Annotated in this window: 103 protein-coding genes and 1 riboswitch (1 of these 104 cut by a window edge); of the genes, 56 read left to right on the plus strand and 47 right to left on the minus strand. The window is 60.9% G+C overall.

Going from position 1 to position 115,007, the window contains the following annotated elements:
- The first annotated feature begins 10 nt into the window (after nt 1-10).
- Nucleotides 11-697, plus strand: a complete 687-nt coding sequence (locus AB8B33_RS25070) for a dimethylsulfonioproprionate lyase family protein (RefSeq protein ID WP_439017423.1) — start codon at nt 11-13, stop codon at nt 695-697.
- Between the two features lie 174 nt (nt 698-871).
- A complete protein-coding gene (locus tag AB8B33_RS25075) occupies nt 872-2,155 on the plus strand; it encodes a cystathionine gamma-synthase family protein (protein ID WP_439017424.1) in 1,284 nt (427 codons plus the stop codon).
- Here the strand turns inward: AB8B33_RS25075 and AB8B33_RS25080 are convergent.
- Nucleotides 2,130-2,597 carry an efflux RND transporter permease subunit gene (locus AB8B33_RS25080; protein ID WP_439017425.1) on the minus strand — a complete coding sequence of 156 codons (468 nt, stop codon included), beginning with the start codon at nt 2,595-2,597 and terminating at the stop codon, nt 2,130-2,132. The genes AB8B33_RS25075 and AB8B33_RS25080 overlap by 26 nt on opposite strands.
- Between AB8B33_RS25080 and AB8B33_RS25085 the strand changes: the two genes are divergently transcribed.
- The 6 genes from AB8B33_RS25085 to AB8B33_RS25110 all read left to right on the plus strand — a co-directional run bounded on the left by AB8B33_RS25085 (nt 2,575) and on the right by AB8B33_RS25110 (nt 7,090).
- On the plus strand, nt 2,575-2,868 hold the full coding sequence (locus AB8B33_RS25085; RefSeq protein ID WP_439017426.1) for a DUF2934 domain-containing protein: 294 nt from the start codon (nt 2,575-2,577) through the stop codon (nt 2,866-2,868). The genes AB8B33_RS25080 and AB8B33_RS25085 overlap by 23 nt on opposite strands.
- Before the next feature lie 379 nt (nt 2,869-3,247).
- Nucleotides 3,248-3,682, plus strand: a complete 435-nt coding sequence (gene flgD, locus AB8B33_RS25090; protein ID WP_439017427.1) for a flagellar hook assembly protein FlgD — start codon at nt 3,248-3,250, stop codon at nt 3,680-3,682.
- Between the two features lie 369 nt (nt 3,683-4,051).
- A complete protein-coding gene (locus tag AB8B33_RS25095; RefSeq protein WP_439018845.1) occupies nt 4,052-4,633 on the plus strand; it encodes a TetR/AcrR family transcriptional regulator in 582 nt (193 codons plus the stop codon).
- A gap of 96 nt (nt 4,634-4,729) precedes the next feature.
- Nucleotides 4,730-5,359, plus strand: coding sequence for a hypothetical protein (locus AB8B33_RS25100; RefSeq protein ID WP_037097565.1), 630 nt, complete (start codon nt 4,730-4,732; stop codon nt 5,357-5,359).
- Between the two features lie 127 nt (nt 5,360-5,486).
- Nucleotides 5,487-6,314 carry a cytochrome b/b6 domain-containing protein gene (locus tag AB8B33_RS25105; RefSeq protein ID WP_439018846.1) on the plus strand — a complete coding sequence of 276 codons (828 nt, stop codon included), beginning with the start codon at nt 5,487-5,489 and terminating at the stop codon, nt 6,312-6,314.
- A complete protein-coding gene (locus tag AB8B33_RS25110; protein WP_439017428.1) occupies nt 6,311-7,090 on the plus strand; it encodes a molybdopterin-binding protein in 780 nt (259 codons plus the stop codon). Before AB8B33_RS25105 ends, AB8B33_RS25110 begins: the two co-directional genes overlap by 4 nt.
- Before the next feature lie 82 nt (nt 7,091-7,172).
- On the opposite strand, the gene AB8B33_RS25115 is transcribed toward AB8B33_RS25110, so the two are convergent.
- Together AB8B33_RS25115 and AB8B33_RS25120 are read right to left on the minus strand one after the other, a co-directional pair.
- Nucleotides 7,173-8,201 carry a CorA family divalent cation transporter gene (locus tag AB8B33_RS25115; RefSeq protein WP_439017429.1) on the minus strand — a complete coding sequence of 343 codons (1,029 nt, stop codon included), beginning with the start codon at nt 8,199-8,201 and terminating at the stop codon, nt 7,173-7,175.
- Nucleotides 8,202-8,411: 210 nt separating this feature from the next.
- Nucleotides 8,412-9,287, minus strand: coding sequence for a helix-turn-helix domain-containing protein (locus tag AB8B33_RS25120; RefSeq protein ID WP_439017430.1), 876 nt, complete (start codon nt 9,285-9,287; stop codon nt 8,412-8,414).
- Between the two features lie 214 nt (nt 9,288-9,501).
- Between AB8B33_RS25120 and AB8B33_RS25125 the strand changes: the two genes are divergently transcribed.
- From AB8B33_RS25125 to AB8B33_RS25150, 6 genes are all read left to right on the plus strand, one after another.
- Nucleotides 9,502-10,968, plus strand: a complete 1,467-nt coding sequence (locus tag AB8B33_RS25125; protein ID WP_439017431.1) for an alpha-glucosidase/alpha-galactosidase — start codon at nt 9,502-9,504, stop codon at nt 10,966-10,968.
- A 125-nt stretch (nt 10,969-11,093) separates the two neighbouring features.
- Nucleotides 11,094-13,181, plus strand: a complete 2,088-nt coding sequence (locus AB8B33_RS25130; protein ID WP_439017432.1) for an ABC transporter substrate-binding protein — start codon at nt 11,094-11,096, stop codon at nt 13,179-13,181.
- A gap of 222 nt (nt 13,182-13,403) precedes the next feature.
- On the plus strand, nt 13,404-14,411 hold the full coding sequence (locus AB8B33_RS25135; protein ID WP_439017433.1) for an ABC transporter permease: 1,008 nt from the start codon (nt 13,404-13,406) through the stop codon (nt 14,409-14,411).
- A gap of 1 nt (nt 14,412) precedes the next feature.
- Nucleotides 14,413-15,543: an ABC transporter permease gene (locus AB8B33_RS25140; protein WP_113323996.1), complete on the plus strand. Its 1,131-nt coding sequence runs from the start codon at nt 14,413-14,415 to the stop codon at nt 15,541-15,543.
- Between the two features lie 10 nt (nt 15,544-15,553).
- Nucleotides 15,554-17,221, plus strand: coding sequence for an ABC transporter ATP-binding protein (locus AB8B33_RS25145; protein WP_439017434.1), 1,668 nt, complete (start codon nt 15,554-15,556; stop codon nt 17,219-17,221).
- A 22-nt stretch (nt 17,222-17,243) separates the two neighbouring features.
- Nucleotides 17,244-18,608 carry an alpha-glucosidase/alpha-galactosidase gene (locus AB8B33_RS25150; RefSeq protein ID WP_310382250.1) on the plus strand — a complete coding sequence of 455 codons (1,365 nt, stop codon included), beginning with the start codon at nt 17,244-17,246 and terminating at the stop codon, nt 18,606-18,608.
- Nucleotides 18,609-18,661: 53 nt separating this feature from the next.
- Here the strand turns inward: AB8B33_RS25150 and AB8B33_RS25155 are convergent, their stop codons facing one another.
- The 5 genes from AB8B33_RS25155 to AB8B33_RS25175 form a co-directional block, all read right to left on the minus strand.
- Nucleotides 18,662-19,156: an RES family NAD+ phosphorylase gene (locus AB8B33_RS25155; protein ID WP_439017435.1), complete on the minus strand. Its 495-nt coding sequence runs from the start codon at nt 19,154-19,156 to the stop codon at nt 18,662-18,664.
- A 9-nt stretch (nt 19,157-19,165) separates the two neighbouring features.
- A complete protein-coding gene (locus tag AB8B33_RS25160; RefSeq protein ID WP_439017437.1) occupies nt 19,166-19,516 on the minus strand; it encodes an MbcA/ParS/Xre antitoxin family protein in 351 nt (116 codons plus the stop codon).
- A gap of 76 nt (nt 19,517-19,592) precedes the next feature.
- The gene (locus tag AB8B33_RS25165) at nt 19,593-21,206 is read right to left on the minus strand and encodes a GMC family oxidoreductase (RefSeq protein ID WP_439017438.1); all 1,614 of its coding nucleotides are present in this window, start codon (nt 21,204-21,206) and stop codon (nt 19,593-19,595) included.
- A 107-nt stretch (nt 21,207-21,313) separates the two neighbouring features.
- The gene (locus AB8B33_RS25170; RefSeq protein WP_439017439.1) at nt 21,314-22,186 is read right to left on the minus strand and encodes an amidohydrolase family protein; all 873 of its coding nucleotides are present in this window, start codon (nt 22,184-22,186) and stop codon (nt 21,314-21,316) included.
- Entirely contained in the window at nt 22,183-23,895 is a 1,713-nt protein-coding gene (locus tag AB8B33_RS25175) for an IlvD/Edd family dehydratase (RefSeq protein WP_439017440.1), read from the minus strand. The genes AB8B33_RS25170 and AB8B33_RS25175 overlap by 4 nt, the downstream gene beginning before the upstream one ends.
- A gap of 220 nt (nt 23,896-24,115) precedes the next feature.
- Here AB8B33_RS25175 and AB8B33_RS25180 point away from each other — a divergent pair, with 220 nt between their 5' ends.
- The gene (locus AB8B33_RS25180) at nt 24,116-25,141 is read left to right on the plus strand and encodes a Gfo/Idh/MocA family protein (protein ID WP_439017441.1); all 1,026 of its coding nucleotides are present in this window, start codon (nt 24,116-24,118) and stop codon (nt 25,139-25,141) included.
- 27 nt (nt 25,142-25,168) lie between these two features.
- Nucleotides 25,169-25,840, plus strand: a complete 672-nt coding sequence (locus tag AB8B33_RS25185; protein ID WP_439017442.1) for a GntR family transcriptional regulator — start codon at nt 25,169-25,171, stop codon at nt 25,838-25,840.
- Between the two features lie 63 nt (nt 25,841-25,903).
- On the opposite strand, the gene AB8B33_RS25190 is transcribed toward AB8B33_RS25185, so the two are convergent.
- Entirely contained in the window at nt 25,904-27,532 is a 1,629-nt protein-coding gene (locus AB8B33_RS25190) for a GH39 family glycosyl hydrolase (RefSeq protein WP_439017443.1), read from the minus strand.
- A 355-nt stretch (nt 27,533-27,887) separates the two neighbouring features.
- On the opposite strand from AB8B33_RS25190, the gene AB8B33_RS25195 reads away from it, so the two are divergent.
- The 5 genes from AB8B33_RS25195 (at nt 27,888) to AB8B33_RS25215 (ending at nt 33,635) form a co-directional block, all read left to right on the plus strand.
- Complete coding sequence (locus AB8B33_RS25195; RefSeq protein WP_113323986.1) at nt 27,888-29,789, plus strand: ABC transporter substrate-binding protein; 1,902 nt, start codon at nt 27,888-27,890, stop codon at nt 29,787-29,789.
- 64 nt (nt 29,790-29,853) lie between these two features.
- Nucleotides 29,854-30,858, plus strand: coding sequence for an ABC transporter permease (locus AB8B33_RS25200; RefSeq protein ID WP_113323985.1), 1,005 nt, complete (start codon nt 29,854-29,856; stop codon nt 30,856-30,858).
- 5 nt (nt 30,859-30,863) lie between these two features.
- Complete coding sequence (locus AB8B33_RS25205) at nt 30,864-31,721, plus strand: ABC transporter permease (protein ID WP_113323984.1); 858 nt, start codon at nt 30,864-30,866, stop codon at nt 31,719-31,721.
- A gap of 4 nt (nt 31,722-31,725) precedes the next feature.
- Entirely contained in the window at nt 31,726-32,760 is a 1,035-nt protein-coding gene (locus tag AB8B33_RS25210; protein ID WP_439017444.1) for an ABC transporter ATP-binding protein, read from the plus strand.
- Entirely contained in the window at nt 32,757-33,635 is an 879-nt protein-coding gene (locus AB8B33_RS25215) for an ABC transporter ATP-binding protein (RefSeq protein WP_439017445.1), read from the plus strand. The genes AB8B33_RS25210 and AB8B33_RS25215 overlap by 4 nt, the downstream gene beginning before the upstream one ends.
- 39 nt (nt 33,636-33,674) lie before the next feature.
- Here the strand turns inward: AB8B33_RS25215 and AB8B33_RS25220 are convergent, their stop codons facing one another.
- From AB8B33_RS25220 to AB8B33_RS25280, 13 genes are all read right to left on the minus strand, one after another.
- Nucleotides 33,675-34,826, minus strand: coding sequence for an alpha-hydroxy acid oxidase (locus AB8B33_RS25220; protein ID WP_439017446.1), 1,152 nt, complete (start codon nt 34,824-34,826; stop codon nt 33,675-33,677).
- A gap of 212 nt (nt 34,827-35,038) precedes the next feature.
- Nucleotides 35,039-35,719 carry a spermidine synthase gene (locus AB8B33_RS25225; protein ID WP_439017447.1) on the minus strand — a complete coding sequence of 227 codons (681 nt, stop codon included), beginning with the start codon at nt 35,717-35,719 and terminating at the stop codon, nt 35,039-35,041.
- A gap of 69 nt (nt 35,720-35,788) precedes the next feature.
- A complete protein-coding gene (locus AB8B33_RS25230; RefSeq protein WP_439017448.1) occupies nt 35,789-36,688 on the minus strand; it encodes an ABC transporter ATP-binding protein in 900 nt (299 codons plus the stop codon).
- A complete protein-coding gene (locus AB8B33_RS25235; protein WP_439017449.1) occupies nt 36,685-37,488 on the minus strand; it encodes an ABC transporter ATP-binding protein in 804 nt (267 codons plus the stop codon). The genes AB8B33_RS25230 and AB8B33_RS25235 overlap by 4 nt, the downstream gene beginning before the upstream one ends.
- The gene (locus AB8B33_RS25240) at nt 37,485-38,363 is read right to left on the minus strand and encodes an ABC transporter permease (RefSeq protein WP_439017450.1); all 879 of its coding nucleotides are present in this window, start codon (nt 38,361-38,363) and stop codon (nt 37,485-37,487) included. The genes AB8B33_RS25235 and AB8B33_RS25240 overlap by 4 nt, the downstream gene beginning before the upstream one ends.
- 1 nt (nt 38,364) lies before the next feature.
- On the minus strand, nt 38,365-39,342 hold the full coding sequence (locus tag AB8B33_RS25245) for an ABC transporter permease (protein WP_439017451.1): 978 nt from the start codon (nt 39,340-39,342) through the stop codon (nt 38,365-38,367).
- Between the two features lie 59 nt (nt 39,343-39,401).
- A complete protein-coding gene (locus AB8B33_RS25250) occupies nt 39,402-41,048 on the minus strand; it encodes an ABC transporter substrate-binding protein (protein WP_439017452.1) in 1,647 nt (548 codons plus the stop codon).
- 44 nt (nt 41,049-41,092) lie between these two features.
- On the minus strand, nt 41,093-42,115 hold the full coding sequence (locus tag AB8B33_RS25255; RefSeq protein WP_439017453.1) for a glycoside hydrolase family 3 N-terminal domain-containing protein: 1,023 nt from the start codon (nt 42,113-42,115) through the stop codon (nt 41,093-41,095).
- 26 nt (nt 42,116-42,141) lie between these two features.
- A complete protein-coding gene (locus AB8B33_RS25260) occupies nt 42,142-42,621 on the minus strand; it encodes a GNAT family N-acetyltransferase (protein ID WP_439017454.1) in 480 nt (159 codons plus the stop codon).
- A gap of 183 nt (nt 42,622-42,804) precedes the next feature.
- Nucleotides 42,805-43,617, minus strand: coding sequence for a bifunctional hydroxymethylpyrimidine kinase/phosphomethylpyrimidine kinase (gene thiD / locus AB8B33_RS25265; protein WP_439017455.1), 813 nt, complete (start codon nt 43,615-43,617; stop codon nt 42,805-42,807).
- Nucleotides 43,614-44,249, minus strand: coding sequence for a thiamine phosphate synthase (gene thiE, locus AB8B33_RS25270; RefSeq protein ID WP_439017456.1), 636 nt, complete (start codon nt 44,247-44,249; stop codon nt 43,614-43,616). The genes thiD and thiE overlap by 4 nt, the downstream gene beginning before the upstream one ends.
- Nucleotides 44,246-45,046 carry a hydroxyethylthiazole kinase gene (thiM, locus tag AB8B33_RS25275; protein WP_439017457.1) on the minus strand — a complete coding sequence of 267 codons (801 nt, stop codon included), beginning with the start codon at nt 45,044-45,046 and terminating at the stop codon, nt 44,246-44,248. Before thiM ends, thiE begins: the two co-directional genes overlap by 4 nt.
- 51 nt (nt 45,047-45,097) lie before the next feature.
- Nucleotides 45,098-45,196, minus strand: a riboswitch (TPP riboswitch).
- 200 nt (nt 45,197-45,396) lie between these two features.
- Nucleotides 45,397-46,920 carry an aldehyde dehydrogenase (NADP(+)) gene (locus AB8B33_RS25280; RefSeq protein WP_439017458.1) on the minus strand — a complete coding sequence of 508 codons (1,524 nt, stop codon included), beginning with the start codon at nt 46,918-46,920 and terminating at the stop codon, nt 45,397-45,399.
- A gap of 225 nt (nt 46,921-47,145) precedes the next feature.
- Between AB8B33_RS25280 and AB8B33_RS25285 the strand changes: the two genes are divergently transcribed.
- Nucleotides 47,146-49,023, plus strand: coding sequence for a DUF4139 domain-containing protein (locus tag AB8B33_RS25285; protein ID WP_439017459.1), 1,878 nt, complete (start codon nt 47,146-47,148; stop codon nt 49,021-49,023).
- A 168-nt stretch (nt 49,024-49,191) separates the two neighbouring features.
- Here the strand turns inward: AB8B33_RS25285 and AB8B33_RS25290 are convergent, their stop codons facing one another.
- Nucleotides 49,192-49,626 carry a pyridoxamine 5'-phosphate oxidase family protein gene (locus AB8B33_RS25290; protein WP_439017460.1) on the minus strand — a complete coding sequence of 145 codons (435 nt, stop codon included), beginning with the start codon at nt 49,624-49,626 and terminating at the stop codon, nt 49,192-49,194.
- A 172-nt stretch (nt 49,627-49,798) separates the two neighbouring features.
- On the opposite strand from AB8B33_RS25290, the gene AB8B33_RS25295 reads away from it, so the two are divergent.
- Nucleotides 49,799-50,875, plus strand: coding sequence for a YihY/virulence factor BrkB family protein (locus tag AB8B33_RS25295; RefSeq protein ID WP_439017461.1), 1,077 nt, complete (start codon nt 49,799-49,801; stop codon nt 50,873-50,875).
- An 86-nt stretch (nt 50,876-50,961) separates the two neighbouring features.
- Here the strand turns inward: AB8B33_RS25295 and AB8B33_RS25300 are convergent, their stop codons facing one another.
- The 12 genes from AB8B33_RS25300 to AB8B33_RS25355 all read right to left on the minus strand — a co-directional run bounded on the left by AB8B33_RS25300 (nt 50,962) and on the right by AB8B33_RS25355 (nt 65,040).
- Nucleotides 50,962-51,414 carry a hypothetical protein gene (locus tag AB8B33_RS25300; RefSeq protein ID WP_439018847.1) on the minus strand — a complete coding sequence of 151 codons (453 nt, stop codon included), beginning with the start codon at nt 51,412-51,414 and terminating at the stop codon, nt 50,962-50,964.
- A 568-nt stretch (nt 51,415-51,982) separates the two neighbouring features.
- Nucleotides 51,983-53,020 (minus strand): endonuclease/exonuclease/phosphatase family protein, encoded by a 1,038-nt coding sequence (locus AB8B33_RS25305; protein ID WP_439017462.1) that lies wholly within the window; start codon nt 53,018-53,020, stop codon nt 51,983-51,985.
- Nucleotides 53,021-53,031: 11 nt separating this feature from the next.
- Nucleotides 53,032-54,141 carry a sn-glycerol-3-phosphate ABC transporter ATP-binding protein UgpC gene (gene ugpC / locus AB8B33_RS25310; protein ID WP_439017463.1) on the minus strand — a complete coding sequence of 370 codons (1,110 nt, stop codon included), beginning with the start codon at nt 54,139-54,141 and terminating at the stop codon, nt 53,032-53,034.
- 13 nt (nt 54,142-54,154) lie between these two features.
- The gene (locus AB8B33_RS25315) at nt 54,155-55,069 is read right to left on the minus strand and encodes an ABC transporter permease subunit (protein WP_310382297.1); all 915 of its coding nucleotides are present in this window, start codon (nt 55,067-55,069) and stop codon (nt 54,155-54,157) included.
- Nucleotides 55,070-55,079: 10 nt separating this feature from the next.
- Nucleotides 55,080-55,964, minus strand: a complete 885-nt coding sequence (locus tag AB8B33_RS25320; RefSeq protein ID WP_439017464.1) for a carbohydrate ABC transporter permease — start codon at nt 55,962-55,964, stop codon at nt 55,080-55,082.
- A gap of 127 nt (nt 55,965-56,091) precedes the next feature.
- Complete coding sequence (locus tag AB8B33_RS25325; RefSeq protein ID WP_310382299.1) at nt 56,092-57,450, minus strand: extracellular solute-binding protein; 1,359 nt, start codon at nt 57,448-57,450, stop codon at nt 56,092-56,094.
- A gap of 523 nt (nt 57,451-57,973) precedes the next feature.
- Entirely contained in the window at nt 57,974-58,822 is an 849-nt protein-coding gene (locus AB8B33_RS25330; RefSeq protein WP_439017465.1) for an HpcH/HpaI aldolase/citrate lyase family protein, read from the minus strand.
- On the minus strand, nt 58,819-59,271 hold the full coding sequence (locus AB8B33_RS25335; protein ID WP_113320683.1) for a MaoC family dehydratase: 453 nt from the start codon (nt 59,269-59,271) through the stop codon (nt 58,819-58,821). The genes AB8B33_RS25330 and AB8B33_RS25335 overlap by 4 nt, the downstream gene beginning before the upstream one ends.
- Nucleotides 59,271-61,136, minus strand: coding sequence for an acetyl/propionyl/methylcrotonyl-CoA carboxylase subunit alpha (locus AB8B33_RS25340; protein WP_439017466.1), 1,866 nt, complete (start codon nt 61,134-61,136; stop codon nt 59,271-59,273). Before AB8B33_RS25340 ends, AB8B33_RS25335 begins: the two co-directional genes overlap by 1 nt.
- A 9-nt stretch (nt 61,137-61,145) precedes the next feature.
- Entirely contained in the window at nt 61,146-62,756 is a 1,611-nt protein-coding gene (locus AB8B33_RS25345) for a carboxyl transferase domain-containing protein (RefSeq protein ID WP_439017467.1), read from the minus strand.
- Nucleotides 62,753-63,898, minus strand: a complete 1,146-nt coding sequence (locus tag AB8B33_RS25350) for an isovaleryl-CoA dehydrogenase (RefSeq protein WP_439017468.1) — start codon at nt 63,896-63,898, stop codon at nt 62,753-62,755. Before AB8B33_RS25350 ends, AB8B33_RS25345 begins: the two co-directional genes overlap by 4 nt.
- Before the next feature lie 65 nt (nt 63,899-63,963).
- Complete coding sequence (locus AB8B33_RS25355) at nt 63,964-65,040, minus strand: AraC family transcriptional regulator (RefSeq protein ID WP_439017469.1); 1,077 nt, start codon at nt 65,038-65,040, stop codon at nt 63,964-63,966.
- 82 nt (nt 65,041-65,122) lie between these two features.
- On the opposite strand from AB8B33_RS25355, the gene AB8B33_RS25360 reads away from it, so the two are divergent.
- The 7 genes from AB8B33_RS25360 to lpdA are packed head-to-tail and all read left to right on the plus strand — an operon-like array spanning nt 65,123 to nt 73,187.
- A complete protein-coding gene (locus AB8B33_RS25360) occupies nt 65,123-65,890 on the plus strand; it encodes a 3-hydroxyacyl-CoA dehydrogenase (RefSeq protein ID WP_439017470.1) in 768 nt (255 codons plus the stop codon).
- A 23-nt stretch (nt 65,891-65,913) separates the two neighbouring features.
- The gene (locus AB8B33_RS25365; protein WP_439017471.1) at nt 65,914-67,101 is read left to right on the plus strand and encodes an acetyl-CoA C-acyltransferase; all 1,188 of its coding nucleotides are present in this window, start codon (nt 65,914-65,916) and stop codon (nt 67,099-67,101) included.
- 16 nt (nt 67,102-67,117) lie between these two features.
- Nucleotides 67,118-68,245 (plus strand): acyl-CoA dehydrogenase family protein, encoded by a 1,128-nt coding sequence (locus AB8B33_RS25370; RefSeq protein WP_439017472.1) that lies wholly within the window; start codon nt 67,118-67,120, stop codon nt 68,243-68,245.
- Between the two features lie 60 nt (nt 68,246-68,305).
- Nucleotides 68,306-69,538: a thiamine pyrophosphate-dependent enzyme gene (locus AB8B33_RS25375; RefSeq protein WP_439017473.1), complete on the plus strand. Its 1,233-nt coding sequence runs from the start codon at nt 68,306-68,308 to the stop codon at nt 69,536-69,538.
- Nucleotide 69,539: 1 nt separating this feature from the next.
- Complete coding sequence (locus AB8B33_RS25380; protein WP_439017474.1) at nt 69,540-70,553, plus strand: alpha-ketoacid dehydrogenase subunit beta; 1,014 nt, start codon at nt 69,540-69,542, stop codon at nt 70,551-70,553.
- Nucleotides 70,554-70,556: 3 nt separating this feature from the next.
- Entirely contained in the window at nt 70,557-71,786 is a 1,230-nt protein-coding gene (locus tag AB8B33_RS25385; RefSeq protein ID WP_439017475.1) for a dihydrolipoamide acetyltransferase family protein, read from the plus strand.
- A 3-nt stretch (nt 71,787-71,789) separates the two neighbouring features.
- Nucleotides 71,790-73,187: a dihydrolipoyl dehydrogenase gene (gene lpdA, locus AB8B33_RS25390; protein WP_439017476.1), complete on the plus strand. Its 1,398-nt coding sequence runs from the start codon at nt 71,790-71,792 to the stop codon at nt 73,185-73,187.
- A 28-nt stretch (nt 73,188-73,215) separates the two neighbouring features.
- Here lpdA and AB8B33_RS25395 read toward each other — a convergent pair whose 3' ends face one another.
- Nucleotides 73,216-74,283, minus strand: a complete 1,068-nt coding sequence (locus AB8B33_RS25395; RefSeq protein ID WP_439017477.1) for a LacI family DNA-binding transcriptional regulator — start codon at nt 74,281-74,283, stop codon at nt 73,216-73,218.
- 342 nt (nt 74,284-74,625) lie between these two features.
- Between AB8B33_RS25395 and AB8B33_RS25400 the strand changes: the two genes are divergently transcribed.
- From AB8B33_RS25400 to AB8B33_RS25425, 6 genes are read left to right on the plus strand one after another with little or no spacing between them, the layout of a single operon-like run.
- On the plus strand, nt 74,626-75,732 hold the full coding sequence (locus AB8B33_RS25400; protein WP_162747925.1) for a mandelate racemase/muconate lactonizing enzyme family protein: 1,107 nt from the start codon (nt 74,626-74,628) through the stop codon (nt 75,730-75,732).
- A gap of 27 nt (nt 75,733-75,759) precedes the next feature.
- Nucleotides 75,760-77,358 carry an ABC transporter substrate-binding protein gene (locus tag AB8B33_RS25405; RefSeq protein WP_439017478.1) on the plus strand — a complete coding sequence of 533 codons (1,599 nt, stop codon included), beginning with the start codon at nt 75,760-75,762 and terminating at the stop codon, nt 77,356-77,358.
- Nucleotides 77,359-77,391: 33 nt separating this feature from the next.
- On the plus strand, nt 77,392-78,327 hold the full coding sequence (locus AB8B33_RS25410; RefSeq protein ID WP_113320703.1) for an ABC transporter permease: 936 nt from the start codon (nt 77,392-77,394) through the stop codon (nt 78,325-78,327).
- Nucleotides 78,327-79,235, plus strand: coding sequence for an ABC transporter permease (locus tag AB8B33_RS25415; RefSeq protein WP_439017479.1), 909 nt, complete (start codon nt 78,327-78,329; stop codon nt 79,233-79,235). The genes AB8B33_RS25410 and AB8B33_RS25415 overlap by 1 nt, the downstream gene beginning before the upstream one ends.
- Complete coding sequence (locus tag AB8B33_RS25420) at nt 79,232-80,224, plus strand: ABC transporter ATP-binding protein (protein ID WP_439017480.1); 993 nt, start codon at nt 79,232-79,234, stop codon at nt 80,222-80,224. The genes AB8B33_RS25415 and AB8B33_RS25420 overlap by 4 nt, the downstream gene beginning before the upstream one ends.
- Nucleotides 80,221-81,234, plus strand: a complete 1,014-nt coding sequence (locus AB8B33_RS25425) for an ABC transporter ATP-binding protein (RefSeq protein ID WP_439017481.1) — start codon at nt 80,221-80,223, stop codon at nt 81,232-81,234. The genes AB8B33_RS25420 and AB8B33_RS25425 overlap by 4 nt, the downstream gene beginning before the upstream one ends.
- A gap of 12 nt (nt 81,235-81,246) precedes the next feature.
- Here AB8B33_RS25425 and AB8B33_RS25430 read toward each other — a convergent pair whose 3' ends face one another.
- The 3 genes from AB8B33_RS25430 to AB8B33_RS25440 form a co-directional block, all read right to left on the minus strand.
- Entirely contained in the window at nt 81,247-81,489 is a 243-nt protein-coding gene (locus AB8B33_RS25430) for a hypothetical protein (RefSeq protein ID WP_439017482.1), read from the minus strand.
- 133 nt (nt 81,490-81,622) lie between these two features.
- Nucleotides 81,623-83,560 (minus strand): SARP family transcriptional regulator, encoded by a 1,938-nt coding sequence (locus AB8B33_RS25435; RefSeq protein ID WP_439017483.1) that lies wholly within the window; start codon nt 83,558-83,560, stop codon nt 81,623-81,625.
- 19 nt (nt 83,561-83,579) lie between these two features.
- A complete protein-coding gene (locus tag AB8B33_RS25440; RefSeq protein ID WP_439017484.1) occupies nt 83,580-84,038 on the minus strand; it encodes a helix-turn-helix domain-containing protein in 459 nt (152 codons plus the stop codon).
- A gap of 318 nt (nt 84,039-84,356) precedes the next feature.
- Between AB8B33_RS25440 and AB8B33_RS25445 the strand changes: the two genes are divergently transcribed.
- The 10 genes from AB8B33_RS25445 (at nt 84,357) to fba (ending at nt 94,518) form a co-directional block, all read left to right on the plus strand.
- Nucleotides 84,357-85,238 (plus strand): glycine betaine ABC transporter substrate-binding protein, encoded by an 882-nt coding sequence (locus tag AB8B33_RS25445; RefSeq protein WP_310382324.1) that lies wholly within the window; start codon nt 84,357-84,359, stop codon nt 85,236-85,238.
- A gap of 101 nt (nt 85,239-85,339) precedes the next feature.
- Complete coding sequence (locus tag AB8B33_RS25450) at nt 85,340-85,957, plus strand: ABC transporter permease (protein WP_113183801.1); 618 nt, start codon at nt 85,340-85,342, stop codon at nt 85,955-85,957.
- Between the two features lie 10 nt (nt 85,958-85,967).
- Nucleotides 85,968-86,609 carry an ABC transporter permease gene (locus AB8B33_RS25455; protein ID WP_113183802.1) on the plus strand — a complete coding sequence of 214 codons (642 nt, stop codon included), beginning with the start codon at nt 85,968-85,970 and terminating at the stop codon, nt 86,607-86,609.
- Entirely contained in the window at nt 86,606-87,538 is a 933-nt protein-coding gene (locus tag AB8B33_RS25460; protein WP_439017485.1) for an ABC transporter ATP-binding protein, read from the plus strand. Before AB8B33_RS25455 ends, AB8B33_RS25460 begins: the two co-directional genes overlap by 4 nt.
- Before the next feature lie 15 nt (nt 87,539-87,553).
- Complete coding sequence (locus AB8B33_RS25465) at nt 87,554-88,633, plus strand: LLM class flavin-dependent oxidoreductase (protein ID WP_439017486.1); 1,080 nt, start codon at nt 87,554-87,556, stop codon at nt 88,631-88,633.
- Entirely contained in the window at nt 88,630-89,949 is a 1,320-nt protein-coding gene (locus AB8B33_RS25470; protein ID WP_439017487.1) for an LLM class flavin-dependent oxidoreductase, read from the plus strand. Before AB8B33_RS25465 ends, AB8B33_RS25470 begins: the two co-directional genes overlap by 4 nt.
- Nucleotides 89,950-89,961: 12 nt before the next feature.
- Entirely contained in the window at nt 89,962-90,963 is a 1,002-nt protein-coding gene (locus AB8B33_RS25475) for an ornithine cyclodeaminase family protein (RefSeq protein WP_439017488.1), read from the plus strand.
- The gene (locus AB8B33_RS25480) at nt 90,960-92,444 is read left to right on the plus strand and encodes an HAL/PAL/TAL family ammonia-lyase (RefSeq protein ID WP_439017489.1); all 1,485 of its coding nucleotides are present in this window, start codon (nt 90,960-90,962) and stop codon (nt 92,442-92,444) included. Before AB8B33_RS25475 ends, AB8B33_RS25480 begins: the two co-directional genes overlap by 4 nt.
- Before the next feature lie 5 nt (nt 92,445-92,449).
- Complete coding sequence (locus tag AB8B33_RS25485) at nt 92,450-93,262, plus strand: phosphate/phosphite/phosphonate ABC transporter substrate-binding protein (protein WP_439017490.1); 813 nt, start codon at nt 92,450-92,452, stop codon at nt 93,260-93,262.
- A gap of 191 nt (nt 93,263-93,453) precedes the next feature.
- Nucleotides 93,454-94,518: a class II fructose-bisphosphate aldolase gene (gene fba, locus AB8B33_RS25490; protein WP_439017491.1), complete on the plus strand. Its 1,065-nt coding sequence runs from the start codon at nt 93,454-93,456 to the stop codon at nt 94,516-94,518.
- A gap of 62 nt (nt 94,519-94,580) precedes the next feature.
- On the opposite strand, the gene AB8B33_RS25495 is transcribed toward fba, so the two are convergent.
- The 7 genes from AB8B33_RS25495 to AB8B33_RS25525 form a co-directional block, all read right to left on the minus strand.
- Nucleotides 94,581-96,326 carry a glycerol-3-phosphate dehydrogenase/oxidase gene (locus tag AB8B33_RS25495; protein ID WP_439017492.1) on the minus strand — a complete coding sequence of 582 codons (1,746 nt, stop codon included), beginning with the start codon at nt 96,324-96,326 and terminating at the stop codon, nt 94,581-94,583.
- Nucleotides 96,327-96,338: 12 nt separating this feature from the next.
- Entirely contained in the window at nt 96,339-97,874 is a 1,536-nt protein-coding gene (locus AB8B33_RS25500; RefSeq protein WP_439017493.1) for an FGGY-family carbohydrate kinase, read from the minus strand.
- Nucleotides 97,875-97,910: 36 nt separating this feature from the next.
- Nucleotides 97,911-98,753, minus strand: coding sequence for a DeoR/GlpR family DNA-binding transcription regulator (locus AB8B33_RS25505; RefSeq protein ID WP_439017494.1), 843 nt, complete (start codon nt 98,751-98,753; stop codon nt 97,911-97,913).
- Between the two features lie 133 nt (nt 98,754-98,886).
- The gene (locus tag AB8B33_RS25510; RefSeq protein WP_113324600.1) at nt 98,887-99,834 is read right to left on the minus strand and encodes a D-ribose ABC transporter substrate-binding protein; all 948 of its coding nucleotides are present in this window, start codon (nt 99,832-99,834) and stop codon (nt 98,887-98,889) included.
- 109 nt (nt 99,835-99,943) lie between these two features.
- A complete protein-coding gene (locus AB8B33_RS25515; RefSeq protein WP_439017495.1) occupies nt 99,944-100,996 on the minus strand; it encodes an ABC transporter permease in 1,053 nt (350 codons plus the stop codon).
- Between the two features lie 23 nt (nt 100,997-101,019).
- Nucleotides 101,020-102,564: a sugar ABC transporter ATP-binding protein gene (locus tag AB8B33_RS25520; protein WP_439017496.1), complete on the minus strand. Its 1,545-nt coding sequence runs from the start codon at nt 102,562-102,564 to the stop codon at nt 101,020-101,022.
- Nucleotides 102,561-103,217 (minus strand): DUF2291 domain-containing protein, encoded by a 657-nt coding sequence (locus tag AB8B33_RS25525; protein WP_113324597.1) that lies wholly within the window; start codon nt 103,215-103,217, stop codon nt 102,561-102,563. The genes AB8B33_RS25520 and AB8B33_RS25525 overlap by 4 nt, the downstream gene beginning before the upstream one ends.
- Nucleotides 103,218-104,021: 804 nt before the next feature.
- On the opposite strand from AB8B33_RS25525, the gene AB8B33_RS25530 reads away from it, so the two are divergent.
- The 7 genes from AB8B33_RS25530 (at nt 104,022) to derI (ending at nt 111,194) form a co-directional block, all read left to right on the plus strand.
- The gene (locus AB8B33_RS25530; RefSeq protein ID WP_439017497.1) at nt 104,022-105,593 is read left to right on the plus strand and encodes an FGGY-family carbohydrate kinase; all 1,572 of its coding nucleotides are present in this window, start codon (nt 104,022-104,024) and stop codon (nt 105,591-105,593) included.
- 35 nt (nt 105,594-105,628) lie between these two features.
- Complete coding sequence (locus AB8B33_RS25535) at nt 105,629-107,140, plus strand: glycerol-3-phosphate dehydrogenase (protein WP_439017498.1); 1,512 nt, start codon at nt 105,629-105,631, stop codon at nt 107,138-107,140.
- A gap of 10 nt (nt 107,141-107,150) precedes the next feature.
- Nucleotides 107,151-108,083, plus strand: coding sequence for a sugar phosphate isomerase/epimerase family protein (locus AB8B33_RS25540; protein WP_439017499.1), 933 nt, complete (start codon nt 107,151-107,153; stop codon nt 108,081-108,083).
- A gap of 68 nt (nt 108,084-108,151) precedes the next feature.
- Nucleotides 108,152-109,087, plus strand: coding sequence for a sugar-binding transcriptional regulator (locus AB8B33_RS25545; protein WP_439017500.1), 936 nt, complete (start codon nt 108,152-108,154; stop codon nt 109,085-109,087).
- Between the two features lie 96 nt (nt 109,088-109,183).
- Nucleotides 109,184-109,960, plus strand: a complete 777-nt coding sequence (locus tag AB8B33_RS25550; protein ID WP_439017501.1) for a DeoR/GlpR family DNA-binding transcription regulator — start codon at nt 109,184-109,186, stop codon at nt 109,958-109,960.
- Nucleotides 109,957-110,742, plus strand: a complete 786-nt coding sequence (locus AB8B33_RS25555; RefSeq protein ID WP_439017502.1) for a triose-phosphate isomerase — start codon at nt 109,957-109,959, stop codon at nt 110,740-110,742. The genes AB8B33_RS25550 and AB8B33_RS25555 overlap by 4 nt, the downstream gene beginning before the upstream one ends.
- Entirely contained in the window at nt 110,739-111,194 is a 456-nt protein-coding gene (gene derI / locus AB8B33_RS25560; RefSeq protein WP_439017503.1) for a D-erythrulose-4-phosphate isomerase, read from the plus strand. The genes AB8B33_RS25555 and derI overlap by 4 nt, the downstream gene beginning before the upstream one ends.
- A 216-nt stretch (nt 111,195-111,410) precedes the next feature.
- Here the strand turns inward: derI and AB8B33_RS25565 are convergent, their stop codons facing one another.
- The gene (locus AB8B33_RS25565; RefSeq protein WP_439017504.1) at nt 111,411-112,085 is read right to left on the minus strand and encodes an SGNH/GDSL hydrolase family protein; all 675 of its coding nucleotides are present in this window, start codon (nt 112,083-112,085) and stop codon (nt 111,411-111,413) included.
- Between the two features lie 106 nt (nt 112,086-112,191).
- Between AB8B33_RS25565 and AB8B33_RS25570 the strand changes: the two genes are divergently transcribed.
- The 3 genes in view from AB8B33_RS25570 to AB8B33_RS25580 are tightly spaced (at most 40 nt apart) and all read left to right on the plus strand, a layout consistent with a single transcriptional unit that may run on beyond the window.
- Entirely contained in the window at nt 112,192-113,223 is a 1,032-nt protein-coding gene (locus AB8B33_RS25570; RefSeq protein ID WP_439017505.1) for a LacI family DNA-binding transcriptional regulator, read from the plus strand.
- 28 nt (nt 113,224-113,251) lie between these two features.
- Entirely contained in the window at nt 113,252-114,853 is a 1,602-nt protein-coding gene (locus tag AB8B33_RS25575) for an FAD-dependent oxidoreductase (RefSeq protein WP_439018848.1), read from the plus strand.
- Nucleotides 114,854-114,893: 40 nt separating this feature from the next.
- On the plus strand, nt 114,894-115,007 hold the 5' portion of the coding sequence (locus tag AB8B33_RS25580; RefSeq protein WP_439017506.1) for an ABC transporter substrate-binding protein. Its footprint extends 1,158 nt past the window's final position; the window shows 114 of its 1,272 coding nt (coding positions 1-114); it begins with the start codon at nt 114,894-114,896; its stop codon lies beyond the right edge, outside the window.

Genomic DNA, 115,007 nt, shown 5'->3' on the forward strand with positions numbered 1-115,007 from the left:
GGAGAACGTCATGGGCAGGACAATCAAACGAGACGCAGATCTACTCATCACTGATGAGAAAGAGCCGGTGAAACACAGGCTGCGCGAACGAGGCGCCGCCGAACGCCCGGTGGAGCTCGACAATTTCCTGAATTTTCTGGCCCGCGCGATGCTGCATCCATCTGCTTCGACGATGGCGAGCTTTGTCGCGGGTAAAGTCTTTCAAAAGCTTGAACGCACGGGAACGCTGCGCGACAAGCGGCCCCACGATACCGGAATCCCCTCCGGCCTTGAGGCCGCGCTTCAAAACGCAATCGCCGCTCGAGACATTTACGCCGAGGTCGCGCAGAGCGTTTGGCGCCTCGCTGATGCGCTCGTATGGATCAGAGGCAGAAGTGGACCATTTGCCAGCCTGAATTTTGAGAGGGCCCATGCACACAGCGTGATTGTTGGCCCAGGCGGCCTGGAAGACCGGGCGGATATCCGGGTCGGCCTCACTTACATGGAGCCCTATAGCCGTTTTCCGGATCACGTGCAGCGGTTTTCACGGGCTTTCCTGCTGCTTTCTCCCTGCGAACTTTCAATAGCCGGAGAGAGCTGGTTTTCGACCGGAATAGGTGGCGTCTTTGCTGCTGAAGCGGGACAGTCATTTGCCATGCGTTGCACCACCACTCCGCTTCTCGCGGTCTGGTGTCACGTTGAAGAGATAGGAAGGTGAATAGCAAAATGCTGACGCATCCGAACCTCCCCGCCTCGCGCGCCAGGCCGTTCAATTCAGCAAATTTACCTGGCCATCTGCCAATGGGTGTTTCTCTGTCGCAGCAGCGCTCCAGATAATAACAAGGCGAAGGCACATTGATGCCGGGAAGCCGCTAATTGAGGGAGACGTTCCATGACTGCACCGCATCCTCCAAGAACCCATATCGGCAATCATCCCCTGCATCCGGAAACCCAGATGCTGAACTATGGCTATGATCCGGAACTCTCCGAAGGCGCGGTCAAGCCGCCCGTCTTCCTGACGTCCACGTTCGTTTTCAACTCCGCCGAAGACGGTCGCGATTTCTTCGATTACGTCTCTGGTCGGAAAGAGCCGCCGGAAGGCAAGGGGGCCGGCCTCGTCTATTCGCGCTTCAATCATCCAAACAGCGAGATCATCGAAGATCGTCTGGCGGTCTACGAGCGGGCCGAGAGCGGGGCGGTGTTTTCATCGGGCATGTCCGCCATCGCCACGGTCCTGCTTGCCTTCGTCCGTCCGGGAGATGCCATCCTCCACTCACAGCCGCTTTATGGCGGGACGGAAACATTGCTTGCGAAAACCTTCCTCAATTTTGGCGTTTCTGCCGTGGGTTTTGCCGATGGCGTCAGCGAAGTCTCGGTAAAGGCATCCGCCGAGGAGGCAATGGCCAAGGGCCGCGTCTCGGTCGTCCTCGTCGAGACGCCCGCAAACCCGACCAATAGCCTTGTCGACGTCGCGATGATCCGGCGGATTGCCGATGTGATCGGTCAGAAGCAGGGCCATACACCTGTCGTCGCCTGCGATAACACGCTGCTCGGCCCGGTCTTCCAGCGCCCGATCGAGCATGGCGCAGACATTTCCCTCTATTCGCTGACCAAATATGTCGGCGGACATTCGGATCTGATCGCCGGGGCAGCGCTCGGCAGCCGGGCGCTCATCAAGCAGGTGAAGGCGCTTCGCGGCGCAATCGGCACGCAGCTCGATCCGCATTCATGCTGGATGCTCGGGCGTTCGCTCGAAACGCTGCAGATCCGCATGGAGCGGGCCAACAGCAATGCGAAGGCGGTGGCGGATTTCCTGAAGCAGCATCCCAAGGTCGAGACGATCCATTACCTTCCATACAGCGATCCCGATTCCGCTGTCGGCAGGACATTCGCGGCCCAGTGCAGCGGCGCTGGTTCGACATTCTCCTTCGATATCCAAGGCGGCCAGCCAGCCTCGTTCCGGTTTCTGAACGCGTTGAAAATCTTCAAGCTTGCCGTCAGCCTTGGCGGAACGGAATCCCTGGCATCGCATCCGGCAACCATGACGCATTCCGGCGTGCCGGCCGAGGTGCGCCAGCGTATCGGTGTCCTCGATGCAACGATCAGGCTGTCGATCGGTATCGAACATCCAGATGACCTCATTGCTGATCTCACCCTGGCGCTCGATGCAGCGTAGGCCTTGTCGCCAACTCGCAATCATATGAGGGCCGCATCAGCACCGTTGAAACCATCAGTCCGCTGATGGCCGCGACCGCCATCGGCGCCCTGAACTCGACGCCGATCCGGTGGCCGAGAGCCGCCGGCAGCATACCCGCCACCATCGCTAGCGTCGTCATGATGATCGGGCCTGGCCGCTCGGCGCAGGCTTCGATGGTCGCCTCGGTGTGCGGCGCCCCCCAAACTGGGCTCTTGGCCGGCGATAGCCGTTCTTTTTCGTAAGCATTCCGTACGAACGCCACAATGGGAACTGGTGTTCGAAAGACGTGCTGGCAACAGTTCCGCTCGATGGTGGCGGGAAATGCGCGCGCAGCCATTGCCCTCCGGGCGCGTCGCGCCATCTGATTGTTCCTGGCAACAGCTTCACAGGAGAGACAGATGGCATCGAACGAGGGTCGCATCAGACAACGTGCTTACGAGATCTGGGAACGGGAAGGTCGGCCACAAGGCGAGGACCTGAAGCATTGGTTGCAGGCCTTTCAGGAAATCGCCGCGAGCGCCGAGACGGACGGTCAGTCTGCCAAGAAGCCTCGCTCCAGAAAGGCCGCGACGACTGACGCTCCTGCGAAGCCGAAAGGCGCAACGAAGGCTAAAGGCGGTGCCCAGAGCGTTCCGACGACAACCCCACCGTCGAAGCCGACCAAGGCATCCGGGAGCGTCACCAGGCACTGAGCCGATCTGGCCGATGTCAAGCGCCGATCTGGAGCGCGTACAACGCGTTTGTACGGATCACTTCCGACAACGGGACTTGTCGGAAGTCCTGAACTCACGCCCCGAAATGCGGTTGCCGATCACCGTGGATAAGTGAATTCGCCAGGAAACCTGGGCTCTTCCACACGTGGCTGTCCGCCATCCGACAATGGCAGGAACGCGGAGGGTTCGGCCAGGTAATCGGTATTGACAGAAAACCTACTAGAAGGTAGGCAATGTGCACTTCATTAATTCTGGCGCGTCATGCGGAAGACGTGCTTCATTATCTACCGACTAGTAGGTAAGGGTGCCAAACTTTGCAAGGCGCCTTCCAACTTAACCCAAACAACCGAGATCGACTATGACGACAAATTCTCTCACAGGCCTCGGCTCCTCCACTGCGGGTAGCCCAGCTACCGCGCAGCAGAAGGCGATGGTGAACTATGACGACTTCCTGCAACTTCTCATCGCGCAACTGAAGAACCAGGATCCGACCGACCCCGTGGATGCTAGTCAACAACTGGCGCAGCTCGCCAGCTTCTCGCAGGTCGAACAGACGATCCAGACGAATCAGAAGCTGGATGCCCTGCTGACAGGCTCCAGTCTCGCCCAGGCCGGCAGTTACATCGGCAGCTACATCGAAAGCGCAGACGGTACGGTCAAAGGGACGATTGCTTCCGTCAAAATCTACAGCGACGGAATCATAGCCACGACGACGGAGGGCGGGAAGATTCTCGTCCAGCCGGGTGTCAGCCTCTCGCAGCCAAGCGGCAGTAGCGCTGCAGCCATCGAATGATCCTGACTGTCATCGAGGTTCTTTGAACCCCGGGAAAGATATGTCGGGCAAGCCCTTGAGGGAGTGCCCGATAGATCTGCGAAGTTGATCGTTGAACTGTTGCCTCCGGCGACAACATGGGGCCTTTCTCATCGGGCGCCTCCTCCTCAAGCAGATAGCCAAGGATACGGGAAATCACCCGGCCAACCATACTTGTTGCCGTATCGATGCGACTATAGCGGCTCTCTGCCGCTGGGAAGGAAGTATGACCGTTGAGGTTCTTTTGCCGCTGTTTCTATTCGTTTTCACGGCGACCATCACACCTGGTCCCAACAATTAGAATGGAATGTGGGATTGACAATCTTCCTACTAGAAGGTAGGCAAGCGTGTATGAGTAGTCTTTCGAATACCTATGACGAGATCCTGAACAGTGCGGAAAAGCTGATCGTATCAGGCGGCTATAACGGGTTCAGCTATGCCGACATCGCTGCCGTTGTTGGCATCCGTAAGGCCAGCATCCATCATCATTTTCCAAACAAGGTCGATCTGGTGCGTGCTCTTGTTACCCGCTACCGCGTAAACGCCGAGACTGGCTTGGCCGAGGTCGAAAACAAGTTTAGCGATCCGCTCGAGCTGCTGAAGACCTATGCCGGTTTTTGGGCCCAATGCATCGAGGATGCAAGCCGTCCCTTTTGTGTCTGCGCGCTTCTTGCAAGCGAGCTGCCGGCCCTTCCTTTGGAGGTCGCGGTCGAAGTGCGTGCCTATTTCCAACATCTCTCCGGATGGCTGACATCGGTCATCGAGCGTGGTGATCAGCAAGGAGCCCTGGTGATCTCTTGCCCGGCGCGCGTAGAAGCAGAGGCTTTCATGGCCACCGTCCATGGCGCAATGCTGTCGGCCCGAGCCTATGGAACGCCTGCTGTCTTTGATCTGATTCTCGAGCCAAGTCTTCAGCGGCTGCGGCCGCGGTGATCTAATTCCCGGCGACGGGGCGGCGCGCGTCGACGGGAAAAATGCGTGGTAAAACAGCGTCGTCGAAACTCCCAACTAGTAGGTAAGGAACCTCAAATGTTGCGCAGACTTCTTCCAGTCATCATGGTCGCCGGCTTGGCTGGCCTTCCAGTAACGCTTGTTTCGCCGGCCTCCGCTCATGCCGAAGAAAAAAAGGCCGTGCTCAACATCCGGGGCAGTGTTGTCAACCTCGCCGATTCCACCTTGAAGGTGAAGACGCGCGAGGGAGAAACCGTTGACGTCGCTCTTGCCGACGACTGGCAGGTCGCCAGTGTCGCTAACGCGAAGGTCTCCGATATTAAGCCCGGAGACTATGTGGGTATCGCCTCCCTGCCGAAGGATCAGGGCGGAGACGGCGCTCTCGAAGTTCTGATCTTTCCACCTGCGCTCAAGGGAGCCGGCGAGGGAAGCTTCGGCTGGGACCTCAAGCCGAACAGCAGCATGACCAATGCCACCGTCGCCGATTCGGTCAAGGACGTCGACGGGCGCACCGTTACCGTGTCCTACCATGGCAAGGAAAAGAAGATTTCCATTCCGGACGGTACTCCGGTCGTGACCATCGCCCCGGCAACCAAGGACGATCTGGTCGCAGGAGCGGTCGTGTTCATCCCGGCTGAGAAGGCTTCAAGCGCGACCGTCGCGCATCGCGTTATCGTTGGCAAGAATGGCGTGGTGCCCCCCATGTGAGCCACGTCGCCGCCGGTCAGCTTCCGCCCATTGGCCGACCGGCGGCATCCAGCTCCTCATTGCAACAAGCAACAATCCAGCCGGACCGGAGGCCGCATCCGTGAGCGACAGTCCCGACAACGACAATATGCAATATCCCCGGACCCAGATGATCCATCGTCATTCCCTGGTCACGCGGCTGACGCACTGGCTGAACGTGATCTGCCTGAGCGTCCTGCTCTTGAGCGGATTGCAGATTTTCAACGCTCATCCCGAACTTTACTGGGGGCACTATGGCGCAGACGGGGATCCATCTGTGCTGACGATCGGCTCGAGCGGACAGGGCGACGATATGCGCGGTTTCGTCCGGATCGCAGGTGTCGAGGTGCCGACGACCGGTGTCCTGGGCGTCTCGACCTTTGAGGGAGATCCGACGCCGCGGGCGTTTCCGGCCTGGGCGACGATCCCGTCGTTTCAGGATCTCGCAACCGGCCGCCGCTGGCACTTCTTCTTTGCCTGGCTATTTCTCGTCAACGGCATTTTTTACCTCGGCTTCGGTGTCCTGACCGGCCATTTTCGACGTAACCTGGCCCCGGCGCGCAGGGACCTTTCCCCGCGTCATCTGTGGCACGAAATCCTCGACCACGCGCGTCTGCGCTTCCCACAAGGGGAACAAGCAAAGCACTATAACGCACTCCAAAAGCTCACCTACCTCGCCGTGATCGTCGTCCTGCTGCCGACGATGTTGCTGACCGGCCTGACAATGTCCCCTGGCTTTGATGCCGTCGTGCCGGCCCTGGTGGACGTTTTCGGTGGGCGTCAGTCGGCGCGCACGATCCACTTCATGACCGCAACGCTTCTCGTACTCTTCGTGCTCGTGCATGTGGTGATGGTCGTGCTGTCGGGAACCTGGAACAACATGCGCTCGATGATCACGGGTCGCTATGCCATCAGAGAGAAAGGTCCACATTCATGACGCGTAGCTTCCTCACCCGCAGGCGTTTTCTGATCGGCAGCACGCTCGGCGCCTCCGCACTCACGCTCGCCGGCTGCGACATACCGGAACAGAATACGGCTGTGGGCAGCATTATCCGCTCGGCCGAAAATCTGACGATGAAGGCGCAAAGACTGCTGCAGGGGCGGGATGCTCTGGCCCGCGAGTTTGCCGAGACGGACATTTCTCCGTCTTTCAGGGTAAACGGCACGAGCGCGCCGGATGGTGAGGACTATGCCGAACTCGTCGAAGGCAAATTCGCAAACTGGCGATTGAAGATCGACGGCCTCGTCGATCGGCCCCAGGAATTCTCTCTCATTGACCTCAAGAGGCTTCCGGCCCGCACTCAGATCACCCGTCACGACTGTGTCGAGGGGTGGAGCGCGATCGGGAAGTGGACGGGCGTACCGCTTGGGGCTGTCTTAAGCTCGGCAGGACTGAGGCCCAACGCGCGATTTGTTGTCTTTCACTGCGCCGACGAGTTGGAGAAGACACTCGATGGAAGTGGCCGCTACTATGAGAGCATCGACCTCATCGACGCGTTCCATCCTCAGACCATCCTTGCCTATGAAATGAACGGGAAGGATCTGTCCGTCGGACATGGCGCGCCCCTGCGTCTGCGAGTCGAACGGCAACTCGGCTACAAGCAGGCCAAGTACATCATGCGCATTGAGATCGTCGACAGCTTTGCGGGTCTGTGGGGCGGTCATGGCGGTTTCTGGGAAGACCGGGGCTACGAGTGGTACGCGGGGATTTGAGCGATCCATTACGCTCATACGATGATCGCCTTGTGTTGAAGCCGTCCGGAAGGGCGGACGTTGGATCTTTGCCTCCAGCCACTCAAAGCCAGTTGATCCGCTTGAGGATCATCAGCGTCGCAACCGATATGATCGCGACGAAGGCAACGATGATGATGAAAGCCCAGGTGTCGTTGACACCGGGGATGCCGCCGACATTCATGCCGAAAAGACCGGCCACGACGCTCGGCGGTAGCAGCAGGGCAGCGAGTGCGGCGAGACGATTGGAATTGCGGGCAATCCGCTCGCTGATGACCGTGGACAGGTCGTCATGAAGAATGCCGGTACGGTCACGGATGGCGTCGAGATATTCGATGAAGCGCATCAGCTTGTCGATGACCTCGCGGAAACGCAGCTTATCACGCTCCTTCAGCCACGGCGCGTCGTCATGTTCGATACGGTTCAAGGCGTCGCGCTGAGGGGCAAGGTAGCGGCGAAGCTGAACGGAGCGGCGGCGAAGCTGTTTCAGCCGCTCGCGTACTTCGCTCGCTTCGCCGTGAAAGATCAATTCATCCAGCTCGTCGACCTCTTCGTCCATTGTGTCGAGCACCGGCTCGAGGTCGCGGACCAGCTTTTCGCTGACGAGAGCAAGAAGTTCGCCCGTCTGTTTTGGGCCTTTGCCTTTGTCCAGAGCAAGGCGAATATCGCGTAAGGCAGTTATATAGTGGCCGCTGTCGCGCAGGGTCACCAGCCTGCGTTCGTCGGCCCATATATGAAGGGGAACGAGATCGATTTCGGCGGGCCCGGCTTTCGCTTCTTCCGGCGGCGCAGCACAGACGCCGCGAAGAATAATCATGAGTCCGTCATCGATATTTTCGACGCGCGGGCGTGACTCCTCCTGCAGCAAGGCGTCGGCGACCAGCGGATCGAAGCCGCCTCTCGTCGTGACCCATTCGGCAGCGGCCGGATGATCCCGCTCGAAATGCAACCAGACGACGCCGTCATCCGGCGTCCACCGACGCACTGCTTCCATATCAAGGGTGCGACAGCCGCCGTTGCCGTCAAGAAGCACGGCAAAACGCAAACCCGGCTCGGCGCCGTAACTTGCAACGCTCACGACCTGCTCGTGCATGAGTAACCTCCAGCTGCCAAAGCCCACCTCCCGTAAGCGCAGAGCAACAGCTTAGCGAGTTGCTGCCGGGCGGCAAGACGGTCAGTGTCTTGAGAACAAGCTGCGGCGTTGTGAAATCTTGGGATGGTCAGATCGGTGCGATCTCGTACTTGGCCGGTCATGGTGACCACCGGGTCTGTCGCCGGATACATTCTACCTTCAACCGATCTCTTACCGGCCGCGGCTGATGCTCGCATACATGCCGGTCGTGCGAAATTCGGTCGGCGTGATGCCGTAGACGCGCCGGAAGACCTTGGCGAAATAGTTTGCATCCTCGAAGCCGCACATGATCGAGACTTCCTTGACCGGCAGGAAATCCGCCTTGGTCAATAATTTTGCGGCGCGCTGCAGGCGCTGCTGCAGGACATATTCGGCGGGCGGCACGCCTTCGCTTTCGGCAAAGCTGCGCGAGAAGTGAGCGCGGCTGAGGCCAACGATCGCTGCAAGCTCGCTGACCGGCAGCGGTTTTTCCAGATTGGCGTTGATATGGTCGGTCACCGGTTGCATGGCGCTTTGTTCGGCCATGGAGGCCGAGGCGCCGAAGATGTCATCATAGAGCGCCATGGCGGCTTCATAGGCGACCGCCGAGGCTGAACCTGGCGTGTTTGCACCTTTGACGAGGCGCAGGCTGCAGTCCGCCAGATGATCGATGGTCGATTGCTGTAGCTTCAGGACCGGGCCCGCCAGGGCCAGCACCATCTTGTGGATGCGCAGCGTTTCTTCGCCATTCATTGAGATCCAGAAATATTCCCAGCGCTCTCCCTTTTCCAGCCAGTAGCGATGATTGTGCGGCACGAGCACCATCATCGTGTCTCCGCTCTGGAGCTTGTAGTTGCGATTCTGGTAGCGTAGGCGGCCGGTGCCGCTGATCGTATGCTGCAGCACCGTGAAGGGCGTCAGGCCGCGCTTTCTGCCATCCCAATCATAGGTCTCGTTTTCACGCACCTCGTAACCGGCGCTTGTCGGCATCGCATGCAGGCGCTGGCGTCCGCGCGGCAGCGAAACGGTTCTCATCGACTGGCCGTTGGCGATCAAATCCTGCAGCACAAAATTACCCTCGAAAGCATAATCCTTCTCTGGCCGCTCCTGCGAATATGCGCATAATCCTTTTCCACAAGAGGAAGAGATCGCGGTCGAAAGAACGGCCGGGAGGAATACAGGCACCATTTTCCGGTATTTTCAGACGGTATGCGCAAGCACGCCGCCTGGCCCTCCTTAGCTGTCTTTCTACCTAGCATTTGATCGGATCGAGGTGAAGGATATGAGTTTCAAAATCGCTATTATCGGAGCAGGCAGCGTCGGCTTCACCAAAAAGCTGTTCACGGACATTCTCTGTGTGCCGGAATTCAAGGACATTGAATTCGCGCTGACCGACCTCAGCGAACATAACCTGCAGATGATCAAGGCAATTCTCGACAAGATCGTCGAGGCAAACAAGCTGCCGACGAAGGTGACGGCGACGACAGATCGTCGCAAGGCGCTGGAAGGCGCGCGTTATGTCATCAGCTGCGTACGTGTCGGCGGCCTAGAAGCCTATGCCGATGATATCAGAATTCCCCTGAAATATGGCATCGACCAGTGTGTCGGCGATACGATCTGCGCCGGCGGCATTCTCTATGGCCAGCGCAACATCCCCGTCATTCTCGACTTCTGCAAGGATATCCGTGAGGTCGCTGCACCGGGTGCGAAGTTCCTGAACTATGCCAACCCGATGGCGATGAATACCTGGGCGGCTATCGAATATGGCAAGGTCGATACGGTCGGTCTCTGCCACGGGGTCCAGCATGGCGCCGAACAGATTGCCGAAGTGCTCGGCGCCAAGTCACAGAGCGAACTCGACTATATCTGCTCGGGCATCAACCATCAGACCTGGTTCGTCGATCTGCGTCTCAACGGCCGCAGGATCGGCAAGGACGAGCTGATCGCCGCCTTCGAGGCGCATCCCGTCTATTCGCAACAGGAGAAGCTGCGCATCGACGTGCTGAAGCGCTTCGGCGTCTATTCGACCGAGAGCAACGGCCATCTCTCCGAATACCTGCCCTGGTACCGCAAGCGGCCGGAGGAAATTACCCGCTGGATCGACATGTCCGACTGGATCCACGGCGAGACTGGCGGCTACCTGCGCCACTCGACCGAGACCCGCAACTGGTTTGAGACGGAATTCCCGCAATTCCTCGCTTCGGCCGAAAAGCCGATCGATCCGGACAAGCGCTCCAACGAGCACGCAAGCCACATTCTCGAGGCGCTGGAAACCGGTCGGGTCTATCGCGGTCACTTCAACGTCAAGAATACAGGCGTTATCACCAACCTGCCATCCGATGCCATCATCGAGTCGCCCGGCTTCGTCGATCGCTTCGGCATCAACATGGTCTCCGGCATCACCATTCCGGAAGCCTGTGCTGCGACCTGCATCTCGTCGATCAATGTCCAACGCATGTCGGTGCATGCAGCGATTTCCGGCGATATCGATCTCCTGAAGCTCGCCGTGCTGCACGATCCGCTGGTCGGTGCCGTCTCGACGCCGGAAGAGGTCTGGCAGATGGTCGACGAGATGGTCGTTGCCCAGGCCCGCTGGCTGCCGCAATATGCGCATGCCGTGCCAGCCGCCAAGGAGCGGCTCGCCAATTCCAAAGTCAAGACGAGAGAGTGGGAAGGGGCCGCGCGCCGCAATGTCCGCTCAATCGAGGAGCTTCGCGTTGAAAAGGCGGCGCTGAAGCAAGCCGTCTAAAATCAGGATGAGGGAGGCTGCGGCGGCTCTTCGGGAGGAAGGTCGCCCGCACACAAGCTTCCTTCATCGTCGTTTGAGGAGAAGCGGAGACGCGTACAAGCGCTCCGGAACAAGAGGGAGAGACGATGACGAATTTCCGTAAGATCGGCATCCTGGCAGGACTGGCGCTTGGCGTTTCAGTCGCGGCCCTGAATGCCTATGCGTCCGAGCCGACAGTGCCGCCGGCACCGCCGGCTTTCCCGGCGGAAGGCAAGATCAAATATGTGTCCCGCGACTCCATCCTGGAGTTCAAGGCGCTGCCGGAATATCACGAGCCGGACTGGGTCACGAAGAATTTCGTCGACAGCGGCAAGCTGCCAGCGGTCAAGGATCGCCTGCCCAAGGAGCCGCTGGTCTTCAAGACCGAAAACATGCCTGACGGTATCGGCGGCTATGGCGACGTGATGCGCCATGTCATCGGCGGCCGGCCGGAAGGCTGGAACTATGGCGCCGGCCAGACGCAGGGCTGGGGCGGCATCGATATCGGCCTTTCCGAATGCCTGACACGCACGGCGCCGCTCTTCCAGGTGGAAGCCAAGGATACCGAGCCGTTGCCGAACCTCGCCAAGGGCTGGGAGTGGTCGCAGGACGGTCACAAGCTGACCATGCATCTGATCGAAGGCGCCAAGTGGTCCGACGGCGCGCCCTTCAATGCCGATGACCTCATGTTCTATTGGGAAGACGAAGTCATCGACCCGAACGTTTCGCCACTCGGCGGCGGTGCATCGCCGGAAGCCTTCGGTGAGGGAACGACGCTCACGAAGATCGACGACTACACAGTCGAATGGACCTTCAAGGAAGCCTTCCCGAAGCAGTACCTCTATACGATGGCCTATCCGAACTTCTGCCCGGGTCCGTCGCATATTCTGAAGCCCCAGCACCCGAAATATTCGAAGAACACCTACGATCAGTTCAAGAACGCCTTCCCGCCGGAATATATGAACATGCCGGTCATGGGCGCCTGGGTGCCGGTCGAATATCGGCCGGATGACATTATCGTCATGCGCCGCAACCCCTACTACTGGAAGGTCGACGAGAAGGGCAATCAGCTGCCTTATCTCAACGAGTTGCACTACAAGCTCTCGACCTGGGCCGACCGTGACGTGCAGGCCGTTGCCGGTTCTGCCGACTTCTCGAACCTCGAGCAGCCGGAAAACTTCGTGGCCTCGTTGAAGCGTGCCGCCGAAAAGACCGCTCCGGCGCGTCTCGCCTTCGGCCCGCGCCTCATCGGCTATAATCTTCGCATGAACCTTTCGGCCAATGGCTGGGGTGATCCTGATGCCCGCAGTCAGGCGATCCGCGAACTCGACCGCAACGAGGACTTCCGCAAGGCCGTGACCATGGCGATTGACCGCAAGGCGATCGGCGACTCCCTCGTCAAGGGACCGTTCACGGCGATCTATGCAGGCGGCCTTTCCTCCGGCACGAGCTTCTATGATCGCAACTCGACCGTCTACTATCCCTTCGATCTAAAGGGCGCCAAGTCGCTGCTCGCCAAGGTCGGCCTGAAGGATACGGATGGCGATGGCTTCGTGAACTTCCCGGCCGGAACAGCTGATGGCAAGAACGTCGAGATCGTGCTTCTCGTCAACAATGACTATACCACCGACAAGAGCCTTGCCGAAGGCGTCGTCGGCCAGATGGAGAAGCTCGGGATTAAGATCATCATCAATGCTCTTGCTGGTCCCAAGCGCGATAGCGCGCATTATGCCGGCCAGTTCGACTGGCTGATCCAGCGCAACACGACCGAGCTCGCCTCCGTCGTGCAGAACACCGAACAGCTTGCCGCTGTCGGCCCACGCACCAGCTGGCACCACCGTGCCGGCAAGGATAATCAGCTCGACCTCCTGCCTTATGAAAAGGAGCTCGCCGACATCGTCAACAAGTTCCGCACGAGCCAGGACAATGACGAACGCGTGGCACTCATGAAGCAGTACCAGAAGACGGCCACCGAACACGTGGATACCGTCGGACTGACGGAATATCCGGGTGCGCTGATCATCAACAAGCGTTTCTCGAATATTCCCGAGGGTACGCCGATCATGATGTTCAACTGGGCCGAGGATTCCGTCATCCGCGAGCGTCTGTGGGTGGCCGCCGACAAGCAGGGCAAGTACGAACTCTTCCCTCAACAGCTTCCCGGCAAGCCTGGAGACAAGGGTCCAATAAACTAAGAGCAATTCCCAGCAAAAGTGCGCAGCGGTTTTGCCCCTGGGATTGCGTAAAAACAAAGAGATCGAGCATCTCCATGGCTCGAAGAAAAATGGAGATGTTCGAGGAGCTCCCTCCCGAACGACAAGGGCTTCCGGTCGCGCGTGCTGCGCGCGGCCGGTCAGAATCAACAAGCCGGCCGCGCTGAGACGAGCGACTGGCGGCAAGGAGAAGCGAACCGTCTGATGCTACGATTCCTGCTCATGCGTATCGCCTCGGCGATCCCCGTCCTCTTCATCCTCAGCGTGGTGACCTTTGCCATTATCCAGGCGCCGCCCGGAGACTACGCTGACTACATCCGTTCGCAGTTGATCAATCAGGGCGGAGCTTCCTTCGCCCAGGCGGATGCCCAGGCTCAGGCCTACCGCATCGAACATGGCCTCGATAAGCCGATGGTCGTCCAGTACGTCAACTGGATCACGGGAATCGTGACCAAAGGCGATTTCGGCTACAGCATGTTCTACAACAAGCCGGTTGCTGACGTGGTCGGCGAGCGCCTGCCCCGCACGCTGGCCTTAGCGCTGGTCTGCCACATTTTTGCGTCCATCCTCGGCATCACCTTCGGCATCTGGGCGGCGACCCGCCAATATAGCTGGATCGACAGCCTGCTGTCGGGCGTTGCCTTTCTCGGCATGACGGTGCCGCGCTTCCTGATGGCGCTGATCATCGTCTATCTGCTGGTCTTCCAGTTCAACGTCACGGAAATCGGCAGCTTCTTCTCGCCGCAATATGGCGGGGCGCCTTGGTCCTGGGGCAAATTCATGGATCTCGTCAGCCATGTCTGGCCGGTCGTCGCGATCGCCACTTTCGGCGGGCTCGCCTACAACATGCGCGTCATGCGCGGCAATCTGCTCGATACGCTGAATGCTCAATATGTTGAGACAGCGCGCGCCAAGGGGCTTTCGGGCGGCGCCGTCGTCATGCGTCACGCCGTTCCAAACGCGTTGCATCCGCTCGTCATGTATCAGGGCGTCGTGCTTCCCTACATGCTGACCGGCGAGATCGAAACCGCGATCATCTTCGCCTTGCCGACTGTCGGGCCGGCAATCGTCGGCTCGATGGCGATCGGCGACGTCTATGTCACAGCGACTTTCATGCTGGTGCTGTCGGCCACGCTGATCGTCGGCAACATCATCGCCGACATGCTGCTTGCCATGCTCGATCCGCGGGTCCGTCAATATGGAGGAGCCTGATATGTTTGCCTTCGACTCTTCCCCGCCGCCACCGCATGAAGAAGCGGTCAAGAATACCCACCATGGCAATGAGAGCTATATGGCGCTGGTCTGGCGCCGGCTGCGGCGCTCCTGGACCGGCATGATCGGCCTGATCCTCGTTGGCCTCTTAATCATCATGGCTGTCTTTGCCGATTTCTTTGCGCCGATGGACCCGAAGGCGACCGATGTCGGCTTTGCGCCGCCGCAGCTCATCAGCATCCATGACAAGGAAGGCAGTCTCGTCTGGCCACGCGTCTATGCGCTGGCGGATTCCGAAGAGCTCGATCCGGTTACCTTCCAGCCGGTCGTCGGCGTGGATTACGACAATCCGCGTCTGCTCGGCTTCTTCGTCAAGGGTTCGGACTACAATCTGCTCGGTCTCATCCCGGCCAATCGCCATTTCTTCGGCACGGTGGATGGCCAGCCGGTGCATTTCCTCGGCACCGACAAGTTCGGTCGTGACGTGCTGTCGCGCGCCATCATCGGCTCGCGCATCTCGCTGATGATCGCCCTGACAGTAGTCTTCATCGTCACTGTCGTCGGCACGACGGTCGGCATGGTCTCGGGCTATTACGGCGGCGCCTTCGATGTCTGGGTGCAGCGTTTCGTCGAGCTGGTACTCGCTTTCCCGCAACTGCCGCTTTACCTGGCGCTGACATCGCTGATCCCGATCACCGCGCCGACCAACGTCTTCCTCGCCTTCGTGATCTTCGTCATGTCGGCGCTCGGCTGGGCGCAGATGTCGCGCGAGGTGCGCGGCAAGACGCTGGCGCTGGCGCGTATCGAATATGTGCGGGCGGCAATGGCGGTCGGCGCGACCGACCGGCGCATCATCTTCCAGCATATTTTCCCGAATGTGATGAGCCACGTGATCGTCGCCGTCACCATCCATATTCCAAGCGTCGTGCTGCTCGAATCCTTCCTCGGCTTCCTCGGCTTCGCCGTAAAGCCGCCGCTGATTTCCTGGGGTTTGATGCTGCAAGATACGGCCAATTATTCGGTCATCGGAACCTATCCCTGGATTCTCGCTCCTGTCGCTTTCGTGCTGATCACCGTCTTTGCCTTCAATGCGCTGGGCGACGGTCTGCGTGATGCGGTCGATCCCTATTGAGGTGATGAAGATGGCCCTTGCTCTCGTTAGTTCCTTCGCCCCGCCCGTCCGTCACGATCATGATGGCCGCAAGGAGAGCCCGATCATCGACGCGCGCAATATCGGCGTGAATTTCAAGGTCGAGCATGGCACCGTCGAAGCCGTGAAGGACATTTCCTTCCAGCTATACCGCGGCGAAACGATTGCCATCGTCGGGGAGTCTGGCTCTGGCAAGTCGGTGACGGCACGTACCGTCATGGGGCTGCTGTCCAAGCGTGCGGTCATCTCGCCGCGCTCGAGCGTCGAGTATGATGGCGCCAATATCCTGAAATTTTCGGAGAAGGCCCGCCGCAGGCTGCGCGGCGACCGGATCTCGATGATCTTCCAGGAGCCAATGAGTTCGCTGAACCCGATCTACACGATCGGCAGCCAGATCGTCGAAGCGATCCGCGTCCACCGCAAGATGAGCCGCAGGCAGGCCGACGCTAAGGCGCTGGAGCTTTTGAAGCAGGTGCAGATCCCCGATCCCGAAGCGCGCCTGCGGCAATATCCGCATCAGCTCTCTGGCGGTCAGCGCCAGCGCGTGATGATCGCCATGGCGCTCGCCAATGATCCCGATGTGCTGATCGCCGACGAGCCGACGACGGCGCTCGACGTGACCGTCCAGGCGCAGATCCTCAATCTCATCCGCAATCTGCAGACGGAATTGCGGATGGCAGTGATCCTGATTACCCACGACCTGACGGTCGTGCGCAAGTTCTCCGACTATGTCTATGTGATGCAGCATGGCGAGATGCGCGAGCACAATATAACCGAGCAGCTCTTCGCCAATCCCCAACATCCCTATACGAAGCATCTTTTGGGATCAGAGCCGCGCGGCCAGGCCAACCCGCTGCCGGAGGGATCGGATATCATTCTCGACGCCCGCGGCGTGCGCGTCTCCTTCATGCTGCGCCATGGCGGCTTCTTCAGACCGGAGCTGCGCGAACTGGTCGCCGTCGACAGTCTCAATCTGACGCTGCGGCGACACGAGACGCTGGGCCTCGTCGGTGAATCCGGTTCGGGCAAGACGACCTTCGGTCAGGCTATTCTCAGGCTCAGTGACACGGACAATGGCGAGATCTATTTCGACCGCCAGCCGATCCACGGCAAGTCACGGGCGGAAATGCGGCCCTTGCGCTCGCGCATGCAGGTCGTCTTTCAGGACCCGTTCTCGTCGCTCAATCCGCGCATGACGATCGGTCAGATCATCGAGGAAGGGCTGGTCGTCAACAAGCTCGGCGCCACCAAGGGCGAACGTCTGGACAGGGTTCGCGAAGCTCTGGTCTCCGCCGGCATGCCGGGCAACATCCTCTCGCGTTTCCCGCATGAATTTTCCGGTGGGCAGCGTCAGCGCATCGCTATTGCGCGGGCGATCGCACTGGAGCCGGAATTCATCCTGCTCGACGAGCCGACCTCGGCGCTCGACCTCTCCGTCCAGGCGCAGATCATAGAGCTCCTGCGCAAGCTGCAGGATGAGCGCGGTCTGAGCTACCTTTTCATTTCGCATGACCTGAAGGTCGTGCGTGCCCTCTGCCACCGTGTCATCGTCATGCAGCACGGCAAGATCATGGAAGAGGGACCCGTCAACGAAGTCCTTTCCAATCCCAAGACACCCTACACCGAACGGCTCGTCAAAGCCGCTTTCGAGGTAGCCTGATTTCAGAATGCCGGAGGTTCATATGGCAAATCCCAGAATAGCGTTCATCGGAGCTGGCTCCACCGTTTTCATGAAGAACATCGTCGGCGACATCCTGCAGCGTCCGGCGCTGTCGGGGGCTACGATCGCGCTCATGGACATCAACCCGCAGCGGTTGGAAGAAAGCGCCATCGTCGTCAACAAGCTGATTTCGACACTTGGTGTGAAGGCGAAGGCCGAGACCTACGGCGATCAGCGCAAGGCTCTGTCGGGCGCCGATTTCGTGGTCGTCGCCTTCCAGATTGGCGGTTACGAACCCTGCACGGTGACGGACTTCGAGGTGCCGAAGAAATACGGCTTGCGCCAGACGATTGCCGACACGCTCGGCGTCGGCGGCATCATGCGTGGACTGAGAACCGTGCCGCATCTCTGGAAGATCTGCGAAGATATTCGTGCGGTCTGCCCCAACGCCATCATGCTGCAATATGTAAACCCGATGGCGATCAACACCTGGGCGATCGCCGAGAAATATCCTGACATCAAGCAGGTTGGCCTTTGCCATTCCGTGCAGGGCACGGCAATGGAGCTCGCCCATGATCTCGACATCCCCTATGACGAAATCCGCTACCGCTCGGCCGGCATCAACCACATGGCCTTCTACCTGAAGTTCGAGCATCGCCAGCCGGATGGTTCCTACAAGAACCTCTATCCGGATCTCGTACGCGCCTATCGCGAGGGACGTGCGCCGAAGCCCGGCTGGAACCCGCGCTGCCCCAACAAGGTGCGTTACGAGATGCTGACGCGTCTCGGCTATTTCGTCACCGAAAGCTCGGAGCATTTCGCCGAATATACACCTTACTTCATCAAGGAAGGTCGCGAGGACCTCATCGAGAAATTCGGCATTCCGCTCGATGAATATCCGAAGCGCTGCATCGAGCAGATCGCTCGCTGGAAGGGCCAGGCTGAAACTTATCGCTCGGCCGACAAGATCGAGGTCAATGAATCGAAGGAATATGCCTCCTCGATCATCAATTCGGTCTGGACCGGCGAACCCTCGGTCATCTACGGCAACGTCCGCAATAATGGCTGCATCACCTCGCTGCCGGCCAATTGCGCTGCCGAAGTGCCCTGCCTGGTCGATGCCTCCGGCATCCAGCCAACCTATATCGGCGACCTGCCGCCGCAGCTGACCGCGCTGATCCGCACCAATATCAATGTCCAGGAACTGACGGTTCAGGCACTGATGACGGAAAATCCGGAACATATCTATCATGCTGCGATGATGGATCCGCATACGGCTGCCGAGCTCGACCTCGATCAGATCTGGTCGCTGGTGGATGAGTTGCTCGCCACCCATGGCGACTGGCTGCCGGAATGGGCACGGCCGAGCAAGGTGCGCGCGGCCTGAGGCACACGAATAGGATCAGCGCTGACCGATACGCCGGCGCTGATCCTGATGGTTCAGGATAACCTGCCTTCGTCGTCGATTAGGGCTAGACGGCAGGGGAGCGTGTCACTCCATCGCCAAAGCACGAGATTGAGATCGTCGCGTCTGGCCGCGGGAGCTAAACTTCTGACCAAGAGGCCATGATAGCCATCGGACACGAGCCGATATGCGAAGTTCTGTGTCCTTGCTTCCCCTTTTTCCTTCATCTCGTCGCGCCAGCTTGCTGCGGCAATCGTTTCGGCATCGATGCCGAGCGCCTGAAGAGCGACCTCGTCCCTTGTGTCAAAGACGCGCTCGATATCGGCCTCGTAGGAGACAAGGGTGGTTGGCTGCAGGCTGCCGACCTGATTGGCTTCCCTGAGCGCCGTCAGCACGGATAGCGACGTATAAAGTGCCGGCATTCCCTTTGGATTGAATCGTCCGCCATAGAGTTCGGCGCCCCGACCAGAAAGCGGCTGGCGTGCATAGATCGGGTTCAGCGCCCGATAGAGCTTTCCTTCGTAGCGCATTATCGGGGATCAGGCGTGGACGCCGGCATCGATCGCATCGATATAATCCAGAACGTCCTCCGCCCGTCCGTCGCGAACCAGCTGCATGGCAGTCTGGCCTGAAAAGCCCGATAAGGGCTCGGAACGATACCAGGCATAGGCCATCAGCGCCGAACCGAAGCGGGGTTCGACCTTGTTGACGACTTCAATCATTTCGCGCAGGCGCTTCTGCGTCTTGTCGGAGCGGAGGCGGTCCTTGCGCTGGATCGCATCCTTGCCGAGACCGGCGGTGCGGGCAATCTCCTCGCTCGTCGTGCGGAAGGCATCAGCGATCTTGCGCGGTGCAAACAGCCCGTCATCTGCATATTGTGCGAGGCCCATGATCCATCTCCATGCCGTTTATACTGACGTTATATAGCGTCAAAATAAGCGGCGTTCAATGGCTGAAGTTCTGCCGTTAATCGTTACCGATCATCTCAGCCGCCTTGGAGGCGATTGCCATGGCTGGCGCGTTGGTGTTGCCCGATGGAATGAAGGGAATGATCGAGCAATCGATCACCCGCAACCCGTCGAGCCCGCGAACCTTCAGCGAGCCATCGACGACTGCCATCGGATCGTTGTCCGGCCCCATGCGCAGGCTGCCGGAAGGATGGTAGTTCGTCTTCACCGTCTGGCCGGCGAATTTCGTCAGCGCTTCCTCGTCTTGCAGCGTTTTCCCCGGCAGGATTTCCATCGCGATCTTGGAACGGAAGGGTTCCGTTTCCAGAAGCCGCCGCGCCGTCTTCAGGGATGCGAGCGTCAGGCGCAGATCATCGGGATCGCCGAAGAAATTGCAGTCGACGAGCGGCTGGTCGGCAGGGTCGGCCGAGCGTAGCTTCACGCTGCCGCGCGCCTTCGGCCGCAGCAGGCAGGAGGTAAAGGTCACGCCCCAGGTCGGTTTAGCTGAGGAGACGTCACGATCGAGATAGACGATCGGCGCGCAATAGAGCTGGATCGTCGGTCGATCACCGCCGTCCGGATCGTAGAAGAGGCAGGACTCGATACCTGTGGTCGTCACCGGCCCGGAATCGAAGAGCAGATATTGCAGCCCGTTACGGATCATCGGCCAGCCTTTGTCTTCGCCGAAGTAGCCGGACTTGCCCTTCGTGGTGGCGATGACGGGAACTTCGTGATGATCCTGCAGATTGGCGCCGACGCCGGGCAGATCGGCGATGACGGCGATGCCGTGTTCGCGCAGATGATCGGCAGGGCCGATGCCTGACAGCATCAGCAGCTTGGCGCTATTATAGGTTCCGGAGGCAACCAGCACCTCCCGTTCAGCCATGGCTTCGCGCGTCTCGCCACCCCGCGTATAGGCGACGCCGACCGCGCGGCCATTCCTGATGATGAGGCGGTCGACGCGCGCTTCGGTGATGATGTCGAGACGGCTGTGTCCCAAGAGCGGGTCGAGGAAAGCCTTCTTGGCATCCGAGCGTTCCGTGCGGCGACCCCATTTGGCAAAGGTGTGCTGCATGATGCCGACGCCGTTCTGTCTGGCACCGTTGAAATCAGGATTATAGGGGTGGCCGAGCCCCTGTGCGGCGAGGATGAAATCCTCGGTCGTATCGGAGATATGGCGCGGTTCGGAAACACGCAGATTGCCGGAAATGCCGTGGAATTCATTGTTGAAGCGGCTATTGGCTTCAATGCCTTTGAAATGCGGCAGCATGTCCGCGTAGGACCATTCGGTTCCGTTGCCGAGATAGGCGGCCCAGCTGTCGTAATCTTCCTTTTGGCCGCGCATATAGACCATGGCATTGACCGCACTGCCACCGCCGAGCGCTCGTGCAACCGGTACGATAGGGCCGCGGCCGCCGAGCTGCGCTTGCGGCACGGTATGATGCATTTCGAGGAAATCGTTGCGCGCGAGATATTTCATGTAGCCGGCTGGAAAGGACATCAGCCTTGCGGTCTCGCGCGGTCCGCGCTCGATGATGAGGACGGAAAATCCAAAATCCCGCACCAGCCGCATGGCGGCGACCGAGGCCGCGGATCCGCCGCCGGCGATGATGAAGTCGTAGGTCTTGTTCACATTTCCTCCGAACCGGGATGATGGTATCCGCCGACTCGCAATCGACTGGCAAAGCGAGCGACAACAATGACATAGATGCCACTGGCGATCGTCAAGGCGCGTTGCCCTCAACGCCCAAAGAATAGCGTTTCGGCATTCTCGATGAAGATTTTGCGGGCAAGTTCGGGGTTGCCGATTGCGTCCTGCATCCCGTCGATCAGGTCGGCGTCATCGGGCATGTCGCTCCAGAGCTCGGTATGGGGCCAGTCGCTGCCCCAAAGCAGCTTTTCCGGATGGCTGGTGGCAAATGCGCCCACCACCTCGGCAAAACCTGCATAGCCCCGCTCGCGCGTCAGCCTGTAGGGAGCCGTGAGCTTGACGTAGCCGCCGGGATTATCGGCGAGCCTCTGGAGAGCAGGAAGATGTTGGCGCCATGCGCCGTCGGCGAGCGGTATGAAGCCTAGATGATCGATGACGAAGCGGACGCCCAGATGCGGCAGCCGCCCGGCAAGGTTATCGATCTGGTCCGGGCTGATCTGAAGCTGCAGCGACCAGCCGAAATCGCGGATGCTAACCGCGAGCGTTTCGGCCGCAGTAAGCGGTAGGCCGCCCTTGTTGCGCGTGTTGATACGCACGCCGCGTACCCCAAGCCGGTCGAGCCGGGCAATCTCCGTAGGGCCTGTCTCGGGATCGATGACGACGATGCCCCGCAACCGGTCCGGAAAGGCGGCCAATGCCTCGACCAGAACCTGGTTGTCGAGGCCATAGACGCTCGGCTGCACGGCGATGCCCCTGCTGATGCCCAGCCGGTCGGCAAAGGCGATCCAGTCGGCAGTCGTTGCGATATCTGGCGTGTAGCTACGCGGCGTATTCAGCGGCGCGTCCGACCGGAAGACGTGGAAATGTGTATCGATCGTGCCCTGCGGCAGCGGCGTTGCTGGAGCACGGGTCAGCGGCAGGCGCGGCAGGCAAAGTGGCGCTTGACTGTCCACCAGGCTCATTTCTGTTCCAGATCCTCATGCTGGAGGAAATCGAAATCGGCGCCTTCATCGGCCTGCAGCACGCGCGTGTGATAAAGCTTGGCATAGCCGCGCGCCGGTTCGGCAGCCGATATTTCTCCAAGCTCTGCCATGCGTCGGTCGAATTCCGCTTGGTCAATGGCGAGGTCTATGCGTCTCTCCTTGACGTCGAGGCGGATGCAGTCGCCGGTTCTCACGATCGCCAGCGGCCCGCCGGCCGCAGCCTCCGGGGCAATATGCAGCACGATCGTGCCGAAGGCGGTGCCGCTCATACGGGCATCGGAGATGCGCACCATGTCCTTGACGCCTTGGCGCGCGAGCTTGCGCGGGATCGGCAGATAGCCGGCTTCCGGCATGCCCGGCGCGCCTTTCGGGCCGGCATTGCGCAGCACGAGAATATCGTCGGCGCTGACTTCGAGGTCGTCGCTATCGATCCGCAGGGTCATGTCCTCGACGGAATCGAAGACCACTGCTCGGCCCTCATGCTGCAGCAGATCCTTCGATGCCGCCGATTGCTTGATGACCGCGCCACGGGGCGCAAGGTTGCCGTGGAGCACGGCAATCGTGCCGATGGGCTTCAACGGTTTATCGACCGTGCGGATGATCGTCTGGCCGGGCTCGTTGGGAGCCGCATCGATTACCTCGCCGATCGTCTTGCCATAGATCGTCCGCTGGCTGCCGTCGATCTCGTGGCGCACCGCCTTCAAGAGCGTCTGCACACCGCCGGCCTCGTGGAACTGCTCCATATAATGCTGGCCGGACGGCTGTAGGTCGACGAGAAGTGGGATGATCTTGCCGAGCCTGTCGAGCTCGGCCATGTCGAGACGAATGCCAAGGCGCCCCGTGATGGCGGCAAGGTGAACGACGGCATTGGTCGACCCGCCCATAGCTTGCAAGGCGACAAGGCCGTTGCGGATGGCCGAAGGCGTCAGAATATCGCGCACCGTCGGCGCATCCGGGTTGGCTGCCAGTCCGGCGGCAACGCGGCCGGTCGCTTCGGCAAGCCGCACGCGCTCGGATTCGGCGGCGGGCGCCGATCCTGCCCGCGGCAGGCAGAGGCCCATCACTTCGGTCAGGTTGGCCATGGTGCTTGCCGTTCCCATCACCGTGCAGGTGCCGATCGAGCTAGCGAGCTTGTTGTTGACGTCGGTAATTTCCGCCTCGTCGATTTCCCCGGCACGGAAACGCCCCCAGAAACGGCGGCAATCGGTACAGGCGCCGAGCCTCTCACCCTTATGGTGGCCAACGGCCATCGGCCCGGTCGGCAGGAAGATTGCCGGGATATCGCTGCTGGCAGCGGCCATGATCTGCGCCGGCAGGGTCTTGTCGCAGCCGCCAATCAGGATCACGGCATCCATCGGCTGGGCGCGGATCATCTCCTCGGTTTCCATCGCCATCAGGTTGCGAAGATACATCGAGGTCGGCGAGGCGAAGCTCTCGTGGATGGAAATGGTCGGGAAGACCATCGGCATTGCGCCGGCCAGCATGACACCGCGCTTGGCAGCTTCGATGAGTTGCGGCACGTTTCCATGGCAGGGGTTGAAATCGCTGTAGGTATTGGCAATCCCCACGATCGGGCGATCGAGAGCATCGTCCGAATAGCCCATGGCCTTGATGAAGGCCTTTCTGAGGAAAAGGGAGAAACCCTGATCGCCGTAACTCGTCAGCTTGCGACGAAGACCACTCGACATTGTTCCTCCCTCGTCCCTTAAATTGAGTTCCAGCCTAGTGGGATATGCATGATTGTCAATAAAGAAGATGCGTCGATACGCATACTCATCGCCGCGGTCATCAAATTTGACCGAGAAACATCAAGATAATTCGCGATAATTTCAATTTTAATCTCGCGTTGCGCATTGGCATTCGGCGGGATAGCCTCTAAATTATCGATAAAATGAGATGGAGCGAGGCATGGCCGAGATCAGGCGAAAGCGGGTAGGGCTCATTGGCGCCGGCTGGGTCAGCGAGTACCACCTGCCGGCATGGATGAAGCAGTCGGCCCGTGCGGAGGTCGTTGGGATTGCCGACCCCTCGGTGGTGGCCCGCACGGCCAGGAGCAAGAGTTTCGGCATCCCCCGTACTTATGAGAGCGCGCAGGTCATGCTGACCGAAGAAGTGCTCGACGCCGTCGATATCTGCGCCCCGCGCGAGATGCATGTGGAACTCGTGCAGTTGGCGGCGGCCAAGGGCGTCGATATTCTCTGCCAGAAGCCGCTCGCGCCCGATTACGACCAGGCAGTCGCTCTCGTTGCCGGTCTGCCGCCGTCGATCCGCTTGATGGTGCACGAGAACTGGCGGTTTCGCGCCTATTACCGGCGGCTAAAGGCTTGGCTGGAGGAGGGGATTGCCGGCAATATCAGGCAGGTCCAGTTCGAATTCTTCTCAAGCGGCATGATCGCCGATGCTGACGGCAACAGGCCAGCGCTCATCCGCCAGCCGTTTTTCCGCAGGCAGCAGCGTCTGCTGGTCATGGAGGTGATGATCCATCATCTGGATACGCTGCGCTACCTGTTCGGCGAGATGGAGGTGGTTGCCGCACGGCTTGAGCGCAGCAATGACGACATTGTCGCCGAAGATGTTGCCTTCGTCATTCTGCGCCGTCTGGACGACGGGGTGATCGTCACTGTAAACGCCAATCTGGCGGTGCATGGCGCGCCGCCGACGCCGCGCGATCATCTACGGATTTTTGGCACGCAGGCGATGCTGGAATTGTATGGAAGCCGTCTTTCGGCAACGGGCCATGCCGAGCGCGAGGAGGAATTCGATGCGGATGCCGTCTACCAGGGCGCCTATGATGCGACGATCGCGCATTTCCTTGACGGTCTGGAGGGCCGAGCAGTGATGGAGACCGTGCCTGACGATAATCTGAAGACGCTGGCGCTGGTCGAAGACATCTATCGGCTGAGCCGGTTCGACGCTGAAGACAAACCGCGATAAGATGGCCTGCCCCCGGAGGACCTATTGATGCAGACGCTCAACGAAAGCCGTGAAGACGAGACCGAACACGACGATCTGAGCATTGCGCGCGCGCTCGAAGAAGACATCATCTTCGGACGGCTGGCGCCTGGTACTCGTCTGACGGAGGATACGCTTCTTGCGCGCTTCCATGTGACGCGACACTTCGCGCGCCAGGCGATCGTCCAGCTGGAGACGATGGGTATCGTCGTGCGCGAACGCAATAAGGGCGCAACTGTCCGCTCGCTGACATCAAGACAGGTGCAGGAGATCTATGACGTGCGCGAGCTTCTGCAGAGGCAGGCGGCACTCTGGATTCCGTTGCCGGCGCCCGACGAGCTGATCGCCGAACTGACGGCCCTGCACGAAGAGCATGGCCGGCACGTCGAATCCGGCTACCTTCGCGGCGTGCACGAGACAAACGACAAGTTCCATCTGACGCTTTTCAGCGCCTGCGGCAATTCCCATCTCGTCCAGTCGATCGAGCTCTACATGCGTCTCAGCCTGCCGGTGCGCGCCAATTCCATGTCGAGCAAGGAATCGCTGCAGACCTCGCACGAACATCACCGGCTGATGATCGAGATGCTGAAGGGCAGGGACAATTGGGTCCTGGCGCAACTCTGCGTCGACCATCTGCAGCCGAGCAAGAGGCGCTACCTCGCCTATGTGAGCGAACACTAGAGCTATTCTTCAGAGGGTCAGGGAGCGCAACTTGGAGGGTTGCGCCCCCTCTTTCCTGCCGTCTCACCAGTCCAGGCGAAGGAGAGAAACGCCCTGACGCGGCAGGGAGAAGCGGAGATCGATCTTGCCGTCCGTGACGGAAACCGATGCCTTGTCGTCGATCTCAGCCAGCTTGCCGGAGGCTTCGAGCGTGGCGTAATCGGCGCCCTCGATATGCTGCGGCTTGCCCATTTCCTTCCAGATGCGGAAGGAGTTGGAATGCTGCTCGTCCATGCGGAAGTGCTTGAGTGCGGCCGGCCGGCTGCCCCAGCCATCGATGGAAAGGCTCACCTCTGCAGCGGGGCCTGCCTCGTCATCGTCATGATAGTGCCAGACGAGAACGGAGACGCCCCTGTCGTCGCGGGTCGCCACGACATTGACGTCGGGCTTGTCGCGAACGCCGTGGCTCATGATGTCTTCGATATCGCGGCGATAGTCGCTCTCCGATTCGAGCCACTGGCCGCCGAGCTTGCCGAGCATGCGGAAGCCGTTCAGCACGGCCTTGTCGACGCCGTTGGTGGCGAGATCCCGGAAGCCGTCGAAATAGGGCTGGTCGTCGAAGAGGAAGGCCCAGGTGACGGCCCCTTCGATCTCGATATTGGCGCGGCGCGACAGTTCATAGGTGCGGATCATGCTTTCGACGACATAGACGCCGTAGAGCGGGCCGTTGCGATAGCCGTTCTGCGGATGGACGCGCGCCGAGCAGGCAGCGCAGCCTTCCGGGTCGGATTCGCCGATGACGACGGGCAGGTGCCGAAGCTCGGGGAATTCGTTGATGATGGCAAGATTGGTCTCGATGTCGCGTAGCTGCTTGTGCAGGCCCATGCGTACATGCCCGTCGAAGATGACCGGATTTCCCTTGGCATGGAAGGCGATGAAGTCGAGCGGTGGTTTGTTCTCGACGACATGGCGCAGGAAGGCGCGCAGAAAGGTCTGCGCTTTTTCATTGGCGAATGCGCCGCAGGTGTGCGGGCCTCCGACACGGGCCTTAGGCAAGGCCCGCTTCACGGCACGCGCGCTCGCATCATACATGGCGCAGAATTCCGGGATCGTGCCGGTCCAGTAGTGGCCGTCGGGCTCGTTCCACACTTCCCAGGGCCAGGACGAGACCACGTCTTCGCCGTAGCGATCGGCGAGGTGCCGCGCCCAGGCTTCGATCAGGTCTCCCCATTTCTTCAGGTCCTTCGGCGGCGCTGTCCAGCCGGTGGTGATAGTCGCATACCGGTCTGCCGGCTCCCAATGATGCTTGTAGGGGCCATCGAAATCGGAAAGCGCTTCCGGTGTGAAGCCGATCTGGATCAGCGGGATGTTGCCAGCCTCGACATAGGCATCGAAGATCTGGTCGATGATCGTCCAGTCGTAGACGGGATTGCCGTTTGCATCCTCACTATAGGCATTGGTCGAGCCCCATTTCAGGGCCGGCTTGCCGTCGCCGCTCGTCAAGAGATTATGTGCGCGAATGCGCGGAGCGACGGGGCTGAGTTCGGTCAGCTCTTTCAGGAGCTTCTTGCCGTGCGGGGAGTAAGTGTAGTTCGGCTCGTCATAACCGAACCAGTTCCACAGTGGTCTGTATGGCCCGGTCGGCCGGCCGGCGTGAACGTTGATGGTCACGTCATAGGAACTCGTCATCGTCTTTTCCTCTTGAACGGTCATGCCTCAGCCTCCTCCCGAAGGCCAACCGACCAATATGGTGATGAAGTGCGGCCGTCTTGGGAGGGCGCCGCGCTCGCTGCCAAAAGCTATGCGAAATGACCATTTTGTCAATAATATAAAAAATCACACTTGCATGGCGATTGGAAAATGCCCGAATTTCCGATAGTTTTTGGCATTCTAAAAATTACCTGTTGCCGTTTGGTGAAAAATTGTCGATAAATGCAGAGGCGAAGCTCAGCGTCTGGAGGAGTCATGCGGGCCATCAGGTCCCTATGCAGACGCTTTTGCCGGAACGCGATCGATAACGGATTACGGGAAGCGCCCGCGCCTGCGGGTCAAGGAGGAGGAGCGTCCGATGAAGTTCCCTAGATTTGCAGTCATTGCCTTATTGTCTCTCGCCGCTCTGCCTGCTTACGCGCAGGATTTCATTGCCGGCATCCCGCGCAATGAAACGTTGATCATCCAGGGCACGCCGCAGCAGAATGCGGATTGGTTCAACGTCTGGGCGCCCGGCGGTGGCGGCGCAGCCAATGTCAACGGCCTGCAGCAGCTGACGACCGACACGTTCTGGTTCATCAATCCGGAGGGCGGTCCGGATGCCTGGCAGAACGCGCTGGCAACCGAGCCGCCTGCCTACAATGCCGATTTCACCCAAATGACGGTAAAGCTGCGCAAGGGCATCTATTGGAGTGACGGCGTCGAATTCACCAGTGATGACGTGGCCTATACGGTCCGGACGCAGATCGACCATCCCGGCATGTCCTGGAGCGCGCCCTTCACTGTCAATGTCGCCAGCGTGGAGAATCCCGATCCGCAGACGGTCGTCTTCCATCTGAAGAAACCCAATTCGCGTTTCCACACGCTGTTTACCGTGCGCTGGAACGCTGCCTGGATCATGCCGAAGCATGTCTTCGAAAAGGCCGGCGATCCCCTGGCATTCAAAAACAATCCGCCGGTATCGCTCGGTGCCTATGTATTGCAGAGCTACGACAAGGGCGGCAACTGGACCATCTGGAAACTGCGTGACGACTGGCAGCGCACTTCGATTGGCATGGCCGCCAAGGAGCCGCCGCAGGTCAAATATGTCGTCTACCGTGCTGCCGGTAACCCGGAGGCCCGTGTCATCGAACAGCGCAATCACAATCTCGATGTCATCAACGACATGGCGCCCGAGGGGATGTTTGCCATGATGCGTGACAGCAAGAGCGTCGCCTCATGGCTGAAAGGCTTCCCCTTCGCCCATCCCGATCCGACCCTGCCGTCGGTACTGCTCAACACCAAGAAGCCGCCTTTCGACAACAAGGATGTCCGCTGGGCGCTGGCATTGATGATCGATATCCGCGCCGTGGCACTCGGTTCCTATCGCGGTGCTGCCAATCTTGCAGCCCTTGCCACGCCGCCGACCGGCTCAGCACCGGACGATTATTACGCGCCGATGCAGGACTGGCTCACCAATTTCGAGCTCGATACCGGCAGCCGCAAGATCAAGCCCTATGACCCCAATATCTCGGCCCAGATCGCCACGATGGTCCGCGGTCAGTGGGGCGACCAGATCCCGACCGATCCGAAACAGCTGCAGCGCACCTTCGGCTTCGGCTGGTGGAAGCAGGACGTCCAGGCCGCAACCGAGCTCCTACAGAAGGCCGGTTTCAAGAAGAGCGGCAATCAATGGCTGAAACCTGACGGCACGCCGTTTGTGATCCGCCTGCAAGTTGAAGGCGATGCCATTCCGACGCTGGCACGTGCCGGCACGGTCATCGCCCAGCAATGGAGCCAGAACGGCATTGCCACCAAGGTCGACGTTGCCGGACCGACCAACGGTCAGCGTCTCAGCACCGGCGATTTCGAAGCGGCGATCTACTGGAGCATCGAAACCTGGGGCGGTCATCCGGACCTGTCCTTCTTCCTGGACAGCTACCATTCGGAGTTCATCAAGCCACTCGGCCAGATTCAGCCGCCGCGCAACCTGCAGCGCTGGCAGGATCCGCGCCTCGATCAGCTGATCGCGAAAAACCGGTCCATCGCTTTCGATTCGCCTGATGTCACCAAGGTCGGCCAGGACTTCCTGAAGCTCGCCGTCGAAGAGATGCCGATGATCCCGCTGATGGCTTACAACAAGTTTGCGCCGTTCGACACGACCTACTGGACCAACTATCCGAGTGCTGAAAACCCCTATTCCGCCTCGGGTCCGAACTGGTCGAACATCCGCTACATGGTGGTCGGCCTGAAGGCCAATCCGGCCGCTCCCAAGAACTGACCGCGTCGATACGGGGAGTGGCCGGGCAGCCGGCCGCCCCTTCTGCTATTGGAGGGTGGATGCCATGAATGGCTTTCTGATCTATGCGGGCAAACGTTTCCTGCAGTTCCTTTTTGTCGTCGTCACCGGCATCACGCTTGCGTTCCTGATCGCGCATTTCTCGCCGGTCGATCCGGTGGAGCAAACGGTGTCGCTGCTGACGAGCTTCGGCTCGACCGACCCGCAGGCAGTCGAAATTCTGCGACAGTCGCTGCGGGAGCTCTATGGAACCGGCGGCCCGCTTCTCGATCAGTATTTCACCTTCTGGGGGCGCGTGCTGACCGGCGATTTCGGTCCCTCGCTGTCGTCCTTCCCGACACCCGTCATGACGGTCATCGGCCGCGCTTTGCCCTGGACCGTCGGCCTGCTGACGCTTGCAACCATCATTGCCTGGATCATCGGCAATCTGCTCGGCGCGCTTGCCGGCTATTTCCGCAACAGCCGGCTTCTCAAGCTCGCCGGCATCGTCATCATGGCGCTGCAGCCGATCCCGACCTACATTATCGGCCTCAGCCTCGTCATCCTCTTCGGTTTCATCTGGCCGATCCTGCCGATCAGTGACGGCGCGCAGGTCAACCTCGCGCCTGCTTTCAATTGGGCCTTCATCAGCTCGGTCATCGAACACGGCATCCTGCCGGCGCTGACGCTGGTGCTCGTCGGCATCGGCGGCTGGTTCATCTCCATGCGCTCGCTCGTCTCCAACATCGTCACCGACGACCACGTGGTCTATGCCGAACTCGGGGGCGTACGTTCACGCAGCATCTTTTCGCACTATGTGGCCCGCAATGCCATGCTGCCGCAGGTCACGGGGCTCGCGCTCAGCCTCGGCAATGTCTTCGGTGGCGCCGTCATCGTCGAATTCGTCTTCAACTACCCCGGCATCGGCAAGTTGTTGATTTCAGGGATCTATTCCGGTGACTACAGCCTGGTGCTCGGCGTGACGACGATTGCCATCATTGCCGTCGCCTCCGCCGTCTTCGTGATCGACATCATCTATCCGCTGATCGATCCGCGCGTGAAACTGGGATAATTGCGATGTTCAAGATCCTCAGAGACCTGCTCCGTTATAACAAGGAATTCCTGTTCGGGACGATCCTGATCCTGATCATTCTCGGCCTGATCGTGGCCTCCTTCTTCTCACCCTATGACGAGAATGCCATCTATGTCGTCGCCCCCGATATGCCGCCGTCTGCAGAATTCTGGTTCGGCACGACATCGCGCGGCCAGGAGGTGTTCTGGCAGATTGCAGCATCGCTTCGCAACACGCTCCTCTTCGGCATCATCGTTGCCGTCATCAGCCGCCTCATTGCGCTGGTCGTCGGCCTGGTCTCCGGCTATATCGGCGGACGCACCGACCAGATCATCATGGGCATCAACGATACACTGGGCGCATTGCCCAACATTCCGATCCTGCTTCTCCTGGTCTTCGTGCTGCGCGACCAGATGACATGGTCGATGCTGGCGATCGTTGCAGCCCTGCTCGGCTGGACACATGACAGCCGGCTGATCCGCTCAGTGGCGCTCTCGCTCCGCCACCGCGAGTTCACCCGACATGCGGTCTTCGCGGGCATGCGCACGTCGCAGATCCTCATCCGCGAGCATCTTCCTTATGTGATGCCGATCGTCTTCTTCACGACGATGAACAATCTCATCTGGGCGATCGGCCTGGAAGTGACGCTGTCCGTGCTTGGCTTCTCCGACATCAACCGACCGACGATCGGCGGCATGATCTATTGGGCCAATGCCCATTCCGCCATGGTCGCCGGCATCTGGTGGTGGGTAGCCTTCCCGATGCTCTTCGTGGTGATCCTCTTCCTCGGCCTCTTCATGCTCGCGATGTCGGTCAACGAATATATCGATCCCCGCTCGCGGTTGGCCCGGATGGGAGCCTGAGACGATGCAGAACCTATTGAGGAAAGCGCCCTTGACCGTCGTCGAAAACTCCCGGGACGCGCTGACGATCGACGGGCTGAAATGCTACTACGTCAACGACTATTTCGGCGTCCGGCGCGAGATTCGCGCCGTCGATGACATCAGCCTGACGGTACGCAAGAACGAGATCTACGGCATCGCCGGAGAATCCTCGAGCGGCAAGACCTCGTTGATCAAGACGCTTGCCGGGGCCATCCGTCCGCCGATGCGGGTCGTCGGCGGCACCGTCAATTTCAACTTCGATGGAAAGCTGATCGACGTCTACGGCGAACCGCAGAAAATGCGGTCTGCGCGCTGGCGCCACCTGTCCTATATCATGCAAGGCTCGATGAACGTGCTGAACCCGGTCCGGCGCGTGAAGCACGCTTTCAACGATTTCGCCTTCCGGCACATGAACCTTGATCCGGCTACCTTTCGTGAGCGGATCGAGGCGCATCTCGCCCGCCTGCATCTCGATCCGCATGTGCTCGAAGCCTTTCCGCATCAACTCTCAGGCGGCATGCGCCAGCGACTGACCATTGCGCTCGCGACCGTCTGCGAACCGGAATTCATCATCGCCGATGAGCCGACGACAGCGCTCGACGTTCTGGTGCAGCAGGATGTTCTGGCATTGATCAAGGAGGTGCAGACGCGCATGCAAGCCTCGGTCATCTTCGTAACCCACGATATGTCCGTCCATGCCGCAATCACCGATCGCCTCGCGATCATGTATGCCGGGCGGCTGGCCGAAGAGGGGCCGACGCAGGCGATTTTCGACAATCCGCAACATCCCTATACGGTTCACCTGATCGGCAGTCTGCCGCGGATCGGCGATACGAAAACCAGAAAAAGCCTACCAGGCAAACCGCCGGCGCTCTCGAACCCGCCTTCGGGATGCCGCTTCCACCCGCGCTGTCCGATTGCAATCGACAGATGCTCGAAGGAGGTGCCCGTCATGCAGCCAAGCGCGACCGGCGGGCGTGTCGCATGTTTCAGGGCTGGGGAGTACAAAATCCAATGAGCGGCGAACACCTTCTCCAACTTGAAAACGTCACCAAGCTCTTTCCGATCGGCGGCTTCTTCTCGCGTGCGAAGATGACGGCAGTCAACGAGGTCAGCTTCGCGCTCGAGGCTGACAGGCCCGAGATCTTCACGGTTGTCGGCGAATCCGGCTCCGGCAAATCCACCCTTGCCAAGATGATCCTTGGCAATGAGAAGGCTGATCGCGGCACCATCCGCTTCGACGGTGCGGATATCGGTGATATTCGCAGCCGAAACGCCCGTGAAGCCTTCATGACCAGGGTCCAGCCGGTTTTCCAGAATCCGTTCGAAGCCTTCAATCCGCTGACACGCATCGACGAATATCTGTATGCCACCGCTCATCGCTTCAAGGGTGCGAAGAGCCGCGCCGACAGGGAGGCGCTGGCCGATACGGCGCTGCAGCGTGTCGGCCTCTCCATTGCGGAGGTTCGTGGACGGTATTCGCATGAATTGTCGGGCGGCCAGCTCCAGCGTATTGCGGTGGCACGCGCGCTCATTCCCGAACCGAAGCTCATCGTCGCCGACGAGCCGGTCTCGATGGTGGATGCATCGCTGCGAATGTCGATCGTCAACCTCTTCCGCGAATTGCGTGATACGCTGAAGGTGTCGATCATCTATATCACCCATGATCTGGCGACCGCCTACTATATCGCCGACCGTGTCATCATCATGCGCAAGGGCGTGGTGGTCGAAAGCGGCGATGCACGCACCGTGCTCGACAATCCGCAGCACGAATATTCGATCGCCTTGAAGAATGCCGTGCTGCCGCCTGATCCTCGTGAGGCGTCGACGATCATTCGCCAGCGTCAGCAGGATGCCGGCGCATTTGCGCATCGGGAGATCGTCAACGCCTGATAAGGTCACGCCACCTGGGGCGCGGCCATGTTCTCGGTCTCAGGAGCCGCGGAAACGCAGATTGCCGGCCGAAAGCTCGCTGACCGAGGCGCAACCCATCAGCTTCATGCCGCGCTCGATTTCGGTTCGCATCTGCAGGAGCGCCCGTTCGACGCCTGCCTGGCCAGCTGCCGCAAGCGGGAACAGATAGTAGCGCCCGACGCCGACGGCCTTGGCGCCAAGCGACAGTGCCTTCAGCACATGGGTGCCGCGCTGGATGCCGCCATCGACCATCACATCGATCCGGTCTCCGACGGCCTCGACGATTTCCGCGAGCTGGTCGAAGCCGCTGCGCGAACCATCGAGCTGACGCCCACCGTGATTGGAAAGTACGATGCCAGTGCAGCCGATATCGATCGCGCGCTTGGCATCCTCGACCGTCATGATGCCCTTCAGGCAGAAATGTCCGCCCCAGATTTTCACCATGTCGGCGACGTCGTCCCAGTTCATGGCGGGATCGAGCATTTCGGTGAAATAGCGGCTGATCGACATCGTGCCGCTGCCCATGTCGACATGGCTGTCGAGCTGCGGCAGGCGGAATTTCTCATGCGTGAAATAATTGATGGCCCATGCCGGTTTGACGGCAAACTGCGCCATGCCTGACAGATTGAGCTTGAAGGGGATGGCAAAGCCGGTGCGCTTGTCGCGCTCACGGTTGCCACCGGTGATGCTGTCGACGGTCAGCATCATCACCTGCACGCCGGCCTGCTTGGCTCTCGCCATCATTTCTCTGTTGAGGCCGCGATCCCTGTGGAAATAGAACTGATAGACCTGCGGTCCGCTGCTGATCTTACGCGCCTCTTCTAAGCTGATCGTGCCGAGCGACGACACGCCGAACATCGTGCCGAATTTGCCGGCGGCATGGGCGACCGCCCGTTCACCCTCGTGATGAAAGAGCCGCTGCAGGGCCGTCGGCGAGCAATAGACCGGCATGGCAAGTTTCTGGCCCATGACGGTAACCGATATGTCGACCTCGCTGACGCCGCGCAGCACGCTCGGCAGAAGATCGCAGCTCTCGAAAGCAGATGTATTGCGCCTGTAGGTCACCTCATCGTCCGCCGCGCCATCGATATAGTTGAAGATCGGCCCCGGAAGGCGTTGCTTGGCGAGACGGCGGAAGTCATGGAAATTATGGCAGTCTGAAAGGCGCATACTCGTATCCAATCGAGGGCTGGCACGTCATGCCTCCAGCCGATGAGCGGCCGCGAGACCTCCTCGTCGTCGCGATCCATGACCTATGGGATACGATTATTATCGCACCAATCTCAAGCTCTCTTGAGTGCGCTTCCGTCGCCTTGTGAGAGAAAGGCGCATTTTATTGCCCGGCGGTCATGCGAGATGACATGCGTTGCGGAGACGCCGGATCAGCGGGTGGGCTTCACCGCCAGCCAGATGACATGCCGTGCACCGCCGCGCTTGCCGTTGGCGCGCGTATTGATCGCATCGACCGCAAAGCCGCGATCCTTCAGCCGGCGGGTGAAGGATGGATCAGGCCCTGAGGACCAGACGGCGAGCACGCCGCCGGGGCGGAGCGCCTCGCGGGAGGATTTCAACCCGGCAAAATCATACAGCCGGTCGTTGGATTTGCGGGTCAGCCCGTCAGGGCCGTTGTCGACGTCGAGCAGGATAGCGTCATAGCCGGCCTTTCCGGCACGGATCGCTTCGCCGACATCGCCCTGATGGATCGAGACACGCGGATCGTCGAGGCAACCCTTGAAGACCTCCGCCATTGGACCTCGCGCCCAGGCGACGACCGCCGGCACCAATTCAGCGACGACGACACCGGCATCCTCGGGCACAACTGCCAGTGCTGCCCGCAGCGTAAAGCCCATGCCGAGGCCACCGATCAGGATTTTCGGCTTCGGATGCGATTTGATCCGCTCGAATGACAGCGTGGCGAGCGCTTCTTCCGAGCCGCTGAGGCGGCTGTTCATGAGCTCGTTTGTGCCGAGCATGATGGAAAATTCCGATCCGCGCTGCTTCAGCCGCAATTGCCCGCCTTCGCCGGGAATGGTCGCGGAATCGAGCTGGATCCAGGGAAGCATGGCGGTTTCGTCTCGCTGAAAGGGACCGTCCCCTAGCATAGGGCTACGGTTGAAGCCAGCAAGCCCTGCTCAGACCATGCGCACGAAATGGTCCGGCTCGTGTTCCACCACCTGGTCCTGCGGCGCGGTGGAACGGCGGCGGATATCCTCGACCTCCTGCGGCTGCAGGCGCGTGCGGGGATCGTCGAAGCGCACGTCCGGATCCGGCACGGCCGAGAGTAACAGCCGGGTGTAAGGATGCAGCGGATTGTCGATCACCTTGGCCGTATTGCCCCATTCGACGATCTGGCCGGAATACATGACGGCAATATCCTCCGCCACATAACGGGCGGTGGCGATATCGTGGGTGATGTAGAGCAGGCCGAGATTCATCTCCTTCTTCATCTCGTTCAGGAGATTGAGAACGCCGAGGCGCACGGAGACATCGAGCATCGAAGTCGGCTCGTCGGCGACGATCACGTCCGGCTGGGCTGCGAGCGCACGGGCGATATTGACGCGCTGGCGTTGGCCGCCCGAAAGTTCGTGCGGATATTTCGGCGCGACAATATCGGGATCGAGCTTCACGCGCTCAAGCAGTTCACGCACCGTCGCGTTGATCTGACTGCCGCGGATATCCGGCCGGTGCAGTTTCAGCGGCCGCTGCAGGTGATGGGCGATCGTATGGGCCGGGTTCAGCGAGGCGAAGGGATCCTGGAAGATCATCTGCACGGAGCGGCGGTAACGGGCGATCTCGTCTGACTTGGCACCTTCGACCGGGCGGCCCTTATAGAGAATCTGCCCGGTCGTTGGCAGATATTCGCGCATCGCCATGCGGGCGCAGGTGGTCTTGCCGCTGCCGGATTCGCCGACCAGCGCCAGCGCGCGGCCGGCATGCAGCGAAAAGGAGATGGCGCGTGCGGCATGAACGGCGGAATAGCCTTGGCCGAAGGTCTTGGTGACCCTGTCGAGGGCGAGGATGGCATCGCTCATAGCAGCACGCCTCCGTGAAGCGAGGGGAAGGAGGCCCAGAGTTTGCGGGTGTATTCGTGCTGCGGCACCTTGTAGATCGCCTCGGCACCGTTCTGCTCGACGAGCTTGCCCTGGAGCATGATGCCGATGCGGTCGCAGAACTGCACCATCAGTCCGAGATCGTGGGTGATGAAGAGCACCGAGAAGCCGAACTGCTTCCTGAGTTCGTTGATGCGCTGCAGGATTTCGCGCTGCACCACCACATCGAGCGCCGTCGTCGGTTCGTCCATGACGACAAGCTGTGGATCGAGCGCCATGCAGATGGCGATAACGATGCGCTGGCGCATGCCGCCTGAAAACTGGTGCGGATAGTTGCGCATGCGGTCCGGAGCGATGTCGACGAGCCGCAGCATCTCGGCGGTGCGCTCACGCGCCTGCGCCTTCGTCATGCCCTTGTGAGTACGCAGCACGTCATAGAACTGGTCCTCGATGCGCAGAACCGGGTTCAGCGAGTTCATGGCGCTCTGGAAGACCATGGCGACTTCGCGCCAACGGAAGGCGGCAAGCGCCTTCGGGTCGAGGTCCAGCACGTCGCGGCCGGCAAGCAGGATCTGGCTTTCCTTGCGGATCAGCGCCGGGGGCTTGTGCAGGCGGCTGATGGCAAAGGCGATCGTGCTCTTGCCGCAGCCGGATTCGCCGGCCAGACCGAAGACTTCGCCGGGGGCGACGTCAAAGCTCACATTGTCGACGGCGCGAAAGTCCTTCTCCTCGCCGATATAGTCGATCGTGAGGTTCTTCACGGAAAGCAAGGGTTGCGTCACAGGCGGCCCTCCCCGGAGCGGACGAGCAGGGACCAGCGCTTCAGATGATTGCCGGTGCGCAGGCGCGGATTGGCGATCTCATCGACGGCGAAATTCAGCAGCGACATGCCGATGCCGAGGAAGGCGAGCGCAAAGCAGGGCGTGAGAATATCCCACCAAGCCCCGACCGAAAGCGCAGAGGCCTTCTGCGCATTATAGAGCATGGTGCCCCAGGAAACGACGCGCGGATCGCCAAGGCCGAGGAATTCCAGCGTCGCTTCGGTAATGATCGCGAAGATGACGCTGCCGATGAAATTGATGCCGACGATGGAAATCACATTGGGGAAGATCTCGAATGTCATGATGCGCCATTGCGGCTCGCCCATCATCTCCGCCGATTTGACATAGTCCTTCTGCTTGACGGAGAGCGTTTCGGCGCGGGTGACACGCGCACCCCAGGCCCAGGATGTGCCGCCAAGGATCAGCGCAATGACGATCGGGCTCGCCTGGCCGATAAAGGCTGCAAGAACGAGCAGCAGCGGCAGGTTCGGTACGACGAGCACCATGTTTGTAAAGAAGCTGATGACCTCGTCCGTCTTGCCGCCGCGATAGCCGGAGATGATGCCGAGCGCGGTACCGACGGCGGTGATCAACAGACCGGCGCCGAAGCCGACGGCAAGCGAGGTGCGCGCACCATAAATCATGCGGGCAAAGACATCCTGGCCGATGCGCGTCGTGCCGAGAATGTGCTCGGCTGATGGAGGCTGGTGCGGACGGCCGGTACGGGCGGCGGGATCGTAATGCGTCAGCAGCGGGGCTGCGATCGCGACGATGATGATGAAGGCGATGATGGCGAGGCCAATCAACGCCTTGCGATTGCGGAGCAGGCTCTTCATCTCACGCCCCCTTCAGTCGCGGATCGAGCAGCACATAGCTGACATCGACGATGAAATTGGCGATCAGCATGGTCGCGGTCATGATGAGAAGCTGGCCCTGGATGACGGGATAGTCGCGGGCAAGGATCGCCTGATAGAGGATGTTGCCGAGGCCGGGATAGTTATAGACGACCTCGGTGACTAGCGAGCCGCCGAGAATGGTGCCGATGGCGATAGCAAGGCTGGAAACGGTCGGCAGCAGCGCGTTGCGGGCCGCATACCAGAGCATCACATGCCGGTCGGACAGGCCCTTGGCGCGGGCCATGACGATATAGTCTTCGCCGAGCAGATTGATCATGTTGTTGCGCATGGTGACGGTGAAGCCGCCGACCAGCACGGTGCAGAGCGTGATCATCGGAAGGATGCCGTGATAGGCCACACTGCCGATATATTGGAAGCTGAAGGCCGGATCGAGCGAGGGATCGGCCGCATAGCCGTTCGGGAACCAGCCGAGCGTGAAACCGAAGAAAAACAGCACGATCAGCGAGGTCACGACGGCCGGTACCGATGTCGCGAAGATCGCGCCGATCGAGACGATGACGTCGAATTTGCTGCCGCGACGCCAGGCTGCGACGATGCCGAGGAAGGTGCCGATTGCGAAGCTGATGATCGTCGCCGTGCCCATCAGACCGACGGTCCACACCAATGCGTGGCCGAGCACAGACGTGACCGGCAGCGGGAAATATTTGATCGAACGGCCGAGATCGCCGGTAAAGATACTGCCGAGATAGGTCAGGTACTGCTGCCAGAGCGGCCCGTCGACGAAGCCGAAGGTGAGCTTCAGCGCCTGCAGGCTTTCCGGCGGCAGTTCGGCACCCGCACTCGAAAACATGATGCGCACGGGATCGCCCGGCATCAGCCTGGGCAGGAAGAAATTGATCGTCGCTGCCGCGATGAAGGCCGCCAGGTAAAAGGCGAGGCGGCGAAGCAGAAAGGCCATGGGGACTCCGTCAAAACAGGAGCGGCGCTTGCCGCGCCGCTCCTGCCGTTTCTAGTGGCTTACTTGACCGGCTCAAGCGCCAGCAGGTTCAAAAGACGTGCCGGGTTGGTACGCGAGATGGACGGATTGACGAAGGGATTTTCCTTGGTCGACCAGCCGGTGAAGCGCTTGGTGTTGTACTGATACCAGTTCGGATTGTTGAAGACCGGGATGACAGGCATGTTTTCGGCAACGATGCGCTGTGCCTTGTTCATCGCTTCCTTCTGCTTGTCGAGGTTGGCCGTGTGGGTGAACTGGGTCACCAGATCTTCCACTTCCGGGCTGAACCAGCGCTGCGCGGTGAAGCGGGTCTTGCCCTTGTCCGAGGCGCTGAAGGCGCGCTTGTAGGGGTAGTAGGGCGAGGCCGAGGCCGGCAGGCTGTTGATCGCCGCATCGAACTTGCCGTCGATGAGGTCGGAGGTCCAGACGGCTTCTTCCGGCGTCTCGATCTTGGCGTCGATGCCGACGGCCTGCATGCCTTCGATGGCGATGTTGACAGTGTCGATCCAGTCCGTCCAGGCATTCGGAACAATGATCGAGAAGGAGATCTTCGAGCCGTCAGGATTGTCGCGCAGACCGTCGCCGTCCTTGTCGACATAGCCTGCTGCATCAAGCAGCGCCTTGGCGGCATCGGCGTCATAGGCACCGAACTTGCCGAAGTCGGCCTTGACGGACGGGTCCGCCCAGCTCTTGTAGAGCTCGCCCATCAGGCCCGGGTCTTCGTTCAGCGTTGGATAGCCGTAGCCGGCGACATCGATCATCGTCTTGCGGTCAAGCGCCATAGAGACCGCCTGGCGGAACTTCACGTCGTTGAAGGCCTTCTTGTTGGCCTCGTTCGAAGTCTCGAGATTGAACAGGAAGGCAACCATGCTGCTCGGCGAATACCAGTAGTGATAATGAGCCGGATCCTTGGAGACATAGACATTATCGATATCGGGAATGAAGGAAACGCCCCAGTCGAGCGTACCGTCGGCGGTCGCCGTCAGGATCTGGTTGTTGTCGGCGAGCTGCGGGAAGCGCATGCAATCGACCTTCAGGTGCTCGGCATCCCAGTAGTTCGGGTTGCGGCACTGGTCGTAGGTCTGGCCGGTGAAGCGCGGCACTTCCGTCAACGGGCCGCTGCCGACAGGGCTTTCGTTGGCATAGGTGACCGGATCGGCAACGTCCTTCCAGACATGCTCGGGCACGATTGGCAGCTGCGACAGCTGCTCGGCAGCGAGCGAGCTCGGGTTGGCAAGCGTGAAGCGTACCGTCTGGGCGTCTACCGCCTGCACGTCGGTGATGAAGGTCCAGATGCTGACGAAGTCGAGCGCCGGGAATTTCTTCAGATAGTCATAGGTGAACTTGACGTCGGCAGAGGTCAGCGGCTTGCCGTCCGACCACTTGAGGTTCGGGCGCAGCTTGAAGTCGATGCTCTTCAGGTCGTCGGAGAGCTTGAAGCTTTCGGCCAGGCGATAGACCGGCTTGTTGCTGTCGAAGCGGTTGAAGATGACCAACGGCTCATAGACGAAGTCGAGTGTCGATTGGCGCGACGAGGTCTGGTTGAACGGGTTGAAGTTGCGCACCCAGGTCGTGGCGGGCTCGATGTTGGCCGTCAGGATGGTCTGGGCCATGGCCGAGCCTGACATCACGGTCAGGGCCGCGGCCGCTAGGATATATTTCTTCATGTCAAATTCCCCTTTTCTTATGCGGTGAAAAATCGTCGCGCCGGTCAGGAGACCAGCGCGCTTGCAAACATGGCTTCGACTTCCGCCTGGGCAGCGCGATAGTCGATCTTGAGAGTGCCGAGGCGGGCCTTGCCGGCGGCAATACGCTTCTGTGCGGCGTCGGTCAGCGGGCGTGCGGCCCTGGCGGCGGCTTCGCTTTCCTTGACGTCGCCGTGGCTGTGAAGGGCGATGTCGAAACCGGCCTCGAGCACCTGGGCGACGCGTTCCGGCAGGGTGCCCTGCAGCGACTCCATGAAGATGCAATCGGAGATCAGCACGCCGTCATAGCCCATGTCGTTGCGGATCACGTCACGCATGATCGGCGAGATGGAGGCCGGAAGCTCTGCATCATAGGCGGAGTAGACGACATGGGCGACCATCGCCCAGGGTGTGTCCTTCAGCGCCACGAAGGGCTTGAAGTCGGTGGCAGTGAGCGCCTCGCGCGAGGCGTCGACGACCGGGCGTTCCTTGTGGGAATCGAGCGTGGCGCGACCGTGGCCCGGAATATGCTTCATGACCGGCATGTTGCCGGTTTCGAGAAGCCCATCGACCACTTCGCGGCCCAGTGCGGCGATGAAATCCGGATCCGGGCCAAAGGAGCGGGCGCCGATCACAGCGCTCGTCGTCTCGAAAACGAGATCGAGAACAGGCGAGCAGCCGCTCGAAAGACCAAGTTCGCTCATCATTGCGCCCATGGCCTGGGTGGAAAGGCGCAGCGCCTTCTTGCCGAGGTCGAGATCGTGGCGGGCAAGCTCGGCGAACTGGCCGAAGCTGCGGAAGAGCGGCCAGGGGCCGGCATCCATATGCTGCACACGACCGCCTTCCTGGTCGGTGAAGACGGGAGCATCGTCGCGGCCGACGGCCTCGCGGAAACGATCGATCAGGATCTTTGCCTGTTCCGGATTGCGCAGGTTGCGGCGACCGACGAAGAGGCCGAGCGGATTGGTCTCGCGGAAGAGGGCGAATTCGTCGTCCGAAAGTGTGGGATTGGGAAGGCCGACGAAGAGAGCGAGCGGGGTCGAGGACACTATTTCAAAACTCCGGTATCAGATGGTCATTTCGGCTGGCTTCGCAGCATGCCTTCGTAGATGCCCTTGTCGGGGGCGGGAATTTCGACCGCGCCGGCGGTCTTGACGTAGAAATCGACGGGGCCGGCATCGCCGATGAAGGCATAGGCGTGGCCAAGCGTCTTCAGGTTTTGCAGGCAGGCGGAAAAGAGGGCGAGGCCGATGCCTTTGCCACGCGCCGCGGGATCGACGCCGGTCGGGCCGAAAAAGCCACGTGCTGTCGTGTCATAGCAGGCAAAGCCAGCGAGCTTGCCGTTTTCGACGGCGATCAGACAGGCAATGGGCTGGCGGGAGAAGGCGACGGTGACTTCACTTGCCCAGTTTTCGCTGAAGTGCTCGCGCACCCAGCCGGCCACGACGTGAAGTTCCGGCGGCAGAGCCGGACGGATTGTGATGCCGACGGAGCCGGCTTTTTCTTTCAGTTCCGCGAGCTTCGTGGAATATAAGCTCACAAGCAGGTCTGACACCCGAATTCCTCCAGTTATTCCGCTATTACGGAATGTATCCCCTTTTAATGACATAGCTTTGGATATATGGGCGGCCATGTCAACAGGCTTTTTACGAGGCAGGCCTGGTTCAACTGAGGGTAGGTAAAACAAAACGGCCCGGTTTGACCGGGCCGTTGGGCAATCCTTAAATTGTGATCCGGCTCAGATCCCGGCGTCTTTCCACAGGGCATGGAAATGATGGACAGGTCCGTGGCCGGAACCGACCGCCAATTCGCCTGCCGCAGCGACCGCTTGCGCAAGATAGGTTTTCGCGGTCGCGACGGCCACTTGTGGCAACGCGCCCTTTGCGAGCTCGGCGGCAAGCGCGCTGGAAAGGGTGCAGCCTGTGCCATGTGTGTTTTTGGTCGGTACGCGTTTCGCCTCGAACCAGTGAAGGCCAGAGGCGGTCGACAGCACGTCGGGGCTTTGGTCGCTATCCAGATGGCCGCCCTTGACCAGCACCGCGGTGGGGCCGAACGCACGTAGGCGCTCAGCCTGTGACGCCATCTGCTCGCGGCTTTCAGCAACCTCTTCGTGCAGCAGGGCGGCCGCCTCCGGCAGATTGGGGGTCAACAGCGTGGCGAGCGGCAGCAGGTGCCGCGTCAGCGCATCGACGGCCTGCGGGTCGAGGAGCGCTGCTCCACCCTTGGCGATCATGACCGGATCGACGACGATAGGGATGTCGCGATGAGGTGCCAGCGCCTCGGCAACAGCTTCGGCAATGCCGGCATTGGCGATCATGCCGATCTTGACCGCGTCGACGCGCACATCGGCAAAGACCGCCTTGATCTGCTGGGCGACGAAGTGCGGCGGCACGAGATGCACGCCGGTCACCCCTTGGGTATTCTGCGCCGTCAATGCTGTCAGCGCCGCCATGCCATAGACGCCGCGCGCCGAGAAAGCTTTGAGATCGGCCTGAATGCCGGCGCCGCCAGAGGGATCGGAGCCGGCGATGGACAAGACGTTGCGGATCATCGGCGAACCTTTTGGATTTCCTCGGCGATGCGGATCGTCGCTGCTCGCGGATCCGGCGTACCGCAGATTGCTGAGACGACAGCAAGCCCATCGGCACCTGCCGCGAAGACGGAAGCGACATGCTCGCTCTTTAGTCCGCCAATCGCAACCGTTGGAACGGGCGCGGCTTTCACCAGCTTCGCCAGCCCATCGAAACCGATCGGCTGCTTATGATCGGTCTTGGTTGGAGTGGCAAAGACCGGTCCGATGCCGGCATAGTCGACAATAGCGGGGTCGATGGCTGCTGCCAGCGCTTCGGTCTCGACCGACAGACCGAGGATCATGCCCGGGCCGATCATCGCACGGGCGGCGGCGGGTCCCGCATCGCCCTGGCCGATATGCAGACCGTCGGCGCCGATCGCAACGGCGGCCTCGACGTCATCGTTGATAACAAGCAAAGCGCCGGTACCCTTTAGGATATCTTTGAGCGCCAGCCCGGTCTCAATCATCCTTGCCGTTCCGCCATGCTTGTCGCGCAGCTGCACCATCGTTGCACCACCGGCGACGGCAAGCCGCGCAGTCTCGACCATGCCGATTCCGGCGCAGAGATCGGGGTCGAGAACGAGGTAGAGGGAAAGATCGAAGCGTTTCATGCGGCGCTGATCCTGACCTTTGCATCGAGTGTCGCGCCGTCGAGCGCGGCAAGCTGATCGAGGAAGCGCCAGGAGAAAGAGCCGGGACCATCCGCATTTTTCGCGGCCTCCTCGCCGGCAACAGCGAAAGTAGCAAGTGCAGCAACAGCGGCTGCGAAAGGGTCTGCGGCAATGGTGGCGGCGAAGGCGCCTGTCAGGCAGGTCAGCGAGCAGCCGAGCGCGGTCACCTGCGGCATCAGCGGCGTGCCGCCTTCGACGCGCAAGGCCTGCGCGCCGTCAGTCACGAAATCCACGACGCCGGTGACCGCGACGACCGCGCCATGCCGTTCGGCAAGCAGCCGCGCGGATGCCTCGGCCTGTTCAACCGGGTCACGGCTGTCGACGCCCTGACCACGGCTCTCGCCGCCGGCAAGTGCGATGATTTCGGAAGCATTGCCGCGGATGATCGTCGGGCGAAGCGCCAGGAGATCAGCAGCAGCCTTGCGCCGGAAGGATGTTGCGTAATGAGCGACCGGATCGAGGACCCAGGGCTTGCCGCCCGCATTGGCGGCCGTTGCCGCGGCATGCATGCCGTCGATCCATTGGGTGGAGAGCGTGCCGATATTGACGGTCAAAGCCCCCGCGATCGCGGCGAATTCTCCCGCTTCCTCGGCGGCATGAACCATGGCGGGCGATGCCCCGGCCGCAAGCACCACATTGGCGGCGATGTTCATGGCCACGTAGTTGGTGATGCACTGCACGAGCGGCGGTTTCGCGCGCATCGCCGTCAACAGTGCTCCGGGTGTCTTGTTCTCCATAGTACCCCTTTCAGGCGGGGCAGGCGCGGGAACGATCGTGCGATGAAGCAGGCTTCGACCCGAGCGACTCCCTCCGCCGGCATTATCCGGTTCAGGTTCGAAGGGTGCTTCTCAGCCAGTTCTTGCGAACGGGCGCCCCTGTCTCTCAACGGCACTCTTTCTTGCAGAGAATGGCGCCGATGTCACTGGCAAAATGACGCTCTTGCGAACGAGGATCCGCACCTGACGCCGCCGCGCCAGCTGCTATCAGTCAAGCTGGTGTCTGTTTGCAGCCGGTGCGGGAGCTTGCCAATCTCTTCGGCGGTCCCCTTAGAGACGCCGCCGTCTGAAGTCTGGCAAGCTCCGATATATCAACGCAGAGAAGCCGGAAGCAGGTTACTGGTGAAATCCTGGTACGAAACGGGCCGCAGGAACCTGTAGATAGCGAGCGTCCCGACGGAGGTCGATCTGCCGTCGGCAGTTGCCGGATAGGGGCCGCCATGCACCATGGCAGGCGATACTTCGACGCCGGTTCCGAAGCCGTTCACGAGCAGTCTTCCGGCCAGCATTTCCAGCTTGGGAACAAGGCGCTTTGCGTCCGGCTCGTCTTCGCTCGCAATGTGCAGGGCAACGGTCAGCTGGCCTTCGAGGCCATCGAGGACGCGCTCGAGTTCTGCAAGATCGCGGCAGCGAACGATGAGGCCGGCTGCACCGAAGACCTCATCCTGAAGCTCGTGATGCGCAAGGAATGCCGAAGCTGTCGTCTCGAAGAGAGCGGCCGTGCCTTCGAATTCACTGCCCGGCTTGCCATTGGCAACGAGGCGGACTTCGGGATGCTTTTCCAGCCGGGCGACGCCATCGCAGAATGCCTTGGCGATGGAGCCCGTGAGCATCGTCTGTGCGCCGACATCAGGCAGAAGCTCCCGTGTCTTCGCAATGAAAGTGTCCAGACCTTCGCTATCGACGGCGAGAATGAGGCCGGGATTGGTGCAGAACTGTCCGGCACCCAGGACCAGCGAGCCCACGAAGGCCGTTGCAATCTCCGTTGCGCGGCTTTTCAGGGCATTGGGGAAGAAGATGACCGGATTGATGCTGCTCATTTCCGCATAGACCGGGATCGGCTGCTTGCGCTCGGACGAAATCTTCATCAGCGCAGTACCGCCGCGGCGCGAACCGGTGAAGCCGACGGCCCGGATTCTGGCATCGGCGACAAGCTTCTGCCCGACCTCGAAGCCGGTATCGAAGAGAAGCGCGAAGGTGCCGGCATGCAGGCCGGCCTTGGCGACGGCGCGCTGAACGGCGCGGCCGACCAGTTCCGATGTGCCTGGATGAGCGGAGTGGGCCTTGACGACGACGGGGCATCCTGCTGCCAGCGCAGATGCCGTGTCGCCGCCGGCGACCGAGAAGGCGAGCGGAAAGTTCGATGCGCCGAAAACGGCGACGGGGCCGAGCGGAACATTGCGAAGACGCAGATCAGGCTTCGGAACCGGCTTGCGGGAGGGGTCCGCGCCGTCGAAACGAAGTTCCTGGAACCGGCCTTCGCGAACCTCCTTCGCAAACAGCCGAAGCTGTCCCATCGTGCGTGCGCGCTCGCCCTCGAGACGTCCGCGCGGAAGTCCGGTTTCCGCCATCGCCCGCACGATCAGCTCGTCGCCGATAGACTCGATCTCACTGGCAATCGTTTCAAGAAAGGCAGCGCGCGTTTCCAGATCGGTTTCCCGGTAGGAGGCGAACGCTTCCCATGCAAGCCTGGTTGCCTCTTCGACGTCTTCGCCGGAGGCGCCACCGAAAGAGACGGGCAGTGCCGTCCCTGTGGCTGCCTCGACGCCGTAGAGCTCGCCACGCGTGCCGCGCTTTTCCGATCCCGCGACGAGCAGGCTTCCATTGATAGTCATGACGGATTTCCTTTCAAACAGACTCGAGCGACGTATATAGGCGTTCGCCTTCTCATTTTCACGACATCTTTGCCCGATATCGCATCGAAGATGGACATCTCCTGCAGAGATTTGGTCGCCTCGCCGAACGGGTAGACGACGGCGCACGCAAAAGCAATTTCCTGTCGAAATGCCGCCCCTTTTTTACGCTCATTCTGCGGCGGGATTAAATATCGAGGGGGCCACATGAAATACGCATCCGCTGTCTGTGCGGCGTTTACCGCAGTATTGCTGTCCACAACCGCATCGGCGCAAAGCGGAACGATTAAGTCGATCCGGCTGTCCTCCGGTGGTGTGGCCGAATATGTGCGCAGTCTTAATGTCGGGGACGACGGCAACGCCGTCGTTGAGGTGCCGACAGACCAGATGGATGACTTCCTGAAGACTCTCGTCGTATCGGGGCCGGCGCCCGTGAAGGGGCTTTCGACCACCGGCCCGAGCATGGTCGACGAAACATTCAAGGTGCTGCCGATCAAGCCGCAAGATCTGGATTCGGCCGCCGGTGTGCTGAGGGCTCTGAGAGGCGCGCCTGTCTCTGCGAACGGGGTGAAGGGACGCATCGTCGGGGTAGAACCTCCGACGGAGAAGCAGCGCGCTCGGCTGATCGTGATGCTTGACAGCGGCGCGTTTGACGTTGCCGAGATCGGTGGCGCCATGGCTTACAAACTCGACGACGCCAAAGATGCCGAGATGATTGCCCGGGCAGCGGAACTGCTGTCGAGCGACAGAGTGCAGGGGACGCGAACGGTCACCATTGCGCTCGATGGCAAGGCGTCCGCGGCAGTAGACATCTCCTATGTCGTCGCAGCCCCGCTCTGGAAGCCCTCCTACAGGATCATTGTCGACGCCAAGGGCAAAGCGCGATTGCAAGCATGGGCCGTGCTGGAGAACGCGTCCGGCGAAGACTGGCACGGGGTTTCGATATCCCTGACATCAGGTAAGCCAGTGACGCTTCGCCAGAGACTGTACGCAAGAACATGGCCATCACGTCCGGAGGTTTCGACCGCATTTCTGGACGGAGCAGGCGCCAAACGGAGTATGGTTGAGGGTGCGTTGCTGAATAGGCCGGCCGCCGAGGCTCCTGCACCCGTTATGGCCGCTCCGGCCGCCACTGTCACGGCCACTGCCAACGAAGGTGACGTGGTCGCAAACTTCGATCTTCCTGGCGCATACGACCTGAAGAACGGCGAGACGATTTCCGTGCCGATCCTCGATCGTGAGATCGAGGCGAAGTTCGTTGCTCTCTATCGTGAAGGAGCCCAACATCCGGATGCCGCGCTGGTGCTGACGAACGACACGGGTAGCTCGTTGCCGCCGGCGATCGCGGCGGTCTATGACGAAAAAGGGCGCTATGTCGGCGATGCACGCATAGGTAACATGAAGCCCGGCGGAGTGGAAACGGCGACATTTGCAGCTGATCAGAAGATCGAGCAGGAAATGGCAACCACCACGTCTAGCTCCTTCCGAACGGTTGTCGTTAAGGACGGCTATCTCGACGCGACGCTCGAACGTCGCATGCGAAAGACCTTCACCGCCTGGGGCGCGGATGCCGACAGGACGTTCATCGCGGAAGACCTAGGCATGGCAGAGTGGGAGCTCGTTCCATCAGAGAATGTGGAAGAAACGCCGCAAGGTGCACGGGCGACTGTCATCGTGCCCGCCGGCAAGAAGGTTTCGACGACCATCGACTGGCGCATGACCGAGAGCGAGACGCAGGCGATTGCCGATATCGATGACACGGTGATCCTGCAATGGCTCGACGAAGGGCCGTCCCCGGAAATTGCCGAGAAGCTTCGGCGCCTTGTGACGGCGAGGACGGCTCAGACGGAAGCGGAAAGGGACCTGTCGACGGTTATGCAGGCGATTGAGGACGCAACATCGGAGTCTTCGCGTATATCCGCAATGCTCGCCTCTGTCGGTGATACGCCGCTCAAGCAGCAGTTCCTTCACGACCTGACGGAACAAGAGCGGTCCATCAAAGAGCTACGGGCGCAACGCGACGAGGTGCGCACTCGGCTTGAAAAGCTTCGAAAGGAACTTGGAGAAGCAATCGCGCGTCTGTAGGCGGTCTTGCCATGAATTGGCGTTGCTCGAAGATAGCTGAAATATTTTCGCGGCCAGCTTTTCCACCTGGCCGCGCAAGGGTGATTTCTTGTGTCGATCACCTCTTGGGCATGCTTACGCAGCGTTGGCTTTTATGCGCGCATCAGTGCAGATCATAGCTTGAAGATATTAGAGGTCGACTTTTCCGTTCTCTTCGCCGTCCCAGTATTGAGCCGAAAGCGCTGCAACCTTGATCAGGATAAGCCCAGGCGTGTGTACGCCCTCGGGAAACCATCGTTCCAGCCCCTTGGCCCAATGGTTCTCGAATTGTGAAATGTCCTCGATGAGAGAGGCGTCACCATCGATTGCGATGAAGATCCCCGGCTTGCCGAGCAGGTGCGGGGGCGCCGTAAAGGTCAGCAGCACTGCGCTGTCTTTCCTAATCTCCAATATTTTGCGGGTGTCCGCATAGGAGAAAAACCAGGAATCACCGTCATATTCGACGTCGCCATTGTTGCTCATCGGGCGAGTGTTCATCCGTTTCGAGGCTCCGCGTGTCGAAAACATGCAGAAATCCAGCTTCTTCAAGTGCCTGGATAGCTCTTCTTTTGACATTGATGTCATCAGGCGTCCTCCAATCAGATGGAAACAACGGGCGATGACCGAAGTTCCATAGACGCGCGACCTGCATGACGATCAGTTGCCTATCAGTCCACAATATCAATTGCGGAGTTGCACCTTTAGGCGTGATCGCGCGTTCATCGTTATGCCGAACGGAGGCAGAGAGGCGATGCGCATGAATTTTCAAGTCAGCCTGAGATCAACAGCGATCCTGTCGCTCGCTACATTTGCCGGCATCCTGCTTGCGATGCGCCGTTTCGACATCAGTCCGGAGGCGGCCACGCGGGCTGATGTGTCAACAGGCGGCGACAGTCATGGGCGGCAGGCCTCGGTCCCGGAATCCATTCCAAGGAAAGGGTTAAAAGACGTATTCTGGCGTGTCGTGCATGAGGTGTTAGAGGACAGGGTGATGCTGATCGCCGCCGGGGTGACTTTCTACCTTCTGCTTGCGATGTTCCCGGCACTTGCGGCATTGGTTTCCCTTTACGGTCTTTTCGCAAATCCTCTCACCATGTCGGAACATCTGGACGAACTGGCAGCGGTGCTGCCGCCAGGCGCCTTCGAGCTCGTTTCGGAACAGATCCGTTCTCTCGTGGAGCGACGCGACAGTGCGCTCGGCATAGCTTTTTTCATCGGACTGGCTATCGCTTTGTGGAGCACACATAGCGGCACGCTTGCGCTCTTCGATGCCATGAACGTGGCCTATGGAGAGGGGGAGAAACGCAGCCTGGTCCGCCTGAACCTGATCGCGCTCTGTTTCACGGTCTGCGCCATCATCACCGCGATCATTCTCATCGGACTGGTAGCCGTGATGCCCGTGGTGCTGTCTTTCCTCTGGCTTGATCGCTTCCAGGAGCAGATGGCGCTCGTTCTCAGATGGCCGCTATTCCTGGCCGTGGTCGTTGCCGCCGTCATGGCCATCTATCGGTTCGGTCCCAGCCGTGAGCCGGCTCGTCTGAGGTGGATGACATGGGGTGCTCTGGTGACGACATTTGTCTGGTTTCTCATGTCGCTCGGCTTGTCTGTCTACCTCGACCGGTTCGCGAACTACAACGCGACTTACGGAACGCTCGGCGCGTTGATCGGCTTCCTTGTCTGGATTTGGCTTTCGGTCGCGATCCTGATCGTCGGGGCAGAACTGAATGCCGAACTTGAACACCAGACCGCAAAAGATACGACGACGGGAAAACCGAGGGTGATGGGTATGCGCGGCGCCTATGTTGCCGACACGCTGGGTGAAATAGCGGATTGATCCAGGGATTTATTGAGCGGTGACCGTCCCGACGGAAGCCGGCTGCGGCAGAAAACCAGAATCGCTAAATCCTTGGATCGCTTCGTTCAATCGGGCTGCACGGGCCGGATCGTATCCACCGCAATCTCACCCTCAAGCACACCTCGCATAACATCGGTTCGATTCCGATCAATCTCGACAACCGTGTAAAGCTTGTCGTCACGAAATGAACTGGCATTTGTCGTGGTGACATCGTCGGCAGGTGCCGCATCAATCTCCATGAAGTCAAGTTCGCGCCCGGCCGCAATGATCCGTGCGTCACCTGCCGTTCTCGCTGCGACTACCACCACGCCATGGCCCGGCGAATTCACCCATCTCGGATCATCTGCTGTTGCGATCGGTTCAAGCCGATAGATGCCGAGAGGCTCTCCGGTAGGGTGCGTTGAACTTTCCGCCGCAGCGTCTTCCATTTGCGCCCTGCTCTCGACCGATCGCCCGAACGTGTTCGGATTTGTCGCGTTGTTGATCTCGTCCGTTCCTGTTCGTGACACGTTAGACATGTCGTCCTCCATTTGCTGCGAACATAACGATGGCGAGATCCGACTGTTCCGTTGTTTGCTAAAAGGAAATTGTACTGACGCGACTTTCTTATGTCGGATCATGCTTGAGCGCGGGCGAGCCAATCCGAAAGGTCAACAGCCCGTCACAGGATTCTCCGGTCATGTGGATTGTTCCAGGAGATTCTCATCTCGCCGGCGGAAGACATGGGGGCTCTGTCGGCGCCGAAGCCGGAACGGCCTGTTACGAGACGTATTTGTTGCTGTTTGGCTTGCCGATGAGGCGCTCGATTCAAGCGAGTATGGGATGGCCGCAGATACGCAACGCGCAGCCATCCCATTTGAGCAAGCGCCCCCTCGTTGACGCTTGCAACCGGCCCCCGCCAATCGCAGAATGTTAGCAATATCTAAAGCAGCCCCGCTAGTGCGCGAATGCAACACATCATGAAAGGTTTCTGATGAATGACCGCTCGCGGACGCTGCTTATCGTCCGGGAGCAAGGAGCGAGCATGAATGCGACCCGACCCCGCGCGCGCTTGCGTGACGACATGCCATGACGAAGGGTTGCCGGTCAGGACGCGAAAAAACGCGCCTTGACCAGTTCGTGATCGGAGATTGCTACGCCGTCGCCATCGACAGCCGGAACGGTCGCGGCGTCGCTTACCGCAAGGCCGCGGGCAAATAGCCAGTCGAGGCGTGCAAAGGGTGGCTGAGGCGTTCCGTCCGGGCGCGTGCGCTGCGAGAGAGCGAAGTCATTGGCCGTTTCCCAGTGATAGCCTGCCTCGGCAAGCAGGCCGAACAGCGGCTCGTGCGCTTCCGGTTGGTGCGTTCCGGCGGGAAGGACATTGGTATTGAAGTCGCCGCCTATCACGACAGGCAGATCGCCGGCGAGCTTTTCTACCACCGCGATCAGCCGGCTTGTCTGCCTGGCGCGATCCTCTGCATCGGTCTTGCTTTCCAGATGCACGCTGACGGCGAGGATTGGACCGACGGCGGTTTCGACCCTTGCTGCAATTGCCATGCGTCCGCCGATGCGGCCTTGACCACCCTTGGCATCCGTCCACCATGTGCCGCCATCATCGAGGCGGATGAGTGCGGCGTCCTGGAGTGGCAGGCGGGAGAGCAGCGCATTGCCGTGGAAACCAACCGAATTCGTTTCGCCCTTGTGCCATTCGCGCTCGCGGGAATCCCCGAGGCCGAGCTCGATGAATTCCACGCCGAAGACATAAGACATGCCGAGATCGCGGGCGAGATCGGCAACGGTATGGCGGTTGCCGGCGCGTGCTGTGCCGAGATCTGCCTCGGTCAGCAGCAGGATATCGGCGCCGCTCTGGCGAACGAGTTCGATGGAGGGCGCAGGATACTTTAGCCGTTCGGCATTCCATGCGGCGACGACGAGGTCGTTACCTGCATGAGTGCCGCTCTCGATATGGACCACTTCGATCGTCGAGAGGGCCGGCTGCGTTGCCGCCAGCCGGTCATGTTCGGCCTGCGTCAGCTGTGCAGCCCGTGCCTCGGCGAAGAAGGCGGTTGACGGTGCGACAAGCGTCTCCACGGCGACCGCAACGAGGTTGCGGTCGCCGGCGGCGAGATCGGAAAAGCTGTTCATCGCTGCCAGGCTCAGGCGTCGACGGTCTTTGCGCCGGTGCCAGCCGGGGCGACGAGACCTGCGCCGGTGTCGGCCGAATAGAGGTGGATCGAATCCTGGTCGATGGCGATGCCGATACGGTCGCCGGTCTTCAGCGAGACGGAACCGGTCATGGCCACAGCGAAAGGCAGGCCATCGAAATCGGCGTGCACGACGCGGCTCGCGCCGAGCTCTTCGATGAAGTCGGCAGTGGCGACGAGCGCACCCGGCGCATCCGGAGAGACGAGGCGGGCGGCTTCGGCGCGTACACCGAGAACGACGCGCTGGCCGGCAAGCTGCTTGCCACGCTCGGCCGGAAGAGCGACCGTACGGCCTTCGTCATAGATGAAGACGCCGTTTTCGTTGACGCGGCCTTCCAGCAGGTTCATCGCCGGCGTGCCGACGAAGCCCGCAACGAAGCGGCTTGCGGGATAGTGATAGACCTCTTCCGGCGTGCCGACCTGTTCGACATATCCGGAATTCATGACGATGATGCGGTCGGCAAGCGTCATGGCTTCGTTCTGGTCATGCGTGACGAAGATCGAAGTGGCGCCGAGGCGGCGGTGCAGGCGGCGGATTTCCGCACGCATGGCGATACGCAGCTTGGCGTCGAGGTTCGACAGCGGCTCGTCGAAGAGGAAAACCTTCGGTTCGCGGATCATCGCACGGCCCATGGCGACGCGCTGGCGCTGGCCACCCGAAAGGGCGGCCGGGCGGCGCTCAAGGAAGGGCTCGAGGCTGAGTGCTTTGGCGACGTCGGCGATGCGACGATCGCGTTCGGCCTTCGGCACGCCGGCGACCTTGAGCGCATAGCCGATATTCTCGGCAACGCTCATATGCGGATAGAGTGCGTAGTTCTGGAAGACCATGGCGCAGCCGCGTTCACGCGGCTCGAGCTGGTTGACCACGCGGCCGTCTATCGCAATTTCGCCCCCGGTGATTTCTTCAAGGCCGGCGACCATGCGCAACAGCGTGGACTTGCCGCAGCCGGACGGGCCGAGGATAACGATGAATTCGCCCGACTGGATTTCGAGATCGACGCCATGAACGACGGCGTTCTTGCCATAGCTCTTTTTCACGCCACGGATGGAGATCGGTGCCAAGGGTCTGTTCCTTTCACTTCTCGGTGGAGATAAGGCCGCGCACGAACCAACGCTGCATCAGGATGACGAGGATCAGTGGTGGCGACATGATGATCAATGTTCCGGCCATTGCGACGTTCCAGTCAGGCAGGCCGAATTCGGAGGGGATGAGTGTCTTGAGCTGCGTGACGGCGATGCCGAACTTCGGATCGGTCGTGATCAGCAGCGGCCAGAGATACTGGTTCCAGGCCCAGACGAACATGATAGTGAACAGTGCAATCATGTTCGGGCGCGACAGGGGCAACAGCACGTCCCAGAAGAATCGAACCGCACCTGAGCCATCCATCTTCGATGCTTCGGCAAGCTCATCGGGAACCGTCAGGTAGAATTGGCGGTAGAGGAAGGTACCGGTCGCGGTGGCGACCATCGGCAGCACGAGACCCGGATAGGAGTTCAGAAGACCCCATTCAAGCTTGATCTGGATGCCGGTGACCTGGGCGACAAGCCAGCTGATGCCGGTGACATCAAGGATCGCCTGGAAGGGCTGAAGCGCGTTGGCGGCGATCGAATAGGTCGGCACGATGCGCACTTCCAGCGGCAGCATCAGCGTGATGAAGATGATCCAGAAGATCAGATAGCGGCCGCGGAAGCGGAAATAGACGATCGAGAAGGCGGCCATGGCCGAGAGGATGACCTTGCCGGCGCCGACCGTGGCAGCGAAGATGACGCTGTGAAACAGCTTGTTGCCGAGATCGGCGCGAACCCAGGCAGTCTGCACGTTCTCCCAGAAATGGCTGCTCGGGACCAGCGGCAGCGGCACGCGGTTGACTGTCTCGAGATCAAGCGTCGATGCGACGATGACGATCAGGAAAGGCAGGAGTGCGATCACCAGACCGAGTGCGAGTAGGGTGTAGCAGACGAAATTGAATATTGGCGTGCGTTCGATCATGTTTGCGACCTCACTTGTAGTGCACGCGCCGCTCGATGAAGCGGAACTGGAAAATGGTGAGCAGGATGACGAGCCCCATCAGGATCATGGATTGCGCTGCAGCGCCGGAATAATCGAGGCCCCTGAAGCCGTCGAAATAGATCTTGTAGACCATGAGATCCGTGGCGCGCGCCGGACCGCCCTGGGTCATGACGTCGACGATACCGAAGGAATCCTGGAAGCTTTCAGTGATGTTAATGACGAGCAGGAAGAACAGCGTCGGTGTAAGCAGCGGCAGCTGGATATCCCGCATGCGGCGCAGCGGCCCTGAACCGTCCATGGCGGCCGCCTCGATCAGCGAGCGTGGAATGCCCTGCAACGCCGAAAGGAAGAAGATAAAGTTGTAGCCGATATATTTCCAGGAAAAGGCGACAACGACGGCGATCATGGCATCCTTACCGTCGAGCGCCGGGTTCCAGAGGCCGGGCCAGACCTGGTTGATGACCGACAGAAGACCAGCCTCCGGCGCCAGAATGAATCGGAAGGCAAGGCCGAGAGCGGGAGCGGCAATCGCATAGGGCCAGATGAAGACCGACCGGTAGATTTTATGGCCGCGCAGTTCACGATCCGTCAGGAGCGCCAGGATGAGTGCCAGCCCCATGGCGATAACAGTCGAACTGAAACCGAAGATCATGCTGCGCGTGACGGAGTCCCAATAGATCGGGTCGCTCAGCAGCAGTTTGAAATTGTCGAAACCGACCCAGGCGTTACCGCCGCCCCATGGCTGCTCGAGCGTGAACGCCCAATACAGCGCCTGCGCGCTCGGCCAGTAGAAGAAGACGAAGATCAGCAGCAGCATCGGAAATGCGAAGAGAAGGCCGATCGTCGTCGAGGAGAAAGTGACGCGCTTTTCCATGAGTGGTCGTTTTCGTCCTGGTTTGGTTCTGGCGCGGGCGGCGATGTCGCTCCCGCGGCCGGTAGGGGAATGTGCAAAGACGCACCCGGCACGCCAAAGCGGTCCGGGTGCGTCTCATATCAGTCGATTAGGGGAGCTGAACGCCCTTGTAGGTCTGCTGGAAGCGACGCAGGAGCTGGTTGCCGCGATCGGCAGCAGTGTCGAGCGAAGCCTGGACATCGGCATTGTTGACGAAGATTGCCTGCAGGCCGTTAGCGATTTCGGTGCGGACCTGGAGCAGGCCACCGAGACGGATGCCCTTTGCAGAGGTGTCGCCAGCCGGGGAAGCGGTCAGGCTCTGAATGGCGAGTTCGCGACCGGCATAGGGAGCCTTGTCGTAGAAGCCCTGCTTCTTCAGGTATTCGAAGCCGGAGTTACGAACCGGGATGTAGCCGGTAACGGTTGACCAGGTGAGGGCTTCTTCCGGCTTTGCGATGAAGTTGAAGAAGGCAGCAGCAGCCTTGTATTCGGCGTCCGAATGACCCTTCAGAACCCAGAGCGAAGCGCCGCCGACGTAGGAGCTGTGACGGGTCGCATCGCCATAGGTCGGGAGCATCGAAACGCCCCAGTTCATGCCCTGCTTGGCGGTACGGCCGACGTTGCCGTGGTCGCCAACCGAGGTCAGGATGACCTGGCAATCGCCAGCAGCGAAGGCTTCAACGAAGGTCTGGCCGACAGCCTTGTTCTTGATGACGGCGAGCTTATTGTCGTACCAGGACTTCAGGTCCTTGACGTAGCTGACGAGCATCGGGTTCTTGTTGAACACCAGCTCGGCGTCGAGGCCTTCAAAGCCGTTCTTCTTCGTAGCGATCGCTTCGCCATTGACGGCTTCGAACTGCTCAATGTACTGCCAGACTTCGTTGTTGGAGATGTCGAAGCCGAGCGGGCAAGCATAGCCTGCGTCCTTGAGAGCCTTGAAGTCTTCGCCTGCTTCCTTCCAGGTTGCCGGAGCATGGTCCTTGCCGATCTTGGCGAAGGCGTCCTTGTTCCAATAGAGCAGAGCCGTCGAGGAGTTGAAGGGGAAGGAGTACATCTCGCCTTTCGACGTTGCGTAGTAGCCGGCGATACCGGAGAAATAGTCCTTCCAGTCAACATTGTAGCCCATGTCGCTCATGAGCTTGTTGGCCGGGTAGTAGGCGCCCGAAAGCATGATGTCGAGTGTGCCGGCATCCGAAACCTGAGCGATGGTCGGCTGCTTGCCGGCGCGGAATGCAGCGATCGTATTCTGCAGCGAGGCGTCGTAGGAGCCCTGGCTGGTGCAGACGACTTCGTAGTCGCCCTGGGACTGGTTGAAACGGTCGCACTGTTCCTGAACGCGCTTTGCGATGTCGCCCGAGTTACCGAACCAGAAATCAATCTTGGTCTTTTCGGCGGCGGCGGCAGGACCAGCAGCAAGGAAGGCTGTAGCGAGAAGGGCGCCTACGGCGCCGAGAAGCTTGGCTTGCATGAGAACCCTCGAAAAATAGGACGCGCCCCCTCTTGAGCGCACGCCCTATTAACTGGTTCAATTTGCGGTAACCAATGAAGTTTCTATGACATGAATAGAGTAGAAAGTTTCTGTCACAAAATATTCATGTGCAAATTTTGTGAACTTTTCATCGAACATCGATGCCTTAAGTTCCCGGTGCCCACTGATGGGATCGCCTATATTCTATTTATATATGAAATATAGCTCGAATGGCGAAAGCTGCCGTGGCTATTCAATTCTATTAATAGCCATTATTATTAGGCCGATTTCAAAAATCTCTCGAATGCTCGACCAGAAACAACCTGCTGCCAGGAGAATTCGACCTCGGAAATAGCTTTGCACAGCTGTGCGTTGAGCCGCAAAGAAACGACATATGATATTCGTTTTACGACATTTTGACCATTTTGCCTATTTATTGGGCGCTTCCGGTATCGGTGAACCGCGTATCCAGGTCCCTGCGTCTGCCAGTTTCTCGCTGTCGCCTGACTGCGCCAGAAGCCAATCATCCTTCATGCGCTAGTTTTCCGGCCTCCAGAATGCGTTTTGCGAGTTTCAGATGCGGCAGATCGAGCATGCGCCCATCGATCTGGATGACGCCGGTGTCCGGCGAGATGGCGAAGGCAGCCACGACTTTTTCTGCCCAGGCGATCTCCGCCGCATCCGGTGTAAAGGCGTGGTTGATCGGTTCGACCTGGCTCGGATGGATCGCCATCATCCCCGAGAAACCATCGCGTCGGGCGCGAGCAGCATAGGCCGCGAGACCGTCGAGATCGCGGAAGTCGGGATAGACGGTCTCGATGGCAGGAACCGCTGCGGCGTGCGCGCCAAACAGCACCAGGGATCGGGCCAGCTCATAGGGCGCGGTATAACGTCCGTCTGCCTCGCGGGCGGTCGCAGCGCCGATCGTGGCAGGAAGATCTTCTGCGCCCCAGGTCAGCCCGAAGAGATGAGAGGCGACATCTCTGTAGCTGCCGATCTCGAAGATGGCGGCCGGTGTCTCCGTCGCGATCGGCAGGATAGGGACAGCGGATGACAGGCGGCCTGCGAGCTGGCGTACCGAAGCTGCGCCTTCGGACTTCGGCAACATGATCGCGAAGGGATTGATATCGCCGAGCGCAACGAGATCGTCTTCACAGGCTGACGTAGTGAGGGGATTGATGCGAATAACAAGCGTCGCATCAGTTGCGCGGCGTGCGACGAAGTCGTGTACGGCGTCTCGCGCCAACGGCTTGTTCCGCGCGGAAACCGAATCTTCCAGATCGAGGATGACGGCATCGACGCCGCAGGCGAGGGCCTTGTCAAAACGCTCCGGCCTATCGCCGGGCACGAACAGCAGCGAGCGCAGCCTCATGACGGCTTCACCTGCAGCATGGCCGTGCGCAGGCACTGGCAGACGATCTCGTTTCGCTGATTCAGCGTGATATGCTTGAACGTGACGATCCCGGCATCGGGTCGCGAGTTGGAGCGCCTGAGCTCCGTCACTTCGGTTTCCACACGAAGCGTATCACCAATGAAAACCGGCTTCGGCATCGTCACCTTGTCGTAGCCGAGATTGGCGACCAGCGTGCCGAGTGTCGTGTCACCGACTGAGAGGCCGACGGTGAGCGCGAAGGTGAAGGTGCCGTTGACCACGATGCGGCCGAATTCCGTACCCGCCGCATAATCGGCGTCGAGATGCAGTGGTTGCGGATTATGGGAGAGCGTCGTGAAGAGCAGGTTGTCGGTTTCCGTGACCGTGCGGCGGATCTCGTGGGCAACCCGGTCGCCGACCGTCCATTCGTCGAAGTAGCGGCCGGCCATCAGTGCTCTTCCTTCATAACGTTGACGACGAGCTGGTTTTCCGAGACCCGGGCGCCCACGGAGACTGGCAGCTTGCCGACCAGGCCGTCAAAGGGTGCGCGCAGCGTATGTTCCATCTTCATCGCCTCAACCGTCAGCAGCCTGTCGCCTTTGACAACGTGATCGCCCTCCGCGACATCGACGGAAATGACGAGGCCCGGCATTGGCGAAAGGATTGCGCCATCGCCGGCGCCCTGATGCGCTTCGACTTCACTGGCGACGGGAAGGCCGATCGGCCAGGCATTGCCGCCATCGAAGAGGACCACGGTATCGCCGGACCTGACGGCATTGGTGTCGAGGCCTGGGCGCACATGCCCCCAATAGAGGTGGTCGCCGATGCGGACGCGCGTGCGGCTATCGCTTGCTCCTGATATGCGCAGGCCGGCGAGGGCCGACCAGGGATCGGTCCCTTCCTTTGCTGCCAAGGCCGTCGCCGCCCTGTCGATAGTCGTCTCGTCGGGCTCCTTCGGCAGCAGGGCCTCACCGTGACGGTCGAGAAAGCCCGTATCGATCTTTGCCGCGCAGAAATCCGCGTCGGCGGCAATGCGGGTGAGCAGGCCGGCATTGGATTTCACCGGCCAGACTTCGATGCTTTCGCAGGCTCTGGTGAGCTTGGCGAGGGCTGCGTCACGATTTGGGCCGTGAGCGATGATCTTGGCGATCATCGGATCGTAGAAGGCGGTGATCTCGTTGCCTTCCTCGACGCCGCTGTCGACCCGGACATTTTGGGGCAAGCGCAGATGATCCAGGCGGCCGATCGAGGGCAGGTAGCCGGCAGCAGGGTTTTCGGCGTAAAGGCGAGCCTCGAAAGCCCAGCCGTTCATGAGGATATCGTCTTGCTCCTTCGGCAGCCGCTCGCCGGCGGCGACCTTCAATTGCCAGAGTACCAGATCCTCACCGGTGATGGTTTCGGTGACGGGATGCTCCACCTGCAGCCTCGTGTTCATCTCCATGAACCAGATACGGTCCAGGCGCAGGCCCTCCGAGGCATCGGCAATGAATTCGATGGTGCCTGCCCCGATATAGTTCACCGCCTTCGCAGCCCTGACCGCCGCCTCACAGATTGAGGCGCGGGTGGCGGCGTCGAGGCCGGGAGCGGGGGCCTCCTCGATCACCTTCTGGTGCCGGCGCTGCAGCGAGCAGTCGCGTTCGAAGAGGTGGACGCAATTGCCGAAGCGGTCGGCGAAGACCTGCACCTCGATATGGCGCGGATTGGCGATATAGCGCTCGATCAGCACGCGGTCGTCGCCGAAGGACGAGGCCGCCTCGCGACGGCAGGAGGCGAGCAGTTCGGCAAAGTCTTGCCGCTGATCGACGCGGCGCATACCCTTGCCGCCGCCGCCCGCGACAGCTTTGATAAGCACGGGATAGCCCGTCGCATCGGCCTCGGCAGCAAGCCTTTCTCCGCTCTGATCCGCTCCCATATAGCCAGGTGTGACCGGCACGCCGGCGGCCTGCATCAGCTGCTTGGCAGCATCCTTCAGCCCCATGGCACGGATCGCGGCAGGTGGCGCACCAACCCAGATGAGGCCGGCATTCTCGACGGCTTCGGCAAACTCGGCATTTTCCGACAGGAAGCCGTAACCGGGATGGATTGCGGCCGCACTCGTCCTGCGGGCGGCCTCCAGAATACGCTTCTGTGAAAGATAACTCTCGCGAGCAGGCGCTGGGCCGATGGCAAGAGCCTCGTCTGCCTCTGCCACGAAGGGCAGGCCGGCATCGGCCTCTGAATAAACAGCAATGGTGCGGATGCCGAGGGCTTTCGCCGTGCGGATAATCCGACGAGCGATTTCACCCCTGTTGGCTATGAGCAAGCTTTCCATCATCGCGCCACCTCACATCCGGAAGACGCCGAAGCGCGGCCCTTTGGGGATCGGCGCGTTCAGACAGGCGGAAAAGGCAAGGCCCAGCACATCGCGCGTCTGGCGCGGATCGATGATGCCGTCGTCCCAGAGGCGTGCGGTGGCGTAGTAGGGATTGCCCTCGGCCTCGTAACCGGCGCGGATCGGCGCCTTGAAAGCTTCTTCATCTTCGACCGGCCAGCTTTCTCCGCGCGCCTCCATCGCATCACGGCGGATGGTGGCAAGCACGGAGGCGGCCTGCTCGCCGCCCATCACGCTGATACGGCTATTCGGCCACGTGAAGAGAAAACGTGGGCGATAGGCGCGGCCGCACATGCCGTAATTACCGGCGCCGAAACTGCCGCCGATGATGACGGTGACCTTGGGTACGGTGGCAGTCGCAACCGCGGTGACGAGTTTTGCCCCGTCCTTGGCGATGCCGCCTGCCTCATAACGGCCGCCGACCATGAAGCCCGATATGTTCTGCAGAAACAGCAGTGGCACGCGGCGCTGGCAGGCAAGCTCGATGAAATGCGCGCCCTTCAGCGCGCTTTCGGAAAACAGCACGCCGTTATTGGCGATGATGGCGACCGGCATGCCCCAGATACGGGCAAAACCGCAGACCAGTGTCGCGCCATAGAGCGGCTTGAATTCATGCAGTTCGGAACCATCGACGATGCGTCCGATAACCTCACGAACGTCATAAGGCGAGCGCACATCCTCCGGGATGATACCGCCCAGATCTTCCGGATCGAGTTTTGGCGGACGCGGTGCCCGAATGTCGATGTCGACTGATTTCACGCTATTGAGGCTGGCGACGATATCGCGCACGAGAAGCAGCGCATGCTCGTCATTTTCGGCGACGTGATCGACGACGCCGGAGCGGCGACCATGGGTTTCGGCGCCGCCGAGCTCTTCGGCCGAAATGATCTCGCCGGTCGCGGCCTTCACCAGAGGCGGGCCGGCAAGGAAGATCGTGCCCTGATTGCGCACGATGACCGTCTCGTCGGACATCGCAGGCACATAGGCGCCGCCCGCCGTGCAGCTTCCCATGACGCAGGCGATCTGCGGAATGCCTTCGGCCGACATCTGTGCCTGATTGTAGAAGATCGCCCCGAAATGATCGCGGTCGGGAAAAACCTCGGCCTGATGCGGGAGATTGGCGCCGCCGCTGTCGACAAGGTAGATGCAGGGCAGCCGGTTCTGCACGGCGATCTCCTGCGCCCGCAGATGTTTCTTCACCGTGACAGGGAAATAAGCACCACCCTTCACTGTCGCATCATTGGCGGCGATCATCACCTCGCGGCCGGAAACGCGGCCTATGCCGGTAATGATGCCGGCACCCGGCGCCTCGTCATTATACATGCCGTTCGCTGCCAGCGTACCGATCTCCAGGAAGGCGCTGCCGACATCGAGCAGCAACTGGATGCGATCGCGCGGCAGGAGCTTGCCCTTGCCGGTGTGGCGCTCGCGCGCTGCCTGTGAGCCGCCTTCACGGGTCTTTGCTGAGCGGTCGTAGAGCTCGTCGGTCAGTCCTTTATTGTTGATTGTGTTGGTCTTGAAGGTCTCGCTGCCGCGATCAATGTCAGAGGAAATCACCGTCATGATGCGATGAGCTCCCGGCCGATCAGATAGCGGCGGATCTCGTTGGTTCCGGCGCCGATATCGTAAAGCTTGGCATCGCGCAGGAAACGTTCGACCGGCCACTCCTTGGTATATCCGGCGCCGCCGAGCGCCTGGATCGCCTCCAGCGACACTTTCACGGCATTCTCGCTGGCAAAGAGGATCGCGGCCGCCGCATCTGTGCGGGTCGTGCGGCCGGCATCGCAGGCGCGGGCGACGGAATAGACGTAGGCGCGCGATGAATTCAGCGCGACATACATATCGGCGATCTTGCCCTGCATCAGCTGGAAGTCGCCGATCGCCTTGCCGAACTGCTTGCGCTCCCGCACATAGGGCAGCACCACGTCGAGGCAGGCCTGCATGATGCCAAGCGGACCGGCGGCGAGCACTGCACGCTCATAATCGAGGCCGGACATCAGGATCTTCACGCCGTCGCCTTCCCGGCCCATCAGTGCTTCTGCCGGCACCTCGCAATCCTGAAAGACCAATTCCGCCGTATCGCTGCCGCGCATGCCGAGCTTGGAAAGCTTTTTTGAAACGCTGAAACCGGGCATCCCTTTCTCGATGATGAAAGCTGAAATACCTTTCGGTCCGGCGGCCGGATCGGTCTTTGCGTAGACGACGAGCACATCGGCATGCGGCGCATTGGTGATCCAGTACTTCGTCCCGTTAAGGAGGTAGCGATCACCCTTGCTTTCCGCCTTGAGCCGCATTGAAACGACATCCGAGCCGGAGCTGGCTTCGGACATGGCAAGCGAGCCGACATGTTCGCCGGAAATCAGCTTTGGCAAATAGCGTTGCTTCTGCTCCGGTGTGGCCCAGCGGCGGATCTGGTTGACGCAGAGATTGGAATGGGCGCCGTAGCTCAAGCCGACGGAGGCCGAGGCACGCGAGACTTCCTCCATAGCAACGACATGTTCGAGATAGCCGAGACCGGCACCGCCGAATTCTTCTTCCACGGTGATACCGTGCAGGCCGAGCGCACCCATCTGCGGCCAGAGCTGGCGTGGAAATGTGTTGCTTTCATCGATCTCCGTAGCGAGCGGAGTAATCGTATCGGCGGCAAATCGCGCCGTCGCCTCGCGGATCGCGTCCGCGGTTTCGCCCAGCGAAAAATCAAACATGGCATTCCTCCCGCTATAATATGTAGCGCGGGTTGCTGCCGCTTCAAAGCTCCCTCGAACGAAGCCTATTCCCACGGCGCCGATTTCGCCTCCTCGCGGCGGAAGGCGTCGGGGCTCTTGCCCATCCATTTCCGGAAGGCGCGAAAGAAGGCGCTGGGTTCGGAATAGCCGAGCTGCACGGCGATTTCGCCGATGGTCTTCGACGTGTTCAATAGCGCGTCGATGGCAAGGTCTCGGCGGATATCGTCCTTGATGCCGGCATAGCTCTGGCCCTCGTCATGCAGGCGATGGCGGAGCGTCGAGGATGGCAGGTGCATCTCGGCAGCGAGCGTCTGGAAGCTCGACCAGGCGGCGGGAGAGGTTTGCGAGAGACGACGGCGCACGGCAGCAGCAATGCCGGCATCATAGCGATAGCGCACGAGGATATTGGCGGGCGCGCCTCGCAGAAATTGCTTCATTGCCTGTTCGCTGCGCGAAATCGGCAGATCGAGCAAAGTGCTGTCGAAACCGAGCCGGCTGATCGGTTGCGAGAAACGTACCGGCGCACCGAAAAAGAGCCGATAGTCGGCACCCTGGTTTGGCTCTTCGCATCGGAAATCGACAAGGCGGATCGGGATACGCCGGCCGACAAGCCAGCAGATGATGCCATGCAGGATGATCCAGTAGGTACGATAGGCGAAGGCCGAGCGCGGCTCGCCTGCGTCGCGAAGCTCAATCTGAGCCAGCCCGTCGCGGATAACGAGCGTACCACGCGGATCGTCCAGCACCACGTCGAGGAAACGCAAGGCCCGCCGCAGGGCATGGCCGAGCGTGGGCGCGTGCAGCACGCAATGACAGAGCAGGGTGAAGCTGCCGCTACGCATCGGTCGGGCGCCCATGCCGAAGAATTCGTCGTCGAGTTCGGCGGCGATCGCTAGCCACAATGCACCATAGGCCTCAGCTGAAACCGGTTGATCGACCCGCTGCGGCAGGCCGAGCTTGGTCAGAAGAGACGCCGTCGGCTTCCCAAGGCGGCGCAGGCTGTCGAGAGCTTCCTCGACGAAGCCCGGTGCGATCATGCGTCGCTCGATTTCGGCCATCGCTGCTTCACTCCGGCAAACCATATGGCAAAACTGGCCGAAATAATGGGGCAATTCTGTCATCGCTTGCAATAGGGCGAGGGAATAGAATCTCTGTTCAGGCGGACTCTGGAGGAGATGTCCGCCGAGCAGGGAGGAGCGATCCGTGCAAATCCGCGGCGCAAGTTTCATTGTTACCGGTGGCGGCTCAGGGCTCGGGGCGGCAACGGCACGCATGCTCGTCGAAGCCGGCGGGCGCGTGACGATTGCCGATCTCAATCTCGATGCAGGCGAGGCGATCGCTCGCGAACTGGGACAGGATGCGCGCTTCATCAAGGCCGACGTGACCGATGAAGAGGACGGTGCGGCGGTGATTGCCGCGGCCGTGGATGCTTTCGGCCCGCTTCGCGGGCTTATCAACTGCGCCGGCGTAGCGCCGGCCGAGAAAGTTGTCGGCCGCGAGGGACCGCACCGGCTGGAGAGCTTTGCCCGTACGATCGGCATCAATCTCATCGGTACCTTCAACATGATCCGGCTTGCCGCCGCCGCTATCGAGGCTGTGCAACCGGATGCGGAGGGCGAACGGGGCGTGATCGTCAATACGGCCTCGGCCGCCGCCTTCGACGGACAGGTCGGTCAGGCAGCCTACGCCGCCTCCAAGGGCGGTGTCGCCGCGATGACGCTGCCGATCGCCCGCGAGCTTGCGCGTCACGGCATCCGCACCGTGTCGATCGCGCCCGGCATTTTCGAAACGCCGATGATGGCCGGCATGCCGGCGGAGGTGCGGGAAGCACTTGGCAAGAGCGTGCCTTTCCCACCGCGTCTTGGGCATCCGGCGGAATTTGCCGCGCTGGTGCGTCATATCCTGGAAAACAGCATGCTGAACGGTGAGGTCATCCGCCTCGACGGCGCATTGCGTATGGGCGCGCGCTAAGCGCCTGGCCCGAAGGAGGAAACATGACCCTGCAGGATCCTATCGTCATCGTCGGCGCGGCCCGCACGCCGATCGGCAGTTTTCAGGGTGAACTCAAGGATGCTGCGGCCCCTGAGCTCGGCGCAACCGCAATCCGCGCGGCCCTGCAACGCAGTGGCGTCGAGGCGGATGCAATCGAGGAGGTCGTTTTCGGTTGCGTACTGCCGGCCGGACAGGGCCAGGCGCCAGCCCGCCAGGCGGCGATCCATGCCGGGCTGCCCTTTGCGACAGGGGCAAGCACCGTCAACAAGATGTGCGGCTCCGGCATGAAGGCGGTCATGATTGCGCATGATCTGATTGCGGTGGGAAGCGCTTCCGTGGCGGTCGCGGGCGGCATGGAAAGCATGACCAATGCGCCCTATCTCCTTGATCGTGCCCGTGCCGGTTACAGGCTCGGCCATGGGCGGGTCGTGGATCATATGTTCCTCGACGGGTTGGAGGATGCATATGACAAGGGGCGCTTGATGGGCAGCTTCGCGGAGGATTGCGCCGAAGCCTATCAGTTTACACGCGAGGCGCAGGACGCCTATGCGGTCACGTCGCTGACGCGGGCGCAGAAGGCGATTGCCGAAGGCTATTTTGACAGCGAAATCGTGCCCGTAACGGTGAAGTCCGGCAAGGCCGAGCACGTGGCAAGCCGTGACGAACAGCCGGGTAAGGCGCGGCCTGACAAGATCCCGACCCTGAAGCCGGCCTTTCGTGACGGCGGCACGGTGACGGCCGCCAATTCTAGTTCGATTTCCGATGGTGCGGCGGCGCTCGTTCTGATGCGGCGCTCGGAGGCGGATCGCCGCGACCTGAGGCCGCTTGCCACCATCCTCGGCCATGCCACACATTCGCAGGCCCCCAATCTCTTCGCCACCGCGCCGATCGGCGCTTTGAAAAAGCTTTCGGATCGCACCGGCCTGCCGCTCTCCGAGGTTGATCTCTTCGAAATCAACGAGGCCTTTGCCGTCGTTGCTATGGCGGCGATGCGCGACCTCGACCTGCCGCATGAGAAGGTCAATGTACATGGCGGCGCTTGCGCGCTTGGCCATCCGATAGGTGCGTCCGGAGCCCGTATTCTGGTGACGCTTCTGTCGGCGCTGGAGCGTTACGACCTGAAGCGCGGCATGGCCGCACTTTGCATCGGCGGCGGTGAGGCAACCGCCGTCGCCATCGAGCGGCACTAGGGAAGGAGGAGGGCCAATGATCCTTTCCGAACTTCAGCAGCAGATCCGCGATCTTGCCCGCGACTTCGCCCGCGAGCGGCTGGCGCCGGGCGCGGCCAAACGCGACCGGGAATCTCTTTTCCCACGCGAAGAGTTGAGGGAGATGGGCGAACTCGGTCTGCTTGGCATGCTCGTGCCGGAGACCTATGGCGGATCGGATACTGGCGTCATCGCCTATGCTGCGGCACTGGAAGAGATCGCCGCCGGCGACGGACCCTGCTCGACCATCATGAGTGTGCACAGTTCGGTAGGCTGCGTGCCGATCCTGAAATTCGGCAATGAAGAGCAGCGGCAACGTTTCCTGCCGAAGCTTGCCAGCGGCGAGTGGATCGGCGGTTTCGCGCTGACGGAGCCGCAGGCGGGCTCGGATGCCTCGAATCTGAAAACGCGGGCGCGGCGCAACGGCCATCATTATGTGCTCGACGGCGCCAAGCAGTTCATCACCTCGGGCAAAAACGGACAGGTCATCATTGTCTTTGCCGTCACTGATCCGGATGCCGGCAAAAAGGGTATCACCGCCTTCATCGTGCCGACCGATACGCCGGGTTATGAGGTTATCCGCGTCGAGGAAAAGCTCGGCCTGCATTCCTCCGACACCTGCCAGATCGCCTTCACCGGCATGCGCGTTCCGGCCGAGCTCAGGCTCGGCGAGGAGGGTGAGGGCTATCGTATCGCGCTTGCCAATCTGGAGGGTGGGCGGATCGGAATTGCGGCGCAGGCCGTCGGCATGGCGCAGGCGTCTTTCGAGGCGGCGCGCAATTATGCTCGTGAGCGGACTGCTTTCGGCAAGCCGATCGTCGAACACCAAGCCGTGGCCTTCCGGCTCGCCGACATGGCGACGCGGATCGAGGCGGCGCGCCAGCTCGTCTTCCATGCGGCCTCGCTAAGGGAGGCGGGACAGCCATGCCTGTCGGAGGCTTCGATGGCCAAGCTCTTTGCCTCTGAGATGGCCGAGCGTGTCTGCTCAGATGCGATCCAGATCCATGGTGGCTATGGTTACACAGCCGACTATCCGGTTGAGCGGATCTATCGCGATGTGCGCATCTGCCAGATCTATGAGGGAACAAGCGACGTGCAGCGCATGGTGATCGCCCGCAACCTATAACGATAAGGTCCGGCTTCTGGAGGAGAGGAGCGGGGCCGATAGAGGGAGGAAAAAGACCACATGGTGGAATCTGCTCGTTTGAGCCTGCATGTCCCCGAACCCGCCGTCCGCCCGGGCGGCCATCCCGATTTTTCCAATGTCAAGATCGCCAAGGCCGGGTCGGTGCCGCGGCCGGAGGTCGATGTCGCGTCCGAAGACATCCGTGAGCTTGCCTATTCGATCATCCGTGTGCTGAACCGCGACGGCGAGGCGGTCGGTCCCTGGGCAGGGTCTTTGACGGACGAGGAATTGCTGACCGGGCTTCGAAACATGATGAAGCTGCGCGCTTTCGATGCCCGCATGCTGATGGCGCAGCGGCAGGGCAAGACCTCCTTCTACATGCAGCATCTCGGTGAAGAGGCGGTCAGCTGCGCCTTCCGCAAGGCGTTGCAAAAGGGAGACATGAATTTCCCGACCTATCGCCAGGCTGGCCTCTTGATCGCCGACGACTACCCGATGGTCGAGATGATGAACCAGATCTACTCGAACGAGAGCGATCCGCTGCGCGGGCGCCAGCTTCCCATCATGTATTCCTCCAAGGAGCACGGCTTCTTCACGATCTCGGGCAATCTCGCCACCCAATATGTACAGGCGGTCGGCTGGGCCATGGCCTCGGCGATCAAGAATGACAGCCGCATTGCCGCGGCCTGGATCGGTGACGGCTCGACGGCGGAATCGGATTTCCATTCGGCCCTGGTCTTCGCTTCCACCTACAAGGCGCCTGTTATCCTCAACATCGTCAACAATCAGTGGGCGATCTCCACCTTCCAGGGCATTGCCCGCGGCGGCTCCGGCACATTTGCCGCCCGTGGCCTCGGCTTCGGCATTCCGGCGCTACGGGTCGATGGCAACGATTATCTCGCCGTCCATGCCGTTGCTCGCTGGGCGGCTGAGCGCGCCCGGCGCAATCTTGGCCCGACGCTGATCGAATATGTCACCTATCGCGTCGGCGCCCATTCGACCTCCGACGATCCGAGCGCCTATCGCCCGAAGACGGAATCGGAAGCCTGGCCGCTCGGCGATCCCGTCCTGCGGCTGAAGAAACACCTGATCGTCAGGGGCGTCTGGTCAGAGGAGCGCCATATTCAGGCCGAAGCGGAGATCCTGGATGAGGTGATTGAGGCTCAACGTCAGGCCGAGGGGCACGGCACTCTGCATGACGGCGGCAAGCCCTCGGTGCGCGATATCTTCGAAGGCGTCTATGCCGAGATGCCGCCGCATATCCGCCGCCAGCGGCAGAAGGCGGGGTACTGACATGGCCCGGATGACGATGATCGAGGCCGTACGCAGCGCCATGGACGTCTCAATGGCGCGTGATGACAATGTCGTGGTTTTCGGCGAGGATGTCGGTTACTTCGGCGGCGTCTTCCGCTGCACGCAGGGCCTGCAGGCGAAATACGGCAAGACGCGCTGCTTCGACACGCCGATCAGCGAATCCGGCATCGTCGGCACGGCGATCGGCATGGCGGCCTATGGGCTGAAGCCCTGTGTCGAAATCCAGTTCGCCGATTATATGTATCCGGCTTACGACCAGCTGACGCAGGAAGCGGCGCGTATCCGCTATCGCTCAAACGGCGATTTCACCTGCCCGATCGTCGTGCGCATGCCGACCGGCGGCGGCATTTTTGGCGGCCAGACCCACAGCCAGAGCCCGGAAGCGCTCTTCACCCATGTCTGCGGCCTGAAAGTGGTGGTGCCGTCCAATCCCTATGACGCCAAGGGCCTGCTGATTGCCGCGATCGAAGATCCCGATCCTGTCATGTTCCTGGAGCCGAAGCGGCTCTATAACGGACCTTTCGATGGCCATCACGAGCGGCCGGTGACGCCATGGTCGAAGCATGATCTTGGCGAGGTACCGGAGGGACATTTTACGATCCCGATCGGCAAGGCTGAGGTACGGCGCAAGGGCTCTGCTGTGACGGTCGTTGCCTACGGCACGATGGTACATGTGGCGCTTGCCGCCGCCGAGGATGCCGGCATCGATGCCGAGGTGATCGATCTCCGGAGCCTTTTGCCGCTCGACCTCGATACCATCGTCAAATCCGTCGCCAAGACCGGGCGCTGCGTCGTCGTGCATGAAGCAACCCTGACATCGGGTTTCGGTGCGGAGGTCGTTTCGCTGGTGCAGGAACATTGCTTCTACAATCTGGAAGCCCCGGTCGTGCGCGTCGCAGGCTGGGATACGCCCTATCCGCACGCGCAGGAGTGGGACTATTTCCCCGGACCCGGCCGCGTCGGACGCGCGCTTGCCGAAGTGATGGAGGCCTGAACCATGGGCGAATTCATCATCAAGATGCCCGATGTCGGCGAAGGTGTCGCCGAGGCAGAACTTGTCGAATGGCATGTGAAGACCGGCGATCCCGTGCGCGAGGACATGGTGATCGCCGCCGTCATGACCGACAAGGCCACCGTCGAAATTCCCTCGCCCGTCAGCGGCACGGTGACCTGGCTTGCCGGTGAGATCGGCGATCGAATTGCCGTCAAGGCGCCGCTGGTGCGCATCGAGACGACAAGCGGAGCCGGAGAGGCGGAACCCGAAACGGTTCCTCAGCCGCGGCCCGCCGAGCCCGTGAAAGCAGAAGCTCCGAAACCCGTTCCGAAGGCACCGGCGCCGGCAGCTCCGCCGACCGAAAAGCCACTCGCTGCGCCATCGGTACGGCTGTTTGCCCGCGAGAGCGGTGTAGATCTAAGGCAGGTGCAGGGCACAGGGCCGGCCGGCCGTATCCTGCGCGAAGATATCGATCAGTTCCTAAACCAGGGTTTGGCGCCCGCTCCGGCGCGTACCGGCCTGGCAAAGAAGACGACGACCGAGGAGATCAAGCTCACCGGTCTTCGGCGCCGCATTGCCGAAAAGATGGTGCTTTCGACCTCACGCATTCCCCACATCACCTATGTGGAGGAAGTGGATATGACGGCGCTCGAGGAACTGCGCGCCACAATGAATGCCGACCGCAAGGCCGAGCATCCCAAGCTGACGGTGTTGCCCTTCCTGATGCGGGCGCTCGTCAAGGCGATTTCCGATCAGCCCGATGTCAACGCCACCTTCGATGATGATGCCGGCATCATCACGCGCCATAGCGCCGTGCATATCGGCATTGCCACGCAGACGCCGGCGGGGCTCACCGTGCCCGTGGTGCGGCATGCCGAAGCGCGCGGCATCTTCGATTGCGCAGTCGAAATGAGCCGGCTGGCGGAAGCGGCGCGTTCTGGTACCGCAACACGTGACGAACTGTCAGGCTCGACCATCACCATCAGTTCGCTCGGGGCTCTCGGCGGCATCGTTTCCACGCCCGTCATCAATCACCCGGAAGTGGCGATCATCGGCGTCAACAAGATCGCGATACGGCCGGTCTGGGACGGTGCGCAATTCGTGCCGCGCAAGATGATGAACCTCTCCTCCAGCTTCGATCACCGCATCATCGACGGCTGGGACGCGGCAACCTTCGTGCAGCGCATCCGCACGCTGCTCGAAACGCCAGCGCTCATTTTCATCGAAGGCTGAGCAATGAAAGAGATTGTCTGCAAGCTCCTCGTCATCGGTGCAGGTCCCGGCGGTTATGTCTGCGCCATCCGTGCCGGCCAGCTCGGCATCGACACTGTCATCGTCGAGGCCGGTAAGCCGGGCGGTACCTGCCTGACGGTCGGCTGCATTCCCTCCAAGGCGCTGATTCATGCCGCAGAGGAATTCGACGCCACGCAGAAAATGCTTACGGGCAAGAATCCGATGGGCATCCGCGTCGAGGGCGCCTCGATCGATCTGGCAAAAACAATCACCTGGAAGGACGGTATCGTCGGCCGGCTGACGAGCGGCGTCTCCGGCCTGTTGCAGAAGGCGCGCGTGAAGATCGTCCACGGCCGCGCTCATTTCCGCGATGGCAAGACGGTCGAGGTAGAGACGGAAACCGGCCAGCAGATCATTCGTGCCGAGACCGTCGTCATCGCCACCGGCTCCGATCCGGTTGAACTCCCGAACCTGCCTTTTGGTGGCCGCGTTATTTCTTCGACCGAGGCGTTGTCGTTGGGCGAATTGCCGAAAAATCTCGTCGTGGTCGGCGGCGGCTATATCGGGCTGGAACTCGGGACAGCATTCGCGAAGATGGGATCGCAGGTGACGGTGGTCGAGGCAACGCAGCAGGTGCTGCCGCAATATGATGCCGATCTCGTTCGGCCTGTCATGCGCAAGATGACCGAGCGCGGCATCCGCGTCTTGACCGGCGCGAAGGCGATCGGCCTTTCCGATGCCGGCGATGGACTTGTCGTCGAAACGCCTGACGGCCGGCAGCAGGCGCTTGTAGCAGACCGTATTCTGGTGACTGTAGGCCGCCGTCCGAGAACGGCGGGCTCAGGCCTCGAAGAGCTTGATCTCGACCGCGCCGGTCCTTTTCTCAGGATCGACGACCGCTGCCGCACGTCCATGCGCGGCATTTATGCCATCGGTGATGTTACCGGCGAGCCTATGCTGGCGCATCGGGCCATGGCGCAGGGGGAAATGGTTGCGGAGATCGTTGCCGGAAAGAAACGCGCCTGGGATAAGCGCTGCATTCCGGCGATCTGCTTTACCGATCCGGAAATCGTCAGCGCCGGTCTGTCCCCGTCAGAAGCACGCGCCCAGGGTTATGATATCAGGACCGGCCAGTTTCCCTTCAGCGCCAATGGACGGGCGATGACCATGCTTTCGGAGGAAGGATTCGTGCGGGTGGTGGCGCGGGCCGACACCAATCTGGTCCTTGGCGCGCAGGCGGTGGGGGCTGGGGTCTCCGAGCTCTCGGCGGCCTTCGCGCTTGCCATCGAAATGGGCGCGCGACTGGAAGATATCGCCGGCACGATCCATGCTCATCCGACGCGCAGCGAGGCGGTGATGGAAGCGGCGCTGAAAGCCCTGGGGAATGCTCTTCACATTTGAGCCGCCCGCGGCCTGCCGATAGTGGAGGCTACTCTGCGTTAGATTCCGCGCCGGTCGAGCGCCGTTCGATGAGTTCTCCCGAAAGGCGGATGGTCGTGGCTACCCGCAGCAATGCCGATGTATCTCCCTCGATCATTTCAACGACGACGCGCACGATCTCATCGACTGGCTGGCGAAAAGTGGTGAGGTTGTAGTGTGGCCAGCCGGCCATCGGGATGTCGTCGAAGCCCGCAACGAGGATATCGTCGGGCACGCGGCAGCCTGCCTCCTCCCTGAGGGCATCGATGCCGCCGATCGCCAGAATGTCGTTGGCAAAGAAGATCGCATCGGTGCTTTTCTTAGCGGCGATTTCAAGCGCGGCCTTGCGGCCGGCATAGTAGCTGTATTCCCGGCCTTCGACCTGGACGCTTAGCGTCATGCCAAGCTCCGCAATCCGTGTGACGAAACCGTTCTGGCGTTCGCGGTTGGTGGTCGTGTGACTGAGACCGGCGACATAGGCGACCCTGCGGGCGCCCTGCCGATGGAAATGATCGGCGATGGCGCGGGCACCCTCGACATTGTTACAGGCCACACAGCTCAGATTCGTGTCTTCGATGACGCGGTTGATCAGGATGGCTGGCCGGCCTTCCGTCGCCCAGCTCAGCGTCGAGCCTGACAAGATCGTCGCAGAAATGACGATGACAGCGTCCACGTTGTATCGCCGCAGTGCCGAAAGCTGCTCTTCGAGGTTTGATCCCTTGGTGATGTTGAAGAGAAGGCTCTGCAGGCCGATGCGTTGCAGCGAGCGCGAGAGTTTTTCGATCAGGCCCGGATAGAAGGGGTTCTGCATGTCGGAGACGACGATGCCGATAATGTTCGTGCGGCTCTTCGAGAGCATGCTGGCGATCGCATTCGGCTGATAGTCGACTTCTGCCGCATATTTCAGGATGCGTTCGCGCAGCTCGGCTGCGATGCTTGCGCCTGGTGTGAAGGCACGCGATACAGCCGATTGGCTGACGCCAAGCATGCGCGCAAGTTCGCGGGCGGTAATCGGCTTTCGGCTGAACGCTCCGCCGGACGGTTCTCCCTGCAAGGACGCCGATCCCTGTTTGCGCATGATCCATTTCCCCGGTTGCCACTACCTTTCCTACACTTTTTGCATTCGGATGCAACAATTTCAATTGCTGCTTATATGCAGTCGCCAAGTCGTCCATTGACAGTTCTTCCAACTCTTGAATCCAGGCGCCCGAGTGCGTCGCAGCATCTAAGAGCCAATGAAATAAGGAAATCTCCGATTTTGTATGCTCGATATCCAGCAGTGAACATTTTTGCAGATTTCGGCATAAAACCTGTTCCAATTTCAATTCAATCGCCGTGTTGCATACGGATGCAAATTGGAAGATGCTTTCCTCAACAACAACACCGGCGCTGAAAACGTCCGTTCTCCGAGGGAATGCCAGTGGGTACGATCATCAAGTCCGTCGAAGCTTTTCAGGTGAAATGGGAGCCCAATGAGCCGCCGGGTCGCCGCACGGCTCTCGTGCGCGTGACGACCGAAGATGGCATCGTCGGCCACGGCGAAGCCTCGCCGATGATGGGCGGCGAGCACTCGCTCGGCGTCGTCAGAGATTTCGCAGCCTCGCTCGTCGGTGCGGATGCGCTCGACCAGTCGGTCCTCTACGATCGGCTGCTGCATAAATATGTAAAGCTCGGCCCGGAAGGCGCCGTCACCGGCGCGCTTGCCGCCCTCGATATTGCCCTCTGGGACATCAAGGGCAAGCACTTCAACCAGCCAGTCTACAAGCTGCTCGGCGGCGCCTGGCGTACGGAACTGCCCTTCTATTCCTCGGTTGGCAACAATGCCGGCCGCACTGTCGATGAAACCGTTCGCGTGGTCGAGCAGCGCTGGAAGGCCGAAAAGCCGGCTGCCATAAAGATCCGCTGGGACGGCGACCGCACGCGTCAGGACTATGATATTCCAGGTGACATCGCCAAGGCAAAGGCCGTGCGCAAGCTGGTGGGCGACGATTTCCCGCTCGCCTTCGATGCCAACAACCAATATTCCGTCGGCGGCGCCATCCGGGTCGGCCGCGCGCTCGAAGAGCTCGGCTATGTCTGGTTCGAGGAACCGGTCCAGCACTATAACGTGCGCGCCATGGGCGAGGTTGCCCAGCGTCTCGACATCACGGTTTCGGCTGCCGAACAGTCCTATACCACCCAGGCTGTCGTCGACATGATCAATGCAGGCGTGCGCATGGTGCAGCCCGATATCATCAAGATGGGCGGCATTACCGGCCTCATGCAGTGTGCCGCGATCTGCTTTGCGCATGGCGTCGAGCTCGTTCCGCATCAGACCCAGCCGACCATCGCCCATGTGGCGAACCTGCATGTGCTTGCGACGCTGATGCACAATACCAAGCCCGCCGAATTCTCCGATCCGTCGACACGCATGCATGTCGGCTTTGCCAATCCGCCGATCCCGGAAGACGGCAAGTTCAAGGTTCCGTCCGGTCCGGGCCTCGGCCTGATCGTTGAAGATGCCGAGCTCGACAAGCGGCGAAGCTGAATATTCTGACAAGTGGGAGGAAATGACATGAACCTGAGAAGACGCCAGTTTCTGGAACTGACCGCGGCCACGGCTGCGATGAGCATGCTTGGATCCGCCATTGCGCGTGCAGCAAGCGATCCCGACACCATCCGCATCGGCATTGCCGCCAGCGGTCCCCGCAGCAGCGATCCGAACTATACGACGCAGGGCGGCGACAACTGGGCGACCGAGCAGATGTACGAACAGCTCGTGCGCCCCGATGACGGCACCTTCGCCACGACGCCGGACCAGTATCGGCCAACGCTCGCCACCGAGTGGTCCGCTTCGTCAGATGCCAAGACCTGGACCTTCAAGCTCCGTCAGGGCGTGCAGTTCCACAAGGGTTTTGGTGAAATGACGGCGGAAGACGTCGTCTTCTCGTTCAAGCGCGCCATGGCCGACGGCACGAACAAGCCGATCCTGTCGAATGTCGCCGATGTCGTCGCGAACGGCCCTTATGAGGTCGTCATCACGCTGAAGAATTCAGACGTGAACCTGCTCGGCACGACAATCTTCCTCAACAACACTTCGATTGTCTCCAAGAAGGCCTATGACCAGATCGGCGCGGACAAGTTCAAGACCGATGCCGTCGGCACCGGCCCCTACGAACTTACCCGCTTCGACAATCAGTGGGGCACAGCGCTGAAGCGCCATGAAACCTATTGGGGTGAAAAGGCGAAAATCGCCAAGGTCGAATCCGTCTATATCGCCGATACGACGGCCCGCACGCTCGCGCTGCTCTCTGGCGACGTCGACATGATCGAGGCCGTCCGCGCGCCGGGCTGGGTCGATTCCATGCTGCAGCGCGACCCGACGCTGCAGTTCGACATGACGTCGCCGGGTTCGTTCAACACGCTGCATATCAACCTGAAGCGCAAGCCGTTCGACAACATCAAGGTGCGCCAGGCGATCATGTACGCCGTCGACCGCCATGCGGTCGGCAATGCGCTGAAGCCGATGGGCGGCTTTACGGCCGGCCTGCAGCCCGACTTCTTCCCCGGCGGCTTCAAGACCGAAGACCTGCCGCCGGAGCTTCAGTACAATTACGATCCGGACAAGGCCAAGGCGCTGCTTGCCGAAGCCGGTTTCCCCGATGGTTTCGACTTCGACAGCAATGTCAGCCAGCGCGAGGACTATGCCTCCATCATGCTGATCGTGCAGGAGCAGCTGCGTTCCGTCGGCATGCGCATGAACCTGCATATCGGCGATCACACCGCCTATCATGCTGACAATCAGCACGACAAGAATACGCTGGCCCTGCATTCGTCCAGCTATCCGCCGATCCCGACGCAGCTCTACATCCAGCAGCTGTCGACCAAGGCGGAAGTCAAGCCGGATGGATCGGGTGGTATCAACTACAGCCATTACGGCGTGGTCATGCCTGGTATCGACGACCTGCTCGCTAAGGCACTGCAGGCGACCGACTACAAGGCCTATGTCGATTACTGCAAGCAGATCGAACTTCAGGTCCTGCGCGACCTGCCGTTGATCGGTATGTCGACGCTCTCCTTCACGGTTGCCCGCAATGCACGCCTCGACCTCGGCTACAAGGTGCAGAGCGGCTATGCGCGCTGGCGCTTCCACCACGCGACCAAGAAGGCCTGATCTCCAGGTCGCGATGAATGCGAGTGAATGAACATGGCTAGATATTTTCTCCTCCGGCTGGCGGATGCCATTCCGACAATCTGGCTGGTGCTCACGCTCGTGTTTATCGCGATGCGGATCCTGCCGGGTGATCCGGCGATTGCGGCTCTGGGAGACATGGCTCTCCCGGAGCAGCTCGCCGCCTTCCGCCACAAGATGGGGCTCGATGTGCCGCTGTGGCAACAGTACATCAACTTCCTGATCGGCGTGCTCAGCCTCGATTTCGGCCAGTCGTACATGAATGGCGAGCCGGTGCTGCGCCTGATCGTCGCCAATCTGCCTTACACGATCGAGCTGACGGTCGCGGCGATGATCATCGGCGTCGGTGCCGGTGTGCCTTTCGGCGTGCTAGCTGCGACCCATCGCGACCGGCTGCCGGATTCCGGCATGCGTCTCTTTTCGCTCCTTGGCTATGCCATTCCGGACTTTTATCTCGGCGCGCTGCTCCTGATCGGATTTGCGCTGAACCTCGGCTGGTTCCCGATCAATGGCGGCGGCGATGGTTTCGCGGATCGCATGTACCACATCGTGCTACCGGCGCTGACGCTTGCACTCGTCAAAGCCGCCTTCATCGGCCGGCTGTCGCGGACCGCACTTCTGGAAACGCTCGGTAAGGATTATGTCCGCACCGCCCGCGCCAAGGGTGCCCGTGAACCGCGTGTCATCTATCGCCACGGTCTGCGCAATGCGTTGCTGCCGCTTTCGACCGGCATGGGGCTCAGCCTGCTTGCCACGCTGTCAGGGTCGGTCGCCGTCGAGCTGGTCTTCAACAGGCCGGGCCTCGGACGTCTGCTCATCCAAGCGATCAACGAGCGTGACTACGGCATCATCCAGGGTGGCGTCGTTGTCTTTGCGCTCCTCGTCCTTCTCATCAATCTGGTGATGGATCTTCTCTACATCGTCATCGATCCAAGAATCCGGGTGAAATAATGAGCATCATCACGCAAACGCCGGGATCCCCCTTGCAGGCCTTTGAGCAGCCTTCGCTGGCGCCTGCGCCCGGCCTGCTGTCGCTTCTGTCCCGAACGCTGCTCCGGCGGCCCTCGACGCTTTTCGCGTTGGCAATCGCGCTCGTCTTCTTCGTGATTGCGGTCTTCGCACCGCTGCTTGCGCCCTATGATCCGCTGGCCCAAAGCATCCTCTCGATCAACAAGGCGCCATCGGCCGCCCATTGGCTCGGCACCGACCAGTTCGGGCGCGACGTTCTCTCGCGCATGATCCACGGGTCGCGCAACTCGCTGCTGTTCGGCCTGATTTCGCCTGCGCTTGCGGCGCTAGTCGGCACCGCGCTTGGCGTGACCGCCGGCTATTTCGGCGGGCTGATCGATCGCGTCATCAGCCGCTTCATCGACTTGCTGCTCGCTTTCCCGGAACTGCTGCTCGCAATCATCATCGCAGCCGTGCTCGGCGGCGCCTTCTGGAATATCATTGCCGTCATCACCGTTGCCTTCATTCCGGGTTTTGCCCGTGTGGCCCGCGCCTCGACACTGTCCGTCAAGCAGGAGCCCTATGTGGAAGCAGCGATCGCCGTGGGCGTGCGTACGCCCGTCATCATCTTCCGCCATATCATCCCGAATATCGCGGCGCCTATCGTCGTGCTAATGACGCTCTGGGTCGCCTCCGCCATCCGTCTCGAAGCGTCGCTGAGCTTCCTCGGCATCGGCACTCGTGCTCCCAATCCGAGCTGGGGCAACATCATCCGCGATGGTCTCAACAATCTCTTCGGCTCGCCCTGGCCGATTATTGCCGCCGGCTTTGCCATCACCTGCGTAGTGCTCTCCTTCAACCTGATCGGCGATGCCGTGCGCGACATGCTGGACCCGGAGACGAACCAATGACGTCTAAACTACAGACACCATTGCTCAAGGTTGAAGGCCTCACCGTCGAATTCGGCCCGAAGGATTCTCCGATCCGCGTTGTGAACGGCGTCTCGTTCGAGATCGAGGCCGGCGGTTCGGTCGGCATCGTCGGCGAATCAGGTTCGGGCAAGTCGATCACGTCGATGGCGATTATGCGGCTGATCCCCAATCCGCCTGGCCGCATCGCGCAAGGGCGCATCGAGCTTGAAGGCGTCAACCTTCTTGATCTGCCGAAGACGAAGCTGCCCGAGATCCGCGGCCGCGACATTGCGATGATCTTTCAGGAGCCGATGAGCTCGCTGAACCCGGTCATGACGATCGGCGACCAGATCGGCGAGGCGATCAAGCTGCATGAGAAGATGAGCCGCGGAGAGCGCCGCGCCCGCATCATCGAACTCCTGAAGCTTGTCGGCATCCCCAATCCGGAAGGGCGTCTCGATGCCTATCCGCACCAGTTTTCGGGCGGTATGCGCCAGCGGGTGATGATCGCGATGGCAGTTGCCTGCAATCCGAAACTTTTGATCGCCGATGAGCCGACGACGGCACTTGATGTGACCATCCAGGCGCAGGTGCTCGACCTGATGGCGAAGGTGCGCAAGACGCTGAACACGGCCGTGCTGCTGATCTCGCACGATCTCGGTGTCATCGCCGAGGTCTGCGATCGTGTCATCGTCATGTATGCCGGCCACGTGGTCGAGGATGCGGATGTCCGCTCGATCTTCAGTAACCCGAGCCATCCCTATACGCGCGGCCTGCTGCAATCGATCCCAAGGCTCGATGACGAGCGCTCGCGCCTATATCAGATCCCGGGTTCCGTACCGACCGCCGGCACGGTCAAGCAGGGCTGTCCCTTCTACACCCGTTGCAGCGACCGGACCGACAGGTGCGCGGCCGAAATGCCGCCCATGTTCACCGTTTCAGAACGTCATAAGGCGGCCTGCTGGGTGGCCGCCGGAGCAACAGCATGACAGAGATGAGCAGCGTCGACGACTTGTTGACAGTCCGCAACCTCGGCAAGACCTTTTCCGATGCAGGCGGCCTGTCCTTTGCGAGTTCCTCGGGGGGCGTTCGCGCCGTGGACGGCGCATCCTTTTCCGTCAAGCCGGGCGAGACATTGGCGCTCGTCGGTGAATCCGGCTGTGGCAAGTCCACGCTCGGGCGCCTTCTGCTGCGGCTGATCCAGCCGACTGATGGTGAAGTGCTCTTCGGAGGACGCGATATCACCGCTCTCAGCGCGGCCGAAATGCGCATGATGCGCGCCAAGATGCAGATGGTCTTTCAGGACCCCTACGGCTCGCTCAGCCCGCGCCGTTCGATCGCCCAGATCATTTCCGAGCCTCTCGAAGTCTTCGGACTGGTGAAATCGTCACGCGAACGGCGCGACCGCGTGGCGGAACTGCTGACGCAGGTGGGTCTGTCGCCGAGCTTCATGGACCGCTATCCGCGCCAGTTCTCCGGCGGCCAGCGCCAGCGCATCGGCATTGCCCGAGCCATATCGGTCAATCCGCAATTCATCGTCGCTGACGAGCCGGTTTCCGCGCTCGATGTCTCCGTGCAGGCACAGATCGTCAATCTGCTGCAGGATCTGCAGGCGGAGCGGAAGTTTTCCTATCTCTTCATTGCCCACGATCTTGCTGTCGTCCGGCATATCGCAGACCGTGTGGCGGTGATGTATCTCGGCAGGATCGTCGAGATCGGACCGAAAAAGTCCGTCTATTCCATGCCGCAGCATCCCTATACGCAGGCGCTGCTGTCGGCAGCACCCGAGCCCGATCCCGATCGCAAGGCAAACCGTATCGTACTGCAGGGCGACGTTCCAAGCCCCTCCCGCGTCCCGCCGGGCTGCAGCTTCCATACGCGCTGTCCGATCGCAAAAGACATCTGCAAGGTCGATCGGCCGGTGCTGCGCGAAGTCTCGCCGAACCAGTTCTCAGCCTGCCATTTTGCCGCGCCCAATCCGCTGTCGCAGGCCGGCTGAAGCTATCGGTCTTCAGTGCACCAGGCCTGCCGGTACATCTTCGATCGCTCCCTCGACGGGCAGGTTTATGCCGCTCTCGGTGAGATCCTGCAACAGCGCGCCAAGCGCGAGATCGAGGCAATAGACGGAGAACTCGGCATTGAGTTCCCGGGCGTTCTGACGGGCGTAGGAAACGAGCCGCGCGAGCGAGGCGATGTCGCGCAGTCGCTGATCCTTCTCGACGGTGCCGAGTTCGATGATGTCTTCCGTTGCCATTCTCACTGAGCTCCCCAGACGTGTTGGAAGGAGTTCTAGCGGATGCGGTCGAGGAAAGCGCGTGACACGGGCGTGACACCAGTTTGGATGGCGTATCGGGAGGCGGCAACTCAGTTGAGCCAGGCCGACAGAGCTAGAAGCCTGCCTTTCGTAGAGCCTCGCGATACTGTTCCTTCTGCCACGCCTCTTTGAAGGGCACGAGCGTCAGCCATCTATCGAGGTCGAAATCGGGATTGGTTTCGCGTGCCCTGCGCATGTAGAGGCGGGCCTTTTTCACGTCGCCGAGCATCGCCCAGCAGGCGGCTGCAAGCCGGTCGGCCGGCGTGCGATTATCCATTCTGCTGATCGCATCCAGCGCTTCCCTATAGCGGAAGAGGGCAAAGTTCGCGCCGGCCTCGGTCCAGAGATAATCGGCGGGGCTCAGCGGATTGAGCGCGATCGCCCGCTCGATCTTGGCGAGCCCATCGGCCGGGCGCGAGGCATGCACCAGTGTATCGGCAAAGCTTGCGATGCCGTCGGCGTAATGCGGGCTCAGTTCTTCCGCAATCTTCAGCGCCACCACGCTTTCATCGAGTTCGTTCAGATAGAGTTTGGCGACGCCGAGCTGGCGGAAGCCGGAGGCCAGCGACGGATCGGCGACGATCGCCCGGTTTGCATAGTCTTCCGAAAGGCGGATCAGCTCTCCATCGCCGCGAGCCGTCAGCAGCCATTCCATCAGGAAGGTGTGCGCAAGGCCGGCGAGCGCCGGTGAGAAATGCGCGCTGTGTTGGACGGCGTCGCGGAACGCCTTCCGGGCGCGCCGGATGTCCGGCAGGGAAAGCCGCTTCATGTCCCGGAAGCCTCGGAGATAGCTGTGATAGGCGGCCGGATTGTTTTCGAAAGCTCCGCGCACGGTCTCGTTCTGGCGGATCCGGCCCGAAAGCTCCTTGGCGATGCGCCGCGCGATTTCCCGCCGATCGGTGATCAGGTCATATCTTTCGAGGCTGAAGCGCTCGGCCCAAATGACCTCGTCATTGGTGGTATAGACGAGCTGGACGAACAGCGACGGCGATGCGCCACCCGCTGTCAACCGCGTGTCGAGGACGTAGGAGATCGAATGGCGCAGGATCGTGCCCGACCGGTCGGCATGGCGTGCGATCTGTGCGGCGGTATGGGGTGCGACGACCGAGACGCTATTCAGGGCGCAAAGGCCGATGGTCACGTCCTCGATCAGCGCCTCTGAAAGTATCGGCGCAAGACTGGTCTCACCGGGTTCGACCGGCGGCAACAGGGCGAGGCGGGGCAAAGGCGCAGCTTTCAGAATGATACCGCTTTCCATCGCCGGCGCGGCGGCCAAGGCTGGCGTCCTGCTGGCATCGAAAATCTTGCGCACTTCCTTCAGGGCCTGCAGATCGAGGCCGATATCCAGCGAGTGCTGGAGATCGCGGCTGCGGCTCTCGAAAAGCTGCCTGGCGTTTTCCAGATGCCCTTCGGCCTCATAGGCTTGCAGCAGGATATGGCGGATGTTTTCGTCATCGGGGGCATCGCGGAAGATCCTGAGCGCAGCCTCCTTGATGAGGCCGATATCGGCCCGCGAGTGCGCTTCCGGCAGCGCTCGCTTCAGCGCGTCGACGAGGATTGCCATATGCCGGTTGCGCTCGCTGGATACCCATTCTCGTATGCTGACGCTTTGATCTGCGAGTTCGGCGAGGAAATCCGGTTGCAACAGGGATACGAGCCTTCGCAGCACATCGAGCGGATCGGCCGAGGACAGGGTCTCAAGTTCAGAGCAGTCAGCGACGAAGGCCTCCCGCCTGATCCGTACACCCGTCGCAGTAAAGACCAGCAGCTCCACGCCGAGTTCTGCCTGCCGCGCCTGGACACGCGAGATCATCTTGCGCAGATTCGCCATGATATCGGGATTGCCAGCGCTGTCCCACAGGAAGCGGGCAAGTGCGCCGCGCGAACATTCGCTGTCAGGTCTGTCGAGCAGATAGCAAAGCGTCAACAAACCCTTTTCGGGGAAGGATACAGGCTCTCCCGCCGCGTTCAGCAGCCGCAATGTACCGAATGACTCGAGCCTGAGGGACATAGGACGGTATCGTCCGCGTTTACTCTGTGCGAGATTCCGGCTCGTCCATTCTCAGCGCATTCAGCGGAATGTCGCTGCTGTCGGCCTGCGCCATCGCCTTGACGAGCGAGATGATCGTCTCGCGAATGCGCCGGTCCTCGATCTTCACGAAGGCCCTGTTAAGGAGGAGACCTTCCTTCGACCGCAGAAATTCTGTGACCGGATCGGCAGGGGCAGACAAATTGAGGCCGGCAAGGCTCGGCGCTTCCGAATCGTCCTGCTCGAAAAAGAAGGCTGGCGAGGTGCGTAGCACTTCGGCGATCTTCTGCAGGCGGCTTGCGCCGATGCGGTTGATGCCCTTTTCATATTTCTGCACTTGCTGGAAGGTAACGCCGATCTGTTCGGCAAGCCGCTCCTGGCTCATGCCGAGAAGCTGTCTGCGCCTGCGCATACGCATGCCGACATAGGTATCAATCGCGTTCGGTGTCTTGACGTTCATGGCCTACCTTCTGTCTCTTTCGCATTTCAGTCCATTGACTTGTAGACGGCATCGCGCCGCTTTTCTACGATTTGTTTTTGATATCATAGGAAGGCTGATCTTGACCGGCACTGCTTTCTCCGACCCTTCGATGATCGGGCTGTCTTGTTGTCTATTCCGGTTTTGCCACGCGCATCCTGGAATGCGATGGTCGGGCGTTCTTTTGGAGATCAATTTTCATCTAAATTGGTAGAAAATTGGTATTCCATTCCGCGCTCGGATCACGCGAAACCGCTATCACCTCTCCTGAACAACTCGAATGTCAAATGAGGGAACGCAATGCTTTCGAAATCCTTCGCCGGCCTCTTTGCCGGCGCGATCCTCGCCGCCTTCGTGGGCGCACCGGCACAGGCCGATGCCGTAAAGATCGGCAGCAAGAATTTCACCGAACAGTTCGTCGTCGCCGAGATCTACGCGCAGGCGCTTGAAAAGGCCGGCGTCGAAGTCGAGCGCCACCTCAACCTCGGTGCCACGCTTGTTGCCCATACGGCGCTGACGAACGGCGATATCGATCTCTACCCGGAATATACCGGCACGGCGCTTGCCGCCGTCGTCAAGGGTGACCTGTCGGGCTCTGCCGACAAGATCTATTCCGACGTCAAGGATTATTACGAGAAGAACCTCAAGCTGACGCTTCTGCAGCCGACGCAGATCAACAACGGCTATGCGATCATCACGCTTCCGGAAACCGCCGAGAAGTACAAGCTGAAGACGCTGAGCGACCTCGGTCCGGTCTCCAAGAACTTGACCTTTGGCGCTGAGGGCGGTTTTGGCGAGCGCAAGGATGGCTTGCCGGGGCTGAAGCAGACCTACGGTATCGAGTTTAAGGAATTCAAGATCTTCGCCAAACTCGGCATCCGCTATAGTGCGCTGACGAGCAAGGATCTCGACGTTTCCTACGGCTTTGCGACCGACTGGCAGATCTCCGACAACAAGCTGGTCGTGCTCGACGACGACAAGCATCTCTTCCCGCCCTATTACCTCGTGCCGGTCGTGCGCCAGGATGCACTCGCCAAGAACCCGAAAATCACTGAGGTTCTGAACAAGATCAGCCCGCTCCTCAACAACGAGACCATGCGCGAGCTGAACGCCAAGGTCGATCGCGATAAGGAAGAGCCGGCAGACGTCGCCGCGGAATTCCTGAAGGCCAAGGGCATCTGATCGAGAGCGACGCGCAAGTTTCGCTTTCCCTGAAGAAAAAATGCGGCGAAGCTTGCAGCTTCGCCGCTTTGTCGTGATCGTGCAGACAGGATTTCTCGCGTTTGAACTGGGCACCCAAGCATATTCCGGAAATCGCGCTTGCCGTCTGGCAGCATCTGGTGCTGTCGATTTCGTCCGTGCTCATCGGCCTTGCGATCGCGCTCGTGCTCGGCATCGTCTGCGCCCGCCGGCCGAGGCTCTATGCCTTCGCGCTGACGGTGACGAACATCATCTTCGTCATTCCGAGTCTGGCGCTCTTTGCGCTGCTGATCCCCTTCGTCGGCCTCGGTATGAAGCCGGCGTTGATCGGGCTTTCCTCCTATTGCCTGCTGATCCTGCTGCGCAACGTCGTTACCGGTATCCGCGGCGTTCCGGCCGATGTGCTCGACGCTGCCGACGGCATGGGCTACGGCCCGTGGCAGCGGCTCTTCCGCATCGAACTGCCGCTCGCCCTGCCGCTGATCGTCTCCGGCGCCCGCATCGCGCTCGTCACCGTCATCGGTATTGCGACGGTCGCTGCCTTTATCGATGGCGGAGGGCTCGGCACGATCATCCTGATCGGCATCGATCAGGAATATGCCGAGAAGATCCTGGTCGGCGGCATTCTGACGGCACTGCTGGCCATCATCTTCGATTTCATTCTCACCCGGGCCGAGCAGGCCCTGGTGCGCTGGCAGTGAGGGCGCGGCGATGCTGAGCACTGCCTTCTTTTGGATCGTCGATCACCAGGACGAATTCTTCCGGGCCCTCGGCCGCCATCTCCTGATGTCCGGCGTGTCACTGGCGATCGCACTCGTCATTGCGCTGCCATTGGCGATCCTGATCGTCAATCACGGCCGCTTCGCCTTCGGTGTCATCAACATCGTCAATGGCCTCAGGACCATTCCGAGCCTTGCGATCCTGGCAATCATGCTGCCGCTTCTCGGCATCGGCATCCTGCCGTCGATCGTGGCACTGACGGTGCTTGCCCTGCCGCCGATCTTGCTCAATGCCTATGTCGGGTTGCGCGATGTCGATGCCGATGCGGTGGAGGCGGCGATCGGCATGGGCATGAGCAGAAGCCAGGTTCTACGCAAGATCCGCATTCCGCTGGCAGCCCCCGCCATGTTTGCCGGCGCCCGCACGGCGGCCGTCCAGGTACTGGCCGGAGCGACGCTTGCGCCCTTCATCGGCGGCGGCGGGCTCGGCGATTTCATCGCCACGGGCATCGGCATGATGGATATGTCGCGGCTCATCGTCGGCGCCGTGCCAATCGCGATCCTGGCGCTTGCCACCGAATTCATCCTCGGCCGCGCCGAGAAGCATCTGTTTGCAGAAAGAACCGCCGCATGATCCGCATGGAGAACGTCACAAAGCGCTATGGCGAAAGTGCCGCGCCTTCGGTGGATAATCTGACGCTTGATGTGCCAGAGGGCTCGACGGTCGCGCTGATTGGCCCGTCGGGCTGCGGCAAGACGACGACGATGCGCATGATCAACCGGCTGATAGAGCCGACTGAGGGGCGCATCTTCGTCAATGGCGAGGACGTGACAAAAGCCGATCCGGTCAAGCTTCGCCGCCATATCGGTTACGTCATCCAGAATGTCGGCCTCTTTCCGCACATGACGATCGCCGAGAACATCGCTGCCGTCCCGAACCTGCTCGGCTGGGACCAGCCGCGGATCGCAAAGCGCACCGAGGAATTGCTTGATCTCGTCGGTCTCGATCCGAAGGAAATGTTGAAGCGCTATCCGCGCCAGCTTTCCGGCGGCCAGCGCCAGCGTATCGGCGTGGCGCGCGCTCTTGCTGCCGATCCCTCGGTGCTGCTGATGGACGAACCCTTCGGCGCGATCGACCCGATCGCCAGAACGCGCCTCCAGGACGAGTTCAGGCAGATCCTCAAACGGGTGCGCAAAACCGTGGTGCTGGTCACTCACGATCTCGACGAGGCGATCCGCCTCGGAGACCGCATTGCCATCATGCGTGCCGGCCGGATCGTGCAATATGATGCGCCGGATGCGATCCTCTCCCATCCCGCCGACGATTTCGTCGCGAATTTCGTAGGCATCGATCGTGCGATCAAGCGGCTCAGCCTGTTTTCGGTTGCCGATGCGATGCGGCCCGGTGCTCCCTCCTCACCTTCTGCCAGTGTCACTGCAAGCGTCAATCTGCGCGACGCGCTGTCGCTGATGGTCGCCGCCAATAGCGATGTGCTTGCCGTCGTCGATGGCGGTGGCATTGTTACCGGGCAGCTGACACGCGACGCGATTTTCTCGATCTGAGTGCAGGAGTTTCTGATGTATCTCGGTTTTTCCCTCACACCTTTCGGCCATCACCCCGCCGCCTGGCGTGAGGCCGCGGCACCTGAACATCTCGGTTTCGATGCGCTGCTGTCTCAGGTTGCAAAGGCGGAAGAGGCGGGTTTCGATTTCGTCCTGCTTTCCGACCGGCTCGGCGCTCGGCCGCTCGATGATCTCTCGCCCATTGCTGCGCCCTTCGAGCCGACGACATTGGTCGCAGCTCTTGCGACGAAGGCGCGCCGGATCGGCTTCCTGGCGGCTGCTGCAACCAGTCAGCACGAGCCCTACAATCTCGCCCGGCGCTTTGCATCGCTGGATCAGATCAGTGGCGGCCGAACGGGTTGGGTCGCTCTTCCCGCATCCGGCGAATTCGAACGCGACCAGGAATATCTCGGTCTCGTCAACGCGCTCTGGGACAGTTGGGAAGACGACGCTTTCATCTACGACAAGGCTGAGGGACGTTTCTTTGAACCGGACAAAATGCACGTGCTCAACCACAGGGGCGAACATTTCACGGTGCGTGGGCCGCTCAACGTCAATCGCTCGCCGCAGGGCAAGCCGGTTATCGCCCAGCTTCTGAGCGGAGAAAGCAAAGCATTGGCTGCGCGCCACGCTGAAATCGTTCTTCTTCAGGACCCGACGCCGGAAAGTGCCAACGAAACCGCCGCCGACTTCGTCCGCAGGCTCGAAGCGGCCGGCCGTCGACGACAGGATGTTCGGATACTGGCTAATGTCGTGCCGATCGTCGCGGAAGCTCCCGATGCGGCGCAGGCGGCAAGCAATGCGCTCCGATTTGGCGAGGCGGATCGGGCGAGCCAGCCGCTGTCTGCCGCACGTCTGGTCGGCACGCCGGCCGATATTGCCGGATCCCTGCAGCAATGGCTCGGGCTTGGTCAGATCGACGGTTTCACGATCTTGCCGCCGACGATTGCGATCGGACATCTGTTCTTCACGGAGGTGGTTCCGGAATTGCGCCGCCTCGGGCTGATCAAGGCGGCGGCTGGCGTGACGTTGCGCAATCGTCTTGGTCTTGCCCATCCGGCTCATCCAGCCGCACCATTGGAGCATGCGTCATGAGCGATGATCGCAAGATGAGACTGGGTGCGTTCCTGATGGCGGGGGGCCATCACATTGCGGCCTGGCGTCATCCTGACGCCCATGCCCCGGCCGGCGTCGATATCGACCATTTCATCGAGCTTGCCCGTATCGCCGAGCGCGGCAAATTTGACATGCTCTTCGTCGAGGATGCCGCCGCCATCCGCGAGCGCAATCCTGAGATGGCGAGCCAGGCGGCGCGTTCGACGGCTTTCGAGCCGTTGAGCCTGCTTGCTGCCCTTGCCGTCAGCACCACGCATATCGGCCTCGTGGCAACCGCCTCGACAACCTATAACGAACCCTACGGCCTTGCCCGCACCTTCGCCTCGCTCGATCAGTTGAGTGGCGGAAGGGCAGGATGGAACCTCGTCACGTCGGCAAGCGAGCTTGAGGCCGAGAATTTCGCAAGCAGCGGCCTTCGCCCGCATTCCGAGCGCTACGAACGGGCCGAGGAATTTGCCGATGCAGCACTCGCCCTCTGGGACGGCGTGGAGGAGGGGGCCCATCTGCCTGAAGGCGGGGCTCAATTTGCCGATCGCACCAGGCTCCATCCGGTGCATCATCGCGGCAAGCATTTTACAGTCGAGGGTCTGCTCGAAAGCCCGCGCTCAGCCCAGGGCCGGCCAATCATGGTGCAGGCCGGTGCCTCCGACGTCGGCAAGGAGCTCGCCGCCCGCACGGCAGACGTCGTCTTTGCTGCCTCCCAGACGCTTGCCGAAGCCCAGGCCTACTATGCCGATGTGAAGTCGCGCCTTGCCAAATACGGGCGCAAGCCCGACGACATCAAGATCATGCCCGGCATATCGCCGATCGTCGGCGCCACCGAAGCCGAGGTGAAGGCGAAATACCGGGCGCTGCAGGAACTCATCCCCGACGCCGTCGGGGTGGCCCTGCTTGCAAGCTATCTCAGCATTCAGGACCTTTCGGCCTATCCGGTCGACGGGCCGCTGCCGGACATGCCGCAGACCAACCTCATCCAGAGCCGTCAGCAGCTGATCATCGATCTCGGCAGGCGCGAGAACCTGTCGATCCGCGAACTTGCCCGGCATTTCGCCGGCGCACGCGGCCACTGGCAGGTTGCCGGCACGCCGGCGCAGATCGCCGATGCGATGGAAGAACGCTTCAGCGAAGCTGCTGCCGACGGCTTTAACGTCATGGCGCCGCTCTTTCCATCGGGGCTCGAGGATTTCGTCACCCATGTCGTGCCGGAACTGCGTCGCCGCGGCCTCTTCCGGCAAGATTATGAGGGCCGTACGCTTCGCCAGAACCTTGGTCTTGGCACACCCGCCATACGATAAAACGAGATGACAATGGACCCGATCTATATCGACTATCTGAATGCCTTCGACATCGAGGCGCTCGACCTGACCAACGATGAAATCCTTGCGGCGATCGAAACCTCGCTAGCCGCCCAGGGCAGGGGTCAGACGGTGATCGAGCCGCGCGTCCATCTCGAGCCGGATGCGAGCTTTCACGGCCATTTCAACGTGTTGCGCGGTTATGTGGCGCCGCTTGGCCTGGCCGGTGTGAAGGTCGTCGGCGACTATGTCGACAACTACAAGCTCGGCTATCCCTCCGAATTCGGCGTGCTCAACCTCTTCGATCCGCGCACCGGCGTGCCGAAGGCGATCCTTGATGCAACCGTTATCACCGACATGCGCACCGGCGCCGTCACCGCGCTCGGCGCTCGGCATCTCGCCCGCAAGGGCTCGAAGGTGCTCGGCCATATCGGCGCGCGCGGCACCGCGTATTGGAACGTCCGCCTGCTCGATCATCTCTTTGATTTCGACGAGATCCGCGTGCATTCGCGCCGGCCGGAAAGCCGCGACGCCTTTGGCGCCAAGCTGGAGGCCGACCTCGGCAAGAAGATCACCGTGGTCGACAACTGGCGCGATTGCGTGGAGGGGGCCGATATCGTTGTCGAGGCATCACGCCTATCGCAACCCGAGCCGCTTCTGAAGACGGAGTGGATCAAGAAGGGCGCCTTCGTCGTGCCCTACGGCACGATGAGTGCCGTCGAACTGTCGTTGACCGACATCATGGCCAAACTCGTCGTCGACGATTGGGGTCAGTGCAAGACCGGCAAATTCGGCTCGCTGCGCGCCCATGTCGAGACCGGCAGGCTTTCCGAGGAGACGCTGCATGCCGAACTCGGACAGGTCGTCGCCGGCCTGAAGCCCGGCCGCGAGAGCGAGGACGAGACCATCCTGCTCTGGCACCGCGGCCTGTCACTCAGCGACATCGCGCTTGGCCACGCGCTGCTTTCCAAGGCGCGCTCGGCTGGTATCGGCCAGAGGCTGCGCTTCGCATGACGGAAATCCTGCTGACCGGCTTCGGCATCACCATCGCCGACATCGTAGCGATCGCCCGTGGCGATGCCACCGTCGAGGCTTCCAATGCGGTCCGTGAGCGGCTGATTTCTGCGCGACGCATCCTGGAAGGTGCCGCAGCGGCTGGCCAGCAGATCTATGGCATGAACACCGGGCTCGGCGCCAATCTGAAGACAGCGGTGACTGGCGATTTCGAGGCCTTTCAACTGCAACTGATCCGCGGCCGTGGCATGGCGGTCGGTGACGCGCTGCCCCGCGACGCGACGCGCGCGGTCATCGCCGCCAGGCTCTCTATGCTGGCCGTTGGCGGATCCGGCATTTCGCTGCCTGTCTTCGAGGCGCTGCTTGCCATGCTGAATGCCGGCGTTCATCCGGTGATGCCGTCAATCGGCTCAATCGGTGCGGGTGACCTCGTGCTGCTGTCTGCCATGGCCCGCGCCCTGGTCGGCGAAGGAAAAGCTGAATATCGCGGCATCGTCTATCCGGCGAATGAAGCTCTTGAGCTTGCAGGCCTTGCACCGGCGAGCCTGCAGCCAAAGGACGGGATTTCGCTTCTCAATGCATCGGCCGTCTCCGCCGGTCGGGGCGCCCTCGTATTACACGACGCCAAACGACTGCTCGATGCCCAGCGCCGGGCGGCTGCCTTGAGCTTCGAAGGCCTTGCCGGCAATCCGCTCATCCTGTCGCCGGCCATTCAACGCGCCCGGCCAGCAGTGGGCCAGGCAGAGGAAGCCAGCCGGCTGCTGCAGATGCTTGAGGGCTCGACACTTTTCGACGCAAGCGCGGCTATCCAGGATCCGCTCAGCCTGCGCTGTCTTGCGCCCATCCATGGGGCGCTTGCCGATGCGCTGTCGAAGGCGATCGAAGCCGTCGAGATCGAGCTGAATGCCGCGGCCGACAATCCCGTTGTTCTCCTGGAAGAGCAACAGGTACTGTCATCAGGTAACTTCCAGACGCCAGCGCTTTCTCTTGCCTTCGAGACATTGGGGCTCGCGGTCGCTCAGGCAGCTGCGGCATCCGCCGCACGTTTCATCCAGCTGACGGGCTCGGGTCGCAACGGCCTGCCGCGCTATCTCTCCCCCCTCGGCGGTCCATCGGCAGGTTTCGTGCCGATGCAGAAGACAGTAGCGGCGCTGATGGCCGATATCAGGCACAAGGCCAATCCTGTCATGCTCGACTTCCTTGCCGTGTCGGAAGGTGTCGAGGATCATGCAACGCAATCGTCCCTTGCCGTGCGCAAGCTCGACGAGATGCTGGAGTTGTGGCGCCTGATCACCGCCTGCGAAATGCTGGCGGCTGCCCAGGCTGTCGACCAGCGTCCCGGACACCGCTGCGGCGCGGAGACGAAAAGGACTCATGCCTTTGTTCGAGGCCTCGCGCCGGTCATGACGGAGGATCGTTCGCTCGGCGAAGACGTGGCTGTCCTTGCCTCGCGCCTGTTCGACGAACAGTACGGCGAGTGAAGAGCATGCATCTTGCCAGTCTTGCAATGTATGTCACGCCGCAACCGCTTGCGGAGGCCACCGTCGAACTCTGGTCGTTCCTTCGGCACTATCTTGCGCAGGCCGGGCTTTCGGATCTGCCAGAGAGCCTCGACACCACGATCCCTTATGACGAGGCCTGGCTACGTGAGGACCTGCTCTTTTCTCAGACCTGCGGCTATCCCTATGTAAAGCGATTGCGTGGCAAGGTGCGCGTCGTTGCCACGCCTGTCTACGCCCATCCTGGCTGCAACGGTCCCGTGATGCGCAGCTTCATTGTCGTGCGCCGCGCTTCCACCTTCGCTTCGCTGCCAGACTTGCGCGGCGCGACAGCCGCCATCAATAGTCCTGACAGCAATTCCGGGGCAAATCTGCTTCGGGCGGCGGTCGCCCCGCTTGCCCGCAATGGCCGCTTCTTCGGTAGCACAATCGAGACGGGCAGCCATGGCGGCAGCATCGATGCGGTGTCGAGCAGGCAGGCGGATTGCGCAGCAATCGACTGCATCACCTTTGCCAACCTCCTGCGCTTTGCGCCAGATCGTGCGGAAGGCATCCGCATCCTTGCAGAGACACCTGCAACGCCGGGTCTGCCCTTCATTACCGGAGGAAAGGTTTCGGATGCGGATGTGGCATTGATGCGCGAGGCACTTCTCGCAGCGATCACCGCATCATCGCTTTCCGGTGCGCGCGATATTCTCGGTCTCGTCGATATCGCGATGCTTACGGATGCCGACTACGAACCGGTTCTGTCGCTTGCCCGAGGCGCGCTTGATACAGGTTACAGCGACTGGATGGATTGACGCCTCCAAGGACGCCAACTCGTAAGACCGATTTTCCGCCCATCACGGCTGAACGTTCAAGTGACAAGAAAAGCATCACCAAATTTGTGATATTGTGATTTATACTTGTTCCAAGTTTGTGATTATGCGATCCTTTCTGGCACCGAAGCCAACGATTTCGACGTGTCTCACGTGTGAGGGGAAAGTGTTCAATGGCGCGCATCACGCTCAGGCAGTTGCTGGATCACGCGGCGGAGGAGGGGTACGGCGTTCCCGCCTTCAATATCAATAACATGGAACAGGCGCTCGCCATCATGGAAGCCGCGGATGCGGCCCGCGCGCCCGTCATCATGCAGGCATCGCGCGGCGCGCGCGCCTATGCTCATGACATCATGCTCAAGCACATGATGGACGCGGTCGTCGAAATCTACCCGCATATCCCGGTTTGCGTGCATCTCGACCACGGCAACGATCCGGCGAGCTGCATGACGGCTATCCAGGCGGGCTTTACCTCCGTGATGATGGATGGTTCGCTGAAAGCGGATGCGAAGACACCCGCCGACTGGGACTACAATGTCGGCGTGACCAAAAGAGTGACCGAGATGGCGCATCTCGGCGGCATTTCCGTTGAAGGCGAGCTCGGTGTACTTGGCTCTCTGGAGACGGGCATGGGAGAGGCCGAAGACGGGCACGGCGCCGAAGGCAAACTGTCTCACGATCAGCTGCTGACGAACCCGGACGAGGCGGCGAAATTTGTGCGCGAAACACGGGTCGATGCACTGGCGATCGCCATGGGCACCTCGCACGGCGCTTACAAATTCACGCGCAAGCCAGATGGTTCGGTGCTGGCGATGAATGTCATCGAAGAGATCCACCGTAAGCTCCCAAACACGCATCTCGTCATGCACGGCTCGTCGTCAGTTCCAATCGAGCTGCAGGAGATCATCAACAAATATGGCGGCCGGATGGAACCCACATGGGGCGTGCCCATCGAGGAAATTCAGCGCGGCATCAAGAATGGCGTTCGCAAGGTCAATATCGACACCGACGGCCGGATGGCCATGACCGGGCAGATCCGCCGGATATTGCAGGAAGATCCGAGCGAATTCGATCCCCGCAAATATCTGAAGCCAGCAATGGCCGCGCTCACCAAGCTTTGCAAGGAGCGCTTCGAGCAGTTCGGCACCGCCGGCATGGCGGAGCGGATTACGCCCCTTCCTGTTTCGGCGATGGCAAAGCGCTATGCGTCCGGTGCGCTCGATCCGGTCTTTTCCTAAAGCGTGCCGCGCATGTCGCTATCGCAAACCGCTGCACAGTTTTGCGCGACATGCTTTAGATCTCATCGGCTGACGGGGCGGGCGCTTTTTTCCGGTTCGATGTCTGGCGTGCCGGCTGCCAGCGTCTGGCCGTGAAACGCCTTGAGCAGGGAGACGACATCGTTGATCTCATGTTCGACACGCGGAACATCCCAGCCGAGCGCTTTCGCGGCGATGCCTGCAATATCGACTAAACCTTCGTAGGTCAGTTGGCCCTCGATCGCGATCGTCGTACGCCGTAAAACGATATCGGCGAGATGGATCACAAGCTCATTGCGCGCGATCCAGTCTATTTCCCGAAAGCTGTAATGTGCGGCTCCCGACAGGCGCCGTTCGTCGGAATGATCGGAGGGGAAAGTTGCCACCGCCTCGGCCGTCGTTCCGTAGCGGTTCAGAAGCTGTTCTGCGCGCGCGGCCGTAAGGCCTGCAGTCTTCGCGATCCTGTCAACGAAGACCCGTCTTGCCTGCGCGTCTGCCGGAAATGCCTTTCCGCCGCCGATCGCAAGGTAGCGGGTCGACTGCTTGCGCGAACGCTCCAGCCGGGAAAGAACACTATCGGCAACCTCCTCGGCAAAACCACGAAACGTCGTCCATTTGCCGCCGACCAGCGACATGATGGCAAAAGGCCGCTTGCCATCCGCTTCGATGACCGGCGCTGAATGGTCGCGGCTGATCAGGCCGGGCGCTGTTCCATCGGAGGCGGGAAGCGGCCGGATGCCGCTATAGGTGTAGACGATCTGGTCGCGATCGAAGCGCAATGTCGGCAGCAGTGATCTGAGGCTCTGCAGGAAGTAATCGATTTCGGGTTCCTCGCAGCGTACTGTGTCGGGATCCCGGCTCGGGATATCCGTCGAGCCGACGAGCGCAAGCCCGAGATAGCCGTAGACCAGGCAGATGCGGCCGTCATCGGCTTCGAAATAGATCATGTGGCCGTTGAGGCTGCGCACCAGTTCGGGATGATCGATCAGGATATGCGAACCCTTCGTGCCGCCGATCAGGTGCGAGGGCGCGCCGAGCGCTTCGTTGACATGATCGATCCACGGGCCTGCCGCGTTCACGACGAACCTCGGACGCACCGAGAATTCGCCGCCATCCTCCCGTCGGAAGTTCAGACGGCCTTCCGCGCAGGCGGTCAGTGTGACGAAATTTGCCGCGGTGCAATGCGGGTTCGCCTCCAGCCCATCCTTGACGAGTTCATAGACGAGGCGTTCCGGCCGGCTGATTTTTGCGTCGTAGTAGATGCCCCCGGCGACAATCGCCGGAGTCACATGCGGCATTTCCCGCCTGGCCTTCTTTTTCAGGATCAGCCGGTGGCGCGGCATCACGCGGTCGCGTGAACCGAAGAAGTCGTAAAGGGAAAGACCGATCTTGATGAGAACGGCGCCGCGACTGCGGGGCGCAGTCTTTGAGCCGAACAATGTCTGCAGTGCCGCCCAGATGCCGCGTGTCCAGGAAAAGATCGGAATGAATGTCGGCAGCGCTTCGACGCAATGCGGTGCGTTTTTCAAGAGCAGATTACGCTCCAGAGTAGACTGGGCAACCAGGCCGAATTCTCCGGTTTCCAGATATTTCAATCCACCATGAATGAGGCGAGACGGTGCAGCACTTGTCCCGGAACCAAAGTCCGATTTGTCGACGATCATGCAGCTGACGCTCTGAGCCGCGAGGTCGCGAAACAGTCCAGCGCCATTGATGCCTGCTCCAAGGATCACGACGTCGACATCGTGCTCGCGGATATCCGGGCTGCGCCCAAGCGTGTCAGGGGTCATGGTGCTGTTGTCCTAAACTGCGGCCTCTGCCGCGCTGTCCTGCGCAAGGCCGGCGATCTTCGGCCAAAGCGGTGTCATTGTTTCTGCAATTTCGAGGAAGAGTCGGTAGCGCTTTTCGTAGTCGGCGCTGCGGGCAGCGTCCGGCTTGCAGGTCTTGCCCTGCTTGTCCTTTGTCGGAGCGCTTTGTGGGTCCGGGTAAAGACCGGCGCCTGCGCCAGCGCAAATGGCAGCCCCCCAAGCCGCTGCCTCGTCGGTGCCGGTTACCGTCACCGGCATTGCAAGCACATCGGCAAACAGCTGCGCGACTGCGGGATTGCGTGACACGCCGCCGGCAAGGCGCGCTTCCTTGACGGCAAAGCCGTCACGCAGGGCATCGACATGGATGCGATGGTTGAACGCGATGCCTTCCATGACGGCCCTCAGCATGTCGCCGCGGTCATGCCAGCCGCCGAGCCCGAAGAAGCTTGCGCTTGCCGATGCGCCGTAAGGAGAGCCGAAGAGATAGGGGTGGAAAAGCACCGATGACGGCCGGTCAAAAGCCGCCTCAATCTCCGATGCCAGCAAAGCGTGAATGGACATGCCCTTGGTTTCGCAGTCCGTCCATTCTCGACCACATAGTTTTTCGATGAACCATTCGTAGTTCGCGCTAGATGCAGGCGAAATCGACATGCTGTTCCAGACGCCTGGCGCAATACCATTGCGGCAGAACCAGCGTCGATCGACGCGCGGTTCGAAAGACAGCGTCTCATTGATCGAATAGGTTCCGGCAATGACGGCGACGATGCCGTCGGCATAACCACCCGCGCCGAGCGCCGAAGCGGTCACGTCATGCAATCCGGCAGCCACGGGCGTGCCCTCAAGGAGGCCCGTCAACCGTGCTGCATCGGCCGTTATTCGTCCAACGATCTCGTCCGAGCGCGAGGCCGGCGGCAGTGCTCTGGCAAGCGCCTGCAAGCCGAACAGGCGCAGTGCGTCCTCACTATAGTCTTGTGTCCTGACATCGGTGAAGGAGGTGCTTGCTTCGGTGCGATCGGTGCCGACGGTGCCGGTCAGGCAAAATCGCAGCCAGTCCTTGCAGCTCATGATGTGGCCGATACGCTTAAACCGTTCCGGCTCATGATCCCGAATCCAGGCCAGCAGCGCCGACGGGGCGGAGACATGCGGCACCTGACCTGTGAGCGCGATCGCCTCGTCGGCGACCTTGTTGGCAGTCCATTGATCGACGATATCACCCGCCCGGCTGTCCAAGGATACGATGCCGTTGCCAAGCGGCTCCTGCGCCTGATCCAGTACATAAATGCCATCGCCATGCGCCGTTGCCGCCACGGCCTGGATATCGCTTGCCGGACGGCCGCTGAGGATGACCGCCTCGCGGATCGCCTCAGCCGTCGCGGTCCACAACTCGCGCATGTCCCGTTCCACGAAACGCGGCCGCGGGATGAGCTGGCTAACGCGCCGCCGGGCGACGGCGATCGGCGTGCCGTCGATATCGAAAATGACGGCTTTCGTGACGGTCAGGCCGCTATCAATCCCGAGAAGGCTCGGCATGCACATTCACCTTTCTATCGCGACCGGGCGGTCCGGTCACATGCGCCCGTTGCCCGTCCTGGCAATCACGACATTGATATCCCTGGAGCGCATCCGGTCGATGTGAACGGGGAGGGTCTTGTCGTCGACGATGACGACGTCGAATTCATCGAGCGCCGCGAAGCTGTGAAGCGCGCGCCGTTCGAATTTGGTGTGGTCGGCAAGCAGGATGCGTTTGACAGAACAGTCGAACATGGCGCGCTTGGTATCGACGGTCTCGGGCGATTGATGCAGCACGATGCCGTCGTTAATGGCCGACATGGAAATAAATGCGATATCCGCCCGCAAGCCCCTGATCTCGTTGATCGTCATGCGTCCCATGAAGGCATTGCACCAGTTGTAATACTGGCCGCCGAGCGCGAGCAGGGTGACGTCGTGCATGCCGGTCAACGCGTTCATCAGCGTCAGCGAATTGGTGATGGCGGTGATCGGCACCTTCGAGGAGAGATGCGATGCCATCTGCAGGACAGTCGTGGAATCGTCGAAAAAGATAGCCTGTCCCGGTTCGACGAACTGCATGGCAGCCTCGGCGATCACTTTCTTTTCCGCCGACTGCCGGCTCGAGCGATAGACATCGCTGGATTCGATAAGGTTGGTGGCAGCCGCCGTGACGATGCCGCGTGTCTTCCGGAAGATCCCGCGGCTCACGAGCTCATCCACATCGCGATGCGCCGTCATCAGGCTGATGCCAAAACGATCGGTCAGATCCTCGATCCGCATCGAACCCTCGCTCATGACGGCCTCCGCGATCATACGCCGGCGCGCGACCTGGCGTGTCTGACGGCTGTCGCTGGTCAGCTGATCCAACAGCTCATCGCCCTGATTGGTCTTCTGTGTCACGGGTCACCCTTGTCGCTGAATTCCATATCCCAGCTTCGTATAGTGATTGCCATGCCAAGGCAAAGAAGGCGAAAGCGGCTTGATGCGGTCGAAAAGGTCAAGGAGGGCGCCCGGTCGAGCGCCCTCTTTCTCATTACTGTGACAGAACGAACGGGCCGGTGTACTTGTCGATATTGTCCTTGGTGATCAGGAGGCAATCGAACAGCTGCTTTTCGCTCTTGGCGCCGGTGCTGCCCGTCTTGATGACGTTATCAGCCTGCTTGACGGCTTCCTCGGAGAAGACGGCGACGGGCTGCAGGACGGTATATTGCAGTTCGCCCGCCTTGATCGCGGCGACCGCATCCGGCGAACCGTCGAAGCCGCCGACCTTGATGTTGGCGAGCTTGCCGGCTTCCTTCAGTGCCGCGATGGCGCCGAGCGCCATTTCGTCATTGCCGGAGATTACGCCGATAATGTCGGGATTGGCCTGCAGCATGGACTGCATCTTGTTGTGACCCTGGGTGCGGTCCCAGTTGGCAACTTCCTTGGCGACCTTCTGGAGATCGGGGTACTGGGTCAGAACGGTCTCATAGCCGTTCGAGCGCGTGGCGGCATTGTTGTCCGACGGGGCACCGAGGAGCTCGGCATACTTGCCCTTGTCACCGACCGCTTCGACCCACTGCTGCGCACCGATTGCGGCACCCTGGGCGTTGTTCGAAACGAGCTGCGCCTTGGCGAGGCCTTCCTGGTTGATCTCGGCATTGACGAGGATGACCGGGATACCTGCGGCAACTGCCTTCTTGACCGCGCCGATGGAACCATCGGCATTTGCCGGGTCAAGAATGATCGCGACCGACTTGTTGGTGATGGCGGTATCGATCATGTTGCTTTCGGTGTTGGTGTCGCCCTTATGCGCACTGACCGAGGCGGTGTAACCGAGCTTTTCGGCTGTCGCCTTGGCAACGTTGCCCTCCGTCAGCCAGTAGGGGTTGGACGGATCATTGACGATGATCGTCATCTGGCCTGCCGCCCAGGCGGAGCTGACGAGGATCGGGGCGACAGCCGCGGCTGCCAGAAGAATGCGCATGCCTTTCTTAAACATAGTCTCTCTCCCATTTGTGAGTTCAGGTGCTGCCGGAAACCGGCGGTGCTTTCCGCGATCGGCCTTCTGGAATTCCATTTGCCTTCGCGGATAAGTTCTGTTGCGGACGTCAGGACGATTTTGCCCGGCGCCCGTATTGGATGCTGTTCATGAGGACAGCGAGGACGATGACTGCGCCAGTGAAGACGGTCTGCCAGTAGGCCGAGACGCCGATGATGACGAGGCCATCCGACAGGAAGCCGATCACAAAGGCGCCGAGCATCGTGCCGCGCACCGTGCCGCGCCCGCCCGTCAGCGCCGCACCGCCGATGACGACTGCCGCGATTGCCGTCAATTCGTAGGTCGTGCCGGCCGTTGGGCCGGCGGAGGTCAGCTGCGACGACAGGACCAGGCCAGCAATTGCCGCGCAGACGCCCGAGAGGACATAGACGATAATCTTGACGCGCTTGACCGGCACGCCCGAGAGATCGGCCGCACGCTCGTTGCCGCCGGAGGCATAAAGCCAGCGACCAAAGGCCGTGCGGCTAAGGACGATGCCGCAGATGATCGCGAGCACGGCGAGCACGATGACGCCGATCGGAATGCCCGCGAGACGGTTGAAGCCGAGCCAGTCGAAGCCGGTATTGCCAAGCTCCGGACGGCCGCCGAGATTGTTGTAGGTGAGGCCATTGGTCATCAGCAGCGCGATACCACGGGCGACGTAGAGTACGCCAAGCGAGGCGACGAAGGCCGGAACCTTCAAGTAGGCGACCAGCACGCCATTGACCGCGCCGACGACAGCGCCGAGGGCGCAGGTAATGACTACCACGGCCCAGACCGGCGGATAAAGAATGACGCCAAACGAACTCAGCGTCACGCCCTGCATGAGGAAGCCGGCAATGCAGCCGGCAAGCCCGAGCGTCGAGCCGACCGAAAGATCGATGCCACCATTCAGGATCACCAGCAGCATGCCGATCGCCAGGATGCCGAAGATGGCAACATGCGAGGCCATGGTCAGGAAGTTACTGAGGCTGAAGTAATAGGGTGACAGGAACGAGAAGACGGCGATGATGACGATCAACGCGAAGAAGGCGCGGCCTTCCAGGATAAGGCGCACGAGGTTGGTGTTGCGCTTCTGCCCATGCGACACTGACTTCTTTTCGGTGATGTTCGTGACTGACATAATCAGTGCTCCATAATTCCGGGCTAGTGCGCGACCACAGCTTCGCCTGAGGCGGCCATGATCTTTTCCTTGGTGACGTCAGCGCCGAATTCAGCCGAGATCCGGCCGCGATGCATGACGATGATGCGGTGCGCGATGCTCAGGCATTCGTTGACCTCGGAAGTCGAGTAGATGACAGCGAGACCCTGCCGGGCACGTTCGGCCAGCAGCTTGAAGACTTCCGCCTTGGCGCCGATGTCGATGCCGCGGCTCGGCTCGTCGAGAAGAATGACCTTCGGGTCGGTCGCCAGCATCTTGCCGATAACCACCTTCTGCTGGTTGCCGCCCGACAGCGAGCCGATGGCGGCCTCTCCTCCATCGGTCTTGACGCGGACTTTGCGAATGGAGGCATCAACAAGCTCGCGCTCGCGACGGCCGGATGTGAACAGTCCCTTGGTAAAGGCGCCGATGCTGGCAAGCGACAGGTTGGAACCGACCGTCATTGTCTGGACGAGGCCATCGCGCTGGCGATCCTCTGGTACCAGCACGAGGCCGCTTGCGATGCGTCCGGCGATGCTCAAATGCGCGACATCCTGGCCCTCAAGCCGAATGGCGCCGCTGCTTGCACGCAACCGTCCGGCCACGCATTCCAGAAGCTCGGTGCGTCCGGCGCCCATCAGGCCGTAGATGCAGACGACCTCCCCGGCACGCACGTCCAGCGAGAGACGGTCGACGGAATTGAAGGCCGATCCGGAGGGGCCTGGAACCGTCAGATTATCGATCGACAGCGCAGCCTTGCCGAATTCATAGCCTTCGGGCGGATTGCCGAGATCGAAATTGTCACCCACCATGTTGCGGACGATCCATTCGAGATCGATGTCCTTGCGTTGCGCGTAGGCCGTCATGGTGCCATCACGCAAGACGACGGCGTGATTGGTGATCTGCAGGGCTTCCTCAAGGTGATGTGAGATGTAGACGATCGACACGCCGCGATTCGTCAGATCGTGGATGACCTTGAAAAGCACTTCGACTTCAGCTGCGCTGAGCGCCGAGGTCGGCTCATCCATGATCAGGATACGAGAATTGACGGAAAGCGCTCTGGCTATTTCGACGATCTGTTGCTGGCCGAGACGCAGATCTTCCACCTTGGTCAGTGGATCGATCTCCTCTTCCAGTTCTTCCATCAAAATGCGCGTCTGGCGCTCTTCTTCCGCGAAATCGACCACGCCGCCCTTGATGATCTCGCGGCCCATGAAGATGTTGTCCCGCACGCTGAGATTAGGCGCGAGGCTGAGCTCCTGGTGAATGATCGAGATGCCGCATTCGCGGGCATGGGTCGAAGAGCTGAAGCTGATCGGCGCACCGTCAAGAATGATTTCGCCCGACGTCGGCTGGACGACGCCGGAAAGGATCTTCATCAGCGTCGATTTGCCCGCCCCATTCTCACCGAACAACGTGGTGATCTGGCCGCGATGGATATCGAAATTGACGCCCTTGAGGGCATGCACGCTGCCATAGGATTTGGCAATATTGCGGGCAGCCAAGACGACCTCGCCAAGGACTTCGGGTGTGGAAATCGGCTCGCTCATTTGACGTCGACCTTGACCGGGGTTACGAGCCAGTTTTTCGGGTTGATGAGTTTGAAGACGCCGACGACGGTTGCCGTTTTGCCATCGAGCTGGTCCGGATCAAGGCCGGCGAATACGGCTTTCTTCATCTCGTTATTGATGGCCGAGCCGGCATCCTGATACTGAATCTGATTGGTGAACTGACCGAATTCGATCGTGCCTGTGGCATCGCGGAGGTCCGTGCCATTGACCGCAGGGCCGGTCTGGACACGGACCACCGTCTCGGGAGGCAAGCCGTCGATCTTCATTTCGTTGGTATTGGATTTGCGCGCGCCGAAGGTGCCGTTCAAGGTCACTGGGATGACCGGACCGGTGCTCGTGGCAACGCCGTATTTCTCGCCGGCAGCCTTCTTGTCCGCCACGATCGCCGTCGCCAGCTCTGACGCAGCCACGGCCCTCTTTTCGACGTCCGCCTGGATCTTCGGAAACTGCTCGGCGCCGAAGGTTTCCGGAGAAAAGGCCTGCTGCCGCACATCGCTCTCCGAGCCGATCTTGACGACCTTGGTGTCGAGCGCGATTGCGCCGATGACCACGATTGCCGCAATGGCACTAACGATGATCTTCAAGTTGCCTTTGCCTGGCGCGGATGCTGCATGAGCGGGCTGAGTATTCATTGCTGACGACCTTTGCGGCTGGTCGGATTACGTCGGGAGGATGAACCTGGCGAAAGCCTCGCGGCTGCTTCATCGAAGACGGGGCGCTTCGAAAACCGCATCGAGGTGCGGAAACCTGCCGAGCCTAGCGGCGTGATGATGAGCGGGAAAAATGCACATCTGAACCTCCTCCATGTCGGACCGGCGCTTGTCTCCTCCAACCGCCTGGACCGCAATTCCTCTCAGCAGCGATGCCTGCGTGATAGGTAAATGGTGTTTATGCCAAAAATCATGTTATCAAATTGTCCGTCTGTCAACAGGCGTTTTGTGAATTGGCGCTGACAACATAACATTCAAAATGTGCTTGCCGCGACGAGAAGGCACCTGATCTTATGCGTGCGCACCGGCTGGGAAGGTGTTCATTCGCCGAAATGCACGGAACTATATAATTGATTTAAAAGGAAAAATTAATTTTTAGTAAGCTCTCATGGCATGCAGCTGCCGCCGCAAATCGCTGAGGCTGTCACCAATGCTCGTCGCGTTGGTTGGTTATATTTTATCTGAAAAAAATTTCATTGCGAGAAAAATCTTACTGGAAGAATGATATCTTTGTGTTATATTTTTATGAGGCTTATGGGAGGTTTTGAAAAGGATCGGGTCTCAAGCTCTCGGAGCGCGATCTGCGCGCCAGCTGACTTGCCCGTGAATTCGAAATGTGGTCGCTTGCGCCCTTTGCTGGCGGTGCCGACCGGGAGGATATGAGACATGAAATCGACGCGCGTTTTGCCCCTCGTGACGCTCGACGTGATTGCCGGATAATCCGCGATGGACGTCAGCCAACAGGTCATCATCGGTATCGATGCGGGAACATCGGTCATCAAGGCGGTCGCCTTCGACCTTTTCGGCCGTCAGATCGCGGCCGCATCCGTTCGCAACAAATATTCAAGCGGCAGCGATGGTTCGGCCACGCAATCGCTCGCGCAGACCTGGGAGGATTGTGTCGGTGCGCTTCGCGGCCTTGGCGGGAAGGTCGAGGATCTTGCATCGCGCACCGCGGCGATCGCGGTGACGGGGCAGGGGGACGGAACATGGTTGGTGGGTTCCGGCAATCTGCCTGTCGCCGATGCCTGGCTCTGGCTCGACGCGCGTGCCGCGCCGACCGTGGTGTCACTTGCCGGCCAGGAAACAGACAGGGCGCGTTTCGAGCAGACGGGCACGGGACTGAATACCTGCCAGCAGGGCGCGCAGCTCGCTCATATGGATCGGGTGGCGCCGGAGCTTCTGGACCGGGCGGAAACGGCGCTGCACTGCAAGGACTGGCTCTACCTCAATTTTACCGGTGTGCGGGCGACCGACCCTTCGGAGGCAAGCTTCACCTTCGGTGATTTCAGGACGCGGCGATATTCGCCTGTTGCCATCGACGCGCTCGGGTTGACGCATCGCCGCGCGCTTCTGCCCGATATTGTCGATGGAACAGAAATCAGCCATCCGCTGACGGCGGAAGCGGCGCGGGCCTGCGGCCTGCTGGCCGGTACGCCGGTCAGCCTCGGTTATGTGGACATGGTGATGACGGCGCTCGGCGCCGGTGTTCGCAGCGGTGGGCGCAACGCAGCCTGTTCGACGATCGGTTCGACTGGCGTGCATCTGCGCGCAAAGCCGGTGGCCGACGTTCATCTCAACCGCGAGGGCACTGGATACGTCATCGCCCTGCCGATCCCGGGCACCGTTACCCAGGTGCAGACCAATATGGGTGCGACGATCAATATCGACTGGCTGCTGGAGATGGCCGCTTATCTGATGGCGGAGGCCGGAAAGCCTGTCACCCACGCCGAGCTCGTCGCCAGGATCGACCGCTGGTTTTTCGAAAGCCAGCCCGGATCGGTCGTCTATCATCCCTATATTTCCGAGGCCGGAGAACGTGGCCCCTTCGTCAATGCGCGGGCCCGGGCAGGCTTTTCTGGTCTTTCGGTTCGCCACGGGTTTCCAGACCTCGTTCGCGCGGTTGTCGAAGGTCTGGCGCTGGCGACGCGCGATTGTTACGCCGCCATGGGTGATATGCCGGAAGAGCTGCGCGTCACCGGCGGCGCCGTGCGTTCTAGCGCGCTGCGACGCTCCCTGACCGCGTCACTCAAGGCGCCGATCCGCCTGTCCCGCCGTGAAGAGACCGGAGCGGCTGGCGCCGCCATGATGGCTGCTGTGGCGATCGGCGCCTACAAGACAATGGACGACTGCATCGCCGACTGGGTCACGCCGCTGCTCGGCGAAGCCGAGGAGCCGATCGGCGAGGAAGCCGCCCGCTTCGATCTGCTTTATTCCGCTTATGCCGATATCCGAAGGGCCATGCCCGCCGCCTGGGAAACACTGGCCCGAGCCGCGGCGATGCCGCCCGCAAAATGAATCGCTGATGCAAAAGGCATCCGAGGGAGCATGACATGACCGAACCCCAAATCCTGGATCTTTTCGTCATCGGCGGCGGTATCAACGGCGCGGGAATTGCGCGCGACGCCGCCGGGCGCGGCTTGAAAGTCGCCTTATGCGAAAAGGACGACCTGGCTCAGGGCACCTCCTCCCGCTCGGGCAAGCTCGTGCATGGCGGCCTTCGCTATCTGGAATATTACGAATTCCGCCTAGTGCGGGAGGCGCTGATCGAACGCGAGGTGCTGCTCAACGCGGCCCCGCATATCATCTGGCCGATGCGTTTCGTGCTGCCGCACAGTCCCGAGGATCGCCCCGCCTGGCTCGTCCGGCTCGGCCTCTTCCTTTACGATCATCTCGGAGGTCGCAAGAAGTTGCCTGGCACCCGCACGCTCAATCTGCTGCGTGATCCCGAAGGTACGCCCATACTCGATCAATATACCCGCGGTTTCGAATATTCGGATTGCTGGGTGGATGATGCCCGCCTCGTCACCTTGAATGCGGTGAGCGCGGCTGAGAAGGGTGCCCTGGTGCTTACCCGCTCGCCGGCGGTGTCGGCGCGCCGGGAAAACGGCCAATGGACGATCACGACAAAAAGCAGCACGAGCGGCGAGACGCGGACCTTCCGTGCCAAATGTCTCGTCAATTGCGCCGGCCCGTGGGTCACCGACATCATCAACCGCGTCGCCGGCTCCAATTCCAGCCGCAATGTGCGTCTCGTCAAGGGCAGCCACATCATCGTGCCGAAATTCTGGGCTGGCTCCAATGCTTACCTGGTTCAAAACCACGACAAACGCGTCATCTTCATCAACCCTTATGAGGGCGACAAGGCGCTGATCGGCACGACGGACATCGCCTATGAAGGCCGGGCTGAGGATGTGGCGGCCGACGAGGCGGAAATCGACTATCTGCTGAAGGCGGTGAACCGATATTTCAAGGAGAAGCTGCGCCGTCAGGATGTGCTGCACAGCTTCTCCGGCGTGCGCCCGCTGTTTGACGACGGCAAAGGCAATCCTTCGGCGGTGACTCGCGACTACGTGTTCGATCTTGACGAGACCGGGGGAGCGCCGCTTCTCAATGTCTTCGGCGGCAAGATTACGACATTCAGAGAGCTTGCCGAACGTGGCATGCAGCGCCTCAAACACGTTTTCCCGAACATGGGCGGCGATTGGACGGAAAAGGCGCCGCTGCCGGGTGGAGAGATGCCCAATGCCGACTACGAGACCTTCGCCAACAGCCTGCGTGACACCTATCCGTGGATGCCGCGAAAACTCGTCCATCACTATGGCCGTCTCTATGGCACGCGCACGAAGAACCTGGTGGCCGCGGCAACGGACCTGCAAGGCCTCGGGCGTTATTTCGGCGGGCAGCTTTACGAGGCGGAAGCCTGTTATCTCGCCGCCACCGAATGGGCGGAGACGGCCGAGGACATCCTCTATCGCCGCACCAAGCACTACCTGCATCTGAGCGAGGCAGAGCGGGCAGCCTTTGCCGACTGGTTTGCTTCATCCCATCTTGCCGCCGCCTGAGGAGGCCTTGATGCCGCTTTCGCTTTCGCTGAACACCAATCCGCTGGTGAACCGTTTTGCCGACCCGGACGACCTGATCGAGACGGTGGCTCGGGACCTGCGCATCCGCGACCTCCAGCTGACGCATGAATTCATCAATCCGAGCTGGCAGGCCCCGGTCATCCGCCGTCTGACCCGCCAGATGAAAGCAGCGTTGGAGCGCACCGGCGTTCGCGTTACCTCGGGCATGACTGGACCTTATGGACGGCTGAACCATTTCGGGCACCCGGATGCCGAGGTCCGCCGCTATTACGTGGATTGGTTCAAGACCTTCGCCGACATTACCGCTGATCTCGGCGGGCATTCCGTCGGCACGCAATTTGCGATCTTCACCTACAAGGACTTCGACGATGCAAGCCGGCGCGAGGAATTGATCAAGATCGCTATCGACTGCTGGTGCGAAGTCGCAGAGCATGCCAGGGCCGCTGGTCTTTCCTATGTCTTCTGGGAGCCAATGAGCATCGGCCGCGAATTCGGCGACACGATCGAATCCTGCCTTGCGTTGCAGGCACGACTGACTGCCGCCGATATGGCGGTGCCGATGTGGATGATGGCGGATATCGACCATGGCGACGTCACGTCCGCCAATCCCGACGACTACGACCCCTATGCCTGGGCGCGGGCCGTACCGAAGCAGTCGCCGATCATCCACATCAAGCAGAGCCTGATGGACAAGGGCGGCCACCGGCCGTTCACAGCGGAATTCAATGCCAAGGGCCGAATTCAACCCGCTCCGCTGTTGGAAGCTTTCGCGGCAGGCGGCGCCGATGAGAATGAGATCTGCCTCGAACTTTCCTTCAAGGAACGTGAGCCGAACGATCGCGAGGTTATCGCGCAGATTGCCGAAAGCGTCGCCTTCTGGGCGCCGCATATCGACACCGGCGCCGCAGACTTGAAGATATGATCCGGCGATTTACAAAGGCTGGTCGTTATCAGGCGGCATAGCCGTCGAAGAATGGGAAGGATGCGGCGATGACGGATGCCGATGATACGCTTGCCGTGCGGGCCGCCTGGCTTCATTACGCCGGCGGACTGACGCAGTCTGACGTTGCCCGGCGCCTTGGCATTCCCTCGGTCAAGGCGCATCGACTGATTGCGCGGGCTGTTGCCGATGGCGTCGTCAAGGTCACGATCGACGGCGATATCGTTGAATGCGTCGAACTGGAGACGCGGCTCGCGGAGCGCTTCGGATTGCAATATTGCGAGGTCGCGCCCGATCTTGGCGAAGAGGGCCTGCCGCTGCGCGCGCTCGGTCATGCGGGAGCTGGCTATCTGAAGCGCGAGATCGAACACGGTAACCACTCGGTCATTGGCCTTGGCCACGGCCGTACGCTCTCGGCTGCCGTTCAATATATGCCGCGGACGAATGCCAAGTATATGCGCTTCGTTTCCCTGCTTGGCGGCCTCACGCGAAACTACGGCGCCAATCCCTATGACGTCATGCACCGTATCGCGGAAAAGACGGGCACACATGCCTATGTCATGCCGGTTCCCTTCTTCGCCAACACTGCCGAGGATCGGGAGGTGCTCAGGGCGCAACGCGGCGTCAAGGAAGTGTTCGATCTCGCCAATGACGCCGACCTGAAGCTCGTCGGCTTGGGGACAGTGGACGCCGAGGCCCAGCTGGTGCTCTCCGGCCTGGTCGAGCCGGGTGAGATCGAGGACATCGCCGCCGCCGGTGGCGTCGGCGAAATCCTCGGCCACTTTTTCAATGCGGATGGCCAGATCCTCGATACGGCTCTGACCGGTCGCACGCTTTCGGCCTCCTTTCCGACGACGACAAAGGAGCGCCTCGTGGCCCTGGCGGGCGGGCAGGCCAAGGTGGCCGCGATACGGGCCATCCTGCGCAGCCGCCGTCTTCACGGGCTCATTACTGATGAACGGACCGCGCGTGCGCTCTTGGATTGATGATTTCTGCCACATGTCTCAGCGCATAATCACACTGTGTAGTGTTGAAATTAACATTTTAGATGTTACATTGTTATTGAACTGGGATTGAGACGTATGAAACGGGAAGAGCGCCAGCAGCTGATCGTCAATCTGCTCGTTGAGGGCAAGACCGTCGAAGTGGACGACCTTGCCGAACGGTTTTCCGTCTCCAAGATGACCATTCACCGCGATCTCGACGACCTCGAACAGGCAGGTGTGCTGCGTAAGGTGCGCGGTGGCGCGACGATCGATGCCGGAACGCAATTCGAGAGCGATTTTCGCATTCGTGAACGTCAGGGCGGCGAAGCCAAGGTTGCGATGGCGCAGGAAGCGCTGGCCCTGGTCGAACCTGGCATGACGGTCATGGTCAATGACGGCTCGATGGCCGCGGTACTCGGCGAGATGCTGCTGCGTAAGCGGCCGCTGACGGTGATTACCAACAACGCAGCGATCATGGAGCGGTTGAAGGGTGAAAACGGCATAACCCTGATTGCGCTCGGAGGCATCTATTCCGCGAAATTCAACGCCTATCTCGGCGTCGTGACAGAAGAAGCGCTGTCACGCCTGAGGGCGGATATCGCTTTCATTTCGACGCCGGCGGTCAGCGGCAGGCTCGCCTATCACATGGACGACAATGTCGTTCGCGCCAAGCGAGCGATGATCTCGTCTTCGGCCAGAAGCTGCCTCCTGGTCAACCACCAGCGCATCGGCCACACGGCGTTGCATGTCATGGCGGACCTTGCTGATTTCGACACTATTATCACCGATAGCGCGCCGACGGCCGCTGTTCTCAACGAATTCGATCGGGCGGGCATCAAGCTCACCATCGCTCCAGCACAGGATCAGGCATGACGGAGAAACCGCGCTTCTGGATCGGCACCAGCTGGAAGATGAACAAGACGCTCGCGGAGGCCGAGCATTTCGCCCGCGGCCTCGCGGTGGCTGACGCTGCGCGCGAACCTGTCATCCAGCGCTTCGTGATCCCGCCGTTTACAGCCGTGCGGGAGGTCAAGCGCATGCTTGCAAAGACCTCCGTCAAGGTCGGTGCGCAGAACATGCATTGGGCGGATCAGGGCGCCTGGACAGGTGAAATCTCCCCCTTGATGCTGAAGGATTGCGATATCGATATCGTCGAGCTTGGGCATTCCGAGCGGCGCGAGTTCTTCGGGGAGACGGATGAGACGGTCGGGCTGAAGACGGAGGCGGCGGTTCGTTATGGCCTGATCCCGCTTATCTGCATCGGCGAAACCCTTGCCGACCGGGAGAGCGGAAAAGCCGCGGAAATCCTTGCGGTCCAGGTGCATGGGGCGCTTTCGAAGCTTTCCGACGAGCAGAAATCGGCGGAAATCCTCCTTGCCTATGAGCCCGTATGGGCGATCGGCGAAAAAGGCATTCCGGCAACGGCGGATTATGCCGATGCACGCCAGGCCGAGATCATCACGGTCGCGGAAGGAGCGCTCGGGCGGAAAATCCCCTGCCTCTACGGCGGGTCGGTCAATCCACAGAACTGCGAGGAACTGATTTCGAGCCCGCATATCGACGGGCTCTTCATCGGCCGTTCCGCTTGGAACGTCGAAGGTTATCTCGACATCCTTTCGAAATGCGCCGCCAAACTCCAAGGAGAAAGACAATGAAGCTTGCAATTGCTGGAGACAGCGCCGGCGAAGGTCTCGCCAAGGTGCTCGCCGAACACCTCAAGGATCGGTTCGACGTCCATGAGGTGTCGCGCATCAAGGACGGGCTCGACCCGTTCTATGCTAACCTTTCGGATCGCGTTGCCTCGGGCGTGATCGATGGCACCTATGACAAGGCAATCCTGGTTTGTGGCACCGGCATCGGCGTCTGCATCTCGGCCAATAAAGTGCCTGGCATCCGTGCTGCTCTGACGCACGACACCTATTCGGCCGAGCGTGCTGCTCTTTCGAACAACGCGCAGATCATCACGATGGGCGCGCGCGTCATTGGACCTGAGCTCGCAAAGTCGATCGCCGACGCATTTCTCGCTCAGACATTCGACCAGAACGGCCGTTCGGCCGGCAATGTCTCCGCGATCGATGAGCTCGACGCAAAATACAGCGCGCGTTGAGAGCGTCACGCAAGCGGCCGGCTATCCGCCGGCCGCTGCGAGCGCATCAGCGTCGTCATCACTATCAACCTCAGCTTCAGGCGATGGCTGCGGTCGTGGTAGGGCCGGGTCTATCAAGTCCTTTTCGCCGTTAGAATCTCTCCTGCGGACGAAATCTTCTCGCCGGTCTCCGCGGTGTCGCGCCCGACCCAAAGTCGCCCCGATCTATTGAGAGGCCTAGACCGGTTTCTCATGAACAACGGCATCTCTAAATGCCTCGCAGATGACGCGATGACCGGCATCGTTGGGGTGTGTGAAATCAGGCGAGGCCAGTGCGCCATCGCCATATGCTTTCATTCGTTCATAGACAGGCGCGTAGAAGATGCGAAAATTTTGCGCCAGTTCTCGCACGGTTTGGACATAGACTTCAAAGCCCTGACGTGTCTGTCCGGTGAAGCCAGTGCTTCCTACCGAAAAACCTCGATCGGGAATATGGGGCGGGCTGCCGATCGCAAGCCTTTCCGCATGGCCTGCCTCGATCAGTTTCTCCAGCATATTCGCATAATCACGACGGAAGCTCTTCGCGTTCATGCTGTCCGGCGCGGCCGTATAGCGGGCGTCGTTATAGCCGTAGAGGATGAGGATCGCGTCGCGATGCGGGGCATCGAGCAGCGCCCCGGCAAATCGGCTGACGCCGTTGTCTGCTCGCGCTTTGCCATCGGCAAGCAGTGAGGCCTGCAGCACCGTCCCCGGGATTGCGTGATTGTAAAGCGGTAAGGCGTCGAGCTCAGCTGGGAAGAGCGCCGGCCAGGCCAGATGCGGCTGGCTGGCGTTGAACCCGGCGGTGATGCTGTCGCCGAAGACGCGGATTCCGGAAATCCCCAGTGATTTCAAATGCTCTGCAAATGTCATCGATCGTCACACATTTTCGCGCTTGACAGCAACTCGGAAAATCCCGTTTATACGTATTAGCTGCTAATACGCATTAGCAGTCAAGAGGAGATCCGGAGGATGCGACGTGGCAGGCACTAAGCGCTTGACTCAGCACGATATTGCCAAACTGGCCGGCGTCAGTCAGGCGACCGTCTCGCTTGTGCTGAATGGTGCACCGACGGCCTTGGCGCGTATTCCCCAGGAAACCCGCGAGCGCGTCCAGCAGGTCATCCGCACGACGGGGTATGTGGCCGATCCGATCGCCCGGCGGATGGCCAAGGGTCTCAACCGCATTCTCGGCGTCTTCACCTACGAGCCGGCTTTTCCGAGCGAGCAGGCGGATTTCTTTGCGCCGTTCCTGCTCGGCATCGAGGAGGAAGCGCAGGCGCAGAATTATGACCTCTTGCTTCTGACCGGCGCCGGCGTCGGCCGGGAGCGGAAGATTTTCGCCGACGGCAACCGGCTGCGGATCGCCGATGGCTGCCTCGTCCTTGGCCGCGAATTCGATCGGGCCGAACTCAAGCAGCTGGTTACCGGCGATTATCCCTTCGTGGCGATCGGCCGACGTGAGGACGCCGGCGGACCCGTTCCCTACGTCGGCGGTGATTACGCGAATGGCACGCGGGCGCTGGTCGAAAAGGCGCGCGCACTCGGTCATGATCGGCTGGCCTTCATCGGCCCAAGCGGATCGGCTGAATCCATCGTTGACCGCTGGCGCGGATTTTCAGGCGCGATCACCGGAAGTGCCGACCTGGTTTTGCATGTGGACGAGGTCGGCCGGAGCGCCGTCGATACGCTCGATGCGATTGTCAGAAGCGGCGCGAGCGCGGTCTTCTTCGTCGAACTGGCCGACGCGGTGCGTGTTGAAGCGGCGGCGCGCGAGCGCGGCCTGTCCATTCCGAACGACTTTTCGGCCGTGGTGCTTGGAAGCCACGTACGGGCCGAGCGCAGCCATGTGCAGTTCACCTCCTTCAACATTCCTCGCGAGGAGATGGGGCGGCAGGCGACCGCAATGCTCGTGCGCCGCATCGAGGATGCCGCGCCCGTCGAACAAATTCTTCTGACCTGCGAACCCGTCGAGGGCCAAACCCTCGGACCAGCAAAGAAACGGACCTGAGAACGTGACAGACATGGCAGCAAAAGAGATGCGAGCGGATATTCTGGTGGTGGGCGGTGGCCTCGGCGGCGTGGCGGCGGCGCTCGGTGCCTGCCGGGCAGGCAAGAGCGTCATCATGACCGAGGAATTCGAATGGATCGGTGGCCAGTCGACCAGCCAAGGTGTGCCATCCGACGAACATAGCTGGGTCGAGCAGTTCGGCATCACGCGCTCCTATCGCAGGCTGCGCAACGGCGTGCGGCAATATTATCGCGACAACTATCCGCTGACCGAGGGCGCCCGCACCTGGGGCGATCTCAATCCCGGCGGCGGCTGGGTGAGCCGCATCTGCGCCGAGCCGCGCGTCAGCCTGGCGGTCATGGAAGCGATGCTGATGCCGTATCGAGGCGCCGGCCGTCTTAGGGTGTTGCAGCCCTATCGTCCCGTCGCCGCTGATGTCGAAGGCGACACCGTGCGCTCCGTCACCGTCCGCCATCGCTATACGGACCGTGAGGTCGTCATCTCGGCCGATTACATCCTTGACGCCACCGAGCTCGGCGATCTGCTGCCGATGACCGGCACGGATTATGTGAAAGGCTTCGAGGCACAGTCCGATACCGGCGAACCGAGCGCGCCGTCCGAAGCGCAGCCCGACAATGTTCAGGCAGTCTCGATCTGCTTTGCAGTCGATTGCGTCGATGGCGATCAGACGATCGACAAGCCTGACAATTACGACTACTGGCGCAAATACCAGCCGCAATTCTGGGGCGGCCCACTGCTCGGCTTCACCGCGCCCCACCCGCGCACGCTGGAATCCACCACGCGCAGTTTCACGCCCAATGTCGACGACAACCCGCTGCTCGTCGATGCCGATCAGCGCAAGGGTGGCGGTGACGAGAATCTCTGGCTCTTCCGCCGCATTGCGGCACGGCGCAATTTTGAGCCCGGCTTCTACCAGTCGGACATTTGCTTCGTAAACTGGCCGATGATCGACTACATGGACGGAACGATTATCGACGTGTCCGAGGAGGACAAGGCCCGACATCTGAAGGCGGCCGCCGATCTTTCCTATTCGGTCTTTTACTGGCTGCAGACCGAGGCGCCACGCATCGATGGCGGCCAGGGTTACCGGGGCTTGAGGCTTCGCGGCGACATCACCGGCACCGAGCACGGCCTCGCCATGGCGCCCTATATCCGTGAAGGCCGCCGCATCAAGCCAGTCACCCGCATTACCGAGCAGGATCTCTCCTATGCGGTGCGCGGCGACAAGGGCGCGATGAGCTATCGCGACAGCATCGGCATCGGCATGTACCGCATCGACCTTCATCCCTCGACCGGTGGCGACAATTATATCGACGTGCCGTCCTGCCCCTTCGAGATTCCGCTCGGCGCGCTGCTGCCGCAGCGCATGACGAACCTCATTGCCGCCGGCAAGAATATCGGCACCACCCATATCACCAATGGCTGCTACCGCCTGCACCCGGTCGAATGGAATATCGGCGAAGCGGCCGGCATGCTTGCGGCCCACTGCCTCGACAAGGGGCTGAAGCCTCACCAGGTCCAGGAAAACGACGCGCATCTCCACGACTTCCAGCAGGAACTCGTCCGGGAGGGCATCGAAATCCGCTGGCCGGTCATCGGGGCCTACTAAGCAGCCATCTCAGCAACCCATCTTTGGAGGAGGAACGGGAATGAACAAGAACAGGACACTGAAAACGGCAATTGCGGCGCTTGCCGTTGCCGTGCCGCTCGCCTGGAGCGGCATCGCCAAGGCTGAGGACGCGATCAAGCTGCGCATGACCATC

This window comes from Rhizobium sp. 768_B6_N1_8 (assembly GCF_051811225.1).
In the GTDB taxonomy this organism is placed as follows: Bacteria; Pseudomonadota; Alphaproteobacteria; order Rhizobiales; family Rhizobiaceae; genus Rhizobium.

Bases quoted from the DNA above. Each gene is read 5' to 3' on its own strand.
- AB8B33_RS25130 (WP_439017432.1), top strand. From the start codon at position 11,094: ATGACGAATTTCCGTAAGATCGGCATCCTGGCAGGACTGGCGCTTGGC.
- AB8B33_RS25305 (WP_439017462.1), bottom strand. From the start codon at position 53,020: ATGAACAGCTTTTCCGATCTCGCCGCCGGCGACCGCAACCTCGTTGCG.
- AB8B33_RS25465 (WP_439017486.1), top strand. From the start codon at position 87,554: ATGTATCTCGGTTTTTCCCTCACACCTTTCGGCCATCACCCCGCCGCC.
- AB8B33_RS25435 (WP_439017483.1), bottom strand. From the start codon at position 83,560: ATGTCCCTCAGGCTCGAGTCATTCGGTACATTGCGGCTGCTGAACGCG.
- AB8B33_RS25550 (WP_439017501.1), top strand. From the start codon at position 109,184: ATGAAACGGGAAGAGCGCCAGCAGCTGATCGTCAATCTGCTCGTTGAG.
- AB8B33_RS25160 (WP_439017437.1), bottom strand. From the start codon at position 19,516: ATGGGCCTCGCACAATATGCAGATGACGGGCTGTTTGCACCGCGCAAG.
- AB8B33_RS25150 (WP_310382250.1), top strand. From the start codon at position 17,244: ATGGCAAATCCCAGAATAGCGTTCATCGGAGCTGGCTCCACCGTTTTC.
- flgD (WP_439017427.1), top strand. From the start codon at position 3,248: ATGACGACAAATTCTCTCACAGGCCTCGGCTCCTCCACTGCGGGTAGC.
- AB8B33_RS25145 (WP_439017434.1), top strand. From the start codon at position 15,554: ATGGCCCTTGCTCTCGTTAGTTCCTTCGCCCCGCCCGTCCGTCACGAT.
- AB8B33_RS25105 (WP_439018846.1), top strand. From the start codon at position 5,487: ATGCAATATCCCCGGACCCAGATGATCCATCGTCATTCCCTGGTCACG.
- AB8B33_RS25370 (WP_439017472.1), top strand. From the start codon at position 67,118: ATGATCCTTTCCGAACTTCAGCAGCAGATCCGCGATCTTGCCCGCGAC.
- AB8B33_RS25075 (WP_439017424.1), top strand. From the start codon at position 872: ATGACTGCACCGCATCCTCCAAGAACCCATATCGGCAATCATCCCCTG.
- AB8B33_RS25425 (WP_439017481.1), top strand. From the start codon at position 80,221: ATGACAGAGATGAGCAGCGTCGACGACTTGTTGACAGTCCGCAACCTC.
- AB8B33_RS25295 (WP_439017461.1), top strand. From the start codon at position 49,799: ATGAATTTTCAAGTCAGCCTGAGATCAACAGCGATCCTGTCGCTCGCT.
- AB8B33_RS25280 (WP_439017458.1), bottom strand. From the start codon at position 46,920: ATGACTATCAATGGAAGCCTGCTCGTCGCGGGATCGGAAAAGCGCGGC.
- AB8B33_RS25455 (WP_113183802.1), top strand. From the start codon at position 85,968: ATGCTGAGCACTGCCTTCTTTTGGATCGTCGATCACCAGGACGAATTC.
- AB8B33_RS25115 (WP_439017429.1), bottom strand. From the start codon at position 8,201: ATGCACGAGCAGGTCGTGAGCGTTGCAAGTTACGGCGCCGAGCCGGGT.
- AB8B33_RS25080 (WP_439017425.1), bottom strand. From the start codon at position 2,597: ATGCGACCCTCGTTCGATGCCATCTGTCTCTCCTGTGAAGCTGTTGCC.
- lpdA (WP_439017476.1), top strand. From the start codon at position 71,790: ATGAAAGAGATTGTCTGCAAGCTCCTCGTCATCGGTGCAGGTCCCGGC.
- AB8B33_RS25240 (WP_439017450.1), bottom strand. From the start codon at position 38,363: ATGAAGAGCCTGCTCCGCAATCGCAAGGCGTTGATTGGCCTCGCCATC.
- AB8B33_RS25545 (WP_439017500.1), top strand. From the start codon at position 108,152: ATGACGGATGCCGATGATACGCTTGCCGTGCGGGCCGCCTGGCTTCAT.
- AB8B33_RS25535 (WP_439017498.1), top strand. From the start codon at position 105,629: ATGACCGAACCCCAAATCCTGGATCTTTTCGTCATCGGCGGCGGTATC.
- AB8B33_RS25190 (WP_439017443.1), bottom strand. From the start codon at position 27,532: ATGACCGTTCAAGAGGAAAAGACGATGACGAGTTCCTATGACGTGACC.
- AB8B33_RS25285 (WP_439017459.1), top strand. From the start codon at position 47,146: ATGAAATACGCATCCGCTGTCTGTGCGGCGTTTACCGCAGTATTGCTG.
- AB8B33_RS25410 (WP_113320703.1), top strand. From the start codon at position 77,392: ATGGCTAGATATTTTCTCCTCCGGCTGGCGGATGCCATTCCGACAATC.
- AB8B33_RS25135 (WP_439017433.1), top strand. From the start codon at position 13,404: ATGCTACGATTCCTGCTCATGCGTATCGCCTCGGCGATCCCCGTCCTC.
- AB8B33_RS25520 (WP_439017496.1), bottom strand. From the start codon at position 102,564: ATGAGCGAGCCGATTTCCACACCCGAAGTCCTTGGCGAGGTCGTCTTG.
- AB8B33_RS25290 (WP_439017460.1), bottom strand. From the start codon at position 49,626: ATGACATCAATGTCAAAAGAAGAGCTATCCAGGCACTTGAAGAAGCTG.
- AB8B33_RS25510 (WP_113324600.1), bottom strand. From the start codon at position 99,834: ATGTTTAAGAAAGGCATGCGCATTCTTCTGGCAGCCGCGGCTGTCGCC.
- AB8B33_RS25340 (WP_439017466.1), bottom strand. From the start codon at position 61,136: ATGATGGAAAGCTTGCTCATAGCCAACAGGGGTGAAATCGCTCGTCGG.
- AB8B33_RS25230 (WP_439017448.1), bottom strand. From the start codon at position 36,688: ATGAGCGATGCCATCCTCGCCCTCGACAGGGTCACCAAGACCTTCGGC.
- AB8B33_RS25250 (WP_439017452.1), bottom strand. From the start codon at position 41,048: ATGAAGAAATATATCCTAGCGGCCGCGGCCCTGACCGTGATGTCAGGC.
- AB8B33_RS25355 (WP_439017469.1), bottom strand. From the start codon at position 65,040: ATGACAGAATTGCCCCATTATTTCGGCCAGTTTTGCCATATGGTTTGC.
- AB8B33_RS25500 (WP_439017493.1), bottom strand. From the start codon at position 97,874: ATGCCGAGCCTTCTCGGGATTGATAGCGGCCTGACCGTCACGAAAGCC.
- AB8B33_RS25180 (WP_439017441.1), top strand. From the start codon at position 24,116: ATGGCCGAGATCAGGCGAAAGCGGGTAGGGCTCATTGGCGCCGGCTGG.
- AB8B33_RS25155 (WP_439017435.1), bottom strand. From the start codon at position 19,156: ATGCGCTACGAAGGAAAGCTCTATCGGGCGCTGAACCCGATCTATGCA.
- AB8B33_RS25540 (WP_439017499.1), top strand. From the start codon at position 107,151: ATGCCGCTTTCGCTTTCGCTGAACACCAATCCGCTGGTGAACCGTTTT.
- AB8B33_RS25385 (WP_439017475.1), top strand. From the start codon at position 70,557: ATGGGCGAATTCATCATCAAGATGCCCGATGTCGGCGAAGGTGTCGCC.
- AB8B33_RS25365 (WP_439017471.1), top strand. From the start codon at position 65,914: ATGACCCTGCAGGATCCTATCGTCATCGTCGGCGCGGCCCGCACGCCG.
- thiE (WP_439017456.1), bottom strand. From the start codon at position 44,249: ATGAAACGCTTCGATCTTTCCCTCTACCTCGTTCTCGACCCCGATCTC.
- AB8B33_RS25210 (WP_439017444.1), top strand. From the start codon at position 31,726: ATGCAGAACCTATTGAGGAAAGCGCCCTTGACCGTCGTCGAAAACTCC.
- AB8B33_RS25215 (WP_439017445.1), top strand. From the start codon at position 32,757: ATGAGCGGCGAACACCTTCTCCAACTTGAAAACGTCACCAAGCTCTTT.
- AB8B33_RS25530 (WP_439017497.1), top strand. From the start codon at position 104,022: ATGGACGTCAGCCAACAGGTCATCATCGGTATCGATGCGGGAACATCG.
- AB8B33_RS25195 (WP_113323986.1), top strand. From the start codon at position 27,888: ATGAAGTTCCCTAGATTTGCAGTCATTGCCTTATTGTCTCTCGCCGCT.
- AB8B33_RS25515 (WP_439017495.1), bottom strand. From the start codon at position 100,996: ATGTCAGTCACGAACATCACCGAAAAGAAGTCAGTGTCGCATGGGCAG.
- AB8B33_RS25460 (WP_439017485.1), top strand. From the start codon at position 86,606: ATGATCCGCATGGAGAACGTCACAAAGCGCTATGGCGAAAGTGCCGCG.
- AB8B33_RS25320 (WP_439017464.1), bottom strand. From the start codon at position 55,964: ATGGAAAAGCGCGTCACTTTCTCCTCGACGACGATCGGCCTTCTCTTC.
- derI (WP_439017503.1), top strand. From the start codon at position 110,739: ATGAAGCTTGCAATTGCTGGAGACAGCGCCGGCGAAGGTCTCGCCAAG.
- AB8B33_RS25125 (WP_439017431.1), top strand. From the start codon at position 9,502: ATGAGTTTCAAAATCGCTATTATCGGAGCAGGCAGCGTCGGCTTCACC.
- AB8B33_RS25205 (WP_113323984.1), top strand. From the start codon at position 30,864: ATGTTCAAGATCCTCAGAGACCTGCTCCGTTATAACAAGGAATTCCTG.
- AB8B33_RS25140 (WP_113323996.1), top strand. From the start codon at position 14,413: ATGTTTGCCTTCGACTCTTCCCCGCCGCCACCGCATGAAGAAGCGGTC.
- AB8B33_RS25185 (WP_439017442.1), top strand. From the start codon at position 25,169: ATGCAGACGCTCAACGAAAGCCGTGAAGACGAGACCGAACACGACGAT.
- AB8B33_RS25245 (WP_439017451.1), bottom strand. From the start codon at position 39,342: ATGGCCTTTCTGCTTCGCCGCCTCGCCTTTTACCTGGCGGCCTTCATC.
- AB8B33_RS25470 (WP_439017487.1), top strand. From the start codon at position 88,630: ATGAGCGATGATCGCAAGATGAGACTGGGTGCGTTCCTGATGGCGGGG.
- AB8B33_RS25070 (WP_439017423.1), top strand. From the start codon at position 11: ATGGGCAGGACAATCAAACGAGACGCAGATCTACTCATCACTGATGAG.
- fba (WP_439017491.1), top strand. From the start codon at position 93,454: ATGGCGCGCATCACGCTCAGGCAGTTGCTGGATCACGCGGCGGAGGAG.
- AB8B33_RS25330 (WP_439017465.1), bottom strand. From the start codon at position 58,822: ATGAGGCTGCGCTCGCTGCTGTTCGTGCCCGGCGATAGGCCGGAGCGT.
- AB8B33_RS25485 (WP_439017490.1), top strand. From the start codon at position 92,450: ATGCATCTTGCCAGTCTTGCAATGTATGTCACGCCGCAACCGCTTGCG.
- AB8B33_RS25085 (WP_439017426.1), top strand. From the start codon at position 2,575: ATGGCATCGAACGAGGGTCGCATCAGACAACGTGCTTACGAGATCTGG.
- AB8B33_RS25495 (WP_439017492.1), bottom strand. From the start codon at position 96,326: ATGACCCCTGACACGCTTGGGCGCAGCCCGGATATCCGCGAGCACGAT.
- AB8B33_RS25480 (WP_439017489.1), top strand. From the start codon at position 90,960: ATGACGGAAATCCTGCTGACCGGCTTCGGCATCACCATCGCCGACATC.
- AB8B33_RS25420 (WP_439017480.1), top strand. From the start codon at position 79,232: ATGACGTCTAAACTACAGACACCATTGCTCAAGGTTGAAGGCCTCACC.
- AB8B33_RS25430 (WP_439017482.1), bottom strand. From the start codon at position 81,489: ATGGCAACGGAAGACATCATCGAACTCGGCACCGTCGAGAAGGATCAG.
- AB8B33_RS25565 (WP_439017504.1), bottom strand. From the start codon at position 112,085: ATGACATTTGCAGAGCATTTGAAATCACTGGGGATTTCCGGAATCCGC.
- AB8B33_RS25110 (WP_439017428.1), top strand. From the start codon at position 6,311: ATGACGCGTAGCTTCCTCACCCGCAGGCGTTTTCTGATCGGCAGCACG.
- AB8B33_RS25325 (WP_310382299.1), bottom strand. From the start codon at position 57,450: ATGCAAGCCAAGCTTCTCGGCGCCGTAGGCGCCCTTCTCGCTACAGCC.
- AB8B33_RS25375 (WP_439017473.1), top strand. From the start codon at position 68,306: ATGGTGGAATCTGCTCGTTTGAGCCTGCATGTCCCCGAACCCGCCGTC.
- thiD (WP_439017455.1), bottom strand. From the start codon at position 43,617: ATGATCCGCAACGTCTTGTCCATCGCCGGCTCCGATCCCTCTGGCGGC.
- AB8B33_RS25200 (WP_113323985.1), top strand. From the start codon at position 29,854: ATGAATGGCTTTCTGATCTATGCGGGCAAACGTTTCCTGCAGTTCCTT.
- AB8B33_RS25380 (WP_439017474.1), top strand. From the start codon at position 69,540: ATGGCCCGGATGACGATGATCGAGGCCGTACGCAGCGCCATGGACGTC.
- AB8B33_RS25395 (WP_439017477.1), bottom strand. From the start codon at position 74,283: ATGCGCAAACAGGGATCGGCGTCCTTGCAGGGAGAACCGTCCGGCGGA.
- AB8B33_RS25100 (WP_037097565.1), top strand. From the start codon at position 4,730: ATGTTGCGCAGACTTCTTCCAGTCATCATGGTCGCCGGCTTGGCTGGC.
- AB8B33_RS25170 (WP_439017439.1), bottom strand. From the start codon at position 22,186: ATGAGCCTGGTGGACAGTCAAGCGCCACTTTGCCTGCCGCGCCTGCCG.
- AB8B33_RS25315 (WP_310382297.1), bottom strand. From the start codon at position 55,069: ATGATCGAACGCACGCCAATATTCAATTTCGTCTGCTACACCCTACTC.
- AB8B33_RS25350 (WP_439017468.1), bottom strand. From the start codon at position 63,898: ATGTTTGATTTTTCGCTGGGCGAAACCGCGGACGCGATCCGCGAGGCG.
- AB8B33_RS25300 (WP_439018847.1), bottom strand. From the start codon at position 51,414: ATGTCTAACGTGTCACGAACAGGAACGGACGAGATCAACAACGCGACA.
- AB8B33_RS25345 (WP_439017467.1), bottom strand. From the start codon at position 62,756: ATGACGGTGATTTCCTCTGACATTGATCGCGGCAGCGAGACCTTCAAG.
- thiM (WP_439017457.1), bottom strand. From the start codon at position 45,046: ATGGAGAACAAGACACCCGGAGCACTGTTGACGGCGATGCGCGCGAAA.
- AB8B33_RS25175 (WP_439017440.1), bottom strand. From the start codon at position 23,895: ATGTCGAGTGGTCTTCGTCGCAAGCTGACGAGTTACGGCGATCAGGGT.
- AB8B33_RS25335 (WP_113320683.1), bottom strand. From the start codon at position 59,271: ATGGCCGGCCGCTACTTCGACGAATGGACGGTCGGCGACCGGGTTGCC.
- AB8B33_RS25475 (WP_439017488.1), top strand. From the start codon at position 89,962: ATGGACCCGATCTATATCGACTATCTGAATGCCTTCGACATCGAGGCG.
- AB8B33_RS25555 (WP_439017502.1), top strand. From the start codon at position 109,957: ATGACGGAGAAACCGCGCTTCTGGATCGGCACCAGCTGGAAGATGAAC.
- AB8B33_RS25575 (WP_439018848.1), top strand. From the start codon at position 113,252: ATGCGAGCGGATATTCTGGTGGTGGGCGGTGGCCTCGGCGGCGTGGCG.
- AB8B33_RS25225 (WP_439017447.1), bottom strand. From the start codon at position 35,719: ATGCTTCCCTGGATCCAGCTCGATTCCGCGACCATTCCCGGCGAAGGC.
- AB8B33_RS25440 (WP_439017484.1), bottom strand. From the start codon at position 84,038: ATGAACGTCAAGACACCGAACGCGATTGATACCTATGTCGGCATGCGT.
- AB8B33_RS25525 (WP_113324597.1), bottom strand. From the start codon at position 103,217: ATGAATACTCAGCCCGCTCATGCAGCATCCGCGCCAGGCAAAGGCAAC.
- AB8B33_RS25445 (WP_310382324.1), top strand. From the start codon at position 84,357: ATGCTTTCGAAATCCTTCGCCGGCCTCTTTGCCGGCGCGATCCTCGCC.
- AB8B33_RS25415 (WP_439017479.1), top strand. From the start codon at position 78,327: ATGAGCATCATCACGCAAACGCCGGGATCCCCCTTGCAGGCCTTTGAG.
- AB8B33_RS25220 (WP_439017446.1), bottom strand. From the start codon at position 34,826: ATGCGCCTTTCAGACTGCCATAATTTCCATGACTTCCGCCGTCTCGCC.
- AB8B33_RS25095 (WP_439018845.1), top strand. From the start codon at position 4,052: ATGAGTAGTCTTTCGAATACCTATGACGAGATCCTGAACAGTGCGGAA.
- AB8B33_RS25405 (WP_439017478.1), top strand. From the start codon at position 75,760: ATGAACCTGAGAAGACGCCAGTTTCTGGAACTGACCGCGGCCACGGCT.